This is a genomic window from Paraglaciecola sp. IT1134 (assembly GCF_058068185.1).
On record NZ_CM176486.1, the window covers coordinates 1,614,311 to 1,729,653 of the forward strand.

Consider the following 115,343-nt stretch of genomic DNA (forward strand, 5'->3'; position numbering starts at 1 on the left):
TAAATCTGCATCCAATTCGCCTTAGGGCTCGTTTGGTATACTATCTATCTAAATAAATTTCCCTTAAAACAAGAGCAATAAATTATGGAACATGAACAGCATCTAGCGTTACTTGGTGCCACCGCTCAAGGCGATAAACAGGCGTTTTCCCAGCTTTACCAGGCCACTAGTAAACAGCTGTATGCGGTCAGTCTAAAAATGTTAACCCGCAAAGAATTAGCCGAAGAAGCCTTACAAGAAGCCTATGTGCGTATTTGGCATAACGCATCGGAATATCGAGTGGGTAAGGGCACAGTATTAACCTGGATGGTAAGCATAGTGCGATATCGGGCGTTGGATATGTTGCGCTATCACAAAATTCGAAAAGAAGATGAATTAGCTGATAAGGATACCTTCGATCTTGAGCCAACGGATCAAACAAGTGAAGCAGAGCAATTGTTGTTGGACAAATGCTTAAAAGAGTTGGATCTCCAGCAGCGCCAGGCGATTCATTTGGCCTACTTCAATGGCTTGTCCCATCAGGAGGTTGTCAAACACCTAAATATTCCGTTGGGCACAATTAAAAGCTGGATAAGACGTGGTCTTATGAGCTTGCAGAGGTGTTTAAGCGCATGAATTATCAATCTGAAAGCCTCAAAAATGCCTTGGCTGCTCAGTACGTACTAGGTACTTTACGTGGTCCAGCCCGCCAGCGTTTTCAAAAATTGATGATGCAATATCCGCTGATCAGTGACGCAACCCAAACCTGGGAGCAATACTTAAATGGCTTAGGACAAAAAATTCCACCCGTGACGCCAGACGCGGTTGTGTGGCAGCGCATTGAACAGCAGCTGGGTTTTGTGGCTGAGCCAGCTAAAGATAACGTGGTGAGGATTACCAGCGCCAAGCCCAGGATGTGGCAAGGCCTTGCAGGTTTGGCCTCAGCGGCCGCCGTGGTACTGGCGGTATTGTTATTCAGCCTTGAACCCACTCCCACTCCTGCTCCTGATGTTCAACAACTCGCCCTGGTCAACAATGAACAAACCGAGTTGTTATGGGCGATAGCAATTGGTCCAGACAATATTGAGGTACAAGCGACTAAACAGCTAGTGGCCAAGGCCGACGCTGATTATGAATTATGGATAGTGGCGGCAGATGGTCGGGCACCCATATCTTTAGGGTTGTTACCCAAAAGCGGCAAGCTGGCTTTGAACAAACCTCAACTGTTTGATCAAATTGAGATTGCCGCCCTAGCGGTGAGTTTAGAGCCCCTTGGCGGTTCGCCCAGCGGCTCGCCAACCACAGTGTTATATACCTCTGAACTGGTTATTCTTTAGTTAATTTAGCCAAGCTAAAAGCATAACGTTAAAAAGCGAAACAAAAGTTTCGCTTTTTTTTCACATTTGTTGCATCCAATCTTTGCTCTCATGCGTTTAACTAGATGAACTTTCAAAAAGCAAAAAAGGAAACGTCATGCAAAAATGTAAATTAACGATGATTGCCTCGGCAATAATCAGTGTCACTTTGTCTCAAGCTGCTTCAGCGTCAAGCCATCGTGAAGCACCCAACGTTACGCGTATGCCAACAGTAGATTCAACGGATTTTTACGCATTCAACAGTTATGAAGAAGGCCGTGGCGATTATGTCACCCTGATCGCCAATTATATTCCTCTACAGGATGCCTACGGCGGCCCCAACTATTTTGCCATGGATCCCGCTGCTACTTATGCTATCCACATAGACAGTGATGGTGATGCAATTGAAGATATCACCTTTGCTTTTAATTTCAGTCAGATGTTAGGTAACGAAAATGCTGGTGTGGCCCTCATGGTGGGCCCAGAAGGCGCACAGAAATCTGTGGGTGTGCCGCTTAAAAATGTCGGTGGTATTAGTGCGGCGGATCAAAGTGCAGCGAATTTCAGTGAAAGCTACAGCGTAAAAATGATCTCCGGCCCCATGCGTACCGGCACCAGTGTCGATGTCACCAATAGCACTTCTGGCGGTACCACCTTTGGCAAACCACTGGATTATATCGGTAACAAAACCTTTACCAGCGCCGAGCAATATGCCGAATATGCTAATAGCTTTGTTTACTCAGCAGCGATCCCCGGTTGTGAAACCCCGGCAAAAGTATTTGTGGGCCAGCGTAAAGACGCATTCACCGTTAATCTGGGTAAAGTATTCGACTTAGTTAACTTTGTACCAGTGGAAGGGGACAGCGCACCAGGAGCAGCTGATGCCGGTGGTTTCCCCGGTGGTATTACCCAATCTGCAGACAACGATGACTTGGCGGATAAAAATGTCACCAGTATTGCCATCGAGGTGCCCAAGAGTTGTTTAACTGGCGGCGGTAATGGTGTTATTGGCAGCTGGACCACCGCAAGTTTGCCCCAAGCCCGTATATTGAACCCCAATGCTAGCTTCGATAACACCGAAGTGAACGGCGGCGCGTTAACCCAGGTTTCTCGTTTAGGTGCCCCTCTGGTCAACGAGCTGGTAATAGGCTTGGCGGACAAAGATAAGTTTTCTAGTTCACATCCTAGCGATGACGGTCAATTTGCCGATTATGTTACGCACCCAACCTTGCCCGAGTTGCTAAACATATTGTTTAAAGATGCGGTCAATACCACCTTAAGTACCGATATCGCAACCTTGGCACCGACTAATTTTCCGCGAGCGGATTTAGTGGCGGCCTTTTTAACCGGTTTTCCTGACGTCAATCAGCAGTCGACTGTTACCGCTTCTGAAATGTTGCGCCTAAATACAGGTATTGCCGCCGTTGCTGCTGACATGCAGTCAGCATTTGGTGTGGCTGGCGATGATTTAGCGGGTTTCCCCAACGGTCGCCGACCAGGTGATGACGTGGTGGATATCGCGTTACGTGTAGTAATGGGACGTTTGTGTTATCCAGTCCCGGTAAACGGAACGGATACTGATCTGGGTTTATGTACACCAGAGCAGGCAAGTGTGGGTAATGTGCCCTTCACCGATGGTGCACCTAGTGATGCAAGCATGATGGATACTAGTTTCCCATACTTAGCTATGCCCCTTCCGGGTTCTGAATAAGGAGCAAGATGATGCAAATTAGCAATCGAAATATATCTGCACATAAAAATGCATGCCGTCAGCTTAAGGTGTTAGCTTTAGGTCTTGGTGCAACTATGGTGCTCTCAGGCTGTAATTTATTTGATAACGATGATGAGAAAAACGATGAGAAAAACGTTGCACCCACGACGGTAACAGTGGATTTGACGACTCAAACAGAGACTCCGATCACCGATATGTTAAGTGCCACTGACGAAAATGGTGACAGTCTGACCTTTAGCCTAGATCAACAGGCGATGTTGGGTGTGGTCGCGGTTGACGACAATGGGGAGTTCACCTACCAGCCTAATGCCGAGGTAACAGGTAGCGACAGCTTTACCTATATGGTGACTGACGGGTTCAATCCTGCTGTTGCTGGCATGGTTAACATTACTATAGAAGCGCTGGAAGTGTCTTTTGCCAGTTATAGTCGTGCGGCCTTTAGCCAGCAACCTGGTGATGAGCCGTTGGCCGTAAACGGTCGAGTCTTCACTCAGGATGTCGAGGATCCTGCAGCATACGACGACTTGATTCCACAGTAGAACCGAGTTTGACTGCGCCAGGGAAGGCGCCCTTTTAGGGAGGAAAAATATGCGGACATTAGGTTTTATCAGCACCATGATGTTGTACGGATTGAGTTCTATGTCAGTCTCGCTTAAGGCACAAAGTTATGTCCCCCAGTCGGATCAAAGCATCGTCGCCAGCTGGACAGTTCCCAAAGACGCACAACAGCCCAAAATTTTTATTGCGCAATTATTAAACGATGCCAGTTTGCCCGGTCTGGCCAGTCGTTATTATGGACGTGCCAGCGCTTTACTCAAACCCTTGTTAGCCACTGATCCTGATGATCTGCAACTGAAATATTATCAGGCCACAGTGCTCCAGTATTACCACCAATTTAGCCAAGCTCAACAAATCCTAAATGAAATAGTACAACGCCAACCCAATAATACTTCAGCCTGGTTAATGAAGGCCAACATCCATTTAGTTCAGGGCGAACTGGTCGCCGCCAAGCGTGCCTGTTTGCAGTTGCTAGGGCAAGGTAGTTTAGTTATCAGTGCCACCTGTGCGCTTGAAGTAAGTGCTGAGCAAGGGCAGGTTGAAGATAGTTATGAGCAATTACAAGCTGTAGTCAAGATGGCCGGACAAATGCCGGTCGACCAGACGTTATGGGTAAAACAAATTTTAGCTGACCTGGCCCAGCGTCAACAACTCCCGCAACAGGCTTTAGATCATCTAGCCGGTTATCCATTAGCACAAGCACCGGTGAGTTTTCTGGCGCTATGGGCAGATATTCAGTTAGATGAACAGCAGGGGCAAGTTGTGTTAGATACGCTCGGACCGATAGTACAACGCAGTGATAGTTTTGATGATGCGTTATTGTTGCGCCTGGCACTGGCGGAACAGGCAGCAAGTTCACCGACCCGTGTCTGGAAAACCCGACTCGCCCAACGCATTGAAATACGCCTGCAGCGCAATGATACTGCCCATGCGGCAGATATTGCTCGGTATTACTTGGACATTGAACCTGCACCTGAGCAAGCATTGTATTGGGCAAAAATAAATTGGCAGCAGGCCAAATTGGGCCCGGATGAGCGCTTGCTCCGCAGAGCAATGAACGTACAATACGCTCCTGCAAAAACAGCCACTGATCCTAACAAGACTTAATGTTAGCAGTTAAATAAGAGAAAAATTATGCATTTGTGGTTAAGGGCATGGGCTGTGGCATTGTTATGTGTATTGAGCAATACCGTTGCCGCTCACCAATTGAGCACCAGTTACATTATTGCTCAAATGGACGATACGGGCCGCATCAGCGGTGAATGGCAATTAGGTTTGGCTGATTTAGAATTAGCCGTGGGCCTGGATGTGGACACAAACGGTCAGTTAACCTGGGGAGAAGTAAAAAGCCGCCAGCCAGACATAGCCACTTATCTGGCTGAAAACTTGATCATAAGCCGTGGTGGCCTACCTTGTAATCTACATTTTTCGGCCATGGATCGTCTTCAGGATCATGCCAATGAAGCCTTTGCGGTTACCGATTTTTCAGCCCAATGTGCCCTTGATGGCGCCTTATTGTTAACCTATAGCGCTATATTTTCTTTGGATAGTAGTCACGAGGTGGTGCTGAATATCGGTGATGGTCAAACTAGCCATAGTTTTGTATTAGATGCCGATACCCGCCAGATAAACCTGGATTTACGCAAAGGCAGTTGGTTTACCACCTTCAAGCAATTTGTGTATCAGGGCGTTATTCATATTTGGATAGGCATCGATCATATTCTGTTTCTGTTGGCTTTACTGTTGCCGGCGGTATTGCTGCGTAAAGATCAAAAATGGCAAGCCATCTCCAGTATCAAAACGATCTTAACCAATACGGTCTGGATCATTAGCGCGTTTACCCTGGCGCATTCTATTACGCTAACGGCAACCGCCATGGGCTGGGTTAATCCCAGTAGCCGCTGGGTGGAGTTGGGGATCGCGCTTTCCGTATTATTTGCCGCATTGAATAATCTCTGGCCTTTGGTATTGCGTTTGGGCTGGTTAACCTTTGCCTTTGGTTTGTTACACGGCATGGGGTTTGCTGGCGTATTAGGTGAGTTGGGATTGCCCGCAGACCAGCAGTTATTAAGTATTTTAGCCTTTAACCTTGGGGTTGAAATCGGCCAACTGGGCATATTGGCCATTTTGTTACCGCTGCTGATCTTTATGCGTAATACCCGTTTGTATAGTCGAGGAGTGATGCCCCTGGGTTCGTTGTTAATCGCGCTGATGGCGGTGCAATGGAGTATCGAACGTTGGTAACTTAAGTCTAGCTGTAAGCGATAATAGTCGAATGACTAATCCCAAGGCGGTTATATAGCCAGCAAACATGCAGTTTGACCGATCAAGGACTGGTTGACTAAACTTCTGCTGCAAAATAAGCGAGTATTTCTGCCTCTGTCATTTCTACAGTTTGGTTGGAAAAACAATAATAATTTGGTCGTTTGTCACTAAAGTACTGCATATTCATCTGCAAGTTTTCTAGCTCAGAAAATAACCCCACTGGCATATTGTAGTGGCCAGTTTTTTTCAGGCGATAGAATAAATGCGTACCACAGTTGGTGCAAAAACCCCGGGAGGCCCAAGGTGAAGAATCATATTCTTTAACCTTTTCAGGGTCTTCAAAAGTTACCTTGGTGCCACATTGCATGGCAAAAAACGGTCCGCCTCCCCACGTTCTGCACATATCACAATGGCAAACAGTGAATTGGGGATTAAGCTCCCCAACCCGTATTTTTACACTACCACATAGGCAGCTAGCTACCTTTTCGTCTGTTTGCGACATCGCTGTTGCTCTTCAATCAACCTCAAAACCTTCACTAAAAATAAGTATGACTGATACTGTCATGCAAATTATCCAGCTCGATTTGCATCAAATCGATAAATTCGTGTAATTTGTCTTGTTTTAGCGCTTCGGGTTTAGCTGACATCAATGTTTGATGTGCATGCTGTAACGCCTTGGTGATGTCATGGTTACGCGGTAACACCTCCAATCCACGCTCCACCGCTTTTAAGGCATGCACCAAAGAGCGGGGGAAATGCTCTTCTTGCAGTAAAAACTTTAATACATCACGACGATTGATACGCAAACGGACTTCCCGGCGATACATTTGGTAAGCGGTCAGGGATTTTAAAACGCTCATCCACTGAATATTGTCAAAAGCTGACTGCTCATGCTCCATGTCAGGTAACAGAGACGCAGAGCGGACATCGATGATCCGGGTTGTCATGTCGGCGCGTTCGATATTACGGCCGATGCATAAAAACTCGTAGCCATCATCATGGGTCATAGTGCCCGCCAACATACCTGTTATGGTTTGGTTAGCTAAAATGATTTTGTTTAAATAATTATAACGCTGGCGCCGCGAAAATACGTCATGCTGATTTTCTGTGGCAAACAGATAGAGGGTATTAATTTGCTCCCAAGCTTCACGGGGAATGATTTCTCGTATGGTACGGGCGTTTTCGCGAGCCGCGCTAAGGGAGCTGATAATCGAACTTGGATTGGCTTTTTCAGTCACGATAAAACTCACCACTGCGTGTTCGGTGGCCTGCTCGTGCAAGGCGTAAAACAAATCTCGATTAGACAAAATATCGACTATGGGCTCCCAGCCTAAAACAACGCTGCGGGGTAAGTCCAGTAACAAGTGTGAGTTGACATTGATCAAACGTGCAGTATTTTCTGCCCGCTCAAGATAACGTGCATTCCAGTAGATGGTGCTGGCAACCCTTGAAAGCATGCTCATAATGACTCCATATCAACGATCCAGGTATCTTTACTACCGCCACCTTGTGACGAGTTGACCACGGTTGAACCTTTACGCATCGCCACTCGGGTTAAACCCCCAGCGGTGACAGTGACGTCTTTGCCACTTAAAATAAAGGGTCGTAAATCAAGGTGGCGGGGTTCGACTTCGGTATCAAACAGGGTGGGGGCTGTGGATAAAATAAGCATCGGCTGGGCCACATAATTCCTGGGATCGGCCGTGATCAGTTGCCTGAAAGCCTCATGTTCCTCTGGTGAAGAGTGAGGACCGATCAACATGCCGTAGCCGCCGGATTCGTTGGCCGGTTTGACCACCATTTTTTCAATATTTTCCAGCACGTATTGCCGCTCTTTTGCATCGTGACATTTATACGTTGGTACATTGGGGATAAGGGCTTCTTCACCCAGATAGTATTTGATGATAGCGGGCACATAGGCGTAGACCACTTTATCGTCGGCCACCCCTGAGCCTGGTGCATTGGTCAGCGCCACATTGCCGGCTTTCCAGGCTCGCATCAAGCCGGGCACACCTAAAGCCGAGTCCGGGTTAAATACTTCAGGATCCAAAAACTCATCATCGATGCGCCGGTAGATCACATCTACCCTGGACAAACCCTCAATGGTACGCATATAAACAATGTCGTCGTCTTGCACCACCAAATCGCTACCCTCAACTAATTCTGCGCCCATCTGCTGGGCAAGATAAGCATGTTCAAAATACGCTGAGTTATAGATGCCCGGGGTGAGCACCACTATCTCGGGCTCTTCAATGTCTCTTGGAGACATTTGCGCCAACATGTCATACAGCTGGGAGGGGTAGTCATCTATGGGTAAAATGCTATATTTTTCAAACATCTCGGGGAAGACTCGTTTCATTACCAGGCGGTTTTCCAACATGTAAGATACCCCGGATGGCACCCTTAAGTTGTCTTCCAGCACATAAACTATCCCTTGATTGTCCCTGACCAAATCGGAGCCACAAATATGTGCCCAAATACCAAGAGGTGGACTAACACCTGTACATTGGGGCAAGAAGTTTTTAGATTTTTCCAGCAACTCGGCGGGGAATACCCCATCCTTGATAATAGATTGATCATTGTATAAATCATCGATAAACATATTCAGAGCTTTGACGCGCTGTTTGAGGCCCACTTCGATGATTTGCCATTCTTTTTTGTCAATCAGGCGGGGCACGATATCAAAGGGCCAGGCGCGGTCGATTGAGCCTTCTTCATCGTTATACACTCGAAAGGTGATGCCCATAACATGAATGGCTGAATCTGCAGCGCCTTTGTATTCTATGATTTCCTTGTCGGACAGGGCGGCTAAATAATCACACAGATCGCCGGCATAAGGCCTGGGCGTCCCTTTGACTTCAACAAGCTCGTCGTGAAAGTTGGCAACATCGTAACTGTTCCACTTAATAGCCATAAATACCTTATCGGTTGATTTGTAGGCTATTACTATACGTAAAATATCACTGTTGTACTGTATTATTTCCTGATTTTGGCAAAACACAAGGGAGTTTTTTGCACCATTGGCGTGCTGTCAGGGCCATGAGTCTCATGACTTTGGCTATTACCACCCTGTATCAATAAAGCTTTCAGTTATGGTTTCGTGCACAAAACGTAGCTTGTCCAAAGCGGTGATCGAAATAACAAAGGGGTAAGCGTCGTCTAGCCCCATGCTGCGATTTAAAGCGTTAAGCACTGCCGTCAAGCGGCACCAGTCATTAAATAAATGGGTAAAGCTGGTAGCGGTATAAACCTGATCGTGATCCTTGCTTGTCACTAATGGGTTGGCCACCTTGTTACCGGATACACTAAAGTCAAAATCGCTGGCGGTTTCAAGGGTATCGACCATGTGTAAATAGTGGGCCCAAGTCTCGGCCCAATCTTCCCATGGGTGCATGCTGGCGTATGCACTGATCCACACGTTTTGCCAACTTGGCGAGGGACCATCCTGGTAATATTCGTGCATGGCGTGGGCGTAATTAAGTCGATCATCGCCAAACAACTTTCGAAACTCATCCAATCTTGGAGAATTTTTGATCAGGCGATCCCAAAAATAGTGGCCGGATTCATGCCGGAAATGGCCCACAAGGGTGCGATAGCGTTCTTGCATTTGTTCACGCATCTGGATCCGCGAAGTCGAATCCGCTTCATTTAGATTGATGGTAATCAGACCCGAGTCGTGGCCAGTGGTTACAAAGTTTTTGACCGTCAGTTCATTGCCGTATTCGTCTTCAACTTGATCTTCTAAAAAGGCAAACCCCAAACCCGATTGAGGATCAGTTGCCCGATCGGTGACCGGCAAATTTAGTTTGAGCAAAGTATAGAGTAACCGTCTTTTTGCTTGTTCCATACGAAACCACAGTTTGATGTTTTGCTCGTCAGCCAGATTAGGTATAGTTTCCGTCAGACGACAGGACAGGCACAACTCATGGCTATCTTGGATAGGCACCATCCAGTTACACACGTCGTACTGGGAATAGTTTTTACATTGCTTATATAACAAACCGTTGCTGGATGCTTGCAACTGGCCGTTGCGATTTTTTGTAAAAGCACTAAGTTGTTGATCTTCAGGTATAAAACCTAGTAATAAATTACAGGATACACATTTGCTGTTGGCATAATGTAAAGTGTTCCCGCATTGACAAAAAAACGTCTTCAAACAAACATTCCTTAGTGATAAAAATTGAACTTGAATATAGCAGATCATCATGGGCTAATTTAACTATTGAAGCAATATCCGAACAAACACATATTTATTGCGCGCAATATATGGGTGCACCAGACTTGTTTACCCCCAATGTCAGTGAATAATATTCCCTAACATCACGCCCAGAGTTGCACGGGCAGGTAATACATTTTACTCTGGCTATATCGACTATTTTCGCCCCAAACCTGTGCCTATGAATGCGTAACGGGTGAACCAACCTAGAAGTACTCCAAACATGTTATTCCAATCATTGCTGTTTGCCGTGGAGGTAACCCTGCCCATTAGCATTATTATTGTATTGGGAATAGTGCTTAAACGCATAGACTGGATCAACGAAGAATTTGCCATAATCGGCTCCAAGTTGGTGTTTAATCTAACGTTGCCTTGTTTGTTATTTGTCAATATTGCCAATACTGAACTGGGAGTTGAGGTACCGGTGTTCCTGCTGTTATTTGCGGCTATTGCCAGCACGCTGGTGTTTTTGCTGTTCAATTGGTTGGCCTTGAGTATTGAACAACAAGGGGCCAGAGGAGCCTTTGCCCAGGGGGCTTGTCGCGGAAATATGGCGATTATCGGATTGGCCTTGTCGGTTAATGCTTTTGGCCAATCGGCCCTGGCTTTGGCGTCAATGTATTTGGCTGCCATTGCAATCTTGTACAATGTGTATTCCATTATCACCCTTTATTACCATCAATCTGCCGTGGTATCGGTGAAATTGGTAGCATTGAGTGTGCTGACTAATCCCTTGGCGATCGCCATTGTGCTGGCGATCCTGGTTGCACTCATGCCGGTTACCCTGCCCACCGTGGTATTCGATACCGGTGAGTATTTAGCGCGCATGACGCTGCCCCTTGCGCTGCTATGTGCTGGAGCTTCGATCCGCTGGCAAGAATTCCATTCCTCAAAATTGTTATATCTGGCCATTGGCAGCAAAATAGTGTTGATCCCGCTGGTGGTAACCGTTGCTGGGTATACATGCGGCTTACGTAACGAGGAACTTGGTGTATTGTATATGATGATGGCTGCGCCCACGGCCGCTGCGGCCTATCCTATGGTGCGTAGTATAGGCGGTGATCATCATCTCACCGCCGCTATTATCGCCGGCAGTACCTTGTTTTCGATGTTAACCTCAACCGCAGGTTTGTTTTTATTACGTTATTTGCACTGGCTGTGAGTTAGGGGATATACACTTCATCCTTGAAACGGCTTGTTTGTTGGTTAGACTCATTCGCCGCTGCCATGTAATTCTAATGATTTTAGCTAACGGTGTCCTGAGCCATGCCTTTGGCACTTAGGGTCAGTTTTGCACGGCTTTGTGGATCAATGGGGCAAGAGATTCGGGTATACTGATGTGTCCAGCTAGAACAAACTTATGGGCTTGGGCCGACATTTTATGCCAGGTTTTGCGGATGATATCCAGCCACTTTTGTTCGCTGTATTCAGGGTGTTTGACGGCAAATTCCAACATATAGTGTTCGATAAAGACCAGACCGACCACATCTTCCAGTAGTTGTGTGTCTGGATTGCTTTTGATCCCCACTTTCGCCACGGCCTGTTTGGCACGAGAAATTTCGGCTTGACTAAAACCCGCTTGATCCATCAACGCCGCCACTTTGTCAGCATGAAATATATAGAGATCACTGCGCCACTTGTGATAACCCTGACGTGTCATTGGGTAGTCACTACGGGGTGATTTCCAACGCTGAATATGCTGACCACGGATCGCCAGTTTGACCACATGATCGGCTTCCGGTTGGTAGCGCTCCAACATGTTTGCCATGTGGTAACCATAAAGCAATTCCTTTGGCCATTTTTTACCGTCGGATTGTTCAGTGTTTGGGTCCTGGCTGTTGGCGTTATCTATCAGTGAGACGGCGAGCTCGTATGCCTGTTGAGTCATGTTCTTTCTCCAAATGCGGGGCCAATTTGATCACCTGATCGAGTCTGCATAGTAGCAGTGTCAGATCTAAAAGGGGTAGCAGCTTTTTTGCCGCTAATCGCTTTGCCATAGTGTTGAGGGGATTTTAGGACCGGTCAGTCCAAGGGTCTAGAAAAAGGCCAGATGATGAAATCATCTGGCCTTTTTGCCAGGGCAATACTTATTTGGCGGTCAGACCCATATTGTACAGGGTGAAACCGAAGATGTCGGCGTATTGCTCTATGGTTTTGCTGATGGGCGTTCCTGCACCGTGCCCGGCATTGGTTTCTATGCGAATTAACATCGGGTTGGGGCCAGTGTGTTTGGCTTGCAGCTGGGCGGCAAACTTAAACGAATGGGCGGGTACCACGCGATCGTCATGATCCCCAGTGGTAATAAGGGTCGCCGGGTAGTTCACCCCCTCTCGCACATTTTGCACAGGTGAGTAAGTTAATAGGTAATCAGACATCTGTTTGCTGTCATCAGCTGTTCCGTAATCGTAAGCCCAACCGGCACCCGCAGTAAAGGTGTGATAACGCAGCATGTCTAACACCCCAACTGCCGGCAGGGCGACTTTGTATAACTCCGGGCGTTGTAACATAACGGCCGCTACTAATAAGCCGCCATTTGAACCACCGCGGATCGCCAGACGCTGCGGGTTAGTATAGTTTTGCGCGATTAAATACTCGGCTGCTGCGATAAAATCATCAAACACATTTTGTTTTTGCAACTTTGTGCCTGCGTTGTGCCAGGCTTTGCCATACTCACCGCCTCCTCGAATATTAGGCACAGCGTATACGCCACCTTGCTCTAACCAAGCAGCGTTGGTACTGCTAAAACTTGGTTGCAAGCTGACATTAAAGCCGCCGTAACCATAGAGCATAGTCGGGTTGCTACCATCCAGTTTCAAGTCTTTTTTATGGGTGATAATCATCGGTACCCGAGTACCATCTTTGGAGGTATAAAACACCTGTTTAGAGACATAGGCATCGTCGTCAAAAGGTGCTTTAGATTTGCGGTACACCGAGGACTGCCCGCTGTTAACGTCCAGTTTGAATATGGTGCTAGGCGTTTTGTAATTGGTGAAGCTGTAGTACAAGCTGGTCTGATCTTTTTTACCCTCAAAGCCATCGGCTGTGCCAACACCGGGTAAACTCAGTTCGCGGATTATTTTGCCCTCGCTGCTTAGCTGCTGGACTTTGGAGATAGCATCCACCATATAGCCGGCAAAAATATAGCCACCGCCAGTGGATACTTCCAATACATGCTCGGTTTGGGCAACAAAGTCTTGCCAATGTTCAACCTGGGGTTGGTTGGCATCGACCGCCACCACCCGATTGTTGGGCGCATCCAAGTTGGTGACTAATAACAACTTACTGCCGTAATTGTCGAGCAAATAGGTATCTGAACGGGTGTCAGCCAATATAGTCACCAAGGCGTTATCAGCGTTCTCTAAGTCTTTGATATACAGTTTGTTACCTGAGGTGGATAGCGCCGCATCGATCAGCAAATAGCGATTATCTTCGGTTACCGTGCCACTTACGTAGCGGTTTTTTTGGGCTTCACTGCCACCAAAAATTAACTGATCTTCACTCTGCTTGCTACCTAGGCGATGAAAGTACAATTTATGCTGATCGGTTTTTGCCGACAGTTCGCTACCTTCTGGTTTGTCATAGCTAGAATAATAGAAGCCTTGATTACCTAACCAGGAAATGTTGCTGAATTTTATGTCCCGCAAGGTTACCGTGACCGGTTGTTTGGTTTCGACGTCTATGGTGATGGCCTTGCGCCAGTCACTGCCACCTTCTGAAATCAGATAGGTAACCAGACTGCCGTCTTTTGAAAAGCTGACATCAGCCAGGGAGGTGGTGCCATCTTGACTAAAGGTGTTGGGATCGAGAAACACTTCTTGGGCGGCCTCACCCAGTTGGCGATAAAGCACATCCTGGTTTTGCAGGCCGTCATTTTTATAAAAATAGTGGTATTTACCTTCTTTAAACGGGGCACTAACTTTCTCATAATTAAGTAGAGTTGTGAGGCGCTGTTTGAGGGTGTCACGAAAGGGTATTTGCTCAAGGTATTTGTGGGTCAGGTCATTTTGCGCTTTTACCCACTGTGCCGTTTCTTCGCTCATGTCGTCTTCTAGCCAGCGGTAAGGATCAGCGACTTTGTTACCAAAATAGGTGTCAGTCACCTCACCCTTGCGGGTTAGTGGGTAGCTCATATTCATCTTATTCAACAGTGTACTCTTATTGTTATCGATAGTATTGGATGCGTGCGCCAGGCTGCTAGCAGTGCATCCTAGCAGCAACGCACTTATTCCCCAGGCCATTATTCTACGTTGCATAAATTTCCTTGAAAGGCTAATTCTATTTCGAATGTTTATACGCGAGCATAGTACATCATTCAGAACGATTTTCATCTTACCTGCCTGTGCAAAAGCGAGTTGATTAAGATTGCTGAATATTGTACATATCGAGCTCATTCTATTGATTTTAAACAGTAATTAGTTTGAAGATAACATTTGACTAACATGTTGTGAGGTTTTTTTGTACCATACTGGTATGACGTCTGATGAGCTCCTGGGAAGGCACCTTGGTTTATCTGGCTTTTTCTACCGAGACTAGACTAACAATGAGCAGTAATAAGCAAACTCATTTCGACTTTATCATAATAGGTGCCGGCTCTGCGGGTGCTACGCTGGCCGCCAGGTTATCCGAAAACCCCCAGTTTAGTGTGTGCCTGATTGAAGCAGGGCGTAAAGATAGCAGCCCACTGATCCATATCCCCTTTGGTCTGGCTTTATTAGCCAAATTCCCCAGCCTAGACTGGAATTATCATACCGCTCCGCAGCCCGAGCTAAATAACCGTCGCTTATTTTGGCCCAGGGGTAAAACTCTGGGGGGCTCAAGTTCAGTCAATGCCATGTGTTATACCCGCGGAGACCAACAGGATTACGATCACTGGCGTGAGCTGGGTGCCACTGGTTGGGAGTGGAATAACGTTCTACCTTATTTTAAAAAAGCTGAGTGCCAGCAACATGGCGCAGATGCTTATCATGGAGATGCCGGACCGCTCAGTGTCACCGATCTTCGTCACGTTAATCCACTTTCCCACAGTTTTGTGGCTGCGGCCGATGAGGTCGGCTTGGCTATCAATCAGGATTTTAATGGTCCTGAACGTGAGGGCTTAGGTATCTATCAGGTTACTCACATCAACGGCCAGCGCTGCTCGGCTGCCAAGGGCTATTTAAGCCCTGCTCTTGCGCGGCCTAATTTAACCGTGCTAACCGATGCCCTGGTGGAAAAAGTGTTGATTGAACAGGGCATCGCCATCGGGGTGAGATTACGGATTAAAGACCAGCAGTTAAATTTAACTGTTGGCAAAGAGGTTATTGTGTCGGCGGGCGCAATTAATACACCACAAATATTGATGTTGTCGGGTATTGGCCCCAAGTCTCATCTGCAATCTTTAGGCATAGAAGTGCAGGCGGATTTGCCCGGAGTCGGGCAAAATCTGCAGGATCATCTGGATGCCATAGTACAGCACAAATGCAAAGCCAAACACAGTTATGCCGTGTCTATTGGTGCCTTGCCACGGTATATCAAAGCTAGTTTTAACTATTGGCGCAAACGTCAGGGCATTTTCTCATCCAATATTGCCGAGGCGGGGGGCTTTGTAAAAAGCCAATACTGTGCAGGGCCCGCCGACATTCAATACCATTTTTTACCGGCGATTTTGCAGGATCATGGTCGTAAGACAGCGTTTGGTTACGGTTACGGCTTACATGTGTGTAATTTATACCCTAAAAGTCGAGGCCAAATCCGTTTACAGAACACAGATCCCGCTCAGCCGGTGAATATCGATCCACAGTATTTAAGTCATCCGGACGATGAAAAGGTGATGATTGATGGCGTGCGCCAAGCCCGGAAAATTTTAGCTGCTTCGGTGTTTAAGCAATACCAATCCCATGAAGTGTTACCCGGCAGTGAGGCCCAATCCGATGAGCAAATATTGGCCTTTATCCGCGCCAAGGCAGAAAGCATTTATCACCCCGTGGGTAGTTGCAAGATGGGCCGGCCAGAAGATCCCGACACAGTGGTGGATCCCCACTTGCGGGTAAAATTGATCCAGAATTTACGGGTTGTCGACGCTTCGGTGATGCCCACCTTAGTTGGCGGTAATACCAACGCACCTACGATCATGATTGCCGAACGTGCAGCGGATTTTATTAAACAGCAATATGCTTAACTCGCCATGGTTGATAAGGATTTTTAGCTGCATTTTATTCTAGGCTTACTTAGCACCGGACCATATTTGCCATTATTCTGTGGCCCGAGTTTTTAACCACGGAAAACTGGGAACAATATTTCCTCAAGAATACAGCGGTGATCCAGCTCGAGCTTTTTTACGCTTGGTTGTCTTTCCTTAAATCCCAAATTAAAAAGCCAGTTGCACAGCAACTGGCTTCAACACCGTCAAACTATTTTAGGACGGAACAGATTTTGTACTTAGAACTTGTAAGTTGCCTGAGCATAGACAAAACGACCTTGCGAGCTATGTGTTCCGACAACATGTCCCATGTAATCATGGTAACTAAATGGAGGCTCTTCATTTAACAAGTTAGTCGCACCTAACGTCAGCGTCGTATTCTCTATTCCTGCATAATTCACAGTAGTATCAAGCGTAATCATAGAGTCGATATCGGGCAAAATCGTGCCATCTGTTTGAATACGCACAGAAGCATCTTGCTCAAACTCGCCGATATAGTTGATGGCAAAATTAGCACTCCAGACGTCTTTCACCCAGGAGCCAGATGTTGTCCATCTAATTTCAGGCTGCTCGAACTCACCTTCTTGAGTATCAAGTCGGCCACCAGTGCGAATATCTTCATAGTTCAAAACATAATTTAAAACATAATTGAATTTGAAATCGCCCAAGGCGGTTGCCATTTTGTAACCTAAATCAAGATCTAGACCCGAGGTCTTGATATTGCCCAAGTTTTCAAATTGGTCGAAAATACGCACAACCTCACCAGGGTCCCCAGGTGTATCCGAAGGTAAGCGCTCTACAACCGCAGGATTGTTGCCTTGAGTCGTAAACTTGAACTGAGTATCTTTGTTAATGACATTCTCAATGTCGTAATTATAATAATCTAATGAGAAATCAATATTTTCTGTCACTTCATAAATGACACCCAGGTTATAACTCTTAGATTCTTCTGGTCCTAAATCTGGGTTACCTGACAAGACCGCAGTGTATTCTTGTGGTTCACAGGCTTTATTAACATTGCCGACGGCTTCACAACGCACAGTATCAACTAAGTTTGGTGACTCGTCAGTATTACCTAAACCGATTTGGTGCAAAGACGGTGCGCGAAATGCTGTCCCATATGAACCTCGTATAGACAATTCGTCAGTTGGCGTCCAGATAAAGGCCAATTTCGGATCAGTAGTAGTACCAAAGTCACTGTAATCTTCATGACGAACTGCAATTTGAACATTGAACGTTGCTGTCACTGGGATCGCAAGTTCGGCAAATACCGCGGTGTTATCACGCTCGCCTTTTGCGCGTGTAGCTTCGGTTCCGAAAATTTCACCACGAAGGAATTGATCGTCTGGGTTGTCGCTGATCGTTTCTTCACGATACTCGGCACCCACAGCCAACATCAGCTCGCCTGCTGGCATATCCAATACTGAGCCTGACATTTTTGCATCGAGCGATTTGCTGGTGGACTTACCATACCGAGTTGTCTGAGTTTCAATATAATCGATGGCTTCCTGGGAGTTACTGGACGGTTCAAACGGGTCCCACAAGCCACTGTCGATTGCTTCTTGAACACGGCGGGAATTAGGGAAGCCATCGACCCCGCGCTCAACCGAATCACTTTTAATATAACTGTAAGCGACTTCCCAATCCCATTCGCTTACTTCACCTTGCAGGCCAAGTACGGTGCGATAGTAATCTGAATCGACGCGTTTCTCTCTGTTACCAATATCAACGGTGCGGCGACGCATCGTTAAATCCTGGCCAAAAAACGGGTGGGAGGGATCATTTGCAAAGGGGTGGTTGACATTATCAGCGGACATAAATAGCTCATTAAAACTTGGGCTGGCCGCTCCTCTAACTGTTGTTTTGGAATTTTGACCATTCAAATCAACAAAAGCCCTTAGGGTGTCGTTCACTTCAAATTTGCCCATATACATGAAGCTGACGCGTTCAGATGCAGGGACGGATGAACTAAAAGGCGCATAATCATAGCGGCATAAATCTCCTACTATTTGATCTGCAGGACAAACATCATTACCAAACGTATCCGCCATGCGCACAGTGGAATCTGAGGCAAGTGCTATGGTTCCCGGGAAACCCGACGAGCTTCTAAAGTCGGTAGCATAGGGATCATTTGGTCTCAAGGCGGATTGGTTTGCCGATTTTGCGTAATCTCTGTCGGCGTATAAAATCTCTTCACGATCGAAATAATCCAATACAAAGGTATGGCTGGATTTTTCTGTACTACTGCCAAATAACAGGCTGGTATTTGACTCTTTACCGCCACCATCGGCCGTGTCGCCGTACTTTCCTGATACTTCTAACCCATCATAATCGTCCTTCATTATGATGTTGATAACCCCAGCTATTGCGTCAGAACCATAGGTAGCCGACGCCCCGTCTTTCAATATGTCAACGCGTTTAATAGCCGCCAATGGAATATTGTTGATATCAACGAATGCGGTGTCTATTTTATTGGCAAAGGGTGATACTGAAATGCGCCGACCATTGACCAGAATTAGAGTAGAGTCAGCTCCCAAACCGCGTAAAGACACGCTGGAACCACCGTTACCTGTGCCATCACTACTGTTACCTTGGGTAGAGAACGTACCTTGCCCTGCCATTGGCAACTTAGTAAATAAGCCGATTAAATCTGTCACGCCGGTTTTAGTGATGTCTTCGGAAGTTAAAGACGTTACAGGTGAAGGGCCTTCCATATCAGTTCTTCTAATATGCGAGCCCGTTACCTGGATGCGCTCAACATGTTGTTCTGTAACATTTTGTGCCTGTGTACCCATACTGGAAGTAATGGCAGCAGCCAACATTGTCAGTTTTAAGTGTTTATATTTCATACATGTCCCTGAAATTATTATTTTGTGTTACGGATAGAGTTGAAAATACTTCGACTCGCTTGAAGTCAGTTCGCGCAACTTGCAATTGTGACCTAGAACAGCCTAGGCGAGCATTAGCATACTTGGCAATAATATCGGGAAAATAATTTATACCAAAAAGTCATTGCGCTGTAACGGGAACGTGTTTGCATAGTCAGTTAATGATGTTTGTTTGCAAGGCCGAGTACTGATGATGAATAGCCAGCCAGAGATTATAGATGTAGCTATTAGAGCCAATTTTCTTGTTGTACCTAAGATAACGGTAATTTCTCCAAGCCTATGTCACCCAGGTCTGCGTGTTGGTTACGCTAAAAAGCTGCGGTCCATAACCTGCGTGTTAGCTTCTGTACCAAATAGCGTTAATTCGTTCTAGGGGCCTGCTTAAACGATTCTCGGCATTGTCTGAGTAGGTGTATACGTTTGCTAATGACGTTGAGCATAAGCAGCTTTGGCATAAATAAGTGAGTCTGCTGGCATGCGGGGGTGAAATTTGCGCTTAGGTCGGTGAAAAAATCAATAGCTGTAGAGGGGGAATTGACCATAGCGAAAAGTATAGTTAAATAAATGTTTTTTGCTTACGAGTTGGGCTTTACATAAAGCTGACAGTCTTTTGGGTTTTTTCATGGTTTAATCTTCTCATTATTTAATCCTTTATCGTCTGTTTGACTCAAAAAAACCATGAAAAACCTATCTGTAAGCAAAGGACTCGTATTACTGCTGGCTAGCGCCGTGTTTGTTTGGTGGTTATTTAAGCCTGAACAAGATACTGAGCAAATTAAGTACCACACTCAACCCCTTTCAATGGGAAAAATAGACAGTACAGTCAATTCTTCAGGTACCATATCGCCTGTCGTCACAGTGGATGTGGGTTCTGAGTTATCCGGCCTGATTTCCCAGCTTAATGTGGATTTTAATGATTTGGTTACCAGCGGCCAAGTGATAGCCCGTATCGATGATCGCACTGTACAGTCCAAACTTAGACAGAGTGAGGCAGATTTAGCGTCTTCTGATGCGTCGTTGGTGCAGCTTGAAGCCGCCTTGGATAAAGCTAAAGCTGAAACGGCTTTGGCTGAGCGGGATTATAAACGCACCCGAGAATTACGTGATAAAAAACTGGTCAGTGATTCAGAGCTGGATATCAGTGAGACCTCCTATCACTTGGCCAAAGTGGCTATCCAAACAGCTGAAGCAGCAATTTTGGTTGGCCAAGCCAAAGTACTGCAATCTCGCTCGGGCCTCGAACAAGCTAAGCTGGATGTGGATCGCACCTATATTCGTTCCCCTGTTGATGGAGTCGTTATCGACCGCCAGGTAGACAAAGGCCAGGCCGTATCTGCCAGTTTATCTGCACCTATATTGTTTTCCATTGCCCAGGATTTGGTCAATATGCAGATAGAAGCGGATGTGGACGAGGCTGATATTGGTCGTATTAAGCAGCATCAAGGCGTTAACTTTACTGTGGATGCTTATCCCCAGCGCAAATTTTCCGGGGTGGTTACCCAAGTGCGCAAAGCCGCCACTGTGACTAATAATGTGGTCACTTATAAAGTTATCATTAGCTTAGAAAACAAAGATTTATTACTACTACCCGGCATGACCGCTAACGTGGATATAGTGTTAGCCCAGCGTGACAACGTATTACGGGTGTCCAATTCTGCCTTGCGCTTTAGCCCCGAGGGAGCATCGTCAAGTGCGGATAGCCAAGGGCCGGATATAGGCGCGCGCGCGGCACAATTGTCAGCGCAACTGGACTTAAATGCCACCCAGAAACAGCAGCTTAAAGAGACGATGACGGATATGCAAAAATCCATGCAGGCTTTGCGTGAAGATGCTCCCGTTGCAGCACCTGGACCACCTGCACGTAAAGATGAAGGCTTTAAAAAAATACGTAGTCGTCTGCAAATTTCCCTGGCGAGCTTTTTAACGCCTGAGCAAATGCATAGCTATCAGGCGTTGAATGAACAAGGTCAAAAACGTCCAGTAGCAGATATGAATAAAGAGGAATTGCAACCTGGAGTGGTTTGGGTACTGCGTGATGGCCAGCCCCGTAAGATCAAAGTGCGAGTCGGAATTGCCGATTTGGAATACAGCGAAGTTGTCAGCAAAGAACTGCAAGCAGGTGACTTTGTGATTGTGCGCGCGCAAAAGGTGAGCGAATGACGTCACAAGCACTCATCAGCGTTCGTCAGGCGAAAAAAGTGTACCACATGGGGGAAGAGTCAGTTTGGGCCTTAAAAGGGGTCGATGTGGCAATCCATCCCGGCGAATTTGTGGCCATTATGGGCCCGTCGGGTTCGGGGAAGTCCACCATGATGAATTTACTGGGTTGTCTGGATACGGCCAGTGAAGGCAGCATTACGTTTGCCGGCCAAGAGTTATCCACTTTGAGCAAAAACGAACTGGCAAGTGTGCGTAATCAGCATATTGGTTTCGTTTTTCAACAATTCAATCTACTGCCTCGAACGAGTGCCCTGGATAATGTCATATTGCCGTTGTTATACAGCAAGGTGCCAGAATCTCAGTGGCGAGGCCGCGCTAAACAATGTTTGCAAAATGTAGGTTTAGAATCACGTATGGATCACCACCCTGGTCAGCTATCTGGAGGACAACAACAACGTGTGGCCATTGCCCGTGCGTTGATAAACGATCCGTTGATGATTTTAGCAGATGAGCCAACCGGTGCCCTGGATACCCAAACCGGTACCGAAGTCATGGCGCTTTTTCAGCAGCTTAACCGGCAGGGAAAAACCATAATACTGGTGACCCATGAGCCGGAGATAGCCCATTATGCTGGGCGCAAACTTACCTTTCGTGATGGCGATCTAATCAGAGATGAGCACAATCTCAATGTGGCTCAAGCTGGGACGGTAGACTCCAGATGAAAATCGTTATCTTACTAAAAACAGCAATAACTGCTCTTAGGGTTAATGTATTACGCAGCTGTTTAACTATGTTGGGGATCATTATTGGCGTTGCTGCGGTGATTATCATGGTGGCTATGGGGGCAGGAGCCCAGCAGAAAGTGGACGATCAGATCAAGTCGCTCGGTGGTAATGTGTTTTTTGTCATGGGGTCGTTCCTATCCAGTGGTGGGGCGCGCTCGTCGTCGGTGGTCAGAATTAATGAAGATGATGCCAACCTGATCGAAAAACAGATATCAGGCGTGGAAGCTGCCGCCCCTTATTTGGAGTCTGATGGCCAGGTGATCTATGGCAACCTCAACTGGTCAACAGAAATAAACGGAATAGATAACCGTTACTTTGTAGTACGTGATTGGGATCTCGCAGCCGGGCGCAAATTTACCGCCCAGGAAATCAAAAGTGGCGCTAAGGTGGCGATCATTGGGGAACGGGTCAGTAGTGAATTATTTGGTATCAGTGATCCTATTGGCCAGACCATCAGGGTGAAAAATTTCAATGTCGCCATAGTGGGTGTCTTGACCGAGAAAGGCCAAGACGCTCGCGGGGAAGATCAGGACGATGTGATATTTTTGCCGATTAAAGCAGTGCGCAATAAAATTACCGGCATAGATCCCACTAATCCCAAATCAGTGCGCTTCATTCAGGTTAGTGCCTATGATGGTGAAGATATGGACTACATTGAAGCTGAAATGACCAGCCTACTGCGCCAGCGCATGCGTATTCCCGTAAATGGTGACGACTTGTTTCGTATTCGCAATGTGTCTGAAATGATCACCACCCGTGCGGAAACGGTTCAGGTGTTTAATACCTTGCTTGCCTGGATCGCGTCGGTAAGCCTGGTCGTTGGGGGGATTGGCATCATGAATATTATGTTGGTGTCAGTGACAGAACGCACTCGGGAAATTGGTTTACGCATGGCGGTGGGGGCCAAACCCGGCGATATTCTGTGGCAGTTTTTGATTGAATCCATAGTGCTTTGTGGATTGGGAGGATTAATCGGCGTATTGATCGCTTATGGTTTTGTTTTTTTAGGCAACCATTATGCTATCGGTGCCGGCGGCGTAATCGAAACTCAAGTGGTGCTTTTGAGTTTAGGTTTTTCCGGGTTGATTGGGGTCTTTTTTGGTTATTACCCGGCACTAAAAGCCTCACGACTTGCACCCATAGATGCTCTAAGGTACGAATAGCAACAAGAGGCTGAAATCGAATCGGCGTTTTCTCTGTCTATATAACAAGTGTAGGGTTAGTGTAGAGAAAATATCATGTGTAGTTCACCCAAAAGCAGTGGCGCAAAGCGTGCGCGCAGTGCCCCAAGCAAAAGCTTTGCCGAAGGCTTTACTCCAGAGCAAAGGGCACGTTTTACCGAAGTAGCTAATCGCGCGCAGGAGCGTAGGGAGCAGCGCTTAATATCCAATAAACGTTGGCAACAGACCCATGGCAATAAAATGAGTGATAAGACAAACAGGTCGCAAAAGACCGGCATGTTTTCTTGGTTAGGGCAAATATTTACCAGCCATTAACTGCTTGTTACTGATTAAACACTTAATTAAGATCCCGCTTCACCAGGTATATGCAATTTTCCAATGGCATATCTTCGGGGTAGGTTTCAGCGCAAAAACCTAATTCTCCATAGGCCTTTATGGCAATTGTATTGTGGCTAAACACAAATAACGAACAGGCATTTACCTGAAGCTCTTTTTTTCCTGCCGTGCTCAAGCTATTAATTAACTCAGCTATAAGGCCTTGCCCTCGAAACTCCGGGTTTACGACTAATCGACCTAAATGGCATTTCCCGGCTCGCAGATAGTATTGCCCAAACGCCAGCAAGTCTGATTGCGCACTAAGGAGCGAAAAAGATTGCAGCGATGTTAACTTGAGATCGGATTTAAACGATGAAAAATCAAAGGGATATCTGAAATTTGGCCCAGACCAGATCTTTAATTGCTCTTCACCTGCAAACCACGTCATTATCTCCCTGATATGCTCGTCAGACGGGGTACGTAAAAACCTATTCATACAATTTTTGTTGCCTGTTCTAACGGTAAATTCATCAAATTTTAGGCCTTCAAGGTATTTTTACGACAGCGGATAGGTTACCTTTATTATTTCTAATACTAACAATGGGGCAGGGGTGTTGCCAAGATTAAATGCAGTAATGGCCGCTAAATACGAAGCTAGACAAACAAGCGGTTTGAGTGATTATTTTGCTGCCCTAATGGCCTGTACAAGTGGCTTGCACGAGTGGCCTGAAATATGAGCAGTTATTTTTGAGTGCACAAGGTCGATGGACAACTCTGAAGGTAGGTAAATGAGCGAAGAAATTCAAACACTGGCAAGCAAGTACATATATGAAAATAGGTGGATGCGCTTAAGAGAAGATAAAATTCGTAGCAGCAGTGGCCGGGAAGGCATTTATGGGGTTGTTGAAAAGCCCGACTTTGTAGTGATTTTACCCGTGCATGATGGCTATGTGCATTTGGTTGAGCAATATCGTTACCCCATTAAAAAACGCTGCTGGGAGTTACCCCAAGGCGCCTGGGAGCAAAACCCCGATGCGGATCATGCGTTGCTAGCTGCAGGAGAATTACGTGAAGAGACGGGGTTAGTTGCCAACAAGATGTTGCATTTGGGTGAGCAGTATCTTGCGTATGGATTTTGTAATCAGAAATACCATATATATTTTGCTACAGAGCTGACCTTTGCCGGGATAGACTTGGATCCTGAAGAAGAGGGCTTAGTCACCCAAAAAGTATCTTTGCATACCTTTGAGAACATGATCTTGTCTGGAGAAATCCAAGATGCGTCAACGGTGAATGCTTATGGCTTAGCCAAGTTAAAAGGTGTGTTATAAATGTGCAACCTGCAAAGTTTTGATGTATCAGCCCTTTAGTTTTGTGTGCCTACACCAGCTTATAACCGACCCCGTAGACAGATTGCAGGACAGGTTGGGGGTCATGGGGTAGGGTGACTTTATTTCGCAGGTTTTTCATATGACTATCTATAGTTCGATTACTCACAATCCGTGTGTCGTCGTAGCAACTGTGCATCAAACTTTCCCGGGAAAACACTACCCCAGGGCGCTTAAGTAAGGTTTTTAGCAAACGAAACTCCACTGGCGTGAGCTCTACGCTGGCGTCATTAATGGTGCACTCAAAGCGCTCCGTGTCTATGGTGATATGTTTGAAACTTAACTTATTTGACTGAAGAGGATGAACCGAGACAGACGCTCTTCGTAATACCGCTTGCACACGGGCGACCACCTCTCGTGGCGAGAAGGGCTTACATACATAGTCATCAGCGCCAAAGCCTAATCCCATTAACCTGTCTATTTCATCGACCCGTGCGGTTAACATAATAATGGGCACCTGAGAAAATTGACGCACGTCTTTACAAATACTTAGGCCATCTTTGCCGGGTAACATCAAATCTAATATAACGCAGTCAGGAGACTCTGACTTTATAGCCGCTTCGGCTTCATCACCCTTGTGTATTACACGTGTTGAGTAGCCCTCTAAGGTCAGGAAATCCACTAGGATTTGGGCGATTTTAGGTTCATCTTCAACGATCAATACCTGCTGTTTGGTGCTCATGTTCGTTCCTGTGCTACATCAAACTCGACCCTGATACACAAGCCGCCTAAAGGTGACGGTATTGCGCTGATTTTACCATGATGGGCCGTGACGATATTTTTGCAAATGGTTAATCCTAATCCTGCCCCTGGAGTTGTTCTGTTTCGTGATGCACTTTGACGATATAAGGGCTCGAACAATTTCTCACAATCGGCCTCAGCAACACCGGGTAAGGTATCGTTGATTTCAAAAAACACTGTGTCTGCGTTTGGGGTTAAGGATAAAATAATTTCACCCCCAGCATCGGTATACAAGATGGCGTTGTTGAGCACGTTAATAAAAAGTTGCTCTAATCGCTGAGGGTCGGCTAAGCAATATACTGGTTTTGTGGGAATATGGGTCGATATTTTGAGGTCTTTCTGTTGTGCTTTGGCGTTTAATGAGGCGCACACCTTGTCGATACTTTCGCTGATATCCACCACACTAAAATGATATTTCAAGGCCCCCACATCGGACATGGAAAGCTGATACAGATCATCTACCAAGCGATGTAATAACAAGGCTTCATGTTTTAATGAAACGACTTGCTCTGGTCCACAGGGCCGTATCCCTGCTTCTAGTGCGTCTAATTCGCCAATTAAAATCGTTAGTGGAGTGCGCAGTTCGTGAGATATATCGGCGAACCAGCGTTTTTTTGCGCTACGAGTTTCATTTAATATATGGCTTAAGTTGTTGAGGTTACGCATTAATGTGCCCAGTTCGTCCTTGCGCTGTGTATCAAGGCTTACATCAAAATTGCCTCTACTTAAGCGTTCAACACCATGCAGTACCTGACCCACCGGGGCAGTAAGCCGCCTGGCGAGCAACCAGGATGCCAGCGCAGCAAGGATCAGGCATAACAGTCCGATAAAAATGCTAGCGTTACGCTGGCCCACGGAAAATGATGACGCAAGTGAACGCTTAGGGATCGCATCTAACCAGCTGCGTAATTCGCCGACTTTCTCTTCGTTGACATAGAGGGCATGGCTGAGCACTTCTTTGGCATCAGGTTTGGGTTTGACCCCTGATAACCATTGATCCTGTGCATCAAAGAGCGCGGTAGGTGGGGCCTCGTTTTGCTTATCCCCTGGATTGTGAGGGCGTGGCCCTGGTCTTTGTTCTGGCGGCTCTAACGGACTGGGCTGTGATAGTCCGGGAGGCCCTCCACCGCCGGGTCTCAATTGAACGGGGCTCAAGTATGTGACTAATCCCGAGTCCACAACTCGTTGCCAGCTATTATCACGTAAATAAACCTCTGATAATTTGTCGCCTAATATACGCAGGCGCTGTTGTTCTAAACCGGCGACAAAATTGAGGAAACCCTGATCAAAACTCCAACGGGCTAAACCCAAGGTGATCAGGAGTGTCAGGGCGGTTAGCCCTAAAAAAGATAAAAAAACTTTGCGGAATATATTCATGTGCCCAGTATACCCGGGCAAAAGTCCTCTGCACCAGTTAACAAGGGCCGATTAGCCTAGTTCTCCATGTTTTCTCCATCATTTCTGCACATTTGCTTGTTAAGCTTTCCCCAGAATTAATAGCGGGAAAAAAGTTATGCATTTAGCCAAGGTTTTATTTGTTGCTGCCATGTTTGTTATCGCCAGCGTCAGTGTTGCCGCCCAAGAGGATCGCGAACAGGGCGGTGCTAAACATGAGCGTCGTCCACCACCAGAAGCGATTGAAGCCTGTGTTGATAAGGCTAAGGGGGATGCCGTTACCTTTGAAACACGACGGGGAGATAACTTAAGCGGCACTTGTCAGACAATTGAAGATACCTTAGTCGCCGTGCCTGAAAATGTACCACGAGACTGATTTTACTTACTAAATAAGGATCAATGAAATGCAAATAAATACCTCAAATCAATCCATTGCCCCCCTTGCGTCGTCAGATATAGGTCGTCCCAAAGGTCCGCCACCGCCACCGCCGCCACCCGCTGGCTCAATGCCTCCTGGATTAGACACGGCTGTACAGTCCTTGTCGACTGAAGAGCAAACTGCTGTGACGGATATGTTAGCTAGTCTGAGCCAAGACCAGCAATCATCGTTGAAGGCCCAATTAGATGCTTTACGTGATGGCAGTGAGACATTGTCTCAGGAAGAGATTGGCAGCGCATTTAAAGACATGCTTACGTCCTTAACGGGTAAACAGTCAGGCTCTTCGTCATTAAACCAAGTGGATACGTTTGTTTAATATAAGTGGCTTGTGTTTAACACTGGCGCAAAGTGCCGTCAGTCAAAATGAGCCTTTATAGAAGATCGTGAAAAATTCAGTGGCATTTCTGCAATAAAAACAGGTAATGACACGTTTCTAGCAATCACTGGCATTGAGGCCAGCGCACCTTATTTATCGCCTAACCAAGAGTGCACATCGTTGTCTACAAATATGTAGTACGGGCGTTCATATCTAGCGGCGGATTATCTTGTTTTGGTAGTTGCGCCAGATCAATTAAACATTTGATTTACATAATCGATTACCACAATCTGTTTTTACAGCGCATTTAGTCATTCAATCAAGTCTATAGTTATTGTTGACATTTACATTTAGACACAGGCAATTACTATGATGAAAAAACCAATACATCTGCTGACTGCGCTAGCGTTAGTTATAACCCCTTGCGTCATCTCCATGCCCGTTTTTGCTCAAGGAGCACCCACGACAAACGATTTCTGGTGGCCAAAACAACTTAACCTCCAGCCTCTTCGGCAGAACGATGCCAAGTCCAATCCATTGGGCGAAAAATTCAATTATGCTGAAGCATTTAATACACTCGATCTTGAAGCGGTGAAAAAAGACATTAAAGACATATTGACCACGTCCCAAGATTGGTGGCCTGCAGATTACGGTCACTATGGGCCGTTTTTTGTGCGTATGGCGTGGCATAGTACTGGCACCTATCGTATGTATGATGGACGGGGTGGCGGTGCCGGTGGTCAACAGCGCTTTGAGCCACTTAACAGCTGGCCTGACAATGTCAGCCTGGATAAAGCGCGGCGTCTGCTTTGGCCGCTCAAACAAAAATACGGCAGCAAAATTTCATGGGCTGATTTGATGGTGCTTACGGGCAACGTGTCAATGGAGTCTATGGGCTTCAAGATATTTGGATTTGCTGGTGGGCGGCAGGACGATTTCGAACCTGATTTGGTTTATTGGGGCCCAGAGAAAGAGTGGTTGGGCGGTGATAAGCGCTATAGCGGTGAACGAAACCTACAGAAACCCCTTGCGGCCGTGCAGATGGGACTGATTTATGTCAACCCTGAGGGACCAAACGGAAACCATGATCCCCTTTCATCGGCTGCGGATATTCGGGATGTCTTTGGGCGTATGGCCATGAACGATGAAGAAACTGTTGCACTTATTGCCGGTGGACACACCTTTGGTAAGGCCCACGGTGCTCACAAACCACAAGATTGTATGGGTCCTGCACCGGCGGCAGCGGGTGTCGAAGAGCAAGGACTGGGCTGGAAAAACAAGTGTGGCAAAGGCAATGCTGAAGACGCCATCACCAGCGGTTTAGAAGGAGCCTGGTCAGCCACTCCCACGCAGTGGACCATGCAATACTTAGATAATTTATTCGGCTTTGAATGGGTGAAAACACAGAGTCCTGCAGGCGCAACGCAGTGGATCCCCAAAGATGGAGGCGGCGCTGATCTGGTGCCTGATGCCCATGACCAGACCAAACGACATGCTCCTATAATGTTTACTACTGACTTGGCACTAAAAGTTGATCCTGGTTATCGCAAAATTGCCGAGCGTTTTCATAAGGATCCCAAAGCGTTTGAGCTGGCGTTCTCTAAAGCCTGGTTTAAACTGACACACCGGGATATGGGGCCACGAGCTCGCTATCTTGGTAAAGATGTGCCTGATATTGATCTGATTTGGCAAGATCCTATCCCTGCAGTTGATTATGATCTCGTTAATACATCAGACATAAGCAAGTTGAAGTCACAGATCGTAGACTCGGGTTTGACGGTGCCAGAACTGGTGAGAGTAGCGTGGGCATCAGCAGCTAGTTTTCGTGACACTGACATGCGTGGTGGAGCCAACGGCGCACGTATTAGCCTGGCCCCTCAGAAAGATTGGGCGGTCAATGATCCTAAAGAAGTGACAAAAGTCTTGAAGGAGTTGAAAAAAATCCAAAATAAATTTAATAAAGCGCAAAAGAACAATAAAAAAATTTCCCTTGCTGATCTGATTGTCCTAGGCGGAGTCGCAGCCATAGAACAGGCAGCACAAAAAGGTGGGTTTGATGTGAGTGTCCCTTTTACTGCGGGACGCAACGATACAACGCAGCAGCAAACCGACGTGGAATCTTTTGACTTGCTTGAACCTATGGCAGATGGCTTTCGCAATTACTTTGCTAGTGGCCTTACGCAATCACCTGCCGAGCTATTGGTGGATAAAGCCAATACACTATCCCTTAGTGTGCCTGAAATGACAGTGTTGGTGGGAGGCATGCGTGTTTTACAGGCTAACGCTGGAAACACTGAGCATGGTGTGTTTACGGACAAGCCTGGCACCTTAAGTAATGATTTCTTCGTGAATTTATTAGATATGTCTACTAAGTGGAGTAAATCAGAAAAATCAGCTGGGCTGTATGAAGGCCATGACCGTAAGACGGGTCAATTGAAATGGACGGCCACGCCTGTCGATTTGATCTTTGGCTCTAACTCAGAGTTGCGGGCGGTAGCTGAGGTTTATGCAGCAGACGAAGCTAAGGACAAATTTGTCGCTGACTTTGTCAATGCATGGACTAAAGTGATGACACTGGATCGCTTCGATATGATGTAAAAAAATAAACAACGTTGAGTGCCGACCAAGTTGAATTCAGCGATGCCGGTACTCGGTTGTTTATATATACCAAAGGGTGGCATGTTTATGCCACCCTTATTCCCTTCCCCTAAAGCCGTGCAAAATCTCCTGCGTAAAGTTTACGAGAATTTTTTACTTTTGACTTCAGCTATTTTTTGGGGGATTACCTTGCCATGTGGGTTTCATCGCATACGGCATTAGGGATTGCTTGCCAGTCAAACCAAACTGGCGCGAGCGAGACAGTTGTTGGATGTACCCGCACCTGAGGCCATATCGACATTGGATCCGATCGATGAGGAGACAGTCCCGTTTCATTGTCGCCAATGCCATCAACCCATGGTGATATTAGCGACAACACTGCCCGCATATTTACCCAGAGCGCCACCGAACATGAAACGAACCGACGTTAAACTGGACAAAATATCATCGTCGAAATACGGTGACAGGTAAACTATGGCTGAAAGCTTGAATATTATGAAATTACGACAAGAAAAGGCAACGAAAAGAGGATGGAATAGACAGTAAATATGAAGAAAGCACGAATATCACACGTTCGAAAAAACATATTCTGCAACGATCAGGCAACTATCCGTCGACCCACCAACGAAATCCCCATAGCAACGACACATCACAGGTAATCTCCCGCGGTTTCCTCCATTCGAGATTATCCGCCAGCTGTCTCCTTGGCGCAAGACAGCTGAGGTTCAGTGTTACCGACAGCCAACTGATAATCTTAAGATAAGCGGACATTCGACCTAGAGCAGCCGAAAGACTGCTTTGCCTAAAAAAGCGGTCACAGCTTTTTTTGAGCATTATAAAATTGTTGGCTTAGGCATTGAAGACCAACCGCTTACTGTACACAGCCATCGTGAGTGAAGCTATCTTTTACCAATAGCTTGCGTTCAAAGTGCTGCTTGAAAAGTAAAAACCGTTTGGCTTTCGTTGGAACTCACGGTTAGTTGCCCGTTGTGCGCTGACGCTATTTGCGACGCAATGAACAAGCCTAAACCCAAGCCACCAGTTTTCTTATTGCTTTCATTTTGCCAAAAGGGTTGAAATAGTTTATCAATCGTCTCAGGACTTATCGGCTCGCCCCCATTACTAACACTTAGTGAAAAAATGCCGTGCTCGATAGTTGATTTAACATCAACTATTTGTAGCGGACCGCCATGCACAATGGCGTTGATTAGGAGATTAGACAACAATTGAGCAATTCGCTCAGGATCACAATCAACCGAACCCTCTATATTAATACTGGTTTGTATAGCTCGCTGTGGATGTAATCCAGATAGCTCAGCAATAGTATGTGATAGAATATCTTGCAGATTGTTAACCGTCCTGACATTCAACTCCATGCCATTACCCATTTTCCCACGGGTCAAATCCATAACATCACTGATTAAGCGCTTCATTCTCGTTGCACTATTGTCCATTCGCGCTAGTATTTTCTGATAGGTATCATCCTTTACCTGATCCATTAGAAAACTAACGCCCATCGTAAGTGCAGATAATGGGGTCCTTAAATCATGACCTAGAATAGCAATGTACTGCTCTCGTAGTTTGGCGGCTACCTGCTCGTCAAATAAATTAGACTCGGCAATGATTAATCTTTCGTCAGCTTCAATCTGTCTAGAAATCAATTCAGCGAATGATCTAATTTGATGTTCAATTTCAGTTGTTTTTAACTTTGCAGGTAACGGATCTAAACCGCATAGTGTGCCGAAAAAATTGCCATCTTTACTGAAAATAGGGAAAGAAAAGTAACTTTCAAACCCATACATGATTGGAATTTCACTTTTGCTGTAAAGCGCATCTGTTTGAGCGTGCTCAATTACTATTGATTGAGTTGACCTTCTAACCTGACTACAAAAGGTCGTATTTATCTCAAGCTCGTCACCAGGGTTGAGATTAAAGTTAACTAGGTCAAGTACCGCGCATGTAGTCCATTTGTCATCAGTTACTCGCGCAATACAGATGAAGCGTAGACCTGTAGCATCTGACAGCATCTTCATTATGTGAGGAACAGCGTCTATAGACTGAATGGTCCGAATATCTTTTTCAATTAACGAGTTCATTAAATACTCTTTGCTTTGCGTCATATGCACTATAACTCTTCGCGACTCACCTATTTTGTGATTCATTTGTCGCAAGAGAGTTTTTGTGTTTTTGTAAATAATTTATGTTAAACAGAATAACAGGTAGCTAAGTGGAAGCTTTTAACACTAATTATTAACATTTTCAATTGTGTCAATCACCTTACTTCACCCAAAAGCTTTCTAGGATTGCGGTTAGGGATAGTGAATAACTGAACCGCTGGTTATTTAATCAGCTGTGATTATAGGCCGCAATGAGCAGCCTCTTGAGAAGCCACACCTAATCGATTTAAACGTACCGCCCACCTCACACTACGTTTTACAAACTGCACCTGTGAACGCGAAATAAACGGGTCGGCAATGCCTTTATCTAGTTATTTAAGCAGTATCGTGTAGTCAATCGATTCATAGTAGCGCTTTACATCGACTTTCATTACGTAAATGTAATTGTCTGGACTGCACAAAAATCGCTAGCCGTGGCTTTTAGGCCATCATGCTCTTTGATGTGAATATAGAGTGGCGGTAAAACTAAATCATCGACTAAGCCATCGTATGCACCTCTAAGACTGAGGCATCTTGTGACGACTATAGGTAAAGCTGTGCTGTCGGCTTTGGTAACTATGCTCTGTAGCATGAAAGTGACGTATTGCTGGTTAAGCAGGTGCCGAATATTTACCAAGCCACCCATATTAAAAAAATGCCAGTAAGAACAAATCTTTTTGATGCCGTATTGGTGAATGACCTCATTTGGTTTTGGCTAGTGAGCAATGTGATGGCTATTAAGAATGGATTGGGTTGTTTTAGCGTTTTTTAGGCGCAACTATTTTGTATGTGTGAAGTTTGTTTGATTTTTATAAGGTTTAAGCGCAGCGCAATAGTATTTTAGCTTTACCCATGCCTCGAATACGCTGATGACCGGTATGGCGTTTAAAGTTATTCATCATCATTTCTGCCCCTGCGGCATAACAAAAGTGCTTTTCAAACTCAGTGGTGAGGGTGAGCCATTGCTCACCTGATAAGCCTAATCTTTGCAGTATGGGTTGGTGTTGATGGTCAATATGTCCTGCCTTGTCGCTTCTGATGACTCTGCCTGTCATGTCCACTAGCTCACAGTAGTCTTTGAGTGAAAAGGCGATACCTTTGGGCATGTCTTGTCTGAGATTGCCGACAAATGGCATTAATGTATTTTTAGTATTTTGTTTGATGGATGCCAAGCGTGTTTGAATACTGGTGTGTTGAGAGGTTTCTGGGGTACCGGCTATCTTGGCTCGAATAGGATTCAAGTCAACATATGCCATACAAGCCAGCACTGCGGCTTCATCTAATAACGCTTGGGATTTGAAGCGACCTTCCCAAAATCTACCTGTGCAATCATCTTCTTTGTTGGCTTCGCGGGCTATGTATTCATTCAGGTCACGCATCAGCCAGCTTATGTCATGCAACCGCCTGCGATACTCGGCTATGGTGTCATCTAGCGTCAGAAGTTGACCTTGGCTTAACGTGTCTCCTCTGGCAAACATTTGAGTCAGCAATGTACCTTTGTGTAAGCGGTGCCAACGCTCAACCACGTCATTATCTGACCAAACCTGCGATTGTTTTACATCCACGTGCAACACCACATGGACATGATTACTCATCACCGCATAGGCACAAATGTCGATGGCGAAAATGGAAGATAAAAACAACAACCGCTCTTCCACCCATACCCGGCGATGCTCATAACTTTGCCCTGAGTGATTATCTACTCCACACAAGAAAGACCGCCGTACACAGCGAGAAACACAATGGTAATAAGGGGTATCCGATAAGGAAATTTGACTAGAGCGTGGCTGGGGCATGACATCAATCCTTTGATTTATTTCCTAATCAAAGCCTAGCCGAGTTGCAATAAATTTCCATTTTTATTATGGCTGTCTTTGTTTATTGATGGTCAACAGCAAACTAACCGCTAGAATAATCACCCTGCAGTAAACTTTTTGCTGACCCCGCTCGACTTGATTTTTGAACGCGATAAACAAGTGGAGTAGGCAAATGAAAAAGATTTTTAATCTCAAAGGATTAATCATAACCGGTGCTTTGATGGCTATGACTTCTGTCGCTGCGACTGATCACGGGGCCACAGCTGATGTTAAAATCAGGCTGTTCAAGGATTGTCAGTTGGTCAAAGAAGTCAATATGAATGAGACCCAACTCAAGGCTTATCAAATCCTCAAACAGCATGAATTGCTTATGCATGAGCTAGAAAAACCGATCAAGGAAATTGAAGCAAAAATGGCCGAGTTCTCAAGCAAAATCGATGGGTTGACGGCTCTGGCGATCCAAGAAACCGATACCAGTTTGCATCTAGACAAAGGTTATTTACAGCAGCAGGAAGTGTTGGCAGGTCAGTTTGACGATTTTATGTCGAAACATCAGGCTGAGTTTGATGCCCTGGGTAAACAAGGTCGCAAAATTTCCAAAGTCGCTAAACACTTTGAACAAAAAATTGCACCGCTGCTTGTGTCAATTGAACATGATCATGTTCAAATCGTAGGCCCTGAAAGCACTAGTGCCATACATACAGGCCCTGACATCAGTAATGCCAAACAAAGTTGCCACGATAGTATGAACGATATGTAGCCACCCTGAATGACCGTTTAGTTAGGAGATGTGAGGGAATGACAACTGCAAAGCACGAGTGAAGGTTAATAAGCTGCATGGTCTTTTTAAGTGCATTTTTGCCAGGGGCTATTGACTTAAATGTCCAACCCGCGTACTTTGCGCATCCCCCTTGCCCAGGTGGTGAAATTGGTAGACACGCTAGCTTCAGGTGCTAGTGGCCGCAAGGCCGTGGCGGTTCAAGTCCGCCTCTGGGCACCATTGTTGCGTCTAGTAACTCAAACTCTTTTACTGCCTGACCTGTCAGTCCGCATAAAAATTGCTAATCAACACCTTGAAAAAAATTCCCCTGTTTGCTTAGCAAGCCGCTGAAAATAGCTCAACAGAATAAACTAGCCATTTAATACAAAAATCACCCCAGAAAAACCATTTCATCCCCTTTTTTTCTGCCTTTATCTCGTTAAATTTGAATCTATTAGATGACCCTGTTGATCGTTCGCTACCAGTAAAAGTTACCGAAGCGTGCATTTGTAAGGCGGAACTTATACTTGTTGAATGCGACGGAACGCCTTAATAGGAACTATTTGCATTTGCATTATTGAATGTGTAATATCCACCGCAATTACTGAATGACTGACTTACTTTAAACTTTCACGGAAACACGAAAAATGATGAAAAAAATGGTTATTGCATCTGCACTTTCTACTTTGTTTGCCACTGGTGCGGTTACAGCAAATGAAGAAACGCAAGCACTGCGCAAAATTATTGCTGAGCAACAAGATACGCTTAAAGCGTTGGAAAAGCGTTTAGATGAAACCGATGTGCGAATTGAGGCAACAGCAGGCCATATTGAGTCTACACCACGCGCAAGCGCTTTTGCCAATACATCAGTAGGCGGCTACGGTGAACTCCATTACAATAACATTGATAACAAAAACGGCTCGGACAAAAAGGAAATTGATTTCCATCGCTTTGTGTTATTTTTCGGACATGAGTTTAGCAACAAGTTGCGTTTTTTCTCAGAGCTTGAATTAGAGCATTCCATTGCTGCTGATGGGCAAAAAGGTGAAGTTGAACTTGAACAGGCCTATATCGAATACGATTACAGTGAGCAAATAACCACAAAAGCGGGTTTGTTTTTGGTACCTGTGGGCATTCTTAATGAAACACATGAGCCGCCTACATTTTATGGTGTTGAACGTAACCCAGTAGAGAAGAATATTATTCCGGCCACTTGGTGGGAAGCGGGTGCGGCGATTACCTTTATCCCAGTTGGCGGTTTAAGTTTTGATGCTGCATTAACAAGTGGATTGAATACTCCTACCACGGGTGACAACGCTTACCTAATTCGTAAGGGCCGTCAAAAAGTGAGTGAAGCAAATGCTGATGATTTAGCATTTACTGGTCGCGTTAAATACACGGCTATTCCTGGTTTGGAGCTTGCGGCAAGTATTCAATATCAGCAAGATTTAACCCAAGGCGCGGTGGGTGTTGATACTGCAGATGCCACCTTAATTGAAGCGCATGCAGTGTATAATATCAACGATTTTGGGGTGCGTGCATTGTATGCAACATGGGACATTAACGGTGCCGATGCTAAATTGCTTGGTCGTGATGAACAAACGGGCTGGTACGTAGAGCCATCGTACAAGTTTAGCGAAAAGCTAGGCGCGTTTGCACGTTACGCAGAATATGACAATAATGCCGGTATAGATGGTGACTCAAAAGAGAAGCTAACCACTCTAGGTATCAACTATTATTTACACGAAAATGTGGTTCTTAAAGCTGATATAGAAGACTACAGCGGTAATTCAGATAAGACCGGTTTCAACCTGGGTGTTGGCTACCAGTTTTAGTTAGCCAGTTAATTTAGCTGGGCATGGCAAAACATAATTGGATTTGGCAGGTCCAGCCATCGGCTATTAGTTAATAGGTGAATGGGCGTTTACGCTCATTCACTTTTTTGTTTATTGTATATACGCGCTGTTCCATGGTAACTGCTTAGGGTTTACTTTTCGCCAGGGGCATACCTAATCCATATAATGAGTGAGTAATGGGCAAAATAATTTTTACATTTTTATTACTCTGTAGTGCACATTTTTCGCTAGTCGCCAAGGGCACTTACCTAAGCTCTGAGCAATTTATTGACCATGCTTTTAACGGCAAAGTGCCACAAGCGCAGGCAATATGGTTATCAGCGCAAGACAAAAAGACTATTGCAGAAATTATGAGTCATCAATTTAATCTATTGCGTGTTCATTATTGGCAGCACGGTGAAGAAACGGTGTGGATCATTGATGAGATAGGCAAAGAAAAACCGATCACCATAGGTGTGCATATCAAACAAAAATACATAGTTGAATTAAAAGTACTCGCCTTTCGCGAAAGTCGAGGAGATGAAGTTAGGCACGAGTTTTTTACTGCTCAATTTGCGGCGGCGCAATTAGACCAGGAAAACCATCTAACGCAATCTATTGATGGTATAACCGGTGCCACTATGTCGGTAAGGGCGTTGACTAAAGTTGCGCGGCTGGCTCTGTGGTTAAATAACAAAGCTCTGGCCCAATAATGTAGCATCCGTTAGCTGGGTATAAAGATCGAATAAGAATAATAAACGTGAGCAAAAGCATGCCATCGAGCAAATCAGTGAAGTCCATTCGCGCAAGTATTATTCGTCATCTACGTAAATGGCATAGAAAGCTAGGTATTTTGGCGGCGTTTTTCCTTATTTTTCTCTCGGTTACTGGTATAGGATTAAATCATACAGAAATACTGAAACTCTCTCATCAGCCGATCACCAGCCCATGGTTACTCGACCACTACGGTGTTAAAAACCCAGGTGATATTCGTTTTTATCAGCAAAAACAACTAGTAGTAACAGACCAATATGCTTGGTTAGGTAACAAATTGCTGCTAGAAAGCCCGGAATCAGTGTTGAGCATGGGCAAGTTTCAACAGTACTGGCTCGTGCTTAGCGCATCACAATTGTCGGTTTATAATTTTACGGGCGAATTAGTCGACCGGCTTAATAGCACCACAGGTTTACCTGAAGATATAAGCGCGATGGCAATCTCGGCTACTAGCCTGATTGTCAATACCGATTCTGGTTACTACCAAACCGATGAAAATTTGTTGGGTTGGCAGCAGGTTACTGCCATAGCCGAACCCCAGTGGTTGTTGGCAGAAAAAGTCTCGCAGCAAGATATTGTTGACGCACAATTGCGTTATAAATCACAATTTTTGAACCTGGAGCAGATCGTTTTAGATGCCCACTCAGGGCGTATCTTCGGTGATTTAGGCGTCTATTTTATGGATCTGGTGGCGCTGGCCCTCATTTTACTGTCATTGAGCGGCATTTATATCTGGATCAGATATTCACGCGCTAAACGTTAATTTGATTGCTATTTCCTCGAATAACCAGGTACTAAGGCGGGTTAAACAGTATTAACCTGGTCTGTTGTTTTCACTTAGCACCTCAGTTGACGAGCACCAATTGAGCTATAATCCAATAAATTCCAGATCGATTTTGCGATAAGCGCAGGCTGGATTTTTAGCGCATAGCAAAAGATGCTAAAGCGGTGGTTCCACTTGTTAGTTGTTAGCTCAGAGATCACCCTCACTGAATTGATAATTTCTTTAAAGGAGCAGGCATAACTACTTTTGAGTTATTGCCAGGTGTTTACGCCACAGGTCAAACTCATTGGCGCGAGCGGTGTTATTGAGTCAGGCGTGGTAGTAAAATTTGCGGCCATAAGTTCTTAGCAAATTCGTAGCGGAAAAAGCCTAAATGCCCTATCCGAGGGACACCCAAGCTAGTCGGTTCAATCGTTGTAAGCTGTTTAGTCGAGCAGCCAAACAGCGCCTGTAGGTCTTGCATGTTACGTAGGGAAAGCATTTCGTCATCGCTAAAGGCTAAGGAATCAATCGTCACCTGCACACGGGTGAATTTGTCACGTACATCTGCCGCCTCTACCCCGACACAGTACTGGGGATCCAGGCACCAGCGGCGCCATTGATGGATCACGTTTTTAGGCAGATCTCCAACCATGCCAAGTTTTTTACCGGGAAAGTAGCCGTATAACGCCGTTGCAAGTGGCATGATCAGATACCAGAACAACAACGCTTTATTTTTAAGGGACGGGGCATTATGTCGCCAATAGCCAGTACCGGAGGATACGGTGATCACTTTGCTGACTCTATCTATTTGTTCCACCAACGGAAATATTTGCCCGCCCAGACTATGGCCTAACCAGTATATTGGCTCGGCCGCGTTAGTGTGTAATACCTCCGCCAGGGCCGCCGAACAATCGTATTGTGCCCAATCCAGAATGTTATGTTGCTGAAAACGCAGGGCCTGGGTGGCGGACTCACCCACTCCCCGATAATCAAAGGTGATAACGTTGTAGCCTTGTTCGGCCAGCCAGTTGGCTAGCGGCCGGTAAAATGCTTGGGTAATGCCCATGGCGGGGGCAATGACAATACTGCCTTTAATTGGGGTTGCCGGCTCAAAGCTGTAACCTTGCAAAACCTGCTGGTCTTGGGTGGTTATCGACAGGTGTTGCATGCTGGTTCCTCCTCGGTGAACAAATTAACTGCACATTCACACATTTCATCTATATGGCCGCGATCTGCATAAATACCGTCAATTAGCAGACGTGCGATACCATGCATGGTGCCCCAGGTGACCTGTGCCAAACGTAACGTATCTTCTGATTTGGGCATCAGGCCTTGCTCTTGCCATTTTTTAGTCATCTCGACCTGGTGTTGAAAGCTTGGATAGGCGGCATCCCGCAAGCCTTGGGTAGCGCTATTTTGTTTCCAAATAGTACGGCCGAACATCAGGTCATACATCTCCGGATTGTCGGCAGCATAGCCAATGTAGCCTTGGAAAAACAGGCGGTATTTATCCCGAGTCGACAGATCCGTTTGGGCGAATATTTGCTGGGCATCGGTTTGCCAATGTTTAAATCCTTCTTCGGCGATGGCGCACAGCAACTCATTTTTATCTTTAAAATGATGATAAGGCGCGGTGCGTGATACGCCGACCCGATCTGCCAACTTGCGCAAGGACAAACCTTCAATGCCGTGCTCTTTAAGCATGGCTTTAGCAGCGTCTAACAGGCTGCTGCGTAGATCGCCATGATGATATCGGGCTTTAACCGTTTCGGTTTTTGCCCGTTTGGGAGGGGGTGTGATCTCTTGCATAAATTTGAATTTAGCACATATCTTGACAACGTCAAAATAAGACTCTATCTTGACGTTGTCTAGTTTAATTATGCCCTTTGTTTGTCACGATGCGTCGGTGATAAATATGGTGCCACCGGGTGACGCCACCGGGTGACGCCATTGGGCGATGTCGCGGGATAAAAGTGGAGTATGCACGTGTCTGATTTAGATTTTTCAAAACTCGAAACCCTCAGTGTCAGTATTGAGCAACATATCGCCCATATTCAATTGTCGCGGCCTGATGCCTTAAACAGCATGATCCCGCGTTTCTGGCTGGAGCTGCCACAAACCGTGCGCAAAATTGACGAGCAATCTGCCGCCCGGGTCATAGTGATTTCATCTCAGGGAAAACATTTTAGTGCGGGCATGGATTTATCGGTGTTTGCCCAGATGAGCCAAGATTTCAGCGGCGAGCCAGCCAGAAGGGCTGAACGATTGAGGCGTATGGTGTTGGAACTTCAAGACAGTTTTAACGCCCTGGAAAGCGTTCGCATGCCGATATTGGTTGCCATGCAAGGTGGCGTAATCGGCGGGGCGGTGGATATGATCTGCGCCTGTGACAGCCGTTACTGTACTGAAGATGCTTATTTTACCATCAAAGAAACTGAAATAGGCATGACCGCCGATGTGGGTACTCTGCAGCGTTTACCCCATTTGATCCCCCAAGGCTTGGTGCGTGAACTGGCCTATACCGGGCGTAATATGCCAAGTGACGAAGCCAAATCCTGCGGTTTAGTTAATCAGGTATTTAGTGATCACGCTGCCATGCTAGCTGGCGTCATGAAAATTGCGGCCAAGATCGCCAGCCATTCACCTATGGCCGTGGCGGGGTGCAAAGAAATGATTAACTATACCCGGGATCACAGCGTAGCAGATGCCTTAACTTATATGGCCACTTGGCAAAGCGGTATGTTTCAAATGCCGGATATCCAGGAGGCCATGGCGGCTCAAAAAGAAAGACGGCTACCCGAATTTCCAGGTTTGCATAAAAATATCAGTGGCATGCAACGTAAATAAATCGCTAAAAAGCGGATTGCAGAAAATAATTATCAGGACCAAAATATGATATCTAGCAGCATACATACAGCCCAGTTAGCCAAAGGTAGCGCTAAATACCCCCATTTGCTTAGCCCATTAGATTTGGGTTTTACGACCTTAAAAAATCGGGTGTTGATGGGCTCAATGCACACGGGGTTGGAAGAAGCGCCAAACGGTCATCTGCGTATGGCGGCATTTTTTGCAGAGCGCGCGCGTGGCGGTGTAGGTCTTATCGTCACAGGTGGCATTGGCCCCAATGATGAAGGTGCGACCCATAAAGATACCAAACGTTTAGATAGCGAGACACAAATCGCTGAGCACAAAGTGATCACCGATGCGGTTCATACTGAGGGTAGCAAAATTTGCATGCAGATATTGCATACCGGCCGTTATGCGTACAACCCCGCACTGGTGGCGCCTTCGGCAATCCAGGCACCCATTAACCCGTTCAAACCTAAAGCCTTGAACGAGGCAGGTATCGAAAAGCAAATAGAGGATTTTATTTTTACCGCCAAACAAGCTCAAAAGGCCGGTTATGACGGTGTGGAAATAATGGGCTCTGAAGGCTATTTTCTCAATCAGTTTATCGCGGCTCGCACTAACCATCGGGATGACCAATGGGGAGGCGAATATGGCAATCGGATCCGCTTGCCTATCGAGATTGTGCGCCGGGTACGAGAAGCCGTGGGTGAACAATTTATTATTATTTACCGCTTGTCCATGCTGGACTTGGTCGAAGGTGGATCCACTTATGACGAAGTCGTCGAGCTGGGTAAAGCCATTGAAAAGGCCGGAGCGACTATTATCAATACCGGCATAGGCTGGCATGAAGCGCGGATCCCGACTATCGCCACCAAAGTGCCAAGAGCGGCGTTTACCTGGGTCACCGCCAAATTCCGCGAGGCTTTGTCAATCCCGGTTATTACCTCCAACCGCATTAATACCCCACAAGTCGCTGAACAGGTGCTGGCCAGGGGGGATGCCGATATGGTCTCTATGGCCAGGCCATTTTTAGCCGACCCTGATTTTGTACTCAAAAGCATGGAAGATCGCAGCGACGAAATTAATACCTGTATCGGTTGTAACCAGGCCTGTCTGGATCATGTATTTGCCGGCAAGATGACCAGCTGTCTGGTTAATCCCAGAGCCTGTCATGAGACTGAATTCAATATCCAGCCAACTGCCAAGGTGAAACACATCGCCGTTGTCGGGGCAGGCCCAGCTGGTTTGGCTGCGGCAACGACAGCTGCCCATCGCGGCCACAAAGTCACCTTGTTTGAATCATCTACCGAGCTAGGCGGGCAATTTAATATTGCCAAACAGATACCGGGTAAAGAAGAGTTTTACGAAACCATTCGTTATTTTGAGCGCCAACTGGAGCTTAAAAACGTTGAGGTTAGACTCAATACCCGTGTCACTGCTGCTATGCTAAATAGCGGTGATTATGATGAAGTAATGTTAGCCACCGGCATAACACCGCGTACGCCACCTATCGAAGGTATAGGGCATGCCAAGGTAATGAGTTATGTGGATGTCATCAAACATAAAAAAACTGTGGGCAAAAAAGTCGCCATTATTGGCGCTGGTGGCATTGGCTTTGATGTATCTGAATATTTGTCCCATACCGGTCAATCCACCAGTTTGAATATTCCGGCTTTTATGCAGGAGTGGGGTATCGATATGACCTTTTCGTCAAGGGGCGGCATCGAAGGCATGCAAGCCCAACCGACTCCCTCTCCCCGGGAGATTTATCTGTTGCAACGCAAAACCACTAAAGTAGGGGCGGGTTTGGGAAAAACTACCGGCTGGGCGCATAGGGTCGGGTTAATTAACAAAGGTGTGCAAATGATCGCGGGCTGTGAATATCTGAAGATTGACGATCAGGGTTTGCATATCAAGGTGGATGAACAAATACAGGTTTTGGACGTTGACAATATCATTGTTTGCGCCGGACAAGATCCTTTGCAGGAACTGGTTGAGGGGCTAACCAAACCCTACCATCTGCTAGGTGGGGCAGATGTGGCGGTGGAGCTGGATGCTAAAAGAGCCATAGATCAGGGGACTCGCTTGGCAGCTCAAATGTAGCGCTTGAGCCAAGCAAAAACGCCTCATACCAGAGGCGTTTTTGCGTATTAGGCCTGATGAGTTTTAGTTAACTTAAACTGACCGATCACAGCTTGTAATTCAGACGCAAGTTTGGCCAGTGCTTCACTGGTTTTTAAAGTTTGCACTGCAGAATCTGTGGATTCCCGGGCGATATTACTGATGTTGACTACGTTACGATTAATTTCTTCAGCCACTGAATTTTGCTCTTCTGCGGCACTGGCGATCTGGAAGTTCTGCTCAGTAATGGATGACACCGCACGGGTGATTTTTTCAATCGCCTCGCCGGCTATCTCGGCTTGTTTGGCACAACTTTGGGCTTGTCCGTCTCCGCTTTTCATCACATTGACTGCAGATTGAGTTTTGTCTTGTAATCGCTCAATGATCTGGCGAATTTCCTGGGTGGATTTATGGCTTCTGGACGCTAAGGTTCTTACCTCATCGGCGACCACGGCAAATCCCCGACCTTGCTCCCCAGCTCTAGCCGCTTCAATGGCCGCATTTAAAGCGAGCAGGTTTGTCTGTTCGGCGATGCTGCCAATGACTTGTAACACTGTGTTGATATTTTCTGTTTCCGCCTGCAATTGCTCCATTTCTACCGCAGTGGCAATGACCTGATTAGCCAACACCTGAATTAACGCGGAGGTACTGTTGACTAACTCTTGGCCTTTGATTGACTCGTCGTTGGCAATATTGGATGACATGGCCGCTTCGCTGGCTGAACGGGCAATTTCTTGTACTGTACTGGTCATTTCATGCATGGCGGTGGCTACAGAGTCGGTCTCAAGTTGTTGTCGATGTACGCCATCACTGGTGCTTTTAGTGATAGCGTTGAGCTCTTCAGATGACCCGGTGAGTAACAAGGTTGACTGGTAAACTTCATGCATAGATATTTCAAAACTTGCCAGCATACTGTTGAGCGAAGCCCCAACATTGTTGATTTCCTCCGCGCCTTTGTAATTATAACGCTGAGTTAAATCTTTATTTTGGCTGATCCTTTCCATCAAATCCGCAAGGTATTTAACCGGACGAGAAATACTCAGGGCCAAAAATATGATGATGGTAAGTATAACAAAGGCAATGAGTACCGCACTGATCACTGATGTAAGTTGGCTCGATTTGCGCCGCTCGACAATGGCTGCATCAGTTTCTTTGTCCAGTAAAGTTAAAAGCGTTTCACTTTCCCGTACCGTATTTGTTAAATCGCCCTGGGCGCCCTGTAAACTGTTTAACCCCAGTATTTCGTGGCTGGTGACAATGGCTTTAAAATCCTGTTGGTAATTTTTAGCAGCAGTATTTATCGCCTTTCTTATAGGGCCAGGAATGCCATTGTTATTTTGTACATTAGCACTAAAAATCGCAAAATCTTGTTCAAAATTTTCAAGGTAAATGAGATCATGGTGCAGTAAAAAATCTTTTTCATGGCGCCGCAACATCAATAAATTAGCCATTAATTGATCATCATTGAGCTCGATAATCCGGGATTCAATCTGATTTACCGCAGTGCGTAATGCACCATACAACCCGCTGTCGGGATCCAAACCCAATGCCTGTTGTTGTTTAACCAACGCAACAAATTTTTGTTGATAGCTAAGTATGATCTGTTTTAATTGATGCACATTGTCTGTTTCTATGTCATGTGAGGATAACTCAGACGCCAGCGCATCAACGTTTTTAATAAAATCATCGAATTGGCTATTAAATTCGTCAGAGTATTTAATATCCAAACGCATTAAAAAATCTTTTTCATATCGGCGTAAAGACAGCATATTACTTTTAACTTGTGCGACATGCAGTTCAGTTTTACTAAACTGAAAGATAGTTTCGGCCATATTTTGCTGCAAAAAAATCATCGAACCCATGCCCAAGATAACCAATGTCGCTATGATGCCCAGTTTGCTTTTTATTGAATTAAAGTTGAACAAATTCTTCTCCTGGAGCCATTGTGCGGAATTAATCAAGTGTTGTTTTTGTTTTGCCGAAAATCGTGTTGGGCCTGCATAATTAACAGCTCGGTCTGCCTTTCAAGCAAGCAATATATAGCAATAAGCATGGGAAACAATTGAACTTAAGTCGCATTTCTGCCTGTGTTTGGCTCCATTCTGAGCAGTATGTGCCACTAAAACTAATCTGCCATTTGGTCCAAAGGTGGGCTTCAAAGTAGGTCAAGTAATAGTTTATCGGCATTTATTTGCATAGGATTAACATTTCCAGTTGCCTGGCCAAATAATTCTTTAACTTTAGGTTGTTTTAGTGTTGATTAAAGTCAGCAATGCTCCTGGACTGGCATTATCCAATAACGGCGCGTGTTTGATATTACTTCAACGACCTCTTTTGGGCCGGGCAAACCAGTCGATGCAAAATTGAATAAAAGTGCTCAACTTTTGGGATTGCTGGATCAACTGAGGCCACACTAGAAAGATGGATAGTGCAGGCTCGACTCATCTTCTAATACAGCTTGTAATTGGCCCGTGGCGATTTCTCGGTCAACTAAGTCTTAGGTACTAAAATAATTCCTCGCCCAAGTAACCCTTGGTTTTTGAGCATTTGATTGTCATTAATACAACACTCACCGTCCACTCTTATGTCTTTGCGCATAAATGCCCGACGGGATTGTTCAGTACTTGTTAAACACTGATGTTCAACAAGTTGTTCAGTAGATGTGGGGTAGCCATGACGAGAAAAGTAACCGGGTGCGGCACAGCAGATGTGCTGGTATGTGAATAGTTGTTTGGAGATCATATTTTGTGGCGGGTTTAGAGTGGCTCCAAATGCTATATCAAAATCATTCTGGGTCAGATCAAAGGGGGTATAACTGCAATTTATAACTTAGTTGCACAGCAGGGTATAAGTGTTGAAATTCAGTACTTAGGTCGAGTAACAAACGTTGGGTGAGCTGACTTGGCGCCGTGATCCGCAGCCGACCGACGAGCATACTGCTGTCGTGGCGGATTTCTCTTTCCAAATCAAGCTGAGAGCCTTTTATCTACTGCATTCCTTTTAGCACTTGTTTTCTCTGCTCGGTCAATTTAACACTACGGGTGGTGCGAAGGAGTAAGGGGCGGCCTAGGTCGCGTTCTAATGTGCGGAATTGCGCGGACACATAACCCCGAGAAATGCCTAGTTGTTCCGCCGCCACGGTGAAACTCAAGTGTTTGGCGACTTCGCTAAACAAGATCAAACGCTCAAATTTTTTATGTTCACGTTCCATAATTATTGCCTGGTCGTCTTGGCCGAGCATTTTATCTGTAGATTGTTTGTTATAACAAATAATGAATTTGCTCAACGCTCTTTCCAATTACATTTAAGTCACTACACTGGGGCAATTATTGTCCTATAAAGCGCGAGCGATTATGCCAACACAACCGTTAAATCAATATTTACCTAATATCAGTCCCGTAGTTTATGGGTGTATGGGGCTGGGGGGCGGCTGGGATAAGCTGGCTATTACCCAAGCCCAGATTAAGCAGGCCCAGGACTGTATTGACGCGGCTTTCGAAGTCGGTATCAATTGTTTTGATCATGCCGATATTTATACTCTGGGCAAAGCAGAAAATGTCTTTGGCCAAGTGCTTAGGGAGCGCCCGACACTGCGGGAACAGATGTATATCCAGTCAAAATGCGGGATCCGTTTCGAAGATGAAATGGGGCCTACACGTTATGACTTGTCCGCCAAGTGGATAATTCAGTCTGTAGAGGAGAGTCTATCTCGCCTCAATTGTGACTATTTGGACGTGTTAGTACTGCATCGGCCTGACCCCCTGATGGATCCAGATGAAATTGCCGAAGCTTTTCAGGCCCTTAGAAACGCGGGCAAGGTGCATTATTTTGGGGTGTCAAACATGCAACAACACCAGATCGCCTTGTTACAACAAGCCATAGATCGACCTTTGGTGCTGAATCAAATTGAAATTAGTCTGGGACAATTAGACTGGTTAGATGAAGGGATTTATGCGGGTAACCGCGCCGGAGGTGAGGTGAATTTCACCCCAGGTACAATCGAGTATTGTCGGCAAAATAAGATGCAAATTCAGGCCTGGGGCAGCCTTTACCAAGGTTTGTTTTCGGGTCGTGATGTGAGTACTCAGATTTTATCCATACAACAGACCAGCGCGCTGGTCGCCAAACTGGCGATTGAATATAACGTCAGCCCAGAGGCCATAGTGTTGGGCTGGTTGATGCGACACCCCGCGGGCATTCAACCTGTCATCGGCAGTACCAACCCCAAACGTATAAAAGCGTGTCAGCAAGCTGTTGGACTGAACCTTAGCCGTGAGCACTGGTACGCCTTGTATGTCTGCGCCAAAGGACAGACGTTACCTTAGCCTGTGACTGGAATGAATGATTTAACAGATAGCAAAAAGATAATTAGAGGCACTTGTCCTAAACTGGTGTTAGTAAGATAACAGGAATAATTATGCAAAAAATTCAACTGGGATGGCTGGTAGGCACATCTTTATTAATCAGTTCGTGTATGCATCAAACCCAACAGACTACACACGACAGTGGTGTCACCTCAGCGCAACCGACACTTGATATTTATCAGGATTATTTACACCGGGATGTGCGGGATGACATCTTTTATTTTGTTATGCCAGATCGTTTTAACAACGGCGATCCACAAAATGATAATGGTTCACTGAGCTTACCTATTTCGACCGGTGGCTTCAATCTGACATCAAAACGTGGTTTCCATGGCGGGGATATCAAAGGTGTAGAAGAGAAGCTCGACTACCTGATCGATATGGGTATTAGTGCCATCTGGATGACCCCGATTTTACGTAATAAAGCCGTTCAAAAAGATGGTATTGCCCACCATGGCTATTGGATAGTCGATTTTAGTCAAATCGATCCTCACTTTGGCAGCAATGATGAACTTAAACATCTGATCGAACTTGCTCATAACAAAGGGGTCAAGGTCTTCTTTGATATTATTACCAACCACACCGCTGATGTGATCAAGTACCAGCAATGCCATCAAGCCAGTGGTGAATTTAAACCTGAGTTAGATCACTGTGTTTATAAAAGTCTGGGGCAACTGGCCAACGGCGACAGCTATACACCTTTTGTACCTGATGCGGAAAAAGAGGTCAAATTTCCAGTCTGGTTAAATGATCCCCAGTACTACCACAATCAGGGAGACAGCACCTTTGCGGGTGAGAGTTCATTAAATGGTGATTTCAGTGGTCTGGATGACTTAAATACCGAACATCCTAAAGTATTGGCCGGTATGACGGAAATTTATAAAAATTTGGTCAAAGAGTTCAAACCCGACGGGTTCCGCATCGATACCGTACGTCATGTACGCCTGCCATTTTGGCAGACTTTTAGCCCGGCAATTGTTCAGTATGCCAAGGCCCAAGGGATCCCGAATTTTCATATTTTCGGTGAAGTCTACGATCCCAACCCAAAGGAACTCAGCCGTTTCACCACCCAAGGCAAGTTGCCCTCTGTGTTGGATTTTGGCTTTCAGCAAGCTGCCGCTGATGTATTTTACCGTGGGCAAAGCCCTGTAAGCATTCAATCCTTGTTTGCCCAGGATCATTTATACAGTGATGACGATAGCCAGGCCGACTTACTTATGACGTTTTTAGGTAATCACGACATGGGCCGCAGTGGCTATTTTATAAATCAGGCTTTGCCAGCGGCAGATCCGCAAGAAAAATTGCAGCGCAGTATTTTGTCTCACGCCTTTATGTATTTGTCCCGTGGCATCCCCGTGGTGTATTACGGTGACGAACAAGGTTTTACCGGCGATGGTAATGATGTGCATGCCCGGGAAGACATGTTTCCGTCAAAAGTGGCCAGCTATAACGACAATGTATTATTGGGTTCCAGCCAAACGACGGCCGACGATAACTTTAATCCTTCCCATCCTATTTACCAGGCCCTTGCCAAATTAGCTAAATTACGTCGGGAGCATCACACCTTGCGCCGGGGTAGTTACCAGGACCGGTATTTTAAAGATGGCAGTCAGGTTTTTGCCTTTGCCCGTACTGGTGCCAGTTTAGAGCCCGAATATTTGATGGTATTTAATGCGGGCACCAATGAACAGACTATCAGTGTGCAAGCTAAGGCAATCACCTACCAGCCTCTGGTACCAGCGAAAGGGTTTGTAAAATCTGGAGACGTTTTAAATATTACGTTACCGGCATTAAGTTACGCTGTATATCAAGGGCAATAATTGGCCTAAGGAATTTGAGTGACTATTTGGCTAGTCTGACGTTTGACTTGCCAGCCCAAACTTAACAGGGTGATCAGGGCCAAAACCATACAGTAAAAAGAATAAGGTACGATCTCTACGGGCGAGATGGAAAAGGCCGCTCCCAACAACAATAGTTGCCCGCCATAGGGCAGCAATCCCTGTACCACACAGGCAAATATATCTAACAGGCTGGCACTGCGTCTGGGAGAAATCCCCCCTTGTATTGCCAGTGCTTTAGCGGTGCTGCCGGCGACTATTATGGCCACGGTATTGTTGGCCACACAGGCATTTAGTGCGCTTATCAGCAGGGCAATAGCCAGAGAATTGCCGATTTTTAACGGCAGAGCAAGTTTACGCACCAGGGCGGTGCTAGTGTTTACCAAAAAATCAATGCCGCCTTGTTGGCGCATCAGTTCAGTTAATCCCCCGAGCATTAATGACAAAATCATGATCTCTTGCATCTGGGCAAATCCTGAATATATGTCTTGCCCCACAGCAATCAATTGATAATCGCCTATTATGATACCAATAACTGCACTGCTTATTATGCCAATCATCAATACGGCAAACACATTGAGACCCGCTACCGCCAATAGCAAAATAAGCAGATAAGGCAAAACAAGCAGAGCATTACCTGGTGGGGAAGGGGGTAATTCCGCAGATTGGCCAAGGGCCACTAATAGCAAAAACACGAGCAAAGCCGCAGGTAACGCCAGATGCAAGTTGGCCTTAAACTTGTCTCGCATGTCACAGCCTTGGGTGCGGGTTGTGGCGATAGTGGTGTCAGAAATAATCGACAGGTTATCGCCAAACATCGCCCCGCTCACTAACACTCCGGCCACTAATGCGGGTTCAATGTCAGCGAGATGGCTCACACCTAGCCCTACGGGCGCCAAGGCGGCTAGTGTGCCCATAGAGGTGCCCATGGCCGTGGCGATAAATCCCGACATGATAAACAGCCCAGGCAAAACTAATTGCGGGGGGATCACACTTAAACCAAGATTAACAGTAGCGTGCACGGCACCTGTCGCGGTGGCGACAGCCGAAAATGCCCCCGCCAACAAATAAATAAAACACATGGTGATGATATTGTTATGCCCAGCACCTTCGATAAAACGGGCGATGCTCTTATTAAGTTGTTCTTTAGACAGAAATATGGCCAGTATTATGGCGGGTAACAAGGCTGAAGGTGCAGGTAACTGATAAAAAGCATAGTCCACCCCCAGCGACTGAAAATAAAATCCCACTCCTAGAAACAGCAGAAGAAAGGTAACAAGTGGCAACAAAGCTAGTTTGCCAGATAATGAAGATTGCATGAATTTACCACGGACGTTTAGACGTCTGGAATTCTATATGAATTCCATTAAATAGCAAATATCATTCAGTACAGTTATCACGTATTGCAGCGGATTGGCTCTTGTTTGAGCTGATGAGTAGCAGCGTAAATACCTGCGCTTACCCCATACATCTTTATGTTTATCAATAGAGCAGTTAATTTCTCGTCCTTCAGACAGTCATGCTAAATTTAATGGGCAAGTGGCACTTTCTTGATATATGGCAAAACTTACAACAAGGGACATTTAAGATGACGACTATTATTCCGACTTTAAAATATGAAGATGCCCAAGCCGCCATTGAATGGTTATGTGCGGCGTTTGGTTTTCAAAAACATTTAGTTGTACCTGGAGATTCCGGCGTGATTCTACATGCCCAACTTACGTTTGGTAGCGGTATGATCATGCTTGGCTCGGTCAGAGATTCTGCCTTTGATCAGTGGCAGAAAACTCCAAAAGCCGTGGGTGGGGTAGGCACACAAAGCGCCTATATTATAGTCGATGATGTCGATGATCATTATCGCCAGGCCCTCAAAGCCAATGCTGAGATTGTGATGCAGCCTGAAGAACAGGCCCAGGGAGGATGTATGTATGCCTGTCGGGATCTTGAAGGGCACCTATGGAATTTTGGCTCATACAATCCCTGGCTGATGATAAATGAAGGGTAAACGTAACACACTGTTTATCGTCAGCCAGGAATTTGCAATCCGTGACATGTCAGGGGATGACCCAACTAGCTTTTTATACAGAGAGTGAGTCACGGAATTATACAAAAAATCACCCAGTATCTATACCTACGTATAGTTGCAGATAACTCTGGTGGAGGCAGGTCATTCCCTGGGCTAAGCCCATTATCTAGCCTAGGTATGTGAATAAAGTATTGTTTCAACTCATTAATATTATTCTTGCCAGGGGTTTGTGCAGCTTGCATTTTGTTTTATTAGATTGTACTAACCCTATACAACTACAACTACAACTAGTATCTTAAAGCAGACAACTTATAAATCAGATGCTGACTAGTCTCGCCCAAGAAAGGAAAGAGCGTTATGACCGCCAAGATCGATACCGTCACAACCGTCGATGAAGATATCTCTGTAACCGACACGCAAATGGTAAAAGCGCCTAAACCCCAGTCGGACCATTCTTTTGCCAGCGATCGTTATATGTATTTTACCGAGCGGGATCTAGATAAAATATTAACCAATCTTGACGCTCTGCGCAGCAGCGTATTTCCCGTTACCAACCCCGACAATGAATTTGAAGCCCGTAAACAGCAAAACTTTCCTTCTGTTTGTTTAATAGGATTGGGGCGCTGTGGCTCCAATATCGCTTTGGATGTAGCCTCTTTGGTATACAACGCCCGCAACTTCTATCTTGATGAGTTTAAAAACGATGAGCGTCAAACCCGGGAGCAGGAATACCGACCAATGCGCTGGATAAAGCGCGGTTTGAATTTATCCGGTTCTCAAGGTGTTAAACCGGTTTTTCTAATCGAACCTTTGGTCATGTTAGGAGACTTGGATAAAGACATCGAAGGACGAGTGCGTTTTTCAAATAAGGGGGAAAAAAGCGGGTTTTTGCACGACTATACCAAGATGAAAATTATGGATTTGTCCGAAGTCCATGCGGGTGGGGCGGGCAATGCGCCCATTCTTGGCCAGTATCTCGCCAAAATCATTCTTAATAAGGATACTCAGCGTTTTGCCAATCCTGACTGGAAATATATTCATTCCTATCTGATAGATTCCTGTGGCATCAAAGCCAATCAATCCAGATTATATTTTTATATTTTTAGCGCCGGTGGTGGTACAGGTTCGGGTATGGCGTCAGAGTTTGGCTTAGCCCAACAATATGCTTACATGAGTAAAACCTTCGAGACTCGAACTCTGGCGGAGAATGAAGAAAATCGTGGCCATTCGTTTGTGTTTGAGCCGATCTTTACCAGCGGTATCTGTATCTTGCCCAATATTTCGGATCATGGTGTGGAAATGTCTGAAGCCCTGCATATCAATGCCGGACGGTTGTTGTGCAAATATTTGGCCGAAGAATGGGATTTTTCTTATAACTTCGACAAGGAAGACAGCAGCGAGTCAAGTGTGATGCACCGCATCCGACCTTGGAACGCCATGATGTTGATCTCTAATGATATTATGCGTTATGCCGAGGAAACAGACGACGGCGGTATTCAACACATTGATGTCAATGCCATGGAAAAGTACGCCAACCAATACATTTCCCAGCAAATTTTTAATATTCTCACCGCCCAGGCGGTAACCACCGATTACGATGAAAATTACTTTCGCAGGGCGGGTATAGACATTGGTGAGACTATCCGTCTGGATGCCAATGATTTATTTATGAGCCTGGCGGGACCGGTTGCCCTGGCCTATGCCGAATCTGTTGTACCAATAGAAAATAGTTCAGCTACAGACAAAATTAAGTTATTTGACCGACCTGCTAGTAATCTGGATATCGATGATCTGTTTTTCCGTTCAATCGATTTGCCGCATTTCAATAAGGTCACTCAAGCCATTGAAGGAATCAGTCTGTTACCCATTGAGTCGACGAAGTATCGGGAAAGACTGGCCGAATATAAACAAAATGGCTATAACGCCGAGAGTCTGAAAGATCTGCACTTTTTCAAAAACTGTTCGTCAGTGGTTTCCATTGTATCCTTGCCCAAGGATTACAAGTTATCTTACATGGATCTTAACCGGCTTAAATCTCACCTCAATGCACTATTCCCCAACACCACGTTGAAACGTTATGCCTTGGTGATTGGTGCCTCGGCGAATATCTCGCTGACGACCTTGATCGTAAAAAGTCCCTGTTTAAGCGATGATTTTTTGACCTTGATTGTGGCTTATATCAAACGTTGTTTTGCTAAAGACAACTACCGATTTGATGAACAACTCGATCAGGCCATGCTGGAATTTATTCGCTCGGATGTTTTTGATGAAGCGGCTCTGGACAGTATGTTAGAAGAACATGAAAATCCGGCCAAAATATTAGACACCAACTGGTATGCGATTAAACCCATGTACGAGAAAAAGTATCGCGAGCTTATCCATGATAAAGATAAATTTGTTTCGATAAATGATATTCGCCTGAGTCGGGACAGTGTCAAAAAAGCGATTAAATATCTGCGTGAAATTTACCGCCATAAAATTAGCAAAACCAAGGTGATTTCGCTAAATAGTGATTCGGTTAAGCCTAATTCCTGAGGCTGATGGCTAGGCCCTCCAGGGAGGATTTTAAATAAACCGCTGAGGTTTGATTCAAAAGGATTGCCCCGTTTTCGTGACTCAGGTGATGAAAACGGGGTCATGCTGCTATTTTACAGTCACTTGGTAAATAGTGACTGTACCACTGACTTCGTTACCCACAATCAGCAGAGCGTTGCCGCTGCCCCGCCTGTGCCATGACTGCATTCAGGCGTTAGTATATTAATGTAGTGCCAATGGCTTTGAAAGGGCGTTTATCCGCCGACAAATTTAACCCAGGACAGTAATACGGTTTTGAAGTCTTCCAGGCCGCAACCAGTGATTGATTCCTGATCATAAAGATTAGTGTCCTCAGGGAGCTCTTCGTCCATTTGGTTACGCATTATGCTTGCATAAACTTCAACCTCCTCAACAGTCAGCTCGAGGTTGAATTCTTTACCTTGCATTTGATATTCGGTTATTTGCCGATGCTCCAACTGTTCAATAATATGTAGCAGACCTATGATTTTTTGTTGGTCTGCGCCCAGCTCTTCAGTGAACCAGTGACCGAGTGACTCCGCACCCATTTCGAAATTGGCAACCGGCTCTGCTCTGTCATTGCGGGTAAATTGGTAATCCATAGCGATCTCTTTGTTTGAATTAATAGGGCTTACTGACAAGGTGACATTAGGTTGCGTATATGAAAGTTACACAGACCCTAGTATATCTCGCCTTTTTCTTCGAGCTGAGTAAGGTAGACCCGCAGCTCAAATTCAATTTGGTGATACGTGGGCAACATATGTAAACAGAGCTGATAGAAAGCTTTGTTATGGGTCTTTTCTTTGAGGTGGGCTAATTCGTGCACTACTATCATATTTAAAAAAGGTTCAGGGGTATTTTTAAATAACGTGCTAATACGTAGTTCATTTTTACTTTTTAGCTTGCCTCCCTGAATTCGCGACACATAGCTGTGTAACCCTAAAGCATGGTCTACCACATGAATTTTCGGATCGAAGATTATTTTACTCAGTGGCGCAGACTTGCGTAAAAAGCGATTTTTGAGCGCCATAACATACTCGCGTAAATCGCTATCCTTGGCCACCTGGTGGGGAAGGGGGTATTTGTTTAACAGCATATTTTTTAAGGTGTCTTGCTCGAGCATATCAACCACCTGTTGCTGCAGGTGTGGTGCGTAAGTTGACAAATATTTTAGTGACCAGGAAGGCATAGTTTCTTATTAATATATTGCTTGAAGAGATTGACTATTACTTAGGTTTTTTGATCTGTAGGCTTTTTTTGTTCTGGCCATACAAAGCTCGCTTCTGGCTTAGCTTGTTGAGTTGCTAGATAGAGTTGTTCGACTTTTAGTCGCGCCCAAGATGTTTTGCGTAAAAACGTTAAGCTGGATTTAATGCTGGGGTCGCTGGTAAAACAATTAATTTTTATTTGCTGAGCCATTTGCTGCCAACCTAAATCAGCTACCAGGACTTCCAAAATTTGTTGCAAGGTAATACCATGCAAAGGGTTGTTTCTTTGAGTTGTCATCTTTGTCATCTAAGGATAATTTATTGCCTGTATTGGGCCAATTTTGGATTAATCAACTCCGGACCCATTTGACTTGATAGCACTACAGCGCAATCAGAGGCCCGTTGGGATCGTAAAATTTATACGGTAATCTCCGGCAGGTGTTTGTCTTGTGCGGGGTAACTTGCTAACAGGTATCGCGCACCTTTTTCATCTACTTCTTCTAATTTAACAGAAAAACCCCATAAATGATGTAAGTGCTTAAGGACTTCGTCATGACTTTTGGCCAAAGGTATTCCGTCTTGCGCTAAATAACACAGGGTTAAGGAACGGTCTCCTCTGGTGTTGACTTCGTATACCTGAATATTCGGCTCGATGTTACTCAGATTATATTGTGCGGACAGTTTTTCTCTGACTGACTGATAGCCAGCCTCGTCGTGGATGGCCGATACCTTGAGGTAAGGTTTGTCTTCGTTGTCTTCGACGGCAAAAAATTTGAAGTCACGAATGAGCTTAGGTGACAAAAACTGGCTGATAAAACTTTCGTCTTTAAAATTTTGCATGGCAAAATGCACCGTCTCCAGCCAGTCCTTTCCTGCAATCTCAGGTAACCAGTAACGGTCTTCCTCGGTAGGGTGCTGACAAACCCGCTTGATATCCATAAACATATTAAAGCCCAGTGCATAGGGATTAATTCCGCTGTAATGGGGGGTATTGTATGCCGGTTGCGCCACTACGTTGGTGTGGCTATGTAAAAACTCCAGCATAAAACGATCCGAAAGCTTACCCTCGTCATACAGGTGGTTGAGGATATGGTAATGCCAAAAACAGGCCCATCCCTCATTCATCACCTGAGTTTGTTTTTGAGGGTAAAAATATTGGGAAATTTTACGCACTATGCGCACCAGCTCCCGTTGCCAGGGTTCCAGCAAAGGGGCATTTTTTTCGATAAAATACAGCAGGTTTTCCTGGGGCTCTTTGGGGAAACGCCTATCGTCGGGCACGTTTTGCGTTTTGGTTTTGGGCAGGGTGCGCCACAGTTCGTTAATTTGGGACTGAATATTTAGTTCTCGTTTCTGCTGTCTTTCCCGTTCAACCTGCATGGAAATTTTCTGTGGGCGTTTGTAGCGATCCACGCCAAAGTTCATTAGTGCATGACATGAATCCATGACGTTTTCTACTTCCGATACGCCATATTTTTGTTCGCATTCGAGCAGGTAGTTCTTGGCAAATAGCAGATAGTTGACGATAGAGCCGGCGTCTGTCCAAGTTTTAAATAAATAATTGTTTTTAAAAAAGGAATTATGCCCATAACAGGCATGAGCCATCACCAGGGCTTGCATGGTAATAGTGTTTTCTTCCATCAGATAGGCGATACAGGGATCCGAGTTAATCACAATTTCATAGGCTAGGCCCATTTGTCCTCGTCGATAATTTTGCTCTGCCTGAATAAATTTTTTGCCATAGGACCAGTGAGCATAATTAATAGGCATACCTATACTGGCATAGGCATCCATCATCTGTTCCGCGGTGATCACTTCAATTTGGTTAGGGTAAGTATCCAGACCATAATGCTTGGCGACCCTGTCTATTTCGGTTTCATATTCAGCCAACAGCTCGAAGGTCCAGTCAGGTCCGTCATTAAGCATGGCGGTGTTATTTGGGTTTGACACCTCACGCCACTCCTTTTTGTTTTTCGACACTTTTATCGAATAATTCTCTAAATACAGGATAAATGTCTGCTATCTCGCGAATATGTTTAATCGCAAAATTGGAATGGATTTTGGTCAGTTTATGATATTCATGCCACAGACTCTGGTGCTGACGATCGGTTATTTCTATGTAGGCAAAATAACGAACTATTGGCAGTAAATTCTGGTGTAAAAGTTGGGTACACTGACTGCAGTCGTCCACCCAGTTGTCGCCATCCGAAGCCTGGGCTGCATAGATATTCCATTCGTTGCTAGGGAAACGTTCGGTGACAATCTCCAGCATCAATTTTAGCGCGCTGGAAACGATAGTGCCGCCGCTTTCCCGGGAGTAAAAAAATTCCTGTTCATCAACTTCTTTTGCTTGGGTGTGATGATGGATGTAAACGACTTCCACGTTTTTATAGGTTCGGGTTAAAAACAGATACAGCAATATGTAAAAACGTTTGGCTACATCTTTGGTCGCTTGATCCATCGAACCGGATACATCCATCAAACAAAACATCACAGCCTTGCTGGTGGGCACAGGGCGTTTTTGGTAGTTGCGAAAACGTAAATCGAAGGTATCGATAAAAGGGATTTTAGCGATAGCATTTTTTAGCTCTTCGATTTCATTTTCCAGTTGAATGATGCGCCAATGATGCTCCATATTGTCGGCTTTGAGTTCTGCCAACAGTGCCTCCAGTTCTTTGAGTCTGGCTTTTTTACTGGCGGACATGGCTATACGCCTGGCCAACGAGCCCTTTAGGGAGCGCACTACATCCAGATTACTGGGTACACCATCGTTGACAAACCCAGCCCGGTAGCTTTGATATTGAACACATTTATCGAGTTGATTCTTTTGCAAATTTGGCAGTGCCAGATCTTCAAATAATAAATCCAGATATTCGTCTTTGGATATTTGAAAAATAAACTCATCTTGGCCTTCTCCAGAATCACTGGCGCTGCCAGATCCAGAACCTTGCCCCTGGTCTTCTTGAGGACGTTTAATTCGGTCACCAGAACTAAATTGATCATTCCCGGGGTGGACTAAGTTGCGCGTTCCGCCTTTGGCTGTATGGAATATAGGCTCAGAAATATCTCGGTTGGGAATGCCTACCTGTTCGCCGCTATCGAGATCTGTCACGCTGCGTTTATTGACTGAGTTAGACACGGCTTTTTTTATTTGCTCCTTGTAGCGGCGCAAAAAGCGTTGCCGATTGACTGTGCTTTTACCTTTACTGTTGAGCCGCCTATCAATAAAATGGGCCATACTGCTTCACCTCAATGGTTTCCATTAACCTTATTCAGACCAATCATAACTACGACGATTTCCTAACCCGCAAATACCATTCACACAGCAGCCGTACTTGTTTTTGGGTATAACCTTTTTCCGTCATTCGCTGCACAAAATCGTCGTGTTTCTTCTCGTCATCCGCTGAACCTTTAGTATTAAAGGAAATCACCGGCAACAAGTCCTCAGTGTTGGAGAACATTTTTTTCTCGATTACGCTGCGTAATTTTTCGTAACTGGTCCAGCTTGGGTTTTTACCTTTGTGGTTAGCTCTGGCTCGCAGTACAAAATTGACAATTTCGTTACGAAAATCTTTTGGGTTGCTAATTCCAGCCGTTTTTTCGATTTTTTCAAGTTCGGTATTCAGGGCCCCCCGGTCAAATAGCTGGCCGGTTTCCGGATCTCGATATTCTTGATCTTGGATCCAAAAATCGGCATAAGTCACGTAACGGTCAAACAAGTTCTGACCATATTCTGAATAGGACTCAAGATAAGCGGTTTGGATTTCCTTACCAATGAATTCGACATATTTGGGGATCAGGTAGCCTTTTAAATGTTCTTTATATTTTTCCGCCAGCTCAGCAGGAAATTGCTCGCGCTCAATTTGCCGCTCCAATACGTAAAATAGGTGCACGGGATTGGCCGCCAGCTCTTGGGGATCGAAGTTAAAGACGCGGGACAAAATCTTAAAGGCAAAACGGGTCGACAAGCCTTGCATACCCTCATCAACACCGGCGTAATCCCGGTACTCTTGATAGGATTTGGCTTTGGGATCGGTGTCTTTAAGGCTCTCTCCGTCATAAACGCGCATCTTGGAGTAGATACTGGAATTTTCAGGTTCTTTTAAGCGCGACAGGACCGAAAACTGCGCCAGGGACTCCAGGGTGTCTGGTGCACAGGGGGCGCCGAGTAATTCACTGCTATCGATTAACTTGCGATAAATCTGCATCTCTTCAGAGATGCGCAGACAATAGGGCACCTTAACGATATAGACCCTGTCCAAAAATGCTTCGTTATTTTTATTATTGCGAAACGTTTGCCATTCGGATTCGTTTGAATGGGCCAGAATTACGCCCTCAAAAGGTAGGGCTGACAAACCTTCAGTGGAATTGTAATTGCCCTCCTGGGTGGCGGTGAGCAGGGGATGCAATACTTTAATGGGAGCCTTGAACATCTCAACAAATTCCATTAGCCCTTGATTGGCTCTGCACAAGGCACCGGAATAGCTGTAAGCATCGGGATCGTTTTGGGCGTAATGTTCCAATCGGCGAATATCGACCTTACCCACTAGAGCTGAGATATCCTGGTTGTTCTCATCTCCAGGTTCGGTCTTAGCCACACCTATCTGATCCAAGATCGAAGGGTGCAGCTTGATTACCTTAAACTGGCGTATATCGCCGTTATATTCATGCAGGCGTTTACGAGCCCAGGGGGACATTACTGCCTTAAGGTAGCGCGGTGGTATGCCGTATTCATTGCGTAAAATCGCACCATCTTCATTGGCATCAAACAGGCACAAGGGATGGTCGTTTACCGGAGAACCCTTGAGTATATAGATGGGAAATTGCTGCATCAGCTCCTTAAGCTTTTCAGCTAAGGAGGATTTACCTCCGCCGACAGGGCCGAGCAGATACAATATTTGTTTTTTCTCTTCCAGGCCTTGAGCGGCATGGCGCAGATAGGAAACAATTTGTTCTATTGATTCCTCCATACCATAAAAACCGTTAAATGCAGGGTAACGCGCGATAACCCGGTTGGAAAAAATGCGGCTCAGTACTGAGTCAGTAGCGGTGTCGACCATTTCAGGCTGCCCTATGGCCAACAATAATCGCTCTGCAGCGTTGGCATACGCTGAGCTGTCACTTTTACAAACCTCCAGAAACTCATTTATGCTGAGTTCTTCTTCTTTGTGGGCTTCGTACCTTAATTGATATTGCTCTAAAATCCCCATAACAAACCTCTAATAGAGAAAACTTCTGGCGTGTGACTCTAAGATTAGACCTATATTTCTAATTATATGTTGCAGATTTAGATCAAAATTCACTAGACGATAATAAATGATCGAAATTCTGCACTAATAAAAATTATAGCAGTAGTGGATTTTTTGTCGCCATAGGGTGGGGGATCTACTTAAAAAAAGTTCTGACCCGCAAAATCACAGCTTTTGTTTATAGGGGCAGGTGGTGAACTACCTGATCCGACTGCCCAAGAAAAAGCATAGCCGAAACAACATGCATGAGGGGGTAAAATGGGAAAGAACGGGAACGGCGTAATTGCTCAGGGGAAGTACACCAAAAAAAAGCCCCATTCGGGGCTTAATTAATTTATCGGATTGCGGGTTAAGCAAAGTTCGCTGAAGCAAAATCCCAGTTAACCAGGGCCCAGAAACCTTCCAGGTATTTAGGACGAGCATTACGATAATCGATGTAATACGCATGTTCCCACAAATCTACGGTTAGCAAGGGCGTAAGGCTGGCATCAGTTAAAGGAGTAGCGGCATTGCTGGTATTAACAATATCCAGGCTGCCATCAGCCTTTTTAACTAACCAGGTCCAGCTTGAGCCAAAGTTGTTGACGGCTTTATCATTTAGCGCCGCTTTGAAATCTGCGAATGAGCCCCATCTGGCATTAATGGCGTCGCTAAGTGCGCCGCTTGGTTCGCCACCGCCATTTGGGCTCAGGCTGTTCCAATAAAAGGTATGGTTCCAGATCTGAGCGGCATTGTTGAACACCCCACCGTCGGACGATTTAACGATTTCTTCCAGATCCTTATTGGCCATCTCCGTTCCTTCGACCAAACCATTAAGTTTAGTTACATAAGTTGCGTGATGTTTGCCGTAATGATATTCCAACGTTTCTGCCGAAATATGTGGTTCAAGGGCATTTTTTTCATAGGGAAGTGCGGGTAATTCGAAAGCCATGATAATTCTCCATTTAGAGTTATATTTAGTCGTGCATTTGACCAGAACTAGATGCTAGACGTTTGCAAGCCAAGGTAAAAGCACAAACTTAGTCGAGTTTCACTGAAGTCCAGGTTTGGATCTTAGGGTAACTTGTTCACAAAACAAGGGGCAGGGGTGTATATTATTTTCTAGATGATACTAGACTAGATTTTCAATCTTGGATTGAAAACGTTAGACTTGACCCTATTACTACTGATATTCGTTACTTAATTGAGAGTTACCATGGAAACCGTTGAAAAAATCCAGCAACAACTGAAAGAAAACCTCATCATCTTATACATGAAAGGTTCACCCAAATTACCCAACTGTGGTTTTTCATCCCAGGCGTCACAAGCGTTAATGTCTTGTGGTGAAGAATTTGCTTATGTGGATATTTTGCAAAACCCGGATATTCGTGCCGAGTTGCCCAAGTACGCCGACTGGCCGACTTTTCCTCAGCTTTGGGTTGAAGGTGAACTGGTAGGTGGCTGTGACATTATCATGGAAATGGCCCAACAAGGTGAGCTGCAAACGCTTATCAAAGAAGCTGTGGCTAAACACGCTAAATAAAACTTGATGTTATAACGAAAAAAGAGCCCCAGGGCTCTTTTTTTGTCTTCATATTAGGCGTGAGCAATTACAAATTGCCCGCTCAGGGATGGGGCCTGTGTTAACACACTTCCCGAAACAAGCTTTCGTCTATGATGGTATTGTCAATCATGTTTTGCGCCATGCGCACACATTTTCCACATTGACTGCCTACGCCCAAGGCTTCACGCAATTGACGCATATTACCTACACCGTCTTCGCGTACAGCCTGTTTAATAGCTTTGTCGGTAATACCGTGGCACAAACATACATACATAAATTGACACCTCACCTCTAGATGGAAATGATAATAGTTGTTATTAGTATCAAGTTCAAGGCTTTGTTTAATAATTATGCAAAATGTTTAGTGAGCCAGTCTGTTAATAATAAGAATAGGTTTTAAAGCGCAAATAGTTAACGCATTGACTTGGTTTTTAGTAATCCGTGCATACTTATATATAACAAAACAATTCTGCAAAGTATCATGGTGCTCGGGTTAAAGTCGGTGCCATGCAAATTATTTATCAACTATCTAAATGGAGATCCCTATGAGTGTATTAGTCAGTCGCCCAGCCCCAGATTTTACCGCAGCAGCCGTACTCGGCAATGGTGAAATTGTTGATAGCTTTACCCTAAGTGAAGCGATTAAAGATAAAAAAGCAGTGGTGTTTTTCTATCCATTAGATTTCACCTTTGTATGCCCATCTGAGTTAATCGCATTTGACAAACGTTACGATGAATTCAAAAAGCGCGGCGTAGAGGTTATTGGGGTATCGATTGATTCACAATTTACCCATAATGCATGGCGCAATACAGCCATTAATGATGGCGGTATTGGCCCGGTTAAATACGCTATGGTTGCCGATGTTAAACACGAAATTTGTCAGGCCTATGATGTCGAACATCCGGAAGCTGGTGTGGCGTTTCGCGGTTCATTTTTGATCGATGCCCAAGGTATAGTGCGCCATCAAGTGGTTAATGATTTGCCCCTGGGACGTAATATAGACGACATGTTGAGAATGGTTGATGCACTTAACTTCCATGAAGAGCATGGTGAAGTGTGTCCCGCCGGTTGGCAAGTTGGACAAAAAGGTATGGTTGACAGCCCAGAAGGCGTGGCCAGTTACCTATCCGAGAATGCCGACTCTTTGTAAGTGAGTCTGGTACTTAAAAACCGCTGACTTCAGCGGTTTTTTTATATATATTAATTGTTAAATACGCTGTTTTTAACTTGCCTAACTTATGGGCCAACCGCAATTGGACTGCCATTTATTCACAATGTGACAAAATAGCTCAGCAGTTTTTTGGGTATCGTATAAAGCGGAATGGGCTTCGTTTTGGTCAAAGGTTATGCCGGCGGCAATACAGGCTTTTATTAACACGGTTTGTCCCAAAGCCAAGCCTGCCAGGGTAGTGGTGTCAAAAGAAACAAAAGGATGAAAAGGACTTCTTTTTATCTGACTGCGTTCAATGGCCGCGTTAATAAAACCCAGATCAAATGCAGCATTGTGCGCCACCATAACCGAACGCTGACAATCTGCATCTTTCTGAGTTTTGCGGATTTGTTTACACAAATCTTTAATCACCTCAGATTCATCCAGGGCACCGCGCAGTGCGCACCATGGATCTATGCCGTTAAAGTCCAGGGCGGCTTTCTCAAGGTTTGCCCCGTCAAAGGGTACAACATGGTAATGAAAGGTCTTATCAGGCGTGAGAAACCCCTGTGCATCCATTTTGGTAGTAATAGCGGCGACTTCTAACAAGGCGTCACGATTGGCATCGAAACCTGCGGTTTCCACATCCACAATGACTGGGAAATAGCCGCGAAATCGATCTTTAAGTTGATATTTGTGCTCTGACATGGAGACCTAGTTAAAAAATTTGCGGCAATTATGGCAACTATCCACAGTGGTAGCCAGTGCGAAAGATTATTTATATTGGCAAACTATTGTTGACTACCTGGTTGTGGGGGACATTAGCGGTTAAACTTTTGCCAGTTGATGTCGATAAATACCTCATAGGTGGGATCCATTGGTCCTCATATTAATTTTCGTTTCGAAACAAGGCTTATGAAAAAAACCTTATTCATCTGTACATTGCTACTTTGTACTTCTGCTGCGGCAGGATTGCGTCAGTATGCGGCAAAAATAGAAAGCTCTGATTGGCAATTGAGTAAACAAAGTCGGTTGCAGTGTACTTTGGCGCACAATATTCCCGGTTATGGTGATGCGCTGTTTACTGCCTTGGCGTCAAAACAGTTGAACATGGAGTTTGAACTGGACATGTTACTGTTACCCAAATCTTATGGGGTAGCGGCGGTGTATTCCGTACCTCCTAAGTGGATGCCGGGTAAAATGCAACGTAATATCGCCCAGATGACAATTCGAAAACAATATACAGGGGACTTACCGGAAGCTACAGCCTGGACCATGCTCTCTGAATTGGAAAAAGGCTTCTGGCCGACCATCTATTACCAAGATTGGTACAACCAAAATGATCAGATTGCCGTCGGTTTGAACGCCAGTAATTTTGCCACGCCCTATCGCAATTTTGCCCAATGTGTGGCTAATTTATTGCCTTACAGTTTCGAAGATATCGCTTACACTGTGCTTGCCTACAAGAAAAATTCCGCCGAACTGACCAAGTATTCCCAGCGCCGCCTGAATATGATCGGTGATTATTTAAAAGAAGACAGTGATATGGGGTTGGTATTACTCGACGGTTATAGCGACAGTTACGGCGGCCGGGCAACGAACCAGCAATTGTCGGTACGCAGAGCCGTTGAGATAAAGGACTACTTTCGTAATATAGGAGTACAGTCCGATCATATAGATGTCACCGGTCATGGCGAACGTCGACATGTTTCCCCTAATACCAGTGAAACGTCCAGAGGCCGTAACCGTCGGGTCGTGATCCGCATGGCTAAGCCCTAATATACCCAAAATCATTGGAATTGCATGGCAGCCAACAAACAGGCTGTTTCAAGGATGAAGGGGTTAGCGGGTATTTCCCCGACACCTCCTCATCAGACACACTGGGTCAGGGGGCTTGCAGATATTCAACCACAGTATCGGTAAAGTCGGTAAATAAAGCATCCACCTTTACTTTTTTGAACAGCATATCCAGCGCTTGTTGACTGGTTACCCCATCAGGCAATGCATCCTGACGGAAGGTGTACGGATGAACAAACAAGCCAGCCTGGTGGGCATGATGGCCAAGTTTAGTCAGTTGCATGGTTTTGAAGTCAATTAACTGAGGGAGCCAAGGGCCAATACCCTGGGCAACTTTTGCTACTTCCATCAGCATTGCCGGTGTGCGTAAGGCATCAAAATCTGTGGCTGCTTCCTGCCAGTCATTTTCTGCAATAAGTTGTACTAATTTCACTCTGGCTCCCAGTTCATTGCGTAGGCGTTTGATTTCTGCAAAATCAAAACACTGCACGAATATGGGTTTGCTGGCGTCATCCAGACCGTGTTTACGCAGTAGTGTTAATATTATCTTGCTGATATCGACGCCTTGTTCACGGTGCCATGCGGGAGACTTGATCTCTGGATAAACGCCGGTATTTTTCGAAAACTGGCGATTTAACTGCGTGATCAATTCAAGATGTTGTTCAAACGTGGCTATGCTGAACGGTTGCTTGCCTTGATATCGTTTGGCAAATACCTGTTGGCCTTGACCATTGGTGCGTTCATGGACCACCAACTTTTTAAGCTCAGCCAGAGTGAAATCCAGGGCATAGTAGCGGCCGTCATCACGATAGCGTTGGGGGAATTTGAGTTCTACGTCCGTGACGGTTTCTAGGTGGATATCGTGTAACACCACTGGCACCAGATCTTTACTTAGCACCAAGTCTTGTTCGATAAAATCCGCCCCTAAAGCATAGGCCAAAGTAGCGGCTTCCAAAGTATGTTCGGGTAAATAACCCGACGCGCCCCGATGGGCGATAACCAGGGGCTTAGCGCTAACCAACTCACCGGTCACTAAGCTGAGTATCGACAGGGATAACAGCAATTTTTTCATGGTGCGCTCAGTTTTGGATCAGTTCAATTGCATAACCGTCGGGATCGCGAACAAAAGCGATCACTGTAGTGCCGCCTTTGACTGGGCCAGCTTCACGATAAACATCGGCGCCTTGTTTTTTGAGATCGCTACACAGTTGGTAGATGTCGTCTACCCCTATGGCAATATGCCCATAGGCGGTGCCCATATCGTAACTGTCTTCATCCCAGTTGTAAGTGAGTTCGAGCACCGTGTTGCTACCCTCTTCACCATACCCCACAAATGCCAGGGTATAACGATACTGCTGGTTGTCACTTTGGCGCAGCACAGACATGCCGAGCAATTCGGTATAAAAGGTAAGGGAGCGTGATAGATCGCCTACCCGTAACATAGTGTGTAATAAACGCATGATAAATCTCGCTTTTCGTTAGTTTGAAAATTCGTGCACTGAGTATATCGCCTGTATGCACCCAACAATATGACAATATGTAAATAAAAAGCGTGGTAAGCGCAGCATTCCGCACTTTTTCTTGGGTAACCTGGCAAAATAAATTAAAGCGAATTGGCTTACTCGATGATTTACCATATGCTTGATACTTGATTGTTACGCCCCTGGGAAAGCTATGTCGTTTCAAAATAAGGTAATTCTGTTGCTGATGACTTTCTGGCCAACGTCGTCGCAGGCAGCTTCGCCTGACAAGACCGCAGAGGTGATTGATATGCAGTCGGCAATGCAGGCTTTGCGATCCACAATGACCGATATAACCTACGACTTTATTGGCCACACGCCTTACTTATTAGCCGGGCTAATCGTCTTGCTATTTACCTGGGGGATGTCTTATCTGGTAGGAAAGTTTGTCTTCAATCTGTCAGGACGCAGCAAAATGCGTGGTTCATTGCGGGATCTGTTGCAGCGCCTAAGTAGTATTCTAATTTGGCTGTTGGGGTTATTGCTAGCTGCCATGGTGATATTCCCAGGTCTAACCCCGGCTAAAGCGTTAGGTGGATTAGGATTGGCGTCGGTCGCAATCGGTTTTGCGTTTAAAGAAATTTTTGAAAACTTCTTTGCGGGTATTATGCTGCTGTGGAAATATCCATTCGAGAAGGGGGATTTTATTGAGTGTGAATCCATTATGGGCAAGGTTGAAGATATTTCAGTACGCATGACCCAAATTCGTCGTCCGGACGGCGAGTTGGTGGTAACACCCAATTCATTTTTGTTCAAAAACCCGGTTAAAGTGCTCACGGATCTGAATTCCAGGCGTATCACGATCATGACGGGCGTGGCGTACTCGGAAGATGCCGAAAAGTCTGTGAAAATAGTCGAAAACGCTTTGGCTAGTTGCGACACGGTTAATCAGGACTTACCCATAGAAGTGTTTTTGCATGGCTTTGGTGCCAGCAGCATAGACATAGAAGTGACCTGGTGGACAGATCCGACCCCATTGGGCCAGCGAAAATCTCGCAGTGAGGTAGTAGCAGCCGTTAAACGCGCTCTGGATGAGGCCGGTATTGAAATACCTTTCCCTTATCGCACTATGACGTTCAAAGAGCCGCTGATGATCAAACGCCAAGCCAAAGAATAGAAAGCCAATGGGATAAAAACACGGGTTGGCAGCCAGGAGCTGCTAATCAGCTGAAATTGGCTTGACCGATCGATAGGGGAGAAAGGATAAAATAATATTATGGGTATGCATGTTAACATAATGTGTATGTGGTACACAGGACGTTTTTCCGCCAAAGGAAATTAACCGAATTAGCTGAATTGATTAATGCCAGTCAGCCAAATTATTGGCATTGTGATCCCCAGTATAATACGCTAGATGGCCAAAAATCTGCCTTTCACGGACCAGAATTAGTCCATTTCGCATAACACTGAAGAATGAACCTGATATCGAATTAGTACCAAGTAGTCATAAACGTGGGCACACTAAAGAGGAACTGCGTTTGGAGCAACATGCTCACTAAAAACAGACAATTTACCCCTGGCAGTGCCCGTCGCGCTTAAGGCCGGGGTTATATTGGTATTTTCAGCCAATATGTTGCACCGGGGGCTCTATGGCATGGATCGCCTGACACTGGATGTGCTGTTTTGCGTGCCTCATCAGTCATTACTGGGCTTGGCGAATGCAGATCACCTGCCCACATTAGCCTGTATTGAGACACATGAGGACAGAAGCGGTTTTAGCAACAGCCTAAGGCTAAAATCAGCGTAACTTTTGTCTGCATATCACTAAACCACCATAATGACAGCGGCGACAGCAGTCACTGCCAAAATCAACCAGCGATACTGCTTTTCTGGAATACGTTTGACGATTTTCAACCCCGCATAGGCACCCAAGGCGATAAAAGGCAGACTGGTTAAATTTAACAGGAACGAATTCATATCTATGGTCTGCCAGCTAAAGATATGAAAGGGTACCTTAAACAAGTTAATAGCGAGAAAAAACCAAGCGGCAGTGCCTATGTATTCATTTTTTGGCAGGCGCATACTGAGAAGGTATAACGCCATCACCGCCCCGGCCAGATTACCGATCATGGTGGTGATGCCACCTAGCAGACCCATTAAAATAGCAAACCACAGATAATCCGGGATCTTGTCTTTGTTGGCCCGCTCCATCCACAACATGATAAGCAGGCTGACAAAGATGATAATGCCCATGATCAACCTAAATAACTGATCATCAATATAATTGCCCAGCAGTGTACCGACTAATACCCCCAAGGCCGCAGAGGGGAATAGCTTGATTAAATAATGCCAGTTTGCATGGCGATGATAATAGTTAACCGCAAACAAATCTGCCATGATCAACATGGGTAACATTAAACCAGACGAGACTTTGCCACCGAATATCAAGGCCAAAATAGGTACTGAAAACATCGCCGCACCACTGACGCCGGTTTTCGCCATACCAATAAGAAAGGCGGCTAAAAACAGCATAGCCAGGGTGTGGTAACTCAGTGAATAGGAAAAAAGCTCGATCACCTGCAAAGCCATTGTTTTAATGGGAAATTTACAGCGGTTCTAAAGGAGAAAGTCAAGAATGGATCACTTTCACCCGTCCAACCTGGCCGTCTTCCAAACGTACTTTAATGCCATGGGGATGATGTGGTGAATTGGTCAGAATTTTCTGCACCACTCCTTCGGTTAATTCGCCACTGCGCTGATCTTCTTTGAGTACGATTGATACATTTGCCCCAATATTTATATTCGCCCGTTTTGTTGCTGCCATTATCTTATCCTGTGGTTAAATAGTTTTTATCCAGTCGTTTATCAGATTTAATCTGAAGTTTTATCTTTAAATTCGCATAGGTCTTCGATCAGGCAGGAGCCACATCTGGGTTTGCGGGCGATGCAAGTGTAACGACCATGCAAAATCAACCAATGATGCACATCTACCTTAAACTCGGGAGGAACAACCTTAAGCAGTTTTTGTTCTACCTGATCAACATTTTTACCCATGGCCAATTTAGTACGATTAGATACACGAAAAATATGGGTGTCGACTGCTATGGTCGGCCAGCCAAAGGCAGTATTTAATACCACATTCGCCGTTTTACGCCCAACTCCCGGCAGAGCTTCCAGGGCCTCCCGGTCTTGGGGGATTTGTGAATGATGTTTATTGATCAAAATTTTACAGGTGTTGATCACGTTTACCGCTTTGGTATTAAACAAACCTATGGTTTTAATATAGCTTTTCACGCCATCGACCCCCAGGGCATAGATGCTGTCCGGGGTATTGGCCACTGGAAACAGTTTGGCCATAGCTTTATTCACACTCACATCCGTGGCTTGTGCCGAGAGTAATACGGCGATAAGCAGTTCAAACGGACTGTTAAAATTCAATTCTGTTGTGGGGTGGGGGTTAGCATCGCGCCAGCGGTTAAGCATAGTCAGGCGTTTTTGTTGGTTCATTGAACTCTCATGTCAGGGGAATGTTGGTTGTATGCTTCAGGCTATTTTTGACCGTCTTAGCCCATCAACTTTCGGCGGTCACTCTGGCCCGTTGCACCACTTTTGCATGACGCTGAGCAGCAAACATCCGCTCCATACGTTTATCCATCAGGTTTTTCAGGGCGATGAGTAAGCCCATGCCTAAAAAGGCACCTGGGGGTAAAATGGCTAACAAAAATGGGGTATCTGTGGTGAATACAGTGATCTTCAAGTTGCTCGCCCAGTCGCCTAACAACAAGTTTGCACCAGCAAATAAAGTGCCATAGCCCAAAACTTCGCGCATAGCACCTAACACAACCAGGATAAAGGTAAATCCTAGTCCCATCATCAGACCGTCAAACGCGGCATACACCACGGGATTTTTGGAGGCGTAAGCTTCCGCTCGGCCGATGATGGCGCAATTGGTCACAATCAGTGGAATAAATATGCCTAACGCTTGATAAAGCTTGAAGGTATAGGCGTTCATCAGTAACTGCACTATGGTGACAAAGGCCGCTATGATCATCACGAAAATTGGAATACGGATCTCATTGGGTACTATATTACGGATAATCGATACTGTGGTGTTAGAACCTATTAATACCAAGGTCGTGGCCAAGCCTAAACCCAAGCCGTTGGTCAGGGTGGCGGTTACCGCCAGTAAAGGGCATAAACCCAGTAATTGCACCAGTGCCGGGTTGTTTTTCCATAATCCCTGCCAGCTCAGTTGTTTAAATTCGTTCATTATGTCCTCAAACTTTTGCTTGTGTATTACAGGCATTGTCTGCACTAAACAGTTCTGCCTGATGAGCTTGGTAATATACCACTGCACGTTTTACTGCTTTGACGACTGCACGAGGAGTGATAGTGGCGCCCGTAAACTGGTCGAACTGGCCCCCATCTTTTTTAACCGCCCACAAGTTATCATTTTCAGTCGTAAGGGTTAGCCCGCTAAAAGAGAGGATCCAATCGCTGATGCGCAGATCTATTTTATCACCCAATCCCGGGGTTTCTTTGTGTTTCAATACCCGCACACCTGAGACTTGCCCTTGATCTGTCACTCCCACTATCAGCTCTATCCGGCCGCTATATCCATCTGCTGCTGTGGTTTCGATCACCGCAGCCACAGGCTGATGATTTTGGGTAGCACGATAAATATGTTTCGCCTCATTGTTGCCCAAATATTGTCGAGAGGAAACAATGACACAGTCGTTTTGCATGCTGTTGTTATAGCTGTCTCCTGGCACCAGGGCATCTAACGTATTCAGCAATTTTTGCTGTCTTTGCTGTGCGATCTGCTCTTTGGTTCCAAAATAGGTGGCGGCAATTAAACCTGTGGTTAACATGGCAAAAAGCGCCAGGATCAGGCCATTTTTAATTATGCTACGGGTCATTTTTTACCTCCCGTGGCTTTTTTGGCATGACCATACGTGCGTGGGCGAGTGTAATAATCGATCAAAGGCACTGCCATATTCATGATCAGAACCGCAAAAGCGATGGCATCAGGATAGCCTCCCCATGTGCGGATTAAATAAACCCATAAACCTATGGCCGCTCCAAAAATGAAGCGTCCTTTATTGGTGGTAGAGGCGGAAACGGGATCGGTAGCAATAAAAAAGGCACCTAACATTAGGCTACCATTTAACAAGTGAAAAACCGGTGAGGCATACCTGTCGCCGTCCACTAGAAACATCACCACTGCGCAGCTAAATACCGCTAGTAACATCCCTGTGGGTATGTGCCAATTAATGACTTTGGCTTTTAACAAGTACAGTCCACCGAGTAAGTAGGCGATGTTGATCCACGCCCAGCCGATACCGGTTGAGCCTGAAAATATTGCCGTATTTAAGCCTTCTTCATACGTCATGCCTTTGGCCAGACTGGTCTTAATCGAATCCAGGGGGGTGGCCATGGTGTGACCGTCTACCGCGGTTTGTAGTTGTAACAGGCTAAAGCCGTCGGCACTATAACCGGTAAAAATCGTTTGTATCGCGTCTACTAGCCCTGGTTGATGCGCCGCTAATGATAAGGGAGGCAACCACTGGGTCATCTGAACAGGAAATGACACCAGTAACATGACGTAAGCGGCCATGGCCGGATTAAACAGATTATAACCCAAGCCACCATACAGTTGTTTGACTATCGCTATGGCGAAGAAGGTGCCGATAATGATAACCCACCAAGGAGCAAGAGGTGGAATACTGACCGCCAGTAACATGGCGGTCAATATGGCGCTGTTGTCTTTTATTGCGCGTTCAAAGTCGCGTTTGCGCAATTCCAGGATACTCGCTTCGGTGATGATAGCTGTGGCGATAGCGAGTACTAGCTGAATAATAGAGCCCCAACCAAAAAACCAGCATTGCACGAGTAGCCCGGGTATCAAGGCAAATATCACCAACCGCATTATTTGCCCAGTGGTTCGGCGTGTATGTTGATGGGGAGAGCTGGCGAGTTTGTAATTCATCACTAGGGCTTTAGTCTTTTGGTGTCTGGTTGGATTGCGCTGCTTTTTTAGCTTTAGCTTTAGCAACTGCGGTGGCTATGCGCTTTTTTTTCTGCTCTAAGGCTTGTTCTGCGCTCAGTGTATTGCTTCCTGAGGGGGTCGTACCCGCCGGTTTGTTGTTGTCATCTGGAGCCGATGTTGTAATCGGTAAGGATCCATCGGCAGCTTGCTGGATAGCCAGTTTTTTGGCTCTAACCTTAGCCACAGCCAGGGCAATACGCTGTTTTTTACGTAGCTCATTATCCGCTTCCAAAGCGATAGATGCCGGTTTGTTGGTCGTCTGAGCTGCATCACGGGGGCCGCCGTCTTGGCTCACCGGCGCTTCAGCTGGAATGTCGGGGACGTCCTGTGGCTTAGCTTTCATGATATTTGCTCCCAGATCAGGTGAGGTCTCAGGCCCCGATGTGACGTGTTCGGTATGTTCAGCATCTGACTCAGATACTGGAACTGCTTGAATTTTCTGTTGATATTTTTTGCCTTTTGCCCGGGCGATAGCTGCGGTGACCCGTTTGTCTTTGCTGGTCGGGCCAATGGTTTCGTCGGAATTGCCGGGTTCGGCATTTTCCCTAGGCTGGGCAGGCAAATTATCCTCTTCCTGTCGTTGGGCTTTTTTCGCTTTGGCTCGAGCGATAGCCGCGGCGACCCGCTCGTTTTTGCTGGACGGTGTTATTGTGTCATCGACCTTAGCCGTAGCCGGTTCGGCATTTTCCCTAGATTGTGTGGGGGGATTATCCTCACCCTGTCGCTGGGATTTTTTGGCTTTGGCCCGGGCAATAGCTGCTGCCACCCTGTCACTCCCTTTGCTCTGGGAAGCTGAGGTTAAGTGCTCAGATTGATTCTGGCTGTCTGGTGTTTCACTGTCGACGGGCATTTTTTTGGCTTTGGCCCGAGCCAGTGCCGCGGCAATTTTATCTTGGGCATTATTGCCACTGGCTTGCATCGCTTCTTTGCGTGCTTGCGCAGCTTTGCGATGTTTTTCGTCTCTGGTGTGTTGTTCCCGTTGCAATCTTGCCGCGCGGCTTTCGAACCTTTCCCGGGCCTTGTCCGATTTTTGTTTTTCTTCTTGTTCGTGGCGAATTTCTGCTTTGGCCACACGGTAATAATGCACCAAAGGAATTTCGCTGGGACAAACATAGGCACAGGCTCCGCATTCGATGCAGTCGAACAGATTGTATTCCTGAGCCTTTTCTAATTCCTTGGCTTTGCTATGCCAGAACAGTTGCTGAGGCAATAGACTGGCAGGGCAAACGTCGGCACAGGCACTGCAACGAATGCAGGCTTGTTCAGGCTCTGGTGGAGGCATCTCTTGGCTGGTGGATAACAAAATGCAGTTAGTGATCTTCACCACAGGCACATCCTGGTTGGCTAAAGTAAAGCCCATCATAGGTCCGCCCATTATCACCTTGGGCTGACCCTGTGCATCGCCCTGATATTCACATTGGGCCATTAAATGGGAAATGGGGGTGCCGATAAGTGCCCACACATTTCCCGGTTTGTTAACCGCACCGCCGGTAAGGGTCACGACTCGCTGGATAAGGGGTTTACCGGAGAAGATGGCATCGGCAATAGCAAAACAGGTACCGACATTGTGCATGATGACGCCTACGTCTACAGGCAGTCCTTGCTGGGGTACTTCACGGCCGGTTAACACTTGGATAAGCTGTTTTTCGCCACCTGCGGGATATTTGGTGGGGATGATACAAACCTTATAAATCTCATTTTCCTGACAGGCGACCTGCATCGCTTCAATGGCTTCGGGTTTATTGTCTTCTATGGCAATATAAACTTGTTTTGGGGACAACAGATGGAAGAGCACATCTATACCCTGACGTATTTGCCACGCATGTTCGCGCATTAAGCGATCATCAGAGCTAATGTAAGGCTCACATTCAATGCCGTTGATGAGCAAAAATTGCACATTTTTTTTCGGCGAGGCTTTGATATGGGTCGGAAAACCAGCTCCGCCCATGCCGCTAATTCCTGCGTCACAAATCGCCCCCAGCACACTGACTTTTGGCAGTGACTGGTAATTTTGCAGAGGTTTAAGCTCTATCCATTTGTCTTGTCCGTCAGGTTCGATTTCGACACTAAGTTCTGGCAGACCTGAGGGGTGGGCTGATACATGGGGTGCGATACTGCAGACTCTTCCTGAGGTAGGCGCATGCACAGGCACCGCAAAGGGGTTCATACTCTTGGTTAGCGGTTGCCCCTTTAGTACTGTGTCCCCTGGCTCTACAACGAGATGCCCTTCCACCCCAATATGTTGTTTAACAGTAATAAATAAACGTTCAGGTAACGCCAACTGCGAGATGGGTTGTCCATTGGACATGTCTTTATGCTGAGGAGGAAAAATACCGCCAGGGAAGTCCCACAGCTGATCGTTATTGACACGCTGGATAATCTCTTCGAAATCGGTTTGGGCTTTCATCAACTCACCTGTTTAACGGGAATGCTGTCAATGTTCCAGCGCCAGGCCAAGGTCGAAGTCGCGGCGGGGATCATATCGATACAATCGACAGGGCAGGGTTCGACACAAAGATCGCAGCCGGTACATTCATCGGCAATCACGGTGTGCATTTGTTTTGCGGCCCCGAGTATGGCATCTACTGGACAGGCCTGAATACACTTGGTGCATCCGATGCATTCGTCTTCGCGAATAAAGGCGACTTTTTTGATGTCTTCTTGGCCGTGAGCCGCATCCAGAGACGTCGCCTCTACTCCCATCAGGTCGGCCAGGCGTTTGATGGTCGCATCGCCCCCGGGTGGGCATTTGTTGATGTCGTCGCCATCGGCAATTGCCTGGGCGTAGGGTTTGCAACCCGGGTAACCACATTGACCGCATTGGGTTTGGGGCAAAAGTTCGTCTATCTGCTGCACAAGCGGATCGCTTTGTACTTTAAAACGTATAGCGGCGTAACCTAGAATCGATCCGAAAATAAGTGCCAATACCCCCAAAGTGAGTAGGGCGGTAAGTATGGTCCAAAACACTATCATTAAAACTTGACCAAACCGGTGAAACCTAAAAAGGCCAGAGACATTAAGCCTGCCGTGATCATGCTAATGGATGCACCTTTAAATGGGGCAGGAACGTCGGCTACAGCTAAACGTTCGCGCATAGCGGCAAATAAAATCAGTACTAAGGAAAAGCCAACCGCGGCGCCAAAACCGTAAACCACAGATTCAATAAAATTATGCTCCTGGTTGATATTTAAAAGGGCTACACCCAATACCGCACAGTTAGTGGTAATCAATGGCAGAAAAATACCCAGTAGTCGATACAGGGTAGGGCTGGTTTTATGCACCACCATTTCAGTAAACTGCACCACTACCGCTATAACCAGAATAAAACTTAAGGTACGCAAATAGCCTATGCCAAGAGGCAGCAAAATATAGTGTTCGACCAGATAACTACTAAGGGATGCCAAGGTAAGCACAAAAGTGGTCGCCATCGACATGCCGATAGCGGTTTCAAGTTTGCCCGACACCCCCATAAAAGGGCACAAGCCAAGAAATTGCACCAGTACGAAGTTGTTGACCAGTACTGTACCAATTAATAACAGTAAAAATTCAGTCATATATTTTTACCCATTAACTTAAAATCTAAAAACGCAGCTTGCAGAAAACCAGGTGTATGGGTAACCCGGGCCATCATGCAAGCGTGATATCTATTGGTTGTTCATTACTGCTTATTAACCGTATCGATAGAGTCGCAAATTACAGGTTTTGTACGCGATAAACCAATGACTATTATTAATGTATAAATATAGATAGTGGCAGATAAGGCAAATATCCAGAGTACTATTAAGGTTACACTCGCTTATGCATAACTGCAGGTAATCAACTTACCGGACCATTATCTTAGTTTGTGCACAGATTAACAACTTGATAATAAAAAAGTTTTTGCGATTTTATAGGAATTATTGAGTAACTAAGAGTTTGAGCCTGAGTGGCTCCCCCTCCCCGACTCGAACGGGGGACCTGCGGATTAACAGTCCGTCGCTCTAACCAGCTGAGCTAAGGGGGAATCATAAATGATAAATAACTTTACTTATACGAAAATAAGCTACGTGTCGACTATATCTGTTTCCAAATTTGAGCCATCTTTTGTATTGAACAAATACGACATAAGATGGCTCCCCCTCCCCGACTCGAACGGGGGACCTGCGGATTAACAGTCCGTCGCTCTAACCAGCTGAGCTAAGGGGGAATCGATTAACGCATGTTGAAAACGTAATAGGTTATGTAAACCTGTTTACTCACATCCATTGAGGCTGCTTTTCAACGGTGCGGAATATTAATGAGCATACCGCTCGGTGTCAACACCGATAATCATTATTTTTTGGGTTTATTGACTGGTTGCGGTTAATTTATACAAACCAGCCCGCGAATTGGTGAAAGTCTGCGCAATTGGTCTTTTTTCAAAAAATACTGACTCAAAATCCGCTATTTATTTAGCCCGCAGAACTAATCAGTTTGTAATCACGAAATATCGTTTGGTTATAACAAACGGTTATTAGTAAATGGTTGAATACTGTATGCAAAACCAGGTGTTAACAAAAGTGTAACCTATTGTATGAGCTCCTAAGGTTAGCAACGACTTACCTAAATTTTACGCACTAATCAGTCAAGTGTGCGCCAAACTTGAGTCGGGGATAGTTATCCACTATATCTGTGGATAACTGTGTGTATGAATTATTTTTAAGGGGACTTAGGCTAGTAGAAACGTTGTCAATGAGAAATGTGATATTCCCACTTATATTTATTTATATTTAATTAAATCAACATGTTATAGCTATAAGTTAACACTAAAGCTAAAGCTAGTACGTTTTTTATGCAGACGTATTTTAGTTGTGTGTTGTTTTTTAAAGCAAAATAAATTTAATTAAAATAAGGCTTGAAATTAGCTTGTTTTTATAATTATTTTTTCTTGGAAGAAATGAAAAATAAAGTCATATTTATTTATTAATATGGCTTGAATTAAGCATCCACTTGTTTTATGCGTCACTAATTAACGACATAAATGGTTATGTCCTGGTTGTTAATACGCTGAATGTTACTGTCCGTTAACAATAGAGTGAGGCTAAATGAAACGTTAGTAACATTACGCGACCGGATTAGGCTCGTTTTCGGCGGATTTAAATCTACCCGCTGCCAGCTTTAATTTAGTTTTATATTGGTGGTTAGCTTACTATAGTGGGTCAGTTAATAAAGGAATCAAAGAGTGAGTCAACAAACTGGGTCGTCAACACGTCCTGATCTGCTTAAACATCCCATCGCCAGCACACTGACCAAAATGACCATACCTATGTTAATCGGCATGGTGATGATGATGTCATTCGGTCTGGTCGACACCTTTTTTATTGGCCTGTTGGGGACTGCACAGCTGGCAGCCATCAGTTTCACTTTTCCTGTTACCTTTACCCTGATCAGCTTGAATATTGGGTTGGGCATAGGCACTTCAGCAGTCATTGCCAGATTTCTGGGGGCGGGTAAGGCTGGCCTCGCCAAGGAATCCGGCACTGGCGCTTTGATGCTGGCCTTTGTATTAGCCGCTGGGCTGGCATTAGGTGGGGTATTGACTATCGATCAGATTTTCCGGCTGCTCGGCGCCACGGATGACCTACTCGGTTACATTCGTGACTATATGCTGGTTTGGTATGCAGCCGGCGTATTTTTGGCCATGCCTATGGTGGGTAACAGTATCCTTAGGGCGTCAGGTGACACCAAGACCCCCAGTTATATCATGGCAGTCGGAGGTTTGGTGAATGTGGTACTCGATCCCATCTTAATTTTTGGTTGGGGGCCTGTACCAGCGCTGGGTATTCAGGGGGCCGCTATCGCGACGCTTATCGCCTGGGCCCTGGGGCTTTTCTATATTTTGTATTTACTCGCCTATAAGCGCCAACTCATCTTGCCCCGGTTACTGACCTGGCAGGAGTTGAAATTGGCCAGTGGGGGGATCCTTAAAATTGGTTTACCCGCCGCTGGGGCAAATATGCTTACGCCTATCGCCGCGGGCGTTTTGACCGCAGTGGTTGCCACCTATGGCCCAGGTGCGGTAGCAGCGTGGGGCGTTGGCGGGCGACTGGAATCGATGGCCAGTATGGTAGTTTTAGCTCTGTCTATGTCACTGCCACCCTTTATCAGCCAAAATTATGGGGCCAATAACATCCAGCGAGTGGCCCAAGCCTATAAACTCTGTTTACGTTTTGTCATCATCTGGCAGTTGCTGGTATTTGCCATTATTTATGCTTTATCCGGCGTTTTAGCAGGCATTTTTTCTACCACACAAAATGTGTTTGACCTGATCAAACTGTATTTAATGATTGTACCTCTGGGTTATGGTTTACAAGCTGTGGTTATTCTGACCAACTCCTCATTTAACGCCATGCACTTGCCTATGTCAGCATTGTTATTGAGCCTGTTGCGGTTGTTTGTATTTTTTGTGCCCATATCTTATCTGGGCAGCCTGCTTTATTCCTTAGAAGGCATGTTTTGGGCAGGTGTATTGGCCAATGGCCTGACCGCTATCGTGGCCTATATCTGGTTCACCAAGGTCATAAAAGAGCAGCTGATAACCCAAGCCCTAGACCATCTTCCACAAGAGGAAACTACATGACTCGACCGTTTCAACTCAAATCTAGCTATTCACCGGCAGGGGATCAACCTAAAGCCATCGAAGCCTTAGTTGAGGGGCTCGAAAACGGACTGGCCTGTCAAACATTATTGGGGGTAACGGGCTCAGGTAAAACCTTTACTATGGCCAATGTGATTGATCAGGTACAGCGCCCGACGTTGATTTTGGCCCACAACAAAACCCTGGCCGCTCAATTATACGGTGAGATGAAAGAATTTTTTCCCAATAATGCGGTGGAATATTTCGTTTCTTATTACGATTATTATCAGCCAGAAGCCTATGTGCCCTCCAGCGATACGTTTATTGAAAAAGACGCGTCGATCAACGCCCATATTGAACAGATGCGCCTGTCTGCCACTAAGTCTTTGATGGAGCGGCGAGACGTTATTATCGTGTCCAGCGTATCGGCCATTTATGGTTTAGGGGATCCTGAATCCTATATGAAAATGCTGGTGCATTTTCGACAGGGTGACGTAATGAATCAGCGGGACATTTTACGCCGCCTGGCAGAAATACAATATGCACGCAACGATATAGCATTCGAGCGAGGTACCTTCCGAGTGAGGGGCGACGTGATCGATGTGTTTCCCGCAGACTCCGAACGCCATGCTATTCGGGTGGAATTGTTCGACGAAGAAATAGAGCGCATCAGTGTATTTGATCCGTTAACCGGTGCCATAGAAAAAACAGTGGCACGGGCGACCATATTTCCCAAAACGCATTACGTTACTCCCCGGGAGAAGATCCTCGGTGCCATAGAACATATCAAAAGCGAACTACAAGAGCGCCGTGAACAGTTAAAGTCAGTCAATAAATTGGTGGAAGAGCAGCGGATCAGTCAGCGTTGTCAGTTTGATATGGAAATGATGCAAGAGCTGGGGTATTGCTCGGGAATTGAAAATTATTCCCGTTATTTGTCTGGTCGGGCACCTGGGGATCCGCCGCCGACTTTGATTGACTATTTCCCCGCTGATGGGCTGTTGTTTATCGACGAGTCGCATGTGACGGTTTCGCAGATTGGCGCTATGTACAAGGGGGACCGATCCCGTAAAGAAACCTTGGTGGAGTACGGTTTCAGACTGCCCTCAGCCCTGGACAACCGGCCCCTCAAGTTTGACGAGTTCGAACAAATCGCTCCTCAAACCATCTACGTATCGGCAACACCAGGAAAATACGAACTGGCTAAAACTCCGGACGATATTATTGAGCAGGTGGTGCGTCCCACGGGATTGATCGATCCGACCATCGAAATTAGGCCGGTAGGCACTCAAGTAGACGATTTACTCTCGGAGATTGAAAAATGTGTGGCGGTCAACGAACGGGTGCTGGTCACTACATTGACCAAACGCATGTCCGAAGACTTAAGCGATTACCTGGATGAACATGGGGTGAAGGCGCGTTATCTGCATTCAGATATAGACACGGTTGAGCGCATTGAAATTATTCGGGATCTGCGTATTGGCAAGTTTGATGTATTGGTTGGGATCAACTTGTTGCGCGAAGGTCTGGATATGCCAGAGGTGTCATTGGTGGCGATTTTAGACGCGGATAAGGAAGGGTTTTTGCGCTCGGACCGCTCCTTGATCCAGACCATGGGCCGGGCGGCCCGGCATATTAATGGACGAGCTATTTTATATGCAGACCGCATCACCGGCTCGATGCAACGGGCAATAGATGAAACTGATCGGCGCCGAGAAGTGCAAAAAGCGCATAATCTGGCGCACGGTATCGTGCCCACACAGTTGTTTAAACCTATAACCGATATTATGGATGTGGGAGACGGCAGTGATAACGGTAAGGTCAAGCTGCGCAAAGTGGCAGAGGGAGGCAAAAAATACAATGGTTTGAGCGTTCGGGAGTTGATGATTCAAATTGGTACACGGGAAAAACAGATGTTTCAGTTAGCCAAGGACCTGGAGTTTGAAAGTGCCGCGTCCATGCGCGATGAAATAGAAAACTTGCGCCAGCAGGTAGTCAAGATTTCCTGACTTGGCAGGTCGCTCATATCAGGCGGTTTGCCAGCCGCCATTATTCTACAGCTATCTTCTTACTTGGCATCATTTTCAAGTCATTGTTGTCAAGATCACCACAATTAGTTGATATTTACGTTGTAATCAGATTTAGCCTTGCCTATTATACCTTTTAGTATCAATAACTATACCTATAAGCGGTGCTAAAATGCTGAATCGTCTGCAAGAATCTGACATTAAACTCTTAAGAGTCTTTTATGCCGTTGCATCATGTAATGGCTTTACGGCTGCGGAAAATGTGCTGCGTATGCAAAGGCCTAACATCAGCGCAGCCATTAAAAAACTGGAAGAACGCTTGGATTTGGTGCTTTGTCATCGTGGACGTGGTGGTTTTCAAATGACCAAAGAAGGTGAGGTGGTTTTTCAGGAAACCAAACGTATCTTTAATTCCTTCGATAATTTCGTGTTTAATCTGAAAAGCTTGCACGATGATTATTCCGGTCATGTGACATTGGTGATGATGGCCAGTTTGCCCTTGTCATATCACCTGGCCGTTAGTAAAGCAGTTAAAAGCACCATGAAAAAGTTTGATGATATTCATGTCAATATCCAGACCCGGCTGTACAACGAAGTGGAACATGTGGCGCTGTCTGGCGAATGCCACTTGGTTTTATCTACCTACGACATGGTGAAACCCGAATCAGTGACATTTCACCCCATAGATGTGAAATGCAAAGGTCGTTTGTATTGTTCCCCCACACACGAGCTAGCGAAGTACGCCGACGGTTTACCTAAAGACGTCTGTATTGAAGATTATCCGGCCATAGGTATATCTGGCCTGTCTTCTGCAAACTATATTGACGGCGAACGGCGCTTATCGATCCAAACCTTTTCCGATTCGTTTGATGCCTGTTTGTCGGCCATTATGACCGGGGAGTATATAGGCTTGTTACCGGATTATATGATTGAGCATCAAGCCCAGGGCTTGGGATTGGTTACCATCAAAGATAGAGCCTTTGAATTCAAACATGACTTGTTTGTGATGAATGGTAAAAATACCCGCTTAAACCCGGTATTGCGCCATCTGATTAAGGAGCTGTCTCACTTTATTAAACAGACCGGAGTGTAACACCCCCGGCCCCAGCGGAGGGCTATTTGTGCCCGGCAGCAGTTTAAAAACATAAGCTAAACAGGTATTAAGTCAAGCGCCTGAGCAAGCAACAAAAAGCCACAAATAATGCCCTGTGCAGTCAATAAGCAACGTGCTTTTTTTTTGCCGTTAACCACCATCATTATCCCCACCTGCACGGTATGAAATTACCGTAATAAAGTAAAGTCTGTCTCGTCGTACATGTTTTGACGGTGTCGCGATTTTAAACTCGGCTCCTATTTTATTTCAGGCATTTGTGCCTTTCACCCTATGGGCCAACCTTGGGATTTCAATAATTTTCCACAAATAATCGTGAGCGCTGATTAATTGGTTAGTCTTCTGAGATACCGAGATTATTCTGCTGGTCCAGCGGTATGTTATTCTTTAGGGGCGGTTATAACAGTGTATTAGATGTTTAGCAGGTGGATATCGGTGGCGGCATTAAAAAACAGTGAACATGAAAAAATAGCCCTTGAGCACCAGGCCGCAAAAATTTTTATGCGCTGGTACGAGCACGATCACGGTAAAAAAATACGACACATTTGGCACAATCGACCCAGTAAACCTGATGTATCCTGTCGGTTTGAAGGGCAGCGCCTGGATTTAGAAGTGGCGCATTTATATGGCTCTGAGGCAGAAGCCAGACAAATTTTAGGTCGTGAACTGCATGATAAAACCATAGTGGAGCTGCAAGAACTAGAGCAAATGTCCGAGCCCGACCAGCGGCTTTTAAAAGCGCTAAACCGGATCTTAATCAACAAATCTCATAAATCGTATAAATCAAACCGCGTGTGGCTGGTGATCCGTAACGCTCACCCTGCATGGGGGGCTGAGCAAATTAAAGCGCTGCAACACTGTATCGATGTACCCGCGAACCATCCGTTTGAACAAATCTGGATGGTGGGTGATTGGACGGGTGATAGCGGAATAATCCAGCTGTATCCTTAGACAGTTTGCGCGATGGCGCCAAAACGCCGGTTTATCAAAGCCTTCGTTATGTGTGAAAAGTGCATGATATTTCGAGCAGAGATTTTGCCCTGATAGAGCCGTTAAACAGTTATTTTATACCGATGCGATAAATTGCCGCCTCTTCGGGTTAAGAGCGCAACCTATGCAGATCTGATACTGGTTTGTTAATTTAGTTGTAATTGGCAGGGGATAACCCGAGTCGATCGCGCGTTACCCACCTATGAAAACACCAATCACAATGCCGGCGCCGTGATGCCGGCCCTGACGAGTCCCATATGTTTGATCAAGAACGGGGCATTAATCTCAGCGAGCATTATATCGATTCAGTATGGGATAATACCCGTATGAACAATATCGCCTAGCACTTTGTCACTGTGTGGTTAGACAAGTATTTGAAAAATATTAGTGCAATGGGCGAGTATTTGGACTTGGTGCCGAATGCCAACGCTGGGGTATTCGCCCTGGATGATAACGGTAAACCCAAGGCTGAGCATACCTACTGCAAAGGTTTTGCTAATCGCACAGCCAAAGGCTTGCACTTTGAGCGCTTACGCTCATCTCAATAGCGTTTTTTATGAAGAACATGGCCTGGAGCAATAGCATTTCGCCAATTTTCGATCCGCGTCCTTGCGAACCAGGCCCTTTTTTAAACGAGCCTAAAGGAGGCATCTTAGGTCTTTCGCAAAGCAGAGGTTGAGCCGCCAACGAAACTAAAGTACTACGAGCCCTGTTTCCCGTCCCTTGAGGTGTGAACGCAGTATTTTTTATGGGCTATTAGCTGCTTTCATAGGCCAAGGGATCGATGCAGTCGTTTTTGGCAAAGGCTTCCAAACGTTCCTGACAGGCACCACATTTACCACAGGCTTTTTCACGCCCGTTATAACAAGTCCAAGTCAGGTTGTAGTTCAGCGCCAGTTTTAATCCTGCGGCCAAAATTTCAATTTTACTCTGATATAAAAAGGGCGAGATTATTTCAACCTTTTCATAATTGGCAATGGCGCATACGTCATTCATGCGTTCCACAAACTCCGGACGGCAGTCCGGGTAGATAGCATGGTCGCCCGAATGGGCACCGTAGTAGACCTTACTTGCCTCTAGTGACACCGCATAACCCACCGCCATGGATAACAAGATCATATTGCGATTGGGCACCACTGTTTGTTTCATGCTTGCCTGGGCATAATGGCCTTCTGGCACTGCGATGTCTGAGGTTAGAGATGAACCGCCAATTAATTCATTGATGGCTGAAATATCAATAATTTTGTGTTTAACCCCAAGCTTAGTGCAGGCTCGACTGGCATATTCCAGTTCTTTTTTATGACGCTGACCGTAGTCGAACGATAAGGCATATACCTCAAATCCTTCCTGGTGGGCCATGTTTAACACAGTAAAGGAGTCCATACCGCCAGAAAAAATTACAACCACCTTTTGTACCATTTGTTTAGCTTCTCTATAATCGTTCGTTTCTAGGTGGTAATGTTAAGTGATCCCGCTAGAAATTCCCAGATAACCCATACCCAAACCACAGGAATACCGTGACCAGCTACAAAATAAACGAAGTTTTTGAATCGATCCAAGGGGAGGGAGCGCATACGGGCGTGCCATCAATATTTATCCGCTTACAAGGCTGCCCGGTTGGGTGTCCTTGGTGTGATACTAAACATACCTGGGCAATAGATGAAAACCTGAAGATAGACGTTACGCAAGTGATGGCGGAAAAAGGTGAATCTGATTCCTGGTTTGAACATACACCGGCGCAGCTGCTCGACCTATTTGCCAGGCATAATTACCAGGCCACCAATATTATTCTCACCGGTGGCGAGCCTTGCATGTATGATTTGCGGCCATTATCGAACACCTTGCTTGGCGAGGGGTACTCAGTGCAGATTGAAACCAGCGGTACCTATGAGGTTTTAACCCATCCTGATACGTGGGTGACCGTTTCACCCAAGGTGAATATGCCTGGTGGGCGAGATGTGTTAAAAACTGCACTAGTAAGGGCAAACGAAATCAAACATCCTGTGGCGATGCAAAAGCACATAGATGAACTCGAGCAGGTATTGACCTTGTTGGAAGGCAGAACTCGTCCCTTGATATATTTACAACCTATAAGCCAGCAGAAACGTGCCACAGATTTATGTATTAAAACCTGTATCGCCAAAAACTGGCGTTTGTCATTACAAACCCACAAATTCATCGGCATTGAATAGATAATAAGAAGGCAACAACACCCTATGCACCATGACGCGCAAACATTTTTAACGGATTATGCCGAGGCATTAGATAGCCATAATATAGAACGGCTCACAGATTTTTGTTTGTTACCCACAGTGGTGATGAACGATCAACAAAAAATCTTGTTTCATAACCGGGAGCAGTTAACAAAAGCTTGCGCAACCTTGATTGAACAAATGATCCAAGCCAAAGTAGTGAAAAATACCCCTAAACTCAGTCAGGCTATACGCCTGTCCGATACCTTGTATTTTATCAAGATGCGTTGGCTATTTTTGGATAAAAGTGACACCGTGCTTTTCAGTTGCCCCACATCCTATACCTTACAAAAGGTAGGTGAAAACGGCTTTAAGATCATTGTTGCTGTAGTTGATCCAGACGAGAATGTTATGCTTAGCCTGTTTTCATCAACCAAGAGTTAGGCCGAGTCATGGGTAAAACATTAAGCATTATCCTGTTGTTGGTCAGTATTAATTGTCAGGGGGCGACGTGGCGGATAACTTATCCTCGCCCTATGTCTGATTCCGATATGCGCGCTAAATACCCTATACAACTGTTGTCGCTGGCCTTGGATCAAACGGGTGTGAACTACACCTTGGTGCCCTCAGACCAGATCATGTTACAAACTAAAGCACTCAAACGTTTGACGGATAATCGGGATGTGAATGTGGTGTGGGCGATGACCGATACCCAGCGTGAAGAACAATTGTTACCCATACGGATCCCGATCTACAAGGGGTTGATTGGTTGGCGACTATTGCTTATTCGTGACGATATGACAGAGCGTTTTAAATACATTCAGCAGTTCGAACACCTGATCAAGCTCACTCCATTGCAAGGGCGCGACTGGCCAGACACCAAAATATTGCAGGCCAATGGTTTTAACGTGGTTATGGATGATAACTATGCCAGTCTGTTTAATATGTTACGCAATGCTCAGGGAGATTTTTTCCCCCGATCCGTGGTTGAGGTCTGGGGGGAAATTGACAATGCCGCTTACAATAAAAATTTGATGATCGAACAGCATCTTGCCATTAAGTATCCCGCTGCCATGTATTTTTTTGTGAATAAAAAAAGTGTTCCTTTAGCCAATTTGTTACAAAGTGGACTGGAAAAAGCCATTGCCAATGGCAAGTTTGATGAGCTTTTTTTACAAGCTCACCAAAAGAACCTGGATAGGGCCAATATCCCCAGTAGACGCGTGTTTGAATTGGAAAACAGTTTTTTGCCACCTGGGACGCCTCTGGGACGCAAAGAATTGTGGTATCAGCAGCCGGAACATCCGCAATAACCTGTTGCGAGTGTTCCGAAAATTTTTGGTACTGTTACCCTCGTCTTAGGGTGTCTGCCCTTATTGTTTCAGATTTACCAGGTAACGTCCTACCACCTGACTTTGTAAAAAACGTTCCAAATATAGTGGGGTCTGAGCCAGGGAGATTTGTTCACCATAACTATCGAGATTAGGCAGTTTCATGTCTGTGGCTACCCGGTGCCAAATCTTTTGTTTCTCTGCCAGCGGAATATATACCGAGTCTACCCCCAACAACGATACACCCCGGGTAATAAAGGGAAAAACATTTAACGAAAGCTCTGGGGATGATGCAAGGCCACAATTTGCAACCCCCCCACCGGATTTAATCTGTTTGATTAAATTTGCCAGGTAGTTGCCTCCCAGCGTATCTATGCCATGAGCCCAACGTTCTGGACCTACGGGGGCGTCCCCAACTTCATTGAGCACATCTCTATGCAGGACTTCATCCGCGCCAATGGTCTTTAGATGTTCGCTTTGTTCTGGTTTGCCTGTAAATGCGACGACTTGATAACCCAGATGTTTTAATAGGGCCACACTAATGCTGCCTACACCACCTGTTGCACCCGTCACGGCCACTGGGCCGTCCCCTGGGGTGGCGCCCATTTTTTCCAATTTCTGGATACACAGCGCCGCCGTTAAGCCTCCGGTACCGTAAATCATGGCTTCTTTGAGGCTTAAGGTATCTGGGCGTTTGACCGCCCAACTTGCCGGTATGGAAATCATTTGTCCTAAGCCCCCGGGTGTATTCATGCCCAGGTCATAACCAAACACCAGAACTTCATCCCCTGGTTTAAAGGTATTGGACTTATCGCTGATCACCCGGCCAGCAGCATCGATACCTGGGGTGTGGGGGTAGTTTCTGGTGATCCTTTTGTTTCCACTGGCCGATGCGGCATCTTTATAATTCAATGACGAATAGTGAACCTCGATAAGCAGTTCGTTATCCGGCAAATCCCCCAGGGAGCGGGTAACGATACGTTTAGTAAATTGATGATCTTGCGTCTGTTCAACGAGCAAGGCTTTAAACGTATTGGATTGAGACATAGTTATTTTCCTTAAAAAGTAAACCTAAGGGGCACTATATTCGGTAATGCATCTTAGTCTTTGATTACCCAGTTTCAGTGGCCACTATTTGACGACTAGAAAGGGTATGTTGACGTTGGCGACGTGTTTATGGCCATCGAAGGTGTAAGCAAACAAGCGGTATTCCCCTACTATTGTAGGGGCCATAAATTCAATTTCCACCTGAGTGTTTTGTTGTGTACTGCGTTTAATTGTCACAGGCAAGGCTGCTGGGGCGGCTTCAAAATGCCCACCCTGACTACGTTGACCCACTTCTTGCATCAATTCCCAGCGGGTGGTTAAGGGGTCAAGGTCTGGATCTTTGACCATGACTTTGGCCGTAGCCAGTTGGCCTGGCTTAAGCTTGACACTGTCTGCGGGTGTTTGCCCCTCTATGAAAATTGCGCTTGCCAACGGGGCGCGATTTTCGGGGTATTTTCCGGTCCAAATTTTGGTTAACTCATCAACCCGGGCATCGTGTTCACCGGCAACACTAAACATGCCATACCAGGTCGGGGTGCGCTCCTGCTTTTGCCCCCATAAAAATGCAAAGCCGCCAATAACCTGGCCAGTTGGATCGTTAATTATACTGCTCTGCATGCGCTGGGCCATGCCGGCCGCCTTAAGGGCGCTAGGTTCTTCTATTTCCCGCCCCCATTCGGTGCGGGCTACTTCCCAGTGGCCCTTGGGGCCAAACTCGGTGACCATAAAAGGTTTGTTGACGTTGGCCTTGTAGATGGCTTGTGGCAAGCTTGATAAATCTCCATATAACTGCACTGATATGATATCAATCTGTGGTGCACGTTTAAGCAAGGTGTGGATGGTATTTTTGTCAGCACCTGCCAGGGCAACGGTGACCGGATGATTAGGATCGTTTAGGTGAATATAGTCGCTGATATCTGCTAAGGCATCATAGACCTTGGGATTGGCTGATACGGATTGGCCTTTATCGTCAAATAACAGATTTGGCTCATTGGCGATGACCCACAGCAACACATTGGGGTGATTTTTGTATTTATCGATTATCCCGGTCATTGCTTGAAACTGGGCCGCTACGGCGGCGGTGTCATTATAATTGAAACCCTGTAATTCTTTACCGGTTGCCAGGCCAACTGCGACCATGATGTCCAGCTGGGCGGCTAAGACCAAGGCTTCATCCAGATGTCGCACGTCCCAGGTGCGAAAGGTGTTTCCCCCGGCGGTCTTGAGTGCCTTTATTCGCTCGCCATCCTGGTATCCCAGACCGACCCCGTTAATTTGATAAGGGGCACCGTTCACTGTGAGAACAAATTTGCCATTTTGCGTTGCGATCTTCACTGCCTTGGGCGTATCGAAATTATCTTCGGTAATGTTTGCCAGTGCGAAATGACAAACCAGGAGCAGAGCTAGGGTACTGACGGGTTTACTGATAATTTTAACGTTTAACAACATAGTATTTATAACCTTAGTCAAATAAACGAGGTGGGAGCAAAACGTATGTTCACTTTATCTGTGCTGCCGAATGTTGACAACAACGAGTACTGGAACAACGATAGTCATGTTATTAAGAGGGCCCAGATATATTGCAAAAAAAACAGCAAGTTGCCAGTATTGAAATAGGCCGCCAGTTAGCTTGTTCTCTGCCTTGTTTTCTACCATAAAAAAAACCGTCTCGGGAGACGGTTTTTGGTATTAACTCAATAATTTGTCAGGCCTTGCCGTGAATGTCGCGCATGGCACGACCGGACGGATCGGCATTACCTTTGAAGCTGGCATCCCATTCCAGGGCTTCAACGGTACTGCAGGCGATTGATTTACCACCGGGCACACATTTTGCTGCACTTTCCTGGGGGTAAAAGCTTTCAAATACAGTACGAAAGTAATAGCCTTCTTTGGTATCAGGCGTATTAATCGGGAAACGAAATGCTGCACTGGCCAGTTGTTGATCGCTGATATCCTGTGCTACTTTTTCTTTAATCGAGTCTATCCAAGAATAACCGACACCGTCACTAAACTGTTCTTTTTGACGCCATAAGACTTCTGCCGGCAAGTATTGGCCGTTATCAAACGCTTTGCGTAAAATCCATTTTTCCATCTTGCCGTCCAGACACATTTTGTCTTTAGGGTTGAGGCGCATGGCTACATCCAGGAACTCTTTGTCTAAAAAGGGCACCCTAGCTTCCACTCCCCAAGCCGCAGTTGATTTGTTGGCACGGGCACAATCAAACATGTGTAAACGCTCCAGTTTACGCACGGTTTCCTCATGGAATTCTTTGGCATTGGGCGCTTTGTGAAAGTACAGGTAACCGCCAAATATCTCATCCGCTCCTTCTCCGGATAACACCATTTTAATGCCCATGGCCTTAATCTTACGACTCATGAGGTACATAGGTGTCGCTGCGCGAATAGTGGTGACATCATAGGTTTCAAGGTGATAAATCACATCACGAATGGCGTCCAGACCTTCTTGCACAGTAAAGTGCACTTCGTGGTGCACAGTGCCAATCATGTCCGCGACTTTTTTAGCCGCGATTAAATCCGGTGCGCCCTCAAGGCCTACCGCAAAAGAGTGCAGGCGGGGCCACCAGGCTTCACTCTGATCGTTGTCTTCGACACGCTTGGCCACGTACTGGGCGGCGATTGCGGACACCAGGGAAGAATCCAGACCCCCGGAGAGCAAGACTCCATAAGGCACATCAGACATCAGATGTGATTTGACCGCTTTTTCAAAGGCCAATTTCAAGTCATTTAAATCGGTTTGATTGTCTTTGACGTTTTCGTAATCCATCCAGTCCCGTTGATAATATTTTTTCAACTCGCCGGTTTTACTCCATAAATAATGCCCTGGGGGGAATTCCTGTACCGTTTTACACACAGGTACCAGAGATTTCATCTCAGAGGCCACATAAAAATTACCGTGCTCGTCGTAGCCTGTGTATAGGGGAATAATACCCATATGGTCACGGGCTATCAGGTAAGCATCTTGCGCCTGATCATAGAGTATAAAAGCGAACATGCCCTGGAGTTGGTCGATAAAGTCGGGCCCATGCTGCTCATAGAGGGGTAAAATCACTTCACAGTCTGATTTGGTGCGAAAATCGTAAGGTTGGGCCAGGTTTTGTTCTAGGGCTTTGTGGTTGTAAATCTCGCCGTTGACAGCCAATACGTTATTATTATTTCGGCTTATGAGAGGTTGCGCACCTGTATCTACATCGACGATAGCCAAGCGCTCGTGACATAAAATAGCGTTATCATTATTCCAAATACCAGACCAGTCAGGGCCACGGTGACGTAACATTTTGGATAGTTCTAAGGATTGCGTTCTAAGTTCTGATACATCAGTTTTGATGTCCAGAATGCCGAAAATACCACACATAAAAAAGCTTCTCTTTTAATTTATTTATTACTAATTACATTAGTCAGAAGGCTTGGTAAATATAGACCAAGCATGAGCGCTGGGGAAAGTGGTAGTTCTTATCGTTATCTTTACTTTCTTGCGCCCTTGAATTTGCCAGTCTGAGAAAAAAATGCAAGGGGAAACTGTTATTTTTTTACACTTGTTAGCTATTAGATAGATTGAGGGCCGTTTTCGTTAATTAGTTGTTACTAACTTAGGGGGTTGATGGACAATAGCCGTTTGCATCTTGGGCTTAACAAACGGCTACCGGATAGGGGGTTAGTCAGCTTTACCTGGACGTTGGAATTCACTCTGCACATTCCACTTAGGCCAGGCCTGTGATTGGGCTAAATCGTAACCGACTTCGAACAACATTTGAGTATCTTGTTGTACACCGGAGAAATCCCAGTTTTCACGGAACTTGTCACAGACTTGGTGATAACAGCCGGTAACTATCACTTTTGCCCGTTTTCGATAGATTGCGGTTTGCTCGTCCAGTGGCTCACTGCCGCCTTTGGCATACAACGCCGGCACGCCCTGTTTGGCAAAACTAAAGTGATCTGAACGGTAGTAGGAGCCGGCTTGCGGACGATCTTCCATTTTTAATACTCGGCCCTGACGTTCGGCGGCTTTGGCTAAATAAATTTCTAGTTCGGATTTACCCATGCCCACAACCGATACGTCTTTGGTGCGGCCCAATACATTCATGGCATCCATATTGATATTAGCCACTGTTTTAGCTAGGGGGATCACCGGGTGACTGGCGTAGTATTGTGAGCCTAGCAGGCCTTGCTCTTCTGCGGTGACGATTAAGAACGTGACCGAGCGTTTTGGTGCGACCTTAAGTTCACTGAACGCTTTGGCGATGGCCAAAGCGGAGGCTGTGCCGGTCGCATTGTCATGGGCACCATTGTAAATTTGGTCACCGTCCTTGTTATGATCTTTACCCAAATGATCCCAGTGGGCGCTGTAGATAATATGCTCAGCCGGTGTTTTTGAACCGGGCAAGGTCGCTATCACATTATGACTAATGGATTTTTTCATACGGCTATTGATGGTCACCGAGGCATCGACGTTCAGTGCCTGATGATAAGGGCCTGCTAAAGCTTTGGTTTTTTCCTCAGCAAAATTCAAACCCGCAGAACTAAATACTTGTTTGGCCGCATCCGTAGATAGCCAGCCTTCAACCGCCACCCGGTCAGCATTGCCGTTAGGGCTGACCAGGCTGTATTGCGGACCACTCCAGCTGTTGGCTACCACTGACCAGCCGTATGATGCGGGTTTAGTTTCGTGAACTATTATGGCTGCCGCCGCGCCCTGGCGACTGGCTTCTTCATATTTGTAGGTCCAGCGACCATAATAGGTCATGGTTCTGCCTGCAAACTTGCCGCTTTTTGGATTTTCAAAACCAGGATCGTTGACCAGGATCAGCACGGTTTTACCTTTAACATCCAGGCCCTGGTAATCATTCCAGTTATACTCAGGTGCATTGACCCCGAAGCCGACAAATACCACTTCTGAATCCGTCAATTTAACCTGGCTTTGTTCGTGTTTGGTTGAGGCAATCATGCCAACTTTATAGTTAAAAGTGTCTTTACCTATGTTCATGGTCATATCAGGCGAAGCGGTCATTTCCAGCAATTCTACCGGTTGCAGATAACGGCCGTTGTTGCCTGGTTGATAACCGAGCTTTTTAAATTCAGCAGTCAGGTAATCCAGGGTTTTCTGCTCACCCAAAGTCGTTGGCAAGCGTCCTTCAAATTCGTCAGAAGCCAGTATTTTGGTGTGCTGCTTCAAGGTACCCTCATCGATATTCTGGTATGCCTCAAGAAAATTAGCTTGTTGGGTGTCCCGGTTGCCAGTGGCACCACAGGCCAATAACCCAGTGACCAGTAACGCCAGTGTCCCCAATTGAATTTTTTGCATATTGATTTTTACCTAATTTGGATTTCCCCCAGTATACTGCCATTTTAAGGGTTATCACCACCGGATATTGTTCACCTATTTATGTCTTTAATTTGGAATAAACCTTTTATTGAACAACAAAAATGTTTGCCGTTATTCCATCTGGAACAGCAATTTCACTTATCAACGTTTGACCAGTGGCCAAACGCCCAGGGGCTAAATCAGCTTAAATTAGCACTGGACGGGCCGGGTGGCCCGGACTTCATCTGCCAGCAGGCACTGGGGCCTAGTGAAAGCTATTATGAACAAATCATCTTCCAACAGGGGCATATCCCAACTCGCCCAGATAATTGGCATGATCTGTTTAATGCCCTGGTATGGTTGCAGTATCCCCAAACCAAAAGCTTGCTTAATCGTATGCATGTTGAAGATATAACGGAGTTTGGTGTGTCACCCCGATCCAGTAGACGTAATCACTTGACCCATTTCGATGAATGTGGGGTGGTATTGGCTTATACCTCTAACCGGGGGAGTCAAATCGGCGATCATGAGATCACTGAGGCATTGACCCAACATCAATGGCAGCGGGCCTTTATTGAGCATAGGGCCTGCTGGGGCACAGATATACATGCGCTGATGTTCGGGCATGCCAATTATGAAATGATGCTACACCCCTTTATCGGTTTAACCGGTAAATGGTTGGCCATAGAAGTGGGGGCAGACTTTGCAGGCCAGTCCTTGGCGCAACGCCAGCAAGAGGTGGATAAAAAACTAGTGGAGAAAATAACCCATGAACAATTCTTTTCTCAGCATAAACCCCTTCTTCCTTTGCCACTTTTAGGTGTGCCGGGCTGGAGTGAAGCTAATCTGGATCCTGGTTTTTATGACAATGCCGATTACTTTCGACCAAAACGTGGGGACAGCGTTTAAAATAGTAGCACCAAAACCCAAATCAATATTATCAAGCACGGGGGAATAAAGGCTATGTAGTACGCCGTGATAGCAGATATACGAGTCCATTGGTTAATACCAATGGCGAGCAAGGTAAGTGTCCATAAACCTTCGAGCTTGATGGCACTGCAAAGGGCAAACCATTTAGAGCTTATGTCGATAGCAAAAATATAGGAAAACGCCGTAGGGGAAATGTCGCTCAGCAGCAACCGTGGGCTATCCGTCAAGGATAAAAGCAGCAAGCTTAACAGGGATGCCAGTACAGTGGGCAATAGGGCCCACCATACCAAGCCGTACCAGTCGCTAAAACTCAACACATTCAATTCATCTATTTTGCTGGCAAAATTTAGATAAGCGGCCACCAAGGCCACCTCAATAATTGCCAATAAGGCGGGGCTCAGTAACGTGCCCACCCAGCCTCTTGCCGCTTCTAATGAAACACTGATTACGCGCTGTTCAGCCGGACTGACCGTGGCGAATTGCAGGTCTATAATGGTGTCTTTGTACCACTGGAAATCCACTAGCTCAAAATAGTAATAAATCGGTGCCACAATGGCCGCTATCACCAGCAAAAATGGTAGCCAGGACCAATTGTTGGTGGTTGCTAATCTGGAGAAAACCCGACTAGGGCGAAAAAATACGTTTACACAGGCCTGCAAAGGATTGTTTATCTGCTGCATGGGTTTTTATCCGAGCATGGGGTTTAAACTAGCAATTGACTGATTTTAAAGCCTATTGTTACATATTTTTGCGCCTAATTTGCTGTAATATGTTTCCCTTCAGCAGAACTTATATTAGCTGGGCTGAATACTGATAGGAAAGGGAATGATAACGATAAAACAGTTAAGCAAAAAATTTGCCGTGCAAAATCCGAAAAAACTCAGTGAGCTGGAAAAACAAGATCCTCGTTTAAAAGGGCGTTTTTTTCATTCAGTATTGGATGTGTCTTTTACCTGCTATGAAGGACAGGTGCTAGCGTTACTGGGACCCAATGGGGCGGGTAAAACGACTACCTTACGTATGTTGTCCACCGCTCTTAAGCCAAATGCAGGCTGCGTCGAAATCAACGGTATAGATGTGCTGAAAGATCCCCTGCTTGCCCGTAAAACAATTGGTTTTTTATCTGGCACTACCGGTTTATACGGGCGTTTGAGCGGGCGCGAAAATATTGCCTATTTTGGCCAGTTACACGCTATGCCCAAAAAACAAATTGAGCAGCGCATAACTGAACTGGCGGATTTATTAGACATGCACAGTTTTTTGGACAGGCGTTGTGAAACCTACTCCACGGGCATGAAACAAAAGGTCTCGATTGCCAGAGCGGTAGTGCATCAACCCCAGGTAGTGATCCTTGACGAACCCACGACCGGCCTGGATATTATGGCCACGCAGACGGTACTGACGTTTATTCGTGGCTTGCAGCGCCAGGGAATACCGGTGATTTTTTCAACCCACCATCTGGATGAAGTCGACGAGCTATGCGATGCAGTAGTGGTCATAGATCAAGGGGTCAGTAAGTTTGCCGGTACCTTGGGTGATTTTAAATCCCTGGCTGATGGCTCTTTACACCAGGCATTTTTAACCAGTATTCAGTAAGGACAGGTATATGTGGCTTGTATTTTTAAAAGAATTAACAGAATTGCTCAGAGACAGAAAAACCCTGTTTTTCATGATCGCCTTGCCCATTCTTATCTTTCCCCTAATTTTTGGTGGTATGGCTTATTTTACCAGTCAAGCAATGGATAAAGCCCAAAGCAAGGTCTTGAAATATGCCCTGGTTGGCGGCGAGCATGCGCCTCAGTTGGCGGCTAAATTTGCAGAGTCAGAGCAATTTGGCCAAGTGCAGTTAACACAAAACACCGATTATGCGGCGCAAATCAGCGCCCAAGTCGTGGACTTTATATTGGTTATCCCCTCTACGTACTCAGCAGATGTGCTTAATCATGGCCAAATCAGGATTCAGTTATATTTAAATGATGCCGGTTTGAATCTGGTATATGACAGAGTGAATGCCTTGGTAAAACAACAATCAGACCTTTTCCAGCTCGCTGCTTTTTTCGCGTTGGGGCTCAATGAAAAGCAGCACCAGGGGTTGTTGCAACCCATAGTGTTAGAAAAAGTCGATACCGCAGATGAGCGAGAAAACTGGGGCGAGAAAATCGGTGGCATGTTGCCCTATTTGCTGTTTATTTTGTGTTTCCAGGGAGCGATGTTCCCGGCAACGGACATAGGCGCCGGAGAAAAAGAGCGGGGCACCCTGGAGACCCTGTTAATTTCGCCCATCGAGCGTAACAAAATAGTACTGGGCAAGTTTTTCACTATCGCTTTTGCCGGGGTTATGACCGCCCTTATTACTGTGGCGAGTATGGCGGTGTGGGGGTTGGTATTAAGTCAGGGATTTGCCCTGCAGTTTGTGGCTGATTTTATGGGCCAAATCGGAGTACTGGATTTTGTCCTGATGTTTTTAATGTTGATACCCGTGGTGGCGATTTTTGCGGCAGTGTTACTGAGTATCTCAATATATGCACGCAGCTTCAAAGAAGCGCAAAGTTACATGGGACCATTGGTGATTGTGGTCATCATTCCTGTGATCATTGCCCTTATGCCAGGGGTAGAGCTCAAAGGGGGCTGGGCCTGGGTACCCTTGACTAATGTGGCACTGGCCATGAAAGAATTGGTTAAGGGCACCATGGATTATTACCAGCTGATTGGGATCTTCGGTTCAACAGCGCTTATTGCCGGTCTGTTATTGGGGTTTTGTGTGTACTGGTTTAATCAGGAAAAAGTGCTGTTTAGATAACCCACAATTTTCAGTGTATAAGCTGGCTGTAAAATCGGGTAGAGGGATATGACGACCTGCGCAGCTTTTTTAATAAAAGCCCAGCCGCACCCCAAGGTAAAACCTATACGCCGGTTACGCCCATTTTTGCTATAGCGTTGTTAATGGCTGTAGCCATTACCTGGTACAGCTTGTTTTCGATACTATCGATGCGCACGGTTGAGCTATTTATGGCTATCACCATGACCATTTTGGCAGTGCAATAACTGCGAGACATAAACAGTTTCTCCAACCCGTTTATTACCTATGATCTACTGGTCATGAAAGTAGTGCGCTACGCCTACGCCTACCCATTTGCCCAAGCGTACGCTGGCCTTGGCATGATAGCCGGGATCAAAGCCTGGTTGGTGGCACCCGTATCACTGTTTATTGGTACTGTAGGCGCGATATCGGTTATCAAAGCGTTGTATATCGATAAACGGGAACTAAAGTGCGCTTGTGCCGGGGGCGATACCGAAGTGCCTGTAGGCTTTGTGTCACTGACCGAAAACTTTTTTATGATCGCCGCCGGTAATTGGATGCTGGCTAAGTAAACACGGTAAGTAGCCTGGCTTTCAGGTTGCAATCCTCGACAACGGGCTGACTACTGAATTGCCACCACGTTGCAATATATGGGTATAAATTTGCGTGGTACGCAAGTCGGCATGACCGAGTTGATCTTGCACGGTACGAATATCAGCGCCGGATTGGAGTAAATGGGTGGCAAATGAATGACGCAGTGTATGGGGGCTAACTCGTTTTTCGATATTAGCCAACTTAGCGGCTAAAGCAATACTGCGCTGAATTTGCTTTTCGTTAATATGATGACGGCGGTAAAACTGGGTTTCTGGATCAATACTGAGGTTTGCAGCGGGAAACAGATATTGCCAGCTAACGTTTTTGTTAGCCCCTTGATATTTTAACCGCAAAGCATGTGGCATCCAAACGCCTGCGAACCTATTATCTTGCAAATCCAGCGCTAAATATTGTTTCACCCTGGTTACTTGCCTGTGTAACGCAATGGTCAACTCGGTTGCTAACGTCACTACACGGTGTTTCCCGCAGGGCAATCGCATTAAAATATTTGTAGCAGTTTCAGCAAGTAATCATTATCCCAACCTGCCATTTGCCGCTTAATTTTAATACCTACCTTATTATCCTTATCTGACGTTAATAAATTCAAAGATATGTGGCGTAATATTGCCATGTTTTGATCTGCATATCCTTGACGAATTCGACAATGATCCTCGTCAAATGCCATATCTAATCTCCAGTGAAGATTATTCTCTACCCCCCAATGAGCACGTACATAGTGAGCAAATTTCTCTGCATCGTTATGCTTAACGCTACTAATAAAGTATCGCGTTTCTTCTGACCATTCGTTCGCAAGAAACCTTCTTGATTTAACGCTAACAATACTGGCAAGGTGTGGGTGAGTATGATGCTCAGTAAGCCAGTCAATTCGGTTGCAGGAAGTCACTGTTCTTTCTTCAATACGGCCATGCCCTGAATCAATACTCTTATAAGTATTTAACATGCCCTCATAACTTTTAGGGGTATTTTCAAAGAATAAAATCACATCATCATGTAGGGTGCTTTGATTTCCTTTCAGTGCGGTTAAATAATCAGCGCCTTTACTCACGATCAGTTCAGCCGATTTCTTTTGTGTGTTTAATGCATCGGTTGTGATGATACTGCCTGTGATGTCTAAGTTTTTGAGTAGGGAAGGTAAGGCGGTTATTTCATTCGATTTTTCATCAACTTTCACTTGTCCAAGTGCCAGCTGATTATCATGTGACCATGCGCTAACCATATAAATAGCTGATTTATTAGATGACTTATCATGAGAGCGTCGAAGGCATTTACCGTCAATAGCGATCACATCCCCCGTGACATTTTTTACTATCTCTTTGATCCAGCTAGAAAAACAGGTTTGAAATTGCTCAGGATCAATTAAGGAAAAAATACGCCCCAAAGTATCATGAGACGGAATACCATTTTCTAGGGATAAATATTGTTCAAACCACGTGCGTTTAATGTTGGCAAATTTTTCAATGGCAACCCAGCCATCACAGCCACAGATAACGGCACATAGGGTAATAAAAAAGATATCATCTAATTTATGTAATTGTTTTCTTAGAAGACGAGGATCTTCGATGTCTTTGAAATGTTCGATAAGTGTGGGCTTGTATTTGGTCATATTACGTCGCGTAAAGCGAAGTAATAGATCAAATTAGGGGATCTGTGTCAAGCCATTTTTAATGCGATTGCCCTAGTGTTTCCCGCCCTTACCATTCCAGATCCGCAAGCAATGATAGTCAAAATCAATATCTTTCACCCTCAATCGTGTTGCTTCCATCAAGCGTAGCCCACTGCCATAAAGCAGACTAACCGCTAGATGATAGTTACCAGGGGTTTTTGCCAGCAATCGTTTTACTTCATCCACAGTTAATACCACAGGCAACTTCTGTTGACGTTGGCTGCGCACAAAATTCAATTTCAAATCCAGCGGACGTGCAATAATAGTCTTATATAAAAAGCTCAAAGCATTAAGTGCACTAGCCTGGGTTTGGGCTGCGACATGCCTTTTACTCACCAGATAATTTAAAAATGATTCAACATCCTGATCACTGAGCTGAGCCGGATGTTGGTTATGATGAAAGTGAATGTAAAACTTTATCCAATGCAAGTAAGTTTCAATGGTGCGCTTGGCATAGCGCTTTTGCTGCATAGTTTCGATAATATGTTGTAAAAAAGGTGAAGTTGACATGGTCAATCCCAATAAATAATTACACTGTATGTATAGCCAGTGGTTGTGGGTTTGTCCAATAACAGCAGATCGGGTACAGTTTAGGGTAATCTTACAAGTGTATTTTGCAAAAAGTTGAAAAAAACCATATAAAAGAGAAACATGAGAGCGGTGTAAAAATCTGCTCAAGATTATATTGGACAAAATGGCGTGTTTAAACACCCCGTTTTGTCGTTAACTAAATTGTTAGGCTACTCAAAAATTTCTTTAACCGACTAAGCATATAAGAGGTATCAATTGCTTAAATTAAAGCCCCATCGATATTTTCAACTTTTCGGCCTTTACGGTGTTCTGTTTTTAATTCCTATTTTACAACAGCAAATAAATGATCTGTCAGGATTAGAAGAAGATTATAAAAGAAAACAAAATGAGGCTGTAATCCAACATATGTATTACGATGTTAAGCAGTTAGTTTGCAAACAGCTTGGGCAGCAGGCTACTACCCATGATTGCAAAAAAGGTATATATCAGGATATGCAGTTGAGTTTTGCGATAGAAAGCGAAAAAGAAGCAGCAGAAGACAAGGCAGAACTTTTAAATAAATACTGGTTCATATATTACTTTATTGCAATCGTTGGGTTAATTGGTAACTACCTCGAATACAGAAAAGAAAATATAGATTCTGTAGCGTCGTCTCAATCGTAGCCTAACAAACTGTTCAAACGGGACTGCTAAAGTTTGGCTCGGTTCCGCTTCGCTTCACATTTTAGCCAAACATTATCAGCCCCTTAACAGGGCGTTAGGCGCAAACAGAGCACCAAGGAATGAAAAGATGACCGTGGAGTTGCCAAAACTAAAAGTAGAAGGTCGAGCTTCAAATACCGATCCGGAAGATTTTACGAGAGACGGACAAATTTATCGGCGCAACGTATTGGTTAGCGCCTCCCTAGCATTTCTTCTCGTTATGTCGGTATCCATGGAGCCCGAAATACTCGGAATAAAAATTTCCTCAATTACTTTGTGGGCATGTATGGCAGTGGCACACATTTACCAGTTCACTATGTGGCGGCTTACGTCTCCCATAGAAATGGATACAGAAAAGCACTTTTTTAATTTTCGTGGGTTATGGCGACAGGCAACTGGTGTAGGCACAAAGGAATTTCCGGGGAAAACCAAAGCACAAGTATTAATGCTACGAGCACTTCCAATTTGGGCTTTCATATTAGGCCTCGTCTGCATTCTGGTGGGGGTGAAAGATGTGTTGTACGTGTAAGCGCCTAACAAGGCCAATGCACATGGAAAAATTTAACCTACGCTCCTTCGTCGCTACGGCTAAATTTCCCAGTGATTGGCGACGTTATGTTTTTAAGTGGGGAGGAAGATTGAAATTAACTGAATGTCCAAAATGCAAAGAGCCGCAAAAACTTTCGACGCTTTTACTTATCAACAATATGACGAACAAAAAATGCCATAAATGTGAATGTGTTTTGAATTATGATTCAGGAAAGTCTGCGCTGTTACTGGTATCGATTATATTTCCGGTTTTCATACTTGAGCAATTTAAAGATTATCTAGGCGATTGGTATATTGCTCTACTAGTAATTGGTTTTTTTATAGGCATATACTCTTACGTAACAAAAATTCCGTTGGTACAGAAAAACAAAACATAACAAAAACATCATGGTGGGAATTTTACTCGCTGAACAGCGCTCCCAAAATCCCCATATATTAAGCGTTAGTGCGTCAAGGAAGCTTGATGCATCTTGCAGGGTGTAAGTCCCTGTCGGGTAAGGTTTAGCCAGCCACCCGTATCGAGTCTTGCGCATTGCGCGGAGTCTGAGCAAAGGAAGTGCTTTGCTGTGTGAGGACACAATCAGATGAACAACCAATGTGAAGCGTAGACAGAGAATTATATAGGCCATAGGGAATACGTGTTCCTGAAGTGCTGGTATCGCTGGGATAATAAATAAAGTCCTGACTGACGAGGCTTGTAACGCCGTCGAAGTCCACGCAAAGCAACCATTATTCAAGATATTTGAAGCGGCAAGGTTGTGGCGAGTCAGTCCAGTTATCAAGCCGTGGCATGTATAAAGAGATGCATCAGGAACTTGAGAGAGCCAAAGGTGTTCCATAAGGAAATGGTAGGGTAGCTAAGCCACAAGCGAGGCCAACGATGACCCTTCGGCAGTCAGATCAGCCCGTAGTAGTCTGAGCAGGGGAAAGCCTTGTACATGGCGAAGGAGCTGACAGTTATATCAGGTGTTTAGCAGACACATAGGCCGGACAAAGTAGGGCTGGAACCACTATGACAACCGAACTAAACGCCATCACATTTAAATCACAAACCCATCCCCGCCACAGATTTCAGAGCCTATATGGATTGCTAGGTGACGATTTACTGTATCAAAGCTGGGAGCAACTGAATAAACGAGCCGCGCCAGGTGTTGATGGCATTACAGTGCCAACATACCAGCAGTCGCTTGTGGAAAACCTCACACGTTTACGTGTTGCACTGACAACCAAGTGTTATCGTGCGAATGACATTAAACGTGTCTTCATCCCAAAAAGTAATGGCAAGCAACGCCCATTAGGACTTCCAACGGTTGATGACAAGCTTGTGCAGCAAAGCGTAAGCCAGATACTGCAAAGTATCTGGGAAGCGGATTTCTTGCCAAACAGCTATGGATACCGACCGCAGAAAAGTGCTCATCAAGCGGTACACAGCTTGGCGTTAAATCTCCAGTTTAAAGGCTACGGTTATATTGTAGAGGCGGATATTAAAGGCTTCTTCGATAACATTGACCATGACTGGCTGATGATGATGCTCAAGCAGCGCATTGACGATAAAGCACTATTGAGCCTGATTGGACAATGGTTAAAAGCACGGATAAAAGCCCCCGATGGGACATACATCAAACCCCAACGTGGCTCACCTCAGGGCGGTATCATTAGCCCAGTGTTGGCTAATATCTATCTGCATTATGCATTGGATCTATGGTTTGAGAAGAAAGTAAAACCTCGCATGCGAGGCAGAGCCATGCTGATCCGCTACGCGGATGATTTTGTGTGCGCGTTTCAATATGCCAATGATGCAGAGCGATTTTACCGAGTGCTACCAAAACGGCTAAAGAAGTTCAAACTTGATACCGCGGCGGAAAAGACCAGTCTATTAAGATTTAGTCGATTCCAACCAAGTAGTAAGCGGCAGTTTGTCTTCTTGGGCTTTGCATTTTACTGGGGAGTGGATGTAAATGGTAAACCAAGACTACGGCGACGAACTGCAAGCAAAAAGCAGCAAACCAGCCTTAGCGAATTTTACCAGTTCATCAAATCCAAACGCTCGCAAAAGCTAGCGATGTGGTTGCCTCAATTAAAACGTAAACTGACAGGGTTTAGAAATTACTTCGGTCTGCCTGACAATAGCCGCAGTGTGAGCAAGTTGTACAACTATGTATTGCATAGTCTGTACAAATGGCTGAACAGACGCAGTGGTCGTCGGAGTTACAACTGGAGTAATTTTAAGAAGATGCTAGAGTATTTCCAAATACAGAAGCTACGAGTTAGCAAAAGAGTGATCAATGTTGACTGGTACTAAGATGGGCGTGATTTACACGCGTGAACATATAACTGAAGAGCCGGATGCGGTAATTCCGCACGTCCGGATCTGTGTGGGGTCGGCTCAGTAATGGGCCGCTCTACCACGATTAGCTAAATGAAATAATCTAGCTTTGAGTATTAAAAAGGAAGAAAAATGAAATATGCAGTTTTAATTTTAGCTTTATTTTCAATCAGTTCATCGGCGAACAAATTGGATAATTTTGTCAGCTCAATTCAAGGCGGAAATTTTACATTGTCTGATATTAAAGCATTACACGATTTAGAGTCTTCAGGGCAACAAATCGGTTATGGTTTATGTGTTGCAGCAGGGAAAAGCCCCACAGTCGAATGCGCTAAAAATGGTAGCATTGGTTATGGATTATGCGTAATTGCAGGTAATTCACCTACTGTGGAATGCAAGGTAAATGGAACTATTGGGTATGGGATGTGTGTACTATCAGGTAAATCCCCCACAGTTGAGTGTAAGAATAACCAGTAATTAGCTATAACAAGTTGCTTAAACGGAAAAATAACAGTTGGCCATCGCTTCGCGATTATAGCCAACCATTATTTCCCGCTTAGCAAGGCGTTATAAGGCGTAAACAAGTATGGATAAACAGTCTAGGATGGAGCTTCGAAGAAAGGCTGGTTATAGAGACTTACCTAAACCTCAAGTGAGTTATCAGGGGCCAGAGTATTCAATGTCTTTTGCTTGTTGTGACTGCAAAACGTCAAATATGCGCCAATTCAATCTTGCTCCATGTGATTACCCTAGAACTATTGAGTGTCCTGTTTGCAAAGGTGTTGCCGTTAACTTGGGTCGTCACTTCAAACCGCCTAAAAAATCTGATGCGGCTCAATGGAAAAAGGTAGAGTATTTAATTGAGCATGGTTTTATATTTCAAAAAATTCGTACAATTAAAAATAGCTATGACAGCGTGCCTTATCCTGAAAGTTTAGCTCAAGCTAAAGAATTTGTAGTCAAGTATCAAAAGTATGCGGTGGAACCGCCTTATAACAAGTCATTAAAGCAGGACTAAAAACAGCGGGCTGTTCGCTTCGCTCCATTTTAGCCCACTATTTTTAGCCTCTTAATGAGGCGTTAGTGCGTCAAGGAAGCTTGATGCATCTTGCAGGGTGTAAGTCCCTGTCGGGTAAGGTTTAGCCAGCCACCCGTATCGAGTCTTGCGCATTGCGCGGAGTCTGAGCAAAGGAAGTGCTTTGCTGTGTGAGGACACAATCAGATGAACAACCAATGTGAAGCGTAGACAGAGAATTATATAGGCCATAGGGAATACGTGTTCCTGAAGTGCTGGTATCGCTGGGATAATAAATAAAGTCCTGACTGACGAGGCTTGTAACGCCGTCGAAGTCCACGCAAAGCAACCATTATTCAAGATATTTGAAGCGGCAAGGTTGTGGCGAGTCAGTCCAGTTATCAAGCCGTGGCATGTATAAAGAGATGCATCAGGAACTTGAGAGAGCCAAAGGTGTTCCATAAGGAAATGGTAGGGTAGCTAAGCCACAAGCGAGGCCAACGATGACCCTTCGGCAGTCAGATCAGCCCGTAGTAGTCTGAGCAGGGGAAAGCCTTGTACATGGCGAAGGAGCTGACAGTTATATCAGGTGTTTAGCAGACACATAGGCCGGACAAAGTAGGGCTGGAACCACTATGACAACCGAACTAAACGCCATCACATTTAAATCACAAACCCATCCCCGCCACAGATTTCAGAGCCTATATGGATTGCTAGGTGACGATTTACTGTATCAAAGCTGGGAGCAACTGAATAAACGAGCCGCGCCAGGTGTTGATGGCATTACAGTGCCAACATACCAGCAGTCGCTTGTGGAAAACCTCACACGTTTACGTGTTGCACTGACAACCAAGTGTTATCGTGCGAATGACATTAAACGTGTCTTCATCCCAAAAAGTAATGGCAAGCAACGCCCATTAGGACTTCCAACGGTTGATGACAAGCTTGTGCAGCAAAGCGTAAGCCAGATACTGCAAAGTATCTGGGAAGCGGATTTCTTGCCAAACAGCTATGGATACCGACCGCAGAAAAGTGCTCATCAAGCGGTACACAGCTTGGCGTTAAATCTCCAGTTTAAAGGCTACGGTTATATTGTAGAGGCGGATATTAAAGGCTTCTTCGATAACATTGACCATGACTGGCTGATGATGATGCTCAAGCAGCGCATTGACGATAAAGCACTATTGAGCCTGATTGGACAATGGTTAAAAGCACGGATAAAAGCCCCCGATGGGACATACATCAAACCCCAACGTGGCTCACCTCAGGGCGGTATCATTAGCCCAGTGTTGGCTAATATCTATCTGCATTATGCATTGGATCTATGGTTTGAGAAGAAAGTAAAACCTCGCATGCGAGGCAGAGCCATGCTGATCCGCTACGCGGATGATTTTGTGTGCGCGTTTCAATATGCCAATGATGCAGAGCGATTTTACCGAGTGCTACCAAAACGGCTAAAGAAGTTCAAACTTGATACCGCGGCGGAAAAGACCAGTCTATTAAGATTTAGTCGATTCCAACCAAGTAGTAAGCGGCAGTTTGTCTTCTTGGGCTTTGCATTTTACTGGGGAGTGGATGTAAATGGTAAACCAAGACTACGGCGACGAACTGCAAGCAAAAAGCAGCAAACCAGCCTTAGCGAATTTTACCAGTTCATCAAATCCAAACGCTCGCAAAAGCTAGCGATGTGGTTGCCTCAATTAAAACGTAAACTGACAGGGTTTAGAAATTACTTCGGTCTGCCTGACAATAGCCGCAGTGTGAGCAAGTTGTACAACTATGTATTGCATAGTCTGTACAAATGGCTGAACAGACGCAGTGGTCGTCGGAGTTACAACTGGAGTAATTTTAAGAAGATGCTAGAGTATTTCCAAATACAGAAGCTACGAGTTAGCAAAAGAGTGATCAATGTTGACTGGTACTAAGATGGGCGTGATTTACACGCGTGAACATATAACTGAAGAGCCGGATGCGGTAATTCCGCACGTCCGGATCTGTGTGGGGTCGGCTCAGTAATGGGCCGCTCTACCACGATTATGCCATTGGAGTTTGCATTAAAATTATGAGGTTTCGGTTCAAAAAGTTAAAAACTGTAGCCTACTTTTTATTAGCATCTTGTATGTTTTTTATTTATTGGATTGTCAGCTCTATAAATACTGGGGAAATTAGTCTCCGAGGTAGCTTTTATAATTTAAATGATTCACCTGGTGGTTTTTGGTTTTCCATCACTGTTTGTGGCTTATTAGCTTTAATCAGTTTTGGTGTCATATTCTTAAAAAACGATGAGTAGAATAGCTGGCATATAACAAGCTGTTCAAGCGGGACAAATAACAGTTGGCTAGTTTCGCTCCGCTTCACATTTTAGCCAACTGCAATTTGCCCCTTAACAGGGCGTTAGTGCGTCAAGGAAGCTTGATGCATCTTGCAGGGTGTAAGTCCCTGTCGGGTAAGGTTTAGCCAGCCACCCGTATCGAGTCTTGCGCATTGCGCGGAGTCTGAGCAAAGGAAGTGCTTTGCTGTGTGAGGACACAATCAGATGAACAACCAATGTGAAGCGTAGACAGAGAATTATATAGGCCATAGGGAATACGTGTTCCTGAAGTGCTGGTATCGCTGGGATAATAAATAAAGTCCTGACTGACGAGGCTTGTAACGCCGTCGAAGTCCACGCAAAGCAACCATTATTCAAGATATTTGAAGCGGCAAGGTTGTGGCGAGTCAGTCCAGTTATCAAGCCGTGGCATGTATAAAGAGATGCATCAGGAACTTGAGAGAGCCAAAGGTGTTCCATAAGGAAATGGTAGGGTAGCTAAGCCACAAGCGAGGCCAACGATGACCCTTCGGCAGTCAGATCAGCCCGTAGTAGTCTGAGCAGGGGAAAGCCTTGTACATGGCGAAGGAGCTGACAGTTATATCAGGTGTTTAGCAGACACATAGGCCGGACAAAGTAGGGCTGGAACCACTATGACAACCGAACTAAACGCCATCACATTTAAATCACAAACCCATCCCCGCCACAGATTTCAGAGCCTATATGGATTGCTAGGTGACGATTTACTGTATCAAAGCTGGGAGCAACTGAATAAACGAGCCGCGCCAGGTGTTGATGGCATTACAGTGCCAACATACCAGCAGTCGCTTGTGGAAAACCTCACACGTTTACGTGTTGCACTGACAACCAAGTGTTATCGTGCGAATGACATTAAACGTGTCTTCATCCCAAAAAGTAATGGCAAGCAACGCCCATTAGGACTTCCAACGGTTGATGACAAGCTTGTGCAGCAAAGCGTAAGCCAGATACTGCAAAGTATCTGGGAAGCGGATTTCTTGCCAAACAGCTATGGATACCGACCGCAGAAAAGTGCTCATCAAGCGGTACACAGCTTGGCGTTAAATCTCCAGTTTAAAGGCTACGGTTATATTGTAGAGGCGGATATTAAAGGCTTCTTCGATAACATTGACCATGACTGGCTGATGATGATGCTCAAGCAGCGCATTGACGATAAAGCACTATTGAGCCTGATTGGACAATGGTTAAAAGCACGGATAAAAGCCCCCGATGGGACATACATCAAACCCCAACGTGGCTCACCTCAGGGCGGTATCATTAGCCCAGTGTTGGCTAATATCTATCTGCATTATGCATTGGATCTATGGTTTGAGAAGAAAGTAAAACCTCGCATGCGAGGCAGAGCCATGCTGATCCGCTACGCGGATGATTTTGTGTGCGCGTTTCAATATGCCAATGATGCAGAGCGATTTTACCGAGTGCTACCAAAACGGCTAAAGAAGTTCAAACTTGATACCGCGGCGGAAAAGACCAGTCTATTAAGATTTAGTCGATTCCAACCAAGTAGTAAGCGGCAGTTTGTCTTCTTGGGCTTTGCATTTTACTGGGGAGTGGATGTAAATGGTAAACCAAGACTACGGCGACGAACTGCAAGCAAAAAGCAGCAAACCAGCCTTAGCGAATTTTACCAGTTCATCAAATCCAAACGCTCGCAAAAGCTAGCGATGTGGTTGCCTCAATTAAAACGTAAACTGACAGGGTTTAGAAATTACTTCGGTCTGCCTGACAATAGCCGCAGTGTGAGCAAGTTGTACAACTATGTATTGCATAGTCTGTACAAATGGCTGAACAGACGCAGTGGTCGTCGGAGTTACAACTGGAGTAATTTTAAGAAGATGCTAGAGTATTTCCAAATACAGAAGCTACGAGTTAGCAAAAGAGTGATCAATGTTGACTGGTACTAAGATGGGCGTGATTTACACGCGTGAACATATAACTGAAGAGCCGGATGCGGTAATTCCGCACGTCCGGATCTGTGTGGGGTCGGCTCAGTAATGGGCCGCTCTACCACGATTACATACTTGAGGGCACCAGCATCTTAATTAGGGCAATAAAGAGTCAATTAAATCTAAAGCCATATTTCTACTCACAATCAGCTAGGGTTGGTGCTTTTGGTTGTTTTTTGGGTTTTATTTTTGCCTATAACTTGTGTTTTGTTATTGCTTCTCATTTTGGAATTGACTCTGATGTCCCTTTAATAAGCTATGATAATTTTCTGGTTATGACTGTTTTCGCTTTATGCTTTTTCACACTGTTATTTTCTCTATATATATTCTGTCTTTTGTCAGGTGCCGTTTATTTTGGTATTAAGCTAAAAAAAGGGCACTTGAGTAAGCAAGAGTTTATAAATATTGTGTTCAAAGGTGTCTATCCTCAGCGGTGGCAAAAAGGGTTGTAATTGTATGTATAACAAATTTATCAAACATCATTACGGCCAAAAAACGGCCTCCACTGGACGCGCAAAACACGCGCGCCGTTTATAAAAAGCGTTAGGTTTCAAGGAGGATGTAATGTCTAGTAAAGTTTTTTTAACTATTTTGGAACGAGATTTTTTTTACAAGTCCATGTTTAAGTGCTTTATTGTGGCGATGACAATTTTGCTAATAGCGTTATCGCAATCCATCAATGTTATTTTGCCTATCGAAACAGAAGCTTATAAGTTGAAATTTGAAGTTCAAAGCGAGCTGCAGAAAGAATTCTCATCTTTCAATGAAATTGAATGCAAGTTAAAAATGGAAAAGTATAAAGAATGTAAATTAGCGAAATTCCAAAAATTATCTGCAGAACAAGGCACTGCTTTAATAGATATGATTAGATTACTAACTTTTTATCCTGGGTTAGTCTTTTTATTATTTTCTGCGTTGGGATTTTCAGTATGTTTTTACAGAAAATATATGGTAAATGAAACCTAACAATAACATCATTTCGCTCGCAAGCTCGCTGGGACAATTACTCACTGGCTTGCGCTTCGCCCAGTATAGCCAGCAAGTAATTGCCCCATATGTTAAGCGTTAGGAGGCACTTGTGTCGAAGGAAATTGATGACCTCTTGAACGGAAAAATAAGAAGCCCTAGTTTGGATGACAAACTATTTGTTGAGGCAGAAGATTGGTGGATGAATGCATGTTTGAACTGGTATCACGATCCAACCGAGCTGTATATCGTCGGGTATAAAGAAGCCGCTGACTCGCTCGTGGATTCAATTGCCAACCGAAAAGGAAGTGCTGATTCACTAATTTTTCCGATTGTTTTTTTGTATCGGCATTATGTTGAAATTAGGCTTAAATCATTGCTCCATGATGGGAATCGGCTGTTAGATAGAGAGCTTAAGCAAAAGTCAGAACATCAGCTATCGAAATTGTGGCCAAAAGTGCGAAACATACTAGTTGAACTTTGGCCAAATGAAGAAGGTGAAGATCTTAAGGCAATGGATTCATTAATTGCACAATTTGAAGAAGTTGATCCCCGATCTACAACCTTCAGATACCCTAAAGATTTCGACGGTAACAATTCATTAAAATTAGATGTTCCAAGGGTGAATTTGCGCAATCTAGCTGAAGTAGTTGGAGCAATGTCTATTATTTTGGAGGGTTCAGCAGGTGCAATTTCAGAGTATCAGGGCTACAAAAATGATATGCAAAGTGATTGCTGGTAAAGCTCCTAACAAGTCAAAGCACGCGGACTTGGTAAAGCTGTCACCTTTTTTGTTCCAAAAAATCCGCCAACTTCACCAAGCCGGTGTTTGAGGCGTTAGTGCGTCAAGGAAGCTTGATGCATCTTGCAGGGTGTAAGTCCCTGTCGGGTAAGGTTTAGCCAGCCACCCGTATCGAGTCTTGCGCATTGCGCGGAGTCTGAGCAAAGGAAGTGCTTTGCTGTGTGAGGACACAATCAGATGAACAACCAATGTGAAGCGTAGACAGAGAATTATATAGGCCATAGGGAATACGTGTTCCTGAAGTGCTGGTATCGCTGGGATAATAAATAAAGTCCTGACTGACGAGGCTTGTAACGCCGTCGAAGTCCACGCAAAGCAACCATTATTCAAGATATTTGAAGCGGCAAGGTTGTGGCGAGTCAGTCCAGTTATCAAGCCGTGGCATGTATAAAGAGATGCATCAGGAACTTGAGAGAGCCAAAGGTGTTCCATAAGGAAATGGTAGGGTAGCTAAGCCACAAGCGAGGCCAACGATGACCCTTCGGCAGTCAGATCAGCCCGTAGTAGTCTGAGCAGGGGAAAGCCTTGTACATGGCGAAGGAGCTGACAGTTATATCAGGTGTTTAGCAGACACATAGGCCGGACAAAGTAGGGCTGGAACCACTATGACAACCGAACTAAACGCCATCACATTTAAATCACAAACCCATCCCCGCCACAGATTTCAGAGCCTATATGGATTGCTAGGTGACGATTTACTGTATCAAAGCTGGGAGCAACTGAATAAACGAGCCGCGCCAGGTGTTGATGGCATTACAGTGCCAACATACCAGCAGTCGCTTGTGGAAAACCTCACACGTTTACGTGTTGCACTGACAACCAAGTGTTATCGTGCGAATGACATTAAACGTGTCTTCATCCCAAAAAGTAATGGCAAGCAACGCCCATTAGGACTTCCAACGGTTGATGACAAGCTTGTGCAGCAAAGCGTAAGCCAGATACTGCAAAGTATCTGGGAAGCGGATTTCTTGCCAAACAGCTATGGATACCGACCGCAGAAAAGTGCTCATCAAGCGGTACACAGCTTGGCGTTAAATCTCCAGTTTAAAGGCTACGGTTATATTGTAGAGGCGGATATTAAAGGCTTCTTCGATAACATTGACCATGACTGGCTGATGATGATGCTCAAGCAGCGCATTGACGATAAAGCACTATTGAGCCTGATTGGACAATGGTTAAAAGCACGGATAAAAGCCCCCGATGGGACATACATCAAACCCCAACGTGGCTCACCTCAGGGCGGTATCATTAGCCCAGTGTTGGCTAATATCTATCTGCATTATGCATTGGATCTATGGTTTGAGAAGAAAGTAAAACCTCGCATGCGAGGCAGAGCCATGCTGATCCGCTACGCGGATGATTTTGTGTGCGCGTTTCAATATGCCAATGATGCAGAGCGATTTTACCGAGTGCTACCAAAACGGCTAAAGAAGTTCAAACTTGATACCGCGGCGGAAAAGACCAGTCTATTAAGATTTAGTCGATTCCAACCAAGTAGTAAGCGGCAGTTTGTCTTCTTGGGCTTTGCATTTTACTGGGGAGTGGATGTAAATGGTAAACCAAGACTACGGCGACGAACTGCAAGCAAAAAGCAGCAAACCAGCCTTAGCGAATTTTACCAGTTCATCAAATCCAAACGCTCGCAAAAGCTAGCGATGTGGTTGCCTCAATTAAAACGTAAACTGACAGGGTTTAGAAATTACTTCGGTCTGCCTGACAATAGCCGCAGTGTGAGCAAGTTGTACAACTATGTATTGCATAGTCTGTACAAATGGCTGAACAGACGCAGTGGTCGTCGGAGTTACAACTGGAGTAATTTTAAGAAGATGCTAGAGTATTTCCAAATACAGAAGCTACGAGTTAGCAAAAGAGTGATCAATGTTGACTGGTACTAAGATGGGCGTGATTTACACGCGTGAACATATAACTGAAGAGCCGGATGCGGTAATTCCGCACGTCCGGATCTGTGTGGGGTCGGCTCAGTAATGGGCCGCTCTACCACGATTGTAACACGGAGAGTTTTGTGAAAATTATTTCTTTAGCATTTCTGAGCGCTTTGTTCGCTTACCCTTCCTTTTCTTCTGAAAACAGTTCTATTGGGTATAAAACAGTCGATATTGCCCTCCAAGCATTAAAAAATAAAGAAGGCACAAAATTAAGTATCCAAGGTGGCTGGACTATTATCGAAGATAAAGAAGATTCGAACATGGTTTTGTGGTCGTTTACGCCTGAGTCTCACGCCGCTCATCCAGCAGCGATAAAGCGTAAAGTTCTTGAGAAAAATCAAGCCATATACATTCAAATGTCTGCACTCTGCCAAGCTAAAAAAGTAGATTGTGATAAATTAATGAAAGAATTCGAGCAATTAAACAAAAATATCATGAAAGGCTCGTAATAAGTGTTACATAACAAAAAGCTTAATCGGAAAATCACTCACTGGCTGCGCCAAAACGTTCGCGTTTTCCGCTTAGCTTAAGCGTTAAACGAATAGGAGTATCGATTGGACTTCACTACAACAATTACAACGTCTGCAATTGTAGCCGGGCTAGTGAATGTCATCGGAATATTCTGGCTTAAAGAGCGCCTAAAGCAGTCGATTAAGCATGAATACGATCAAGATCTTGAACATTTGAAAAAAGATCTTGAATATGACTTAGACAAAAAGAAGCGCCTCTATGAGGGGAAGTTGGCGCAGTATAAAAAGTACTATTCCATGATGGACGCTTACTCAACAAACTCAAGAAGAGCACTTTTCAATTCCTTCCAAGAAGGAATTGTTGAGTTACTGCAAGACCCATCGGATGAAAACACCTTGAAATATATTAAAAGTATTTTTGCCCTTCAAGGCGATGTTTCTGATCAATTTTTTACATTTAAAAATGAAATTGGAGGGCTTAGACTTGAGGCGGGGGAAGAATTACTGGCACTTCTGGATAAGTATATCGTTCTTCTTGAGCAAGCCCAGGAGAAGACTGTTGGTTTCTTAAGCTGGATGAATTCTAATGCGACTAAATTTATAACTTCTCCAGACGAAACAAATGCATATGTCCAGAAGTATATGGCTGAAGAGTTTTCGGATTCAGGTAAAGATCTAGTCGATATCCAAGAACAAATGTTCAGGGAAATGAGGCGTGAGCTTGGTATCGTTTAACAAGCGACTCCAGTCTGACGGCTGGCACTACGCGCCTTTTGCGTTACTCGCTAGCGCTCAAACAATAACACAAAATTCGCTCCGCTCCAGCCGCAGCTGAGCCGAGCGTTATACGTTTCTTGTGAATATATATATGTTTGAGTGGCAAGTAGAAATAAAAATTAGCTCCTATGGTTCGTTCACGGGATTGGTGTGGCTATATAGGTTACTGTTTAAGCCCGAAGGCTACCAAGAGGTTGTTCATCATCGTTTATTGCTTAAAAACTCTAAAATATATTATAAACAAGGAAATGCAACACTTTGGATATTGAATATAAAAGATTTCTCGCACTTTGAAATACCAAACAATTTAAAGTGTTTGTATACCAATGGCTATGCAGTTCTAGTTCATACAAAGGACAAAGATATTCACTCAATTGAATGCACACTAGATGACACTGACTTTAAAAAGATGGAGTTGACCATTATTAATAAGTGGTGTGTCTAAACGTATAACAAGCTATTAAAAAAGGACAAAATAAAGTTGGCTTTTTGTTCACTCCGTTCACTTATTTTAGCCAACTCTATTTTGCCTGTTAATAGGGCGTTAGCCGTCAAAAGGATCCCTCATGAATTCAGAGTTTGAAGCACGATTTCCATCTATAAAAAGCATAAAAGTAGATTGTGAGGTGAAAGAAAAAGGCATACATCATATTAAAAGTTTGAGCTTTTCAAATGGAAATGTTGAGAATAAAATTCATTGTGGCGACTCAGAATGTATGTCAGGCGGAATTAGGATTTTTGATATGATTCAAAGCATGCTTGAAAAAAATGAAACGAAGCAATCATTTAGTCCAATATGTGGAGGTTATCAAATAATAAATCATTACAAAAACTTTTGTGATCAACAGTTTTTAATAAGTGTTGAAATTAACGGCTAACAAGACATTCAAGCAGGACAAAAAACAGTTGGTTTTTGCTCGTACCTCGCTATTATAATCAACTATTATTTGCCTCTTAATGGGGCGTTAGGTGCAGGGCGGGATCAAACTTTAGGTTATAATTAGTCATCTATCGATCACCTATTGATATAAACAGTCTGGAACTTTTTGCTTGAGGGTCGATCAGATCGTCAACTTTCCCCAATCGGTATTATCATATGGAACTCATCGACTGCTTAAAAGACGTTCAAGAGACACGCTCGCATATTAATCAAACATATCCGTTACTGGAAATCATGTTCCTAGTGGTGGCGGCTTTAGCCTGTGGCCAGAAAGGGTGGTCAGATATACAAGATTTCGGTGACGGCAATCTTGACTGGTTACGCCGCTATTTGCCTTATGAGAATGGCATACCCACCCGGCATAACATCGCCAAGATAGTCCGTGCTGTCGTGCCGGATAGCTTTGTCGGTGCCTTAGTCAAGTGGGCGAATGTGCGGCGCACCCGCCATGGCAAGCCATTAATTGCATTAGATGGGAAAGATATTCGGGGTGTCGAGCGCAGTGGTAAAGCCTCGCCCCTGAGTATTGTCTCAGCCTTTGATGTGCAGCAAGGCTTAGTGCTCTATCATAGTGCCACACAAGGCAAAGGTCAGGA

The 115,343-nt window shown here is 45.3% G+C and carries 102 protein-coding genes, 3 tRNA genes and 3 pseudogenes (1 of these 108 cut by a window edge); 59 read left to right on the plus strand and 49 right to left on the minus strand.

Translation table 11 applies throughout. The features are described from left to right. Positions 1–84 precede the first annotated feature (84 nt). From AC3RV5_RS07010 to AC3RV5_RS07035, 6 genes are all read left to right on the plus strand, one after another. The gene (locus AC3RV5_RS07010) at positions 85–615 is read left to right on the plus strand and encodes a sigma-70 family RNA polymerase sigma factor (protein ID WP_489731236.1); all 531 of its coding nucleotides are present in this window, start codon (positions 85–87) and stop codon (positions 613–615) included. Beyond that, complete coding sequence (locus AC3RV5_RS07015) at positions 612–1,316, plus strand: anti-sigma factor (RefSeq protein WP_489731237.1); 705 nt, start codon at positions 612–614, stop codon at positions 1,314–1,316. The genes AC3RV5_RS07010 and AC3RV5_RS07015 overlap by 4 nt, the downstream gene beginning before the upstream one ends. 157 nt (positions 1,317–1,473) lie before the next feature. Next, positions 1,474–3,045: a DUF4331 domain-containing protein gene (locus tag AC3RV5_RS07020; protein ID WP_489732110.1), complete on the plus strand. Its 1,572-nt coding sequence runs from the start codon at positions 1,474–1,476 to the stop codon at positions 3,043–3,045. 11 nt (positions 3,046–3,056) lie between these two features. After that, entirely contained in the window at positions 3,057–3,605 is a 549-nt protein-coding gene (locus tag AC3RV5_RS07025) for an Ig-like domain-containing protein (protein ID WP_489732111.1), read from the plus strand. A 49-nt stretch (positions 3,606–3,654) separates the two neighbouring features. Then, positions 3,655–4,731, plus strand: coding sequence for a tetratricopeptide repeat protein (locus AC3RV5_RS07030; protein ID WP_489731238.1), 1,077 nt, complete (start codon positions 3,655–3,657; stop codon positions 4,729–4,731). A 27-nt stretch (positions 4,732–4,758) separates the two neighbouring features. Further along, positions 4,759–5,868 carry a HupE/UreJ family protein gene (locus tag AC3RV5_RS07035; RefSeq protein ID WP_489731239.1) on the plus strand — a complete coding sequence of 370 codons (1,110 nt, stop codon included), beginning with the start codon at positions 4,759–4,761 and terminating at the stop codon, positions 5,866–5,868. 97 nt (positions 5,869–5,965) lie between these two features. Here the strand turns inward: AC3RV5_RS07035 and AC3RV5_RS07040 are convergent, their stop codons facing one another. The 4 genes from AC3RV5_RS07040 to AC3RV5_RS07055 all read right to left on the minus strand — a co-directional run bounded on the left by AC3RV5_RS07040 (position 5,966) and on the right by AC3RV5_RS07055 (position 10,045). Then, on the minus strand, positions 5,966–6,391 hold the full coding sequence (locus AC3RV5_RS07040; protein WP_489731240.1) for a GFA family protein: 426 nt from the start codon (positions 6,389–6,391) through the stop codon (positions 5,966–5,968). Between the two features lie 34 nt (positions 6,392–6,425). Continuing rightward, a complete protein-coding gene (locus AC3RV5_RS07045) occupies positions 6,426–7,352 on the minus strand; it encodes an alpha-E domain-containing protein (RefSeq protein WP_489731241.1) in 927 nt (308 codons plus the stop codon). After that, positions 7,349–8,803 (minus strand): circularly permuted type 2 ATP-grasp protein, encoded by a 1,455-nt coding sequence (locus tag AC3RV5_RS07050; protein WP_489731242.1) that lies wholly within the window; start codon positions 8,801–8,803, stop codon positions 7,349–7,351. Before AC3RV5_RS07050 ends, AC3RV5_RS07045 begins: the two co-directional genes overlap by 4 nt. A gap of 147 nt (positions 8,804–8,950) precedes the next feature. Further along, positions 8,951–10,045: a zinc-binding metallopeptidase family protein gene (locus tag AC3RV5_RS07055; protein WP_489731243.1), complete on the minus strand. Its 1,095-nt coding sequence runs from the start codon at positions 10,043–10,045 to the stop codon at positions 8,951–8,953. Positions 10,046–10,328: 283 nt separating this feature from the next. On the opposite strand from AC3RV5_RS07055, the gene AC3RV5_RS07060 reads away from it, so the two are divergent. Next, positions 10,329–11,267, plus strand: a complete 939-nt coding sequence (locus AC3RV5_RS07060) for an AEC family transporter (protein WP_489731244.1) — start codon at positions 10,329–10,331, stop codon at positions 11,265–11,267. Positions 11,268–11,390: 123 nt separating this feature from the next. Here the strand turns inward: AC3RV5_RS07060 and AC3RV5_RS07065 are convergent, their stop codons facing one another. Continuing rightward, positions 11,391–11,993, minus strand: a complete 603-nt coding sequence (locus AC3RV5_RS07065; protein WP_489731245.1) for a DUF4202 domain-containing protein — start codon at positions 11,991–11,993, stop codon at positions 11,391–11,393. Positions 11,994–12,192: 199 nt separating this feature from the next. Then, entirely contained in the window at positions 12,193–14,358 is a 2,166-nt protein-coding gene (locus tag AC3RV5_RS07070) for a prolyl oligopeptidase family serine peptidase (RefSeq protein ID WP_489731246.1), read from the minus strand. A gap of 287 nt (positions 14,359–14,645) precedes the next feature. Between AC3RV5_RS07070 and AC3RV5_RS07075 the strand changes: the two genes are divergently transcribed. Continuing rightward, positions 14,646–16,262, plus strand: a complete 1,617-nt coding sequence (locus AC3RV5_RS07075) for a GMC family oxidoreductase (RefSeq protein WP_489731247.1) — start codon at positions 14,646–14,648, stop codon at positions 16,260–16,262. A 260-nt stretch (positions 16,263–16,522) separates the two neighbouring features. On the opposite strand, the gene AC3RV5_RS07080 is transcribed toward AC3RV5_RS07075, so the two are convergent. Continuing rightward, entirely contained in the window at positions 16,523–19,132 is a 2,610-nt protein-coding gene (locus AC3RV5_RS07080) for a TonB-dependent receptor plug domain-containing protein (RefSeq protein WP_489731248.1), read from the minus strand. 717 nt (positions 19,133–19,849) lie between these two features. On the opposite strand from AC3RV5_RS07080, the gene AC3RV5_RS07085 reads away from it, so the two are divergent. From AC3RV5_RS07085 to AC3RV5_RS07100, 4 genes are all read left to right on the plus strand, one after another. Further along, on the plus strand, positions 19,850–21,331 hold the full coding sequence (locus AC3RV5_RS07085; RefSeq protein WP_489731249.1) for an efflux RND transporter periplasmic adaptor subunit: 1,482 nt from the start codon (positions 19,850–19,852) through the stop codon (positions 21,329–21,331). Then, complete coding sequence (locus AC3RV5_RS07090) at positions 21,328–22,053, plus strand: ABC transporter ATP-binding protein (RefSeq protein ID WP_489731250.1); 726 nt, start codon at positions 21,328–21,330, stop codon at positions 22,051–22,053. Before AC3RV5_RS07085 ends, AC3RV5_RS07090 begins: the two co-directional genes overlap by 4 nt. Then, entirely contained in the window at positions 22,050–23,279 is a 1,230-nt protein-coding gene (locus AC3RV5_RS07095; RefSeq protein WP_489731251.1) for an ABC transporter permease, read from the plus strand. The genes AC3RV5_RS07090 and AC3RV5_RS07095 overlap by 4 nt, the downstream gene beginning before the upstream one ends. A 75-nt stretch (positions 23,280–23,354) precedes the next feature. Further along, on the plus strand, positions 23,355–23,612 hold the full coding sequence (locus AC3RV5_RS07100) for a hypothetical protein (protein ID WP_489731252.1): 258 nt from the start codon (positions 23,355–23,357) through the stop codon (positions 23,610–23,612). Positions 23,613–23,634: 22 nt separating this feature from the next. Here the strand turns inward: AC3RV5_RS07100 and AC3RV5_RS07105 are convergent, their stop codons facing one another. Continuing rightward, a complete protein-coding gene (locus AC3RV5_RS07105) occupies positions 23,635–24,108 on the minus strand; it encodes a GNAT family N-acetyltransferase (protein WP_489731253.1) in 474 nt (157 codons plus the stop codon). A 292-nt stretch (positions 24,109–24,400) separates the two neighbouring features. On the opposite strand from AC3RV5_RS07105, the gene AC3RV5_RS07110 reads away from it, so the two are divergent. Then, positions 24,401–24,943, plus strand: coding sequence for an ADP-ribose pyrophosphatase (locus AC3RV5_RS07110; RefSeq protein WP_489731254.1), 543 nt, complete (start codon positions 24,401–24,403; stop codon positions 24,941–24,943). A 49-nt stretch (positions 24,944–24,992) separates the two neighbouring features. Here the strand turns inward: AC3RV5_RS07110 and AC3RV5_RS07115 are convergent, their stop codons facing one another. Both AC3RV5_RS07115 and AC3RV5_RS07120 read right to left on the minus strand, forming a co-directional pair. Next, positions 24,993–25,682, minus strand: a complete 690-nt coding sequence (locus AC3RV5_RS07115; RefSeq protein ID WP_489731255.1) for a response regulator — start codon at positions 25,680–25,682, stop codon at positions 24,993–24,995. Then, positions 25,679–27,118, minus strand: coding sequence for an ATP-binding protein (locus tag AC3RV5_RS07120; RefSeq protein WP_489731256.1), 1,440 nt, complete (start codon positions 27,116–27,118; stop codon positions 25,679–25,681). Before AC3RV5_RS07120 ends, AC3RV5_RS07115 begins: the two co-directional genes overlap by 4 nt. 136 nt (positions 27,119–27,254) lie before the next feature. On the opposite strand from AC3RV5_RS07120, the gene AC3RV5_RS07125 reads away from it, so the two are divergent. The 4 genes and pseudogenes from AC3RV5_RS07125 to AC3RV5_RS07140 form a co-directional block, all read left to right on the plus strand. Further along, a complete protein-coding gene (locus AC3RV5_RS07125; protein ID WP_489731257.1) occupies positions 27,255–27,512 on the plus strand; it encodes a hypothetical protein in 258 nt (85 codons plus the stop codon). Between the two features lie 28 nt (positions 27,513–27,540). Then, positions 27,541–27,891 (plus strand): hypothetical protein, encoded by a 351-nt coding sequence (locus AC3RV5_RS07130; protein ID WP_489731258.1) that lies wholly within the window; start codon positions 27,541–27,543, stop codon positions 27,889–27,891. A 369-nt stretch (positions 27,892–28,260) separates the two neighbouring features. Continuing rightward, on the plus strand, positions 28,261–30,489 hold the full coding sequence (katG, locus tag AC3RV5_RS07135) for a catalase/peroxidase HPI (RefSeq protein WP_489731259.1): 2,229 nt from the start codon (positions 28,261–28,263) through the stop codon (positions 30,487–30,489). A 189-nt stretch (positions 30,490–30,678) separates the two neighbouring features. Then, positions 30,679–30,960: pseudogene (locus tag AC3RV5_RS07140) on the plus strand (hypothetical protein); the annotation flags it as partial. A gap of 452 nt (positions 30,961–31,412) precedes the next feature. Here AC3RV5_RS07140 and AC3RV5_RS07145 read toward each other — a convergent pair. Further along, on the minus strand, positions 31,413–32,585 hold the full coding sequence (locus tag AC3RV5_RS07145) for a GAF domain-containing sensor histidine kinase (RefSeq protein ID WP_489731260.1): 1,173 nt from the start codon (positions 32,583–32,585) through the stop codon (positions 31,413–31,415). A gap of 878 nt (positions 32,586–33,463) precedes the next feature. Then, the gene (locus AC3RV5_RS07150; RefSeq protein ID WP_489731261.1) at positions 33,464–34,441 is read right to left on the minus strand and encodes a transposase; all 978 of its coding nucleotides are present in this window, start codon (positions 34,439–34,441) and stop codon (positions 33,464–33,466) included. A gap of 193 nt (positions 34,442–34,634) precedes the next feature. On the opposite strand from AC3RV5_RS07150, the gene AC3RV5_RS07155 reads away from it, so the two are divergent. From AC3RV5_RS07155 to AC3RV5_RS07175, 5 genes are all read left to right on the plus strand, one after another. Continuing rightward, the gene (locus AC3RV5_RS07155; protein ID WP_489731262.1) at positions 34,635–35,222 is read left to right on the plus strand and encodes a hypothetical protein; all 588 of its coding nucleotides are present in this window, start codon (positions 34,635–34,637) and stop codon (positions 35,220–35,222) included. Positions 35,223–35,375: 153 nt separating this feature from the next. Then, a tRNA-Leu gene (locus tag AC3RV5_RS07160) sits at positions 35,376–35,462 on the plus strand. 410 nt (positions 35,463–35,872) lie between these two features. Next, positions 35,873–37,057: a porin gene (locus AC3RV5_RS07165; protein ID WP_489732112.1), complete on the plus strand. Its 1,185-nt coding sequence runs from the start codon at positions 35,873–35,875 to the stop codon at positions 37,055–37,057. A gap of 197 nt (positions 37,058–37,254) precedes the next feature. Continuing rightward, positions 37,255–37,770, plus strand: coding sequence for an FMN-binding protein (locus tag AC3RV5_RS07170; protein WP_489731263.1), 516 nt, complete (start codon positions 37,255–37,257; stop codon positions 37,768–37,770). Positions 37,771–37,829: 59 nt separating this feature from the next. Beyond that, positions 37,830–38,594, plus strand: coding sequence for a PepSY domain-containing protein (locus AC3RV5_RS07175; RefSeq protein WP_489731264.1), 765 nt, complete (start codon positions 37,830–37,832; stop codon positions 38,592–38,594). Between the two features lie 322 nt (positions 38,595–38,916). Here AC3RV5_RS07175 and AC3RV5_RS07180 read toward each other — a convergent pair whose 3' ends face one another. Next, positions 38,917–39,765 (minus strand): alpha/beta hydrolase family protein, encoded by an 849-nt coding sequence (locus AC3RV5_RS07180; protein ID WP_489731265.1) that lies wholly within the window; start codon positions 39,763–39,765, stop codon positions 38,917–38,919. After that, positions 39,747–40,406, minus strand: a complete 660-nt coding sequence (locus AC3RV5_RS07185; protein WP_489731266.1) for a TetR/AcrR family transcriptional regulator — start codon at positions 40,404–40,406, stop codon at positions 39,747–39,749. Before AC3RV5_RS07185 ends, AC3RV5_RS07180 begins: the two co-directional genes overlap by 19 nt. A 171-nt stretch (positions 40,407–40,577) precedes the next feature. Between AC3RV5_RS07185 and AC3RV5_RS07190 the strand changes: the two genes are divergently transcribed. Together AC3RV5_RS07190 and AC3RV5_RS07195 are read left to right on the plus strand one after the other, a co-directional pair. Continuing rightward, on the plus strand, positions 40,578–41,444 hold the full coding sequence (locus tag AC3RV5_RS07190; RefSeq protein ID WP_489731267.1) for a crotonase/enoyl-CoA hydratase family protein: 867 nt from the start codon (positions 40,578–40,580) through the stop codon (positions 41,442–41,444). A 45-nt stretch (positions 41,445–41,489) separates the two neighbouring features. Further along, entirely contained in the window at positions 41,490–43,550 is a 2,061-nt protein-coding gene (locus AC3RV5_RS07195) for an oxidoreductase (RefSeq protein ID WP_489731268.1), read from the plus strand. 47 nt (positions 43,551–43,597) lie between these two features. Here the strand turns inward: AC3RV5_RS07195 and AC3RV5_RS07200 are convergent, their stop codons facing one another. The 3 genes from AC3RV5_RS07200 to AC3RV5_RS07210 all read right to left on the minus strand — a co-directional run bounded on the left by AC3RV5_RS07200 (position 43,598) and on the right by AC3RV5_RS07210 (position 46,854). Then, positions 43,598–45,493 carry a methyl-accepting chemotaxis protein gene (locus AC3RV5_RS07200; RefSeq protein WP_489731269.1) on the minus strand — a complete coding sequence of 632 codons (1,896 nt, stop codon included), beginning with the start codon at positions 45,491–45,493 and terminating at the stop codon, positions 43,598–43,600. A gap of 565 nt (positions 45,494–46,058) precedes the next feature. Next, on the minus strand, positions 46,059–46,310 hold the full coding sequence (locus AC3RV5_RS07205; protein WP_489731270.1) for a LysR substrate-binding domain-containing protein: 252 nt from the start codon (positions 46,308–46,310) through the stop codon (positions 46,059–46,061). A 244-nt stretch (positions 46,311–46,554) separates the two neighbouring features. Next, positions 46,555–46,854, minus strand: coding sequence for a helix-turn-helix domain-containing protein (locus AC3RV5_RS07210; protein WP_489731271.1), 300 nt, complete (start codon positions 46,852–46,854; stop codon positions 46,555–46,557). A 67-nt stretch (positions 46,855–46,921) separates the two neighbouring features. Between AC3RV5_RS07210 and AC3RV5_RS07215 the strand changes: the two genes are divergently transcribed. Together AC3RV5_RS07215 and AC3RV5_RS07220 are read left to right on the plus strand one after the other, a co-directional pair. Further along, positions 46,922–47,893 carry an aldo/keto reductase gene (locus tag AC3RV5_RS07215; RefSeq protein ID WP_489731272.1) on the plus strand — a complete coding sequence of 324 codons (972 nt, stop codon included), beginning with the start codon at positions 46,922–46,924 and terminating at the stop codon, positions 47,891–47,893. A gap of 92 nt (positions 47,894–47,985) precedes the next feature. Next, entirely contained in the window at positions 47,986–49,752 is a 1,767-nt protein-coding gene (locus AC3RV5_RS07220; RefSeq protein ID WP_489731273.1) for an alpha-amylase family glycosyl hydrolase, read from the plus strand. 5 nt (positions 49,753–49,757) lie between these two features. On the opposite strand, the gene AC3RV5_RS07225 is transcribed toward AC3RV5_RS07220, so the two are convergent. Continuing rightward, positions 49,758–51,089 carry a Na+/H+ antiporter NhaC family protein gene (locus tag AC3RV5_RS07225; RefSeq protein ID WP_489731274.1) on the minus strand — a complete coding sequence of 444 codons (1,332 nt, stop codon included), beginning with the start codon at positions 51,087–51,089 and terminating at the stop codon, positions 49,758–49,760. A gap of 269 nt (positions 51,090–51,358) precedes the next feature. Between AC3RV5_RS07225 and AC3RV5_RS07230 the strand changes: the two genes are divergently transcribed. Further along, complete coding sequence (locus tag AC3RV5_RS07230; protein WP_489731275.1) at positions 51,359–51,775, plus strand: VOC family protein; 417 nt, start codon at positions 51,359–51,361, stop codon at positions 51,773–51,775. A gap of 441 nt (positions 51,776–52,216) precedes the next feature. Further along, complete coding sequence (locus AC3RV5_RS07235; protein WP_489732113.1) at positions 52,217–54,331, plus strand: hypothetical protein; 2,115 nt, start codon at positions 52,217–52,219, stop codon at positions 54,329–54,331. Between the two features lie 254 nt (positions 54,332–54,585). On the opposite strand, the gene AC3RV5_RS07240 is transcribed toward AC3RV5_RS07235, so the two are convergent. From AC3RV5_RS07240 to AC3RV5_RS07270, 7 genes are all read right to left on the minus strand, one after another. Then, positions 54,586–54,951 (minus strand): YacL family protein, encoded by a 366-nt coding sequence (locus tag AC3RV5_RS07240; RefSeq protein ID WP_489731276.1) that lies wholly within the window; start codon positions 54,949–54,951, stop codon positions 54,586–54,588. A gap of 77 nt (positions 54,952–55,028) precedes the next feature. After that, complete coding sequence (locus tag AC3RV5_RS07245) at positions 55,029–55,472, minus strand: YgjP-like metallopeptidase domain-containing protein (RefSeq protein WP_489731277.1); 444 nt, start codon at positions 55,470–55,472, stop codon at positions 55,029–55,031. A 107-nt stretch (positions 55,473–55,579) separates the two neighbouring features. After that, a complete protein-coding gene (locus AC3RV5_RS07250; RefSeq protein WP_489731278.1) occupies positions 55,580–55,855 on the minus strand; it encodes a VF530 family protein in 276 nt (91 codons plus the stop codon). Positions 55,856–55,974: 119 nt separating this feature from the next. Further along, positions 55,975–57,483: a SpoVR family protein gene (locus AC3RV5_RS07255; RefSeq protein ID WP_489732114.1), complete on the minus strand. Its 1,509-nt coding sequence runs from the start codon at positions 57,481–57,483 to the stop codon at positions 55,975–55,977. Positions 57,484–57,508: 25 nt separating this feature from the next. After that, positions 57,509–58,795 carry a YeaH/YhbH family protein gene (locus AC3RV5_RS07260; RefSeq protein WP_489731279.1) on the minus strand — a complete coding sequence of 429 codons (1,287 nt, stop codon included), beginning with the start codon at positions 58,793–58,795 and terminating at the stop codon, positions 57,509–57,511. 49 nt (positions 58,796–58,844) lie between these two features. Beyond that, the gene (locus tag AC3RV5_RS07265) at positions 58,845–60,767 is read right to left on the minus strand and encodes a PrkA family serine protein kinase (RefSeq protein ID WP_489731280.1); all 1,923 of its coding nucleotides are present in this window, start codon (positions 60,765–60,767) and stop codon (positions 58,845–58,847) included. Positions 60,768–61,155: 388 nt separating this feature from the next. Further along, positions 61,156–61,737 carry a Fe-Mn family superoxide dismutase gene (locus tag AC3RV5_RS07270; protein WP_489731281.1) on the minus strand — a complete coding sequence of 194 codons (582 nt, stop codon included), beginning with the start codon at positions 61,735–61,737 and terminating at the stop codon, positions 61,156–61,158. 264 nt (positions 61,738–62,001) lie between these two features. On the opposite strand from AC3RV5_RS07270, the gene grxD reads away from it, so the two are divergent. Then, positions 62,002–62,328 carry a Grx4 family monothiol glutaredoxin gene (gene grxD, locus AC3RV5_RS07275; protein WP_489731282.1) on the plus strand — a complete coding sequence of 109 codons (327 nt, stop codon included), beginning with the start codon at positions 62,002–62,004 and terminating at the stop codon, positions 62,326–62,328. Between the two features lie 100 nt (positions 62,329–62,428). Here grxD and AC3RV5_RS07280 read toward each other — a convergent pair whose 3' ends face one another. Continuing rightward, on the minus strand, positions 62,429–62,623 hold the full coding sequence (locus AC3RV5_RS07280; RefSeq protein WP_489731283.1) for a bacterioferritin-associated ferredoxin: 195 nt from the start codon (positions 62,621–62,623) through the stop codon (positions 62,429–62,431). A gap of 271 nt (positions 62,624–62,894) precedes the next feature. Between AC3RV5_RS07280 and AC3RV5_RS07285 the strand changes: the two genes are divergently transcribed. After that, positions 62,895–63,500 carry a peroxiredoxin C gene (locus AC3RV5_RS07285; RefSeq protein ID WP_489731284.1) on the plus strand — a complete coding sequence of 202 codons (606 nt, stop codon included), beginning with the start codon at positions 62,895–62,897 and terminating at the stop codon, positions 63,498–63,500. A gap of 81 nt (positions 63,501–63,581) precedes the next feature. On the opposite strand, the gene rnt is transcribed toward AC3RV5_RS07285, so the two are convergent. Continuing rightward, a complete protein-coding gene (gene rnt, locus AC3RV5_RS07290) occupies positions 63,582–64,208 on the minus strand; it encodes a ribonuclease T (protein ID WP_489731285.1) in 627 nt (208 codons plus the stop codon). Positions 64,209–64,415: 207 nt separating this feature from the next. On the opposite strand from rnt, the gene AC3RV5_RS07295 reads away from it, so the two are divergent. Beyond that, entirely contained in the window at positions 64,416–65,279 is an 864-nt protein-coding gene (locus AC3RV5_RS07295) for a flagellar protein MotY (RefSeq protein WP_489731286.1), read from the plus strand. A 106-nt stretch (positions 65,280–65,385) separates the two neighbouring features. Here AC3RV5_RS07295 and glpQ read toward each other — a convergent pair whose 3' ends face one another. Both glpQ and gloA read right to left on the minus strand, forming a co-directional pair. Next, the gene (gene glpQ / locus AC3RV5_RS07300) at positions 65,386–66,369 is read right to left on the minus strand and encodes a glycerophosphodiester phosphodiesterase (RefSeq protein ID WP_489731287.1); all 984 of its coding nucleotides are present in this window, start codon (positions 66,367–66,369) and stop codon (positions 65,386–65,388) included. A 7-nt stretch (positions 66,370–66,376) separates the two neighbouring features. Further along, positions 66,377–66,757 (minus strand): lactoylglutathione lyase, encoded by a 381-nt coding sequence (gene gloA / locus AC3RV5_RS07305; protein ID WP_489731288.1) that lies wholly within the window; start codon positions 66,755–66,757, stop codon positions 66,377–66,379. 214 nt (positions 66,758–66,971) lie between these two features. Between gloA and AC3RV5_RS07310 the strand changes: the two genes are divergently transcribed. Continuing rightward, positions 66,972–67,934: a mechanosensitive ion channel family protein gene (locus tag AC3RV5_RS07310; RefSeq protein ID WP_489731289.1), complete on the plus strand. Its 963-nt coding sequence runs from the start codon at positions 66,972–66,974 to the stop codon at positions 67,932–67,934. Positions 67,935–68,581: 647 nt separating this feature from the next. On the opposite strand, the gene AC3RV5_RS07315 is transcribed toward AC3RV5_RS07310, so the two are convergent. From AC3RV5_RS07315 to AC3RV5_RS07365, 11 genes are all read right to left on the minus strand, one after another. Continuing rightward, the gene (locus AC3RV5_RS07315) at positions 68,582–69,334 is read right to left on the minus strand and encodes a sulfite exporter TauE/SafE family protein (protein WP_489731290.1); all 753 of its coding nucleotides are present in this window, start codon (positions 69,332–69,334) and stop codon (positions 68,582–68,584) included. A gap of 52 nt (positions 69,335–69,386) precedes the next feature. Next, entirely contained in the window at positions 69,387–69,581 is a 195-nt protein-coding gene (locus AC3RV5_RS07320) for a YwbE family protein (protein WP_489731291.1), read from the minus strand. Positions 69,582–69,628: 47 nt separating this feature from the next. Continuing rightward, positions 69,629–70,264, minus strand: a complete 636-nt coding sequence (gene nth, locus AC3RV5_RS07325; RefSeq protein WP_489731292.1) for an endonuclease III — start codon at positions 70,262–70,264, stop codon at positions 69,629–69,631. A 64-nt stretch (positions 70,265–70,328) separates the two neighbouring features. Next, positions 70,329–71,027, minus strand: coding sequence for an electron transport complex subunit E (locus tag AC3RV5_RS07330; protein ID WP_489731293.1), 699 nt, complete (start codon positions 71,025–71,027; stop codon positions 70,329–70,331). Positions 71,028–71,034: 7 nt separating this feature from the next. Continuing rightward, positions 71,035–71,676 (minus strand): electron transport complex subunit RsxG, encoded by a 642-nt coding sequence (rsxG, locus tag AC3RV5_RS07335; RefSeq protein ID WP_489731294.1) that lies wholly within the window; start codon positions 71,674–71,676, stop codon positions 71,035–71,037. After that, a complete protein-coding gene (gene rsxD / locus AC3RV5_RS07340; protein ID WP_489731295.1) occupies positions 71,673–72,746 on the minus strand; it encodes an electron transport complex subunit RsxD in 1,074 nt (357 codons plus the stop codon). Before rsxD ends, rsxG begins: the two co-directional genes overlap by 4 nt. A gap of 10 nt (positions 72,747–72,756) precedes the next feature. Beyond that, the gene (gene rsxC, locus AC3RV5_RS07345) at positions 72,757–75,213 is read right to left on the minus strand and encodes an electron transport complex subunit RsxC (protein WP_489731296.1); all 2,457 of its coding nucleotides are present in this window, start codon (positions 75,211–75,213) and stop codon (positions 72,757–72,759) included. Next, on the minus strand, positions 75,213–75,779 hold the full coding sequence (rsxB, locus tag AC3RV5_RS07350) for an electron transport complex subunit RsxB (RefSeq protein WP_489731297.1): 567 nt from the start codon (positions 75,777–75,779) through the stop codon (positions 75,213–75,215). Before rsxB ends, rsxC begins: the two co-directional genes overlap by 1 nt. Then, positions 75,779–76,360, minus strand: coding sequence for an electron transport complex subunit RsxA (rsxA, locus tag AC3RV5_RS07355; protein WP_489731298.1), 582 nt, complete (start codon positions 76,358–76,360; stop codon positions 75,779–75,781). The genes rsxB and rsxA overlap by 1 nt, the downstream gene beginning before the upstream one ends. A 372-nt stretch (positions 76,361–76,732) precedes the next feature. Next, positions 76,733–76,809: transfer RNA gene (locus AC3RV5_RS07360), tRNA-Asn, on the minus strand. A 106-nt stretch (positions 76,810–76,915) separates the two neighbouring features. Then, a tRNA-Asn gene (locus AC3RV5_RS07365) sits at positions 76,916–76,992 on the minus strand. A gap of 1,014 nt (positions 76,993–78,006) precedes the next feature. On the opposite strand from AC3RV5_RS07365, the gene AC3RV5_RS07370 reads away from it, so the two are divergent. From AC3RV5_RS07370 to AC3RV5_RS07390, 5 genes are all read left to right on the plus strand, one after another. Continuing rightward, on the plus strand, positions 78,007–79,404 hold the full coding sequence (locus AC3RV5_RS07370) for an MATE family efflux transporter (protein WP_489731299.1): 1,398 nt from the start codon (positions 78,007–78,009) through the stop codon (positions 79,402–79,404). Then, on the plus strand, positions 79,401–81,410 hold the full coding sequence (gene uvrB, locus AC3RV5_RS07375; protein ID WP_489731300.1) for an excinuclease ABC subunit UvrB: 2,010 nt from the start codon (positions 79,401–79,403) through the stop codon (positions 81,408–81,410). The genes AC3RV5_RS07370 and uvrB overlap by 4 nt, the downstream gene beginning before the upstream one ends. A 190-nt stretch (positions 81,411–81,600) precedes the next feature. Next, complete coding sequence (locus AC3RV5_RS07380; protein WP_489731301.1) at positions 81,601–82,521, plus strand: LysR family transcriptional regulator; 921 nt, start codon at positions 81,601–81,603, stop codon at positions 82,519–82,521. 432 nt (positions 82,522–82,953) lie between these two features. Then, positions 82,954–83,490, plus strand: coding sequence for a hypothetical protein (locus tag AC3RV5_RS07385; protein ID WP_489731302.1), 537 nt, complete (start codon positions 82,954–82,956; stop codon positions 83,488–83,490). A gap of 413 nt (positions 83,491–83,903) precedes the next feature. Further along, entirely contained in the window at positions 83,904–84,077 is a 174-nt protein-coding gene (locus AC3RV5_RS07390) for a hypothetical protein (protein WP_489731303.1), read from the plus strand. 208 nt (positions 84,078–84,285) lie between these two features. Here the strand turns inward: AC3RV5_RS07390 and queC are convergent, their stop codons facing one another. Next, the gene (queC, locus tag AC3RV5_RS07395) at positions 84,286–84,948 is read right to left on the minus strand and encodes a 7-cyano-7-deazaguanine synthase QueC (RefSeq protein WP_489731304.1); all 663 of its coding nucleotides are present in this window, start codon (positions 84,946–84,948) and stop codon (positions 84,286–84,288) included. A gap of 98 nt (positions 84,949–85,046) precedes the next feature. Between queC and queE the strand changes: the two genes are divergently transcribed. From queE to AC3RV5_RS07410, 3 genes are read left to right on the plus strand one after another with little or no spacing between them, the layout of a single operon-like run. Then, positions 85,047–85,721 (plus strand): 7-carboxy-7-deazaguanine synthase QueE, encoded by a 675-nt coding sequence (gene queE / locus AC3RV5_RS07400; RefSeq protein WP_489731305.1) that lies wholly within the window; start codon positions 85,047–85,049, stop codon positions 85,719–85,721. A 24-nt stretch (positions 85,722–85,745) separates the two neighbouring features. Next, on the plus strand, positions 85,746–86,165 hold the full coding sequence (locus tag AC3RV5_RS07405; protein WP_489731306.1) for a DUF6841 family protein: 420 nt from the start codon (positions 85,746–85,748) through the stop codon (positions 86,163–86,165). An 8-nt stretch (positions 86,166–86,173) separates the two neighbouring features. Further along, the gene (locus AC3RV5_RS07410) at positions 86,174–87,034 is read left to right on the plus strand and encodes an amino acid ABC transporter substrate-binding protein (RefSeq protein ID WP_489731307.1); all 861 of its coding nucleotides are present in this window, start codon (positions 86,174–86,176) and stop codon (positions 87,032–87,034) included. Positions 87,035–87,094: 60 nt separating this feature from the next. Here the strand turns inward: AC3RV5_RS07410 and AC3RV5_RS07415 are convergent, their stop codons facing one another. The 4 genes from AC3RV5_RS07415 to AC3RV5_RS07430 all read right to left on the minus strand — a co-directional run bounded on the left by AC3RV5_RS07415 (position 87,095) and on the right by AC3RV5_RS07430 (position 93,419). Next, complete coding sequence (locus AC3RV5_RS07415) at positions 87,095–88,099, minus strand: YhdH/YhfP family quinone oxidoreductase (protein ID WP_489731308.1); 1,005 nt, start codon at positions 88,097–88,099, stop codon at positions 87,095–87,097. An 84-nt stretch (positions 88,100–88,183) separates the two neighbouring features. Beyond that, positions 88,184–89,548 (minus strand): glycoside hydrolase family 2 TIM barrel-domain containing protein, encoded by a 1,365-nt coding sequence (locus AC3RV5_RS07420; protein WP_489731309.1) that lies wholly within the window; start codon positions 89,546–89,548, stop codon positions 88,184–88,186. Positions 89,549–89,804: 256 nt separating this feature from the next. Next, complete coding sequence (gene asnB / locus AC3RV5_RS07425) at positions 89,805–91,472, minus strand: asparagine synthase B (RefSeq protein ID WP_489731310.1); 1,668 nt, start codon at positions 91,470–91,472, stop codon at positions 89,805–89,807. A gap of 300 nt (positions 91,473–91,772) precedes the next feature. Next, entirely contained in the window at positions 91,773–93,419 is a 1,647-nt protein-coding gene (locus tag AC3RV5_RS07430) for a M28 family metallopeptidase (RefSeq protein WP_489731311.1), read from the minus strand. An 81-nt stretch (positions 93,420–93,500) separates the two neighbouring features. Here AC3RV5_RS07430 and AC3RV5_RS07435 point away from each other — a divergent pair, with 81 nt between their 5' ends. Continuing rightward, complete coding sequence (locus AC3RV5_RS07435; RefSeq protein ID WP_489731312.1) at positions 93,501–94,328, plus strand: DUF3025 domain-containing protein; 828 nt, start codon at positions 93,501–93,503, stop codon at positions 94,326–94,328. On the opposite strand, the gene AC3RV5_RS07440 is transcribed toward AC3RV5_RS07435, so the two are convergent. Beyond that, positions 94,325–95,029, minus strand: coding sequence for a YIP1 family protein (locus AC3RV5_RS07440; protein WP_489731313.1), 705 nt, complete (start codon positions 95,027–95,029; stop codon positions 94,325–94,327). The genes AC3RV5_RS07435 and AC3RV5_RS07440 overlap by 4 nt on opposite strands. A 145-nt stretch (positions 95,030–95,174) precedes the next feature. Here AC3RV5_RS07440 and AC3RV5_RS07445 point away from each other — a divergent pair, with 145 nt between their 5' ends. The 3 genes and pseudogenes from AC3RV5_RS07445 to AC3RV5_RS07455 all read left to right on the plus strand — a co-directional run. After that, the gene (locus AC3RV5_RS07445; RefSeq protein ID WP_489731314.1) at positions 95,175–95,945 is read left to right on the plus strand and encodes an ABC transporter ATP-binding protein; all 771 of its coding nucleotides are present in this window, start codon (positions 95,175–95,177) and stop codon (positions 95,943–95,945) included. Between the two features lie 10 nt (positions 95,946–95,955). Then, a complete protein-coding gene (locus tag AC3RV5_RS07450; protein ID WP_489731315.1) occupies positions 95,956–97,149 on the plus strand; it encodes an ABC transporter permease in 1,194 nt (397 codons plus the stop codon). 35 nt (positions 97,150–97,184) lie between these two features. Continuing rightward, positions 97,185–97,721, plus strand: a pseudogene (locus tag AC3RV5_RS07455) (MauE/DoxX family redox-associated membrane protein); the annotation flags it as partial. A gap of 21 nt (positions 97,722–97,742) precedes the next feature. On the opposite strand, the pseudogene AC3RV5_RS07460 reads toward AC3RV5_RS07455, so the two are convergent. From AC3RV5_RS07460 to AC3RV5_RS07470, 3 genes and pseudogenes are all read right to left on the minus strand, one after another. Next, positions 97,743–98,228 (minus strand): annotated as a pseudogene (locus AC3RV5_RS07460) (tyrosine-type recombinase/integrase); the annotation flags it as partial. Positions 98,229–98,242: 14 nt separating this feature from the next. Beyond that, positions 98,243–99,367: an ISAs1 family transposase gene (locus tag AC3RV5_RS07465; protein WP_489728476.1), complete on the minus strand. Its 1,125-nt coding sequence runs from the start codon at positions 99,365–99,367 to the stop codon at positions 98,243–98,245. 72 nt (positions 99,368–99,439) lie between these two features. Beyond that, entirely contained in the window at positions 99,440–99,937 is a 498-nt protein-coding gene (locus AC3RV5_RS07470; RefSeq protein ID WP_489731316.1) for a phage integrase N-terminal SAM-like domain-containing protein, read from the minus strand. A gap of 276 nt (positions 99,938–100,213) precedes the next feature. Here AC3RV5_RS07470 and AC3RV5_RS07475 point away from each other — a divergent pair, with 276 nt between their 5' ends. From AC3RV5_RS07475 to AC3RV5_RS07545, 15 genes are all read left to right on the plus strand, one after another. After that, complete coding sequence (locus tag AC3RV5_RS07475; RefSeq protein ID WP_489731317.1) at positions 100,214–100,621, plus strand: hypothetical protein; 408 nt, start codon at positions 100,214–100,216, stop codon at positions 100,619–100,621. Positions 100,622–100,748: 127 nt separating this feature from the next. After that, positions 100,749–101,189 (plus strand): hypothetical protein, encoded by a 441-nt coding sequence (locus AC3RV5_RS07480; RefSeq protein ID WP_489731318.1) that lies wholly within the window; start codon positions 100,749–100,751, stop codon positions 101,187–101,189. Positions 101,190–101,211: 22 nt separating this feature from the next. Beyond that, positions 101,212–101,586, plus strand: coding sequence for a hypothetical protein (locus tag AC3RV5_RS07485; protein ID WP_489731319.1), 375 nt, complete (start codon positions 101,212–101,214; stop codon positions 101,584–101,586). Positions 101,587–102,221: 635 nt separating this feature from the next. Beyond that, positions 102,222–103,511, plus strand: a complete 1,290-nt coding sequence (gene ltrA / locus AC3RV5_RS07490) for a group II intron reverse transcriptase/maturase (protein WP_489730469.1) — start codon at positions 102,222–102,224, stop codon at positions 103,509–103,511. Between the two features lie 156 nt (positions 103,512–103,667). Further along, complete coding sequence (locus AC3RV5_RS07495) at positions 103,668–104,012, plus strand: hypothetical protein (protein ID WP_489731320.1); 345 nt, start codon at positions 103,668–103,670, stop codon at positions 104,010–104,012. 109 nt (positions 104,013–104,121) lie between these two features. Beyond that, positions 104,122–104,553: a hypothetical protein gene (locus tag AC3RV5_RS07500; RefSeq protein ID WP_489731321.1), complete on the plus strand. Its 432-nt coding sequence runs from the start codon at positions 104,122–104,124 to the stop codon at positions 104,551–104,553. Positions 104,554–105,185: 632 nt separating this feature from the next. After that, positions 105,186–106,475: a group II intron reverse transcriptase/maturase gene (gene ltrA, locus AC3RV5_RS07505; protein WP_489730469.1), complete on the plus strand. Its 1,290-nt coding sequence runs from the start codon at positions 105,186–105,188 to the stop codon at positions 106,473–106,475. 1,039 nt (positions 106,476–107,514) lie between these two features. Next, a complete protein-coding gene (gene ltrA, locus AC3RV5_RS07510) occupies positions 107,515–108,804 on the plus strand; it encodes a group II intron reverse transcriptase/maturase (protein WP_489730469.1) in 1,290 nt (429 codons plus the stop codon). Between the two features lie 606 nt (positions 108,805–109,410). Continuing rightward, positions 109,411–109,812: a hypothetical protein gene (locus AC3RV5_RS07515; RefSeq protein ID WP_489731322.1), complete on the plus strand. Its 402-nt coding sequence runs from the start codon at positions 109,411–109,413 to the stop codon at positions 109,810–109,812. 112 nt (positions 109,813–109,924) lie between these two features. Next, positions 109,925–110,554 carry a hypothetical protein gene (locus AC3RV5_RS07520; protein WP_489731323.1) on the plus strand — a complete coding sequence of 210 codons (630 nt, stop codon included), beginning with the start codon at positions 109,925–109,927 and terminating at the stop codon, positions 110,552–110,554. Between the two features lie 665 nt (positions 110,555–111,219). Beyond that, positions 111,220–112,509: a group II intron reverse transcriptase/maturase gene (gene ltrA / locus AC3RV5_RS07525; RefSeq protein ID WP_489730469.1), complete on the plus strand. Its 1,290-nt coding sequence runs from the start codon at positions 111,220–111,222 to the stop codon at positions 112,507–112,509. Between the two features lie 128 nt (positions 112,510–112,637). Continuing rightward, on the plus strand, positions 112,638–113,009 hold the full coding sequence (locus AC3RV5_RS07530) for a molecular chaperone DnaJ (protein ID WP_489731324.1): 372 nt from the start codon (positions 112,638–112,640) through the stop codon (positions 113,007–113,009). A gap of 105 nt (positions 113,010–113,114) precedes the next feature. Further along, positions 113,115–113,765, plus strand: a complete 651-nt coding sequence (locus tag AC3RV5_RS07535) for a hypothetical protein (protein ID WP_489731325.1) — start codon at positions 113,115–113,117, stop codon at positions 113,763–113,765. Positions 113,766–114,373: 608 nt separating this feature from the next. Then, positions 114,374–114,685 (plus strand): hypothetical protein, encoded by a 312-nt coding sequence (locus tag AC3RV5_RS07540; RefSeq protein ID WP_489731326.1) that lies wholly within the window; start codon positions 114,374–114,376, stop codon positions 114,683–114,685. Positions 114,686–114,903: 218 nt separating this feature from the next. Next, positions 114,904–115,343, plus strand: the start of a protein-coding gene (locus tag AC3RV5_RS07545) for an ISAs1 family transposase (protein WP_489728374.1). 664 nt of this gene lie beyond the right edge of the window; 440 of the gene's 1,104 nt are visible here — the first part of the coding sequence; the start codon lies at positions 114,904–114,906; its stop codon lies beyond the right edge, outside the window.

Bases quoted from the DNA above. Each gene is read 5' to 3' on its own strand.
- AC3RV5_RS07010 (WP_489731236.1), top strand. From the start codon at position 85: ATGGAACATGAACAGCATCTAGCGTTACTTGGTGCCACCGCTCAAGGC.
- AC3RV5_RS07015 (WP_489731237.1), top strand. From the start codon at position 612: ATGAATTATCAATCTGAAAGCCTCAAAAATGCCTTGGCTGCTCAGTAC.
- AC3RV5_RS07020 (WP_489732110.1), top strand. From the start codon at position 1,474: ATGATTGCCTCGGCAATAATCAGTGTCACTTTGTCTCAAGCTGCTTCA.
- AC3RV5_RS07025 (WP_489732111.1), top strand. From the start codon at position 3,057: ATGCAAATTAGCAATCGAAATATATCTGCACATAAAAATGCATGCCGT.
- AC3RV5_RS07030 (WP_489731238.1), top strand. From the start codon at position 3,655: ATGCGGACATTAGGTTTTATCAGCACCATGATGTTGTACGGATTGAGT.
- AC3RV5_RS07035 (WP_489731239.1), top strand. From the start codon at position 4,759: ATGCATTTGTGGTTAAGGGCATGGGCTGTGGCATTGTTATGTGTATTG.
- AC3RV5_RS07040 (WP_489731240.1), bottom strand. From the start codon at position 6,391: ATGTCGCAAACAGACGAAAAGGTAGCTAGCTGCCTATGTGGTAGTGTA.
- AC3RV5_RS07045 (WP_489731241.1), bottom strand. From the start codon at position 7,352: ATGAGCATGCTTTCAAGGGTTGCCAGCACCATCTACTGGAATGCACGT.
- AC3RV5_RS07050 (WP_489731242.1), bottom strand. From the start codon at position 8,803: ATGGCTATTAAGTGGAACAGTTACGATGTTGCCAACTTTCACGACGAG.
- AC3RV5_RS07060 (WP_489731244.1), top strand. From the start codon at position 10,329: ATGTTATTCCAATCATTGCTGTTTGCCGTGGAGGTAACCCTGCCCATT.
- AC3RV5_RS07065 (WP_489731245.1), bottom strand. From the start codon at position 11,993: ATGACTCAACAGGCATACGAGCTCGCCGTCTCACTGATAGATAACGCC.
- AC3RV5_RS07070 (WP_489731246.1), bottom strand. From the start codon at position 14,358: ATGCAACGTAGAATAATGGCCTGGGGAATAAGTGCGTTGCTGCTAGGA.
- AC3RV5_RS07075 (WP_489731247.1), top strand. From the start codon at position 14,646: ATGAGCAGTAATAAGCAAACTCATTTCGACTTTATCATAATAGGTGCC.
- AC3RV5_RS07080 (WP_489731248.1), bottom strand. From the start codon at position 19,132: ATGAAATATAAACACTTAAAACTGACAATGTTGGCTGCTGCCATTACT.
- AC3RV5_RS07085 (WP_489731249.1), top strand. From the start codon at position 19,850: ATGAAAAACCTATCTGTAAGCAAAGGACTCGTATTACTGCTGGCTAGC.
- AC3RV5_RS07090 (WP_489731250.1), top strand. From the start codon at position 21,328: ATGACGTCACAAGCACTCATCAGCGTTCGTCAGGCGAAAAAAGTGTAC.
- AC3RV5_RS07095 (WP_489731251.1), top strand. From the start codon at position 22,050: ATGAAAATCGTTATCTTACTAAAAACAGCAATAACTGCTCTTAGGGTT.
- AC3RV5_RS07100 (WP_489731252.1), top strand. From the start codon at position 23,355: ATGTGTAGTTCACCCAAAAGCAGTGGCGCAAAGCGTGCGCGCAGTGCC.
- AC3RV5_RS07105 (WP_489731253.1), bottom strand. From the start codon at position 24,108: ATGAATAGGTTTTTACGTACCCCGTCTGACGAGCATATCAGGGAGATA.
- AC3RV5_RS07110 (WP_489731254.1), top strand. From the start codon at position 24,401: ATGAGCGAAGAAATTCAAACACTGGCAAGCAAGTACATATATGAAAAT.
- AC3RV5_RS07115 (WP_489731255.1), bottom strand. From the start codon at position 25,682: ATGAGCACCAAACAGCAGGTATTGATCGTTGAAGATGAACCTAAAATC.
- AC3RV5_RS07120 (WP_489731256.1), bottom strand. From the start codon at position 27,118: ATGAATATATTCCGCAAAGTTTTTTTATCTTTTTTAGGGCTAACCGCC.
- AC3RV5_RS07125 (WP_489731257.1), top strand. From the start codon at position 27,255: ATGCATTTAGCCAAGGTTTTATTTGTTGCTGCCATGTTTGTTATCGCC.
- AC3RV5_RS07130 (WP_489731258.1), top strand. From the start codon at position 27,541: ATGCAAATAAATACCTCAAATCAATCCATTGCCCCCCTTGCGTCGTCA.
- katG (WP_489731259.1), top strand. From the start codon at position 28,261: ATGATGAAAAAACCAATACATCTGCTGACTGCGCTAGCGTTAGTTATA.
- AC3RV5_RS07145 (WP_489731260.1), bottom strand. From the start codon at position 32,585: ATGAACTCGTTAATTGAAAAAGATATTCGGACCATTCAGTCTATAGAC.
- AC3RV5_RS07150 (WP_489731261.1), bottom strand. From the start codon at position 34,441: ATGCCCCAGCCACGCTCTAGTCAAATTTCCTTATCGGATACCCCTTAT.
- AC3RV5_RS07155 (WP_489731262.1), top strand. From the start codon at position 34,635: ATGAAAAAGATTTTTAATCTCAAAGGATTAATCATAACCGGTGCTTTG.
- AC3RV5_RS07165 (WP_489732112.1), top strand. From the start codon at position 35,873: ATGAAAAAAATGGTTATTGCATCTGCACTTTCTACTTTGTTTGCCACT.
- AC3RV5_RS07170 (WP_489731263.1), top strand. From the start codon at position 37,255: ATGGGCAAAATAATTTTTACATTTTTATTACTCTGTAGTGCACATTTT.
- AC3RV5_RS07175 (WP_489731264.1), top strand. From the start codon at position 37,830: ATGCCATCGAGCAAATCAGTGAAGTCCATTCGCGCAAGTATTATTCGT.
- AC3RV5_RS07180 (WP_489731265.1), bottom strand. From the start codon at position 39,765: ATGCAACACCTGTCGATAACCACCCAAGACCAGCAGGTTTTGCAAGGT.
- AC3RV5_RS07185 (WP_489731266.1), bottom strand. From the start codon at position 40,406: ATGCAAGAGATCACACCCCCTCCCAAACGGGCAAAAACCGAAACGGTT.
- AC3RV5_RS07190 (WP_489731267.1), top strand. From the start codon at position 40,578: ATGCACGTGTCTGATTTAGATTTTTCAAAACTCGAAACCCTCAGTGTC.
- AC3RV5_RS07195 (WP_489731268.1), top strand. From the start codon at position 41,490: ATGATATCTAGCAGCATACATACAGCCCAGTTAGCCAAAGGTAGCGCT.
- AC3RV5_RS07205 (WP_489731270.1), bottom strand. From the start codon at position 46,310: ATGATCTCCAAACAACTATTCACATACCAGCACATCTGCTGTGCCGCA.
- AC3RV5_RS07215 (WP_489731272.1), top strand. From the start codon at position 46,922: ATGCCAACACAACCGTTAAATCAATATTTACCTAATATCAGTCCCGTA.
- AC3RV5_RS07220 (WP_489731273.1), top strand. From the start codon at position 47,986: ATGCAAAAAATTCAACTGGGATGGCTGGTAGGCACATCTTTATTAATC.
- AC3RV5_RS07225 (WP_489731274.1), bottom strand. From the start codon at position 51,089: ATGCAATCTTCATTATCTGGCAAACTAGCTTTGTTGCCACTTGTTACC.
- AC3RV5_RS07230 (WP_489731275.1), top strand. From the start codon at position 51,359: ATGACGACTATTATTCCGACTTTAAAATATGAAGATGCCCAAGCCGCC.
- AC3RV5_RS07235 (WP_489732113.1), top strand. From the start codon at position 52,217: ATGGTAAAAGCGCCTAAACCCCAGTCGGACCATTCTTTTGCCAGCGAT.
- AC3RV5_RS07240 (WP_489731276.1), bottom strand. From the start codon at position 54,951: ATGGATTACCAATTTACCCGCAATGACAGAGCAGAGCCGGTTGCCAAT.
- AC3RV5_RS07245 (WP_489731277.1), bottom strand. From the start codon at position 55,472: ATGCTCGAGCAAGACACCTTAAAAAATATGCTGTTAAACAAATACCCC.
- AC3RV5_RS07250 (WP_489731278.1), bottom strand. From the start codon at position 55,855: ATGACAACTCAAAGAAACAACCCTTTGCATGGTATTACCTTGCAACAA.
- AC3RV5_RS07255 (WP_489732114.1), bottom strand. From the start codon at position 57,483: ATGCTTAATGACGGACCTGACTGGACCTTCGAGCTGTTGGCTGAATAT.
- AC3RV5_RS07260 (WP_489731279.1), bottom strand. From the start codon at position 58,795: ATGGCCCATTTTATTGATAGGCGGCTCAACAGTAAAGGTAAAAGCACA.
- AC3RV5_RS07265 (WP_489731280.1), bottom strand. From the start codon at position 60,767: ATGGGGATTTTAGAGCAATATCAATTAAGGTACGAAGCCCACAAAGAA.
- AC3RV5_RS07270 (WP_489731281.1), bottom strand. From the start codon at position 61,737: ATGGCTTTCGAATTACCCGCACTTCCCTATGAAAAAAATGCCCTTGAA.
- grxD (WP_489731282.1), top strand. From the start codon at position 62,002: ATGGAAACCGTTGAAAAAATCCAGCAACAACTGAAAGAAAACCTCATC.
- AC3RV5_RS07280 (WP_489731283.1), bottom strand. From the start codon at position 62,623: ATGTATGTATGTTTGTGCCACGGTATTACCGACAAAGCTATTAAACAG.
- AC3RV5_RS07285 (WP_489731284.1), top strand. From the start codon at position 62,895: ATGAGTGTATTAGTCAGTCGCCCAGCCCCAGATTTTACCGCAGCAGCC.
- rnt (WP_489731285.1), bottom strand. From the start codon at position 64,208: ATGTCAGAGCACAAATATCAACTTAAAGATCGATTTCGCGGCTATTTC.
- AC3RV5_RS07295 (WP_489731286.1), top strand. From the start codon at position 64,416: ATGAAAAAAACCTTATTCATCTGTACATTGCTACTTTGTACTTCTGCT.
- glpQ (WP_489731287.1), bottom strand. From the start codon at position 66,369: ATGAAAAAATTGCTGTTATCCCTGTCGATACTCAGCTTAGTGACCGGT.
- gloA (WP_489731288.1), bottom strand. From the start codon at position 66,757: ATGCGTTTATTACACACTATGTTACGGGTAGGCGATCTATCACGCTCC.
- AC3RV5_RS07310 (WP_489731289.1), top strand. From the start codon at position 66,972: ATGTCGTTTCAAAATAAGGTAATTCTGTTGCTGATGACTTTCTGGCCA.
- AC3RV5_RS07320 (WP_489731291.1), bottom strand. From the start codon at position 69,581: ATGGCAGCAACAAAACGGGCGAATATAAATATTGGGGCAAATGTATCA.
- nth (WP_489731292.1), bottom strand. From the start codon at position 70,264: ATGAACCAACAAAAACGCCTGACTATGCTTAACCGCTGGCGCGATGCT.
- AC3RV5_RS07330 (WP_489731293.1), bottom strand. From the start codon at position 71,027: ATGAACGAATTTAAACAACTGAGCTGGCAGGGATTATGGAAAAACAAC.
- rsxG (WP_489731294.1), bottom strand. From the start codon at position 71,676: ATGACCCGTAGCATAATTAAAAATGGCCTGATCCTGGCGCTTTTTGCC.
- rsxD (WP_489731295.1), bottom strand. From the start codon at position 72,746: ATGAATTACAAACTCGCCAGCTCTCCCCATCAACATACACGCCGAACC.
- rsxC (WP_489731296.1), bottom strand. From the start codon at position 75,213: ATGAAAGCCCAAACCGATTTCGAAGAGATTATCCAGCGTGTCAATAAC.
- rsxB (WP_489731297.1), bottom strand. From the start codon at position 75,779: ATGATAGTGTTTTGGACCATACTTACCGCCCTACTCACTTTGGGGGTA.
- rsxA (WP_489731298.1), bottom strand. From the start codon at position 76,360: ATGACTGAATTTTTACTGTTATTAATTGGTACAGTACTGGTCAACAAC.
- uvrB (WP_489731300.1), top strand. From the start codon at position 79,401: ATGACTCGACCGTTTCAACTCAAATCTAGCTATTCACCGGCAGGGGAT.
- AC3RV5_RS07380 (WP_489731301.1), top strand. From the start codon at position 81,601: ATGCTGAATCGTCTGCAAGAATCTGACATTAAACTCTTAAGAGTCTTT.
- AC3RV5_RS07385 (WP_489731302.1), top strand. From the start codon at position 82,954: ATGTTTAGCAGGTGGATATCGGTGGCGGCATTAAAAAACAGTGAACAT.
- queC (WP_489731304.1), bottom strand. From the start codon at position 84,948: ATGGTACAAAAGGTGGTTGTAATTTTTTCTGGCGGTATGGACTCCTTT.
- AC3RV5_RS07405 (WP_489731306.1), top strand. From the start codon at position 85,746: ATGCACCATGACGCGCAAACATTTTTAACGGATTATGCCGAGGCATTA.
- AC3RV5_RS07410 (WP_489731307.1), top strand. From the start codon at position 86,174: ATGGGTAAAACATTAAGCATTATCCTGTTGTTGGTCAGTATTAATTGT.
- AC3RV5_RS07415 (WP_489731308.1), bottom strand. From the start codon at position 88,099: ATGTCTCAATCCAATACGTTTAAAGCCTTGCTCGTTGAACAGACGCAA.
- AC3RV5_RS07420 (WP_489731309.1), bottom strand. From the start codon at position 89,548: ATGTTGTTAAACGTTAAAATTATCAGTAAACCCGTCAGTACCCTAGCT.
- asnB (WP_489731310.1), bottom strand. From the start codon at position 91,472: ATGTGTGGTATTTTCGGCATTCTGGACATCAAAACTGATGTATCAGAA.
- AC3RV5_RS07430 (WP_489731311.1), bottom strand. From the start codon at position 93,419: ATGCAAAAAATTCAATTGGGGACACTGGCGTTACTGGTCACTGGGTTA.
- AC3RV5_RS07435 (WP_489731312.1), top strand. From the start codon at position 93,501: ATGTCTTTAATTTGGAATAAACCTTTTATTGAACAACAAAAATGTTTG.
- AC3RV5_RS07440 (WP_489731313.1), bottom strand. From the start codon at position 95,029: ATGCAGCAGATAAACAATCCTTTGCAGGCCTGTGTAAACGTATTTTTT.
- AC3RV5_RS07445 (WP_489731314.1), top strand. From the start codon at position 95,175: ATGATAACGATAAAACAGTTAAGCAAAAAATTTGCCGTGCAAAATCCG.
- AC3RV5_RS07450 (WP_489731315.1), top strand. From the start codon at position 95,956: ATGTGGCTTGTATTTTTAAAAGAATTAACAGAATTGCTCAGAGACAGA.
- AC3RV5_RS07465 (WP_489728476.1), bottom strand. From the start codon at position 99,367: ATGACCAAATACAAGCCCACACTTATCGAACATTTCAAAGACATCGAA.
- AC3RV5_RS07470 (WP_489731316.1), bottom strand. From the start codon at position 99,937: ATGTCAACTTCACCTTTTTTACAACATATTATCGAAACTATGCAGCAA.
- AC3RV5_RS07480 (WP_489731318.1), top strand. From the start codon at position 100,749: ATGACCGTGGAGTTGCCAAAACTAAAAGTAGAAGGTCGAGCTTCAAAT.
- AC3RV5_RS07485 (WP_489731319.1), top strand. From the start codon at position 101,212: ATGGAAAAATTTAACCTACGCTCCTTCGTCGCTACGGCTAAATTTCCC.
- ltrA (WP_489730469.1), top strand. From the start codon at position 102,222: ATGACAACCGAACTAAACGCCATCACATTTAAATCACAAACCCATCCC.
- AC3RV5_RS07495 (WP_489731320.1), top strand. From the start codon at position 103,668: ATGAAATATGCAGTTTTAATTTTAGCTTTATTTTCAATCAGTTCATCG.
- AC3RV5_RS07500 (WP_489731321.1), top strand. From the start codon at position 104,122: ATGGATAAACAGTCTAGGATGGAGCTTCGAAGAAAGGCTGGTTATAGA.
- ltrA (WP_489730469.1), top strand. From the start codon at position 105,186: ATGACAACCGAACTAAACGCCATCACATTTAAATCACAAACCCATCCC.
- ltrA (WP_489730469.1), top strand. From the start codon at position 107,515: ATGACAACCGAACTAAACGCCATCACATTTAAATCACAAACCCATCCC.
- AC3RV5_RS07515 (WP_489731322.1), top strand. From the start codon at position 109,411: ATGTCTAGTAAAGTTTTTTTAACTATTTTGGAACGAGATTTTTTTTAC.
- ltrA (WP_489730469.1), top strand. From the start codon at position 111,220: ATGACAACCGAACTAAACGCCATCACATTTAAATCACAAACCCATCCC.
- AC3RV5_RS07540 (WP_489731326.1), top strand. From the start codon at position 114,374: ATGAATTCAGAGTTTGAAGCACGATTTCCATCTATAAAAAGCATAAAA.